This is a genomic window from Mangrovimonas sp. sgz306409, from assembly GCF_059735265.1.
Genome location: NZ_JCAPEU010000002.1, coordinates 288,357 through 403,699 on the forward strand (window position 1 = coordinate 288,357; position 115,343 = coordinate 403,699).

The following is a 115,343-nucleotide window of genomic DNA, read 5'->3' on the forward strand; positions in this document are numbered from 1 at the left end:
CTTCACAATCTGTGGCTTTAAACCGTTATTCTGAAATTACCGAAGAATTACTTATCGAAACCAATAGGCATACCCAATATTTGGAGACCAATGGTAAATTGGATATTTCCGGTAACAAATTGAAACGCTTTATTGGGAAGGTACTGAACATTAAAAACAGGATTTCCGAAAACCTCTATATTTTTGATGCACCCATAATAACATGGGAAAACGAACAACTCAACAAACTTAACTACGACTTAAAACAATCCTTCGATTTAAAGGATCGCTATAACCTTATTCACGACCGCATTGAAATCATCAAAGAGAATTTGGAGCTTTTCAAAGATATCATGGACCACAATGAAAGCAGTAGGTTGGAGTGGATCATCATCATTCTTATTGTAATAGAAGTGGTCGATTTGTTTATCGCCAAATTAATCCTCTAAAGGATCTTTTTTAGTGCGTCGTAGTACTGTTTAGAAATGTGAATGCTATTATGAGAGGCGTCTTGTATAAGGGTTAACTCAATATTGTTGGGGTTGAGTTGCTGTAATTTTTGAGAATTCGTTTCAGTCTTAATCAAGAAATCCTTAGTGCCATGGAACATGTAAATAGGGCACTTAATATCCTTGATGAATTGATAGGTTGGGATGTCATATTTCAATAGAAACTTAGGTACCGGGGGTGCAATTTCTTCCGTGATCAAGGTTTGCCAAGAGTAATAGGGAGCATTTAAGATGAGCATTTTTGGATGGTTATTGGCGGCTAGGTAAGCCGCTAGGCCAGAGCCCAAAGAAAAGCCCAATACTACAATGTTATCTTCAGAATAATGTGTTTTGGTAAAGTCGTAGACCTTTTGCACATCGTTGAAAAGTTGGTCGCTGTTAGTGTATTCCCCATCACTTTTTCCATAGCCTCGATAATCCACAAAGAGAATGTCGTAACCATTACCTAAGTAAAGCGGTGCCCGTTTTCCCCAATCATGGATAGCTCCGGCATTGCCGTGCAGATACAAAATAACACCTTTTGGATTGTGGGTTTTAAACAGGACAGCGTTCAAAGAAATATGGTCTTCCACTTCAATGTTGAACTCTTCAAAAGGTTGTTTGAATTGAAATGCATAGGCCTTGTCCAAAAGTTTGGGATTGAAGAAAAAACGCTCTTGTTTAAAGTATAAAAAGGTTAAAGAGACAAAATACAATATTGCCAGCCCCAGAAGGATGCGTAGAAATCGCCTGAGTATTTTCTTTGGATTTATTTTCAATCTAAGAGAACTAAAGTGAAGCTATAAAAGCCTTGGTAAGAACAATTAAATTGGGCTCGGCCAAGGCCGCTGTGGCAATTATATCATCAATATTCACAGGCTGTAGATTGTCGGGGTCACCTTCATCAGTCAAGACAGAAATAGCCACCGCACGTAATTTTAAATGGTTGGCCACAATAATTTCAGGAACGGTACTCATACCAACAGCATCGGCTCCTAAAATCTTCAACATACGGTATTCGGCCTTGGTTTCTAATTGTGGTCCCAATACACTGGCATAAACACCTTCGTTCAATTTAATGTGATGCTGTTGGGCCAATGCTCTAAGGGTATTGTTCAATTCTTCATCATAGGGTTGGCTCATATCGGCAAAACGTTCTCCTAATTGAGACACTCCTTTAAAAGCCAATGGAGAATTGCCCAACAAGTTAATGTGGTCAGTGATAAGCATCAATTCACCTTTCTTAAATTCAAGATTGATGGCACCAGAAGCATTAGAAACTAAAAGGGTGTGGATGCCCAATTTCTCCATGATGCGCACCGGGTACGTAACGTCTTGTAACGAATAGCCTTCGTAAAAGTGAAAACGCCCCTGCATGATCACTACTTTTTTGCCTTCCAGTTCTCCATAAATCAATTTTCCTTTATGGAATTCAACCGTGGCGGTGGGAAAATTAGGGATGTGGTTATAGCTGACTTCCTTTAAAATGGTGACATCGTCAACTAAGGCGCCCAAGCCAGTTCCTAAGATGATACCCACTTCGGGAGCGTCAAATCCTTTTTCCTTTAAATACTCAACGGTTTCAGTGATGTAGTTAATCATGTGCAGTACGTTTATTACTTTCAAAAATATCCATTATACCACGAATTTCAAACAATTAAATAGCTAAATTGTTGCTAAATGTAAGGCGTAGGTCATTGCCAAGACCAAAGATGGAAATTGTAATAATACACCTATAAACTAAATTGAAATAACACATGACTTCCAAATTACTCATTCTATTTTGTTGTTTTACCTTAATGGTTCAGTCACAAATTCCTAAACAAGCCGAAGATGTTAGTCCTCTACTTATTGGAGAAACCATTCCAAAAGCCAAGGTTTTGGATCTTAATGGAGATGAAGTGTCTCTGCAAAATTTGATAAAGGAAAAGCCAACTGTTCTGGTATTTTATAGAGGGGGCTGGTGTCCTTACTGTAATACACAGCTGGGGGCTTTGGCTGAGGCGGAACAAGAAATTTTGGATTTGGGGTACCAAATAATTGCAATAAGCCCAGATCATTTCAAATATTTGAAGCCGACAGTTTTTACGCATGCCATGAATTACCAAGTGTATGCCGATCCTGAGGCCAAATTAATACAAGAGCTTGGTATTGGTTTTAAAACTCCTGACATGACAAAAATGTACATCGCCAATAAAACCAAATTGGACGCTACAAATATTTTGCCTGTGCCTTCCGTTTTCGTGTTGAATACTTCCGGCGATATTCTGTTTGAAAATATTAATCCTAATTATAAAGTGCGCTTAAGTACACCCTTATTGCTAGCCGTTTTGGAAGCTTTAAAAGAGGAATGAAAATACAAAAAGCCGAGACATTTACATCTCGGCTTTTCTATCTAGGATTATTGTTTTTTGATTATTCTTTGGAGGTAATCCATTCGTTAACCAAATCTTCCAACACGCTTAAAGGAACGGCTCCATTGGTCAATACCACTTCATGGAATTCCCTAAGGTCGAACTTATCTCCTAATTTTTCCTTGGCCATCTTGCGCAATTCCAAAATCTTGAGCATGCCTATTTTGTAGGCCGTAGCCTGCCCTGGCATCACAATATGGCGCTCTACCATGCGCACACATTCGCGGTCACTACCAGAAGTATTGGTCATATAATAATCGATACCTTCTTGTCTAGTCCATTTTTTGGCATGGATTCCCGTATCTACAACCAAGCGACAGGCTCTCCAAAGTTCCATGGCCAAACGCCCATAGTTAGAGTAAGGATCTTCATAGAAGCCCATTTCCTTTGGAATGAATTCACTGTAAAGTCCCCAACCTTCAACATAAGCCGTGTAGCTTCCAAATTTTCTGAATTTAGGAATCCCGGTTAGCTCTTGAGCAATGCTTCTGTCCATATGGTGCCCAGGAATACCTTCGTGATACGCTAAGGCCTCCATTTCAAACTTAGGCATGTTTTTGGTGTTGGCTAAATTGGCATAGTAAGTTCCAGGACGTGACCCGTCTGGGGTTCCAGAATTGTAAAAAGCTTTTCCGGCGGAGTTTTCACGGAAGGCTTCTACACGTTTTACTTGGATTTCAGCTTTAGGTTTGGTAATAAAAATGTCGTCCAAACGTCCGCGCATCGTATTGATGATATCCGTTGCTTTAGCAATATATTCCGCTTTGCCTTCTTCGGTATTTGGATAGTGAAACTGCTCGTCTTCTTTTAAAAATTTGAAGAAGTCCTGTAAGCTGCCTTCAAAGTTTACCTCTTTCATGATTTCTTGCATCTCACCATGAATACGAGCCACTTCTTTCAATCCTATTTCATGGATTTCCTCTGCAGTTAAGTTGGTTGTAGTAATGCGCTTTAAGCGGTTTTGGTAAAATGCTTCGCCTTCAGGGAATTTCCAACAACCGTCATCTGTAGTAGCTCTGGTAGCTTGAGATTGCAAAAATGCGATGAGTTTGTCATAGCCAGGTTTTACGCTTGTTTTTAAAGCCTCTTCTGCATCTTTGATCAAGGCTACTTTACTAGTGTCTGCAATGCTCAAGGCATTTACTTTGGTTTCAAAATCATTAAGAAGGGTAGAAGGTGCACCTTCATCAAAAGGGGCTCCTTTGATAATGTTTTTACAGTCTTCAATGACTCTTGGGAATACAAATTTTGGAGTTACAATGCCATTGGTTTCACGAATTTCCAAATTCTTAATCAATTGGTCAAATAAGGGTTCAACCCCTTTCAGTCTGGAAATGTAGGCAACCGCATCACTGGAATCTGCTACTGTGTGAATGTTGATTAAGAATGAAGGGATTTCTGAGTGCATCCCATGCATTTGGTTGATAGGATAGTTGTAAAACCGCCATTTGTAATCTGCAATGTTGTGCTCCAGGCCTTCAACAAATAATTTATAGCTCAGTTTTGTTTGGGTATCTAAAGCTTTGGGATCAATAGAATCTTTGGCGTATTGCAATTCTGTTTTGGCAATTTTCAGAGATTCATCCAAATGTTCTGGAGAAATATCATCCCATTTGTCGTAGTCTTTTTTTATGCCCAAATAACTTTGTTCCATTGGGGAGCGATCAAGGCCAAGATCGAAACTTTTATCAAAAAAGGCATTGGCTTTATCTGAATTCTCTTTAATGAGGTCTACTGTGAATTCCGTTTTATCTTTTTGCGCTTTGTCTTCTCCACAGCCCGCAAGACTTATCATGGCTAGGGAAGCAAGGGTTAATCGTAAAGTTTTCATAAATAACTTATGTGTTTTAAAATCATGATGGTTGTAAAACTAATCTTTTTTTACAATAAGCAGGTATTTCGTGAAGAAACCCCCTTTGTAAGGGCTTTCTAACTATTAGGGCTTAAGGGGCTTATTTAATATGACGAATCTGTATTGATTTTAATGATGGTAAAATAAAAACTATTGATGGTACTTATAGTGTTAGCCATTGTTATATGGAGTATTCTTGCACCGTAAAATCTCATTAACTAAGCATAAAGGATATGAAAAAAACACTAACACGTGCCTTATTGGTAGCCATAGGTGTAACTATGGTTGCCTGTCAGGGAAACTCAGAGCACACAGCTCAAGTGGATGCCAGTTCTGGTGCCACTAAGAAAAGTAGTTCCAATATGAAGGCAACCAGCAACAGCGATTGGTGGCCAAATCAATTGAACTTGGGGATTCTTAGACAAAATTCTGACTTGTCTAACCCAATGGCGGAAGACTTTGATTACATTAAAGAATTCAACAGCCTAGACTATAACGCTCTTAAAGGAGATATTAGAAAAGTTTTGACAGAGTCTCAAGATTGGTGGCCAGCAGATTTTGGTCACTATGGAGGATTGTTCATCCGTATGGCTTGGCATAGTGCCGGGACCTATCGTTCTGCCGATGGTCGTGGAGGATCACGTGCGGGACAACAACGTTTTGCACCGCTTAACAGCTGGCCAGACAACGCTAACTTGGATAAGGCGAGACGTTTAATTTGGCCAATCAAACAAAAGTATGGTAAGAAGATTTCTTGGGCCGATTTAATGGTATTGACCGGAAACGTTGCCTTGGAAGATATGGGCTTTGAAACTTTTGGTTTTGCTGGAGGTAGAGAAGACATGTGGGAGCCAGAAATAGATGTATACTGGGGAGCTGAGAAAGAATGGTTAAGTGACGAAAAGCGTTATTCAGGAGAACGTGAATTAGAAAATCCTTTGGCAGCAGTACAAATGGGATTGATCTACGTAAACCCAGAAGGACCTAACGGTGTGCCAGATCCATTATTGGCAGCAGACGACATTCGCGCTACGTTTGGTAGAATGGGAATGAATGAAGAGGAAACAGTAGCGCTTATCGCTGGTGGACACACTTTAGGTAAAGCACACGGAGCAGGACCTGCATCTCACGTAGGGGCAGATCCAGAAGGTGCTGGAATCGAGGAGCAAGGTTTTGGATGGAAGAGTTCTTATAAGTCTGGAAAAGGTGCCGATGCCATTACTTCTGGTTTGGAAGTAACGTGGACTGCTACGCCTACAAGATGGAGTCATATGTTCTTCTTCAGCTTGTTTGAAAATGAGTGGGAATTGACTAAAAGTCCAGCTGGAGGTCACCAATGGGTAGCCAAAGGAGAGCCTAAAATGATGGTGCCAGATGCTTACGATTCTGAAAAGAAACACAAGCCTACTATGTTCACTACCGATTTATCTTTAAGAATGGATCCTAGTTTTGAAAAGATTTCTAGAAAATTCTATGAGAACCCAGAATCATTCAACGAAGCTTTTGCACGTGCATGGTTTAAGTTGACCCACAGAGATATGGGGCCAAAAACGACGTATTTAGGTCCTGAAGCGCCAACTGAAGATTTGATTTGGCAAGATCCAATCCCTGCGGTTAACCACGAATTGATCAACAAAAAAGATATTGAAAGCTTGAAAGCTAGCATCCTTAGCTCAGGATTGACGATTAACGAAATGGTAACGACTGCTTGGGCTTCTGCTTCTACCTATAGAGGTTCAGACAGAAGAGGTGGTGCCAACGGTGCGAGAATTAGATTGGCGCCTCAAAAAGATTGGGAAGTAAACAACCCTAAGCAATTGGCTAAAGTATTGGGAGTTCTTGAAAACATTCAAGCGGAATTCAATGCTAAGTCTGGAGCTAAGAAAGTATCTATGGCCGATTTAATTGTATTGGCTGGAGCAGCAGGAGTTGAGAAGGCAGCGGCTAACGCAGGACATAGCGTAAACGTACCATTTGTACCTGGACGTATGGATGCCGTTCAAGACCAAACAGATGTAGAATCTTTCGGATTGTTGGAGCCAATGGCTGACGGATTCCGTAACTACTTGAAAACGCAATACACCATTTCAACAGAAGAATTGTTGGTGGACAAAGCACAATTGTTAACCCTTACAGCTCCTGAAATGACTGTATTGGTTGGTGGAATGAGAGCTATGGGTGCTAACTATGACGGTTCTAAGCACGGAATTTTCACTGATAGCAATGAACAATTAAACAATGGATTCTTTGTAAATCTATTGGATATGAGCACTGAGTGGAAAGCTATCGACGACACCAAAGAAACCTTCGAAGGAAGGGACAGAGCTACTGGTGAGTTGAAGTATACTGCTACTCGTGCCGACCTTATCTTTGGTTCTAACTCTGAGTTGAGAGCCTTGGCAGAAGTATACGGAAGTGCCGATGCTGAAGCTAAGTTTGTAAAAGACTTCGTGGCAGCTTGGGATAAGGTAATGAAGTTGGATCGCTTTGATTTGATCTATAAATAAATAGTTCCTTTAATTAGAATGAAAGAGGCTGACCTTAGGGTTGGCCTTTTTTTATTAGACGGGTTTTTAACCATAGATTTTTACCATATCAGGTTTCTCCGTAGTGTAGTAATGTACCCAAATGTATAAATGATTGAAGAAGGCAAGCCATAAGGCCGTCTTCGATTCCCAAAGGAAGCCAGGAATCCAAAGTAGAAAGAAACCAAAAACATACATACCATTGCTGGTGTATTTAAAAATTCCTTGGCTTACTATGGGCGTGTTTTTGTATTGCTCGGGGTAGAAGTGGTCAATGCCAAAGGCTCTATCCATTCCAAAATAAGTTTTTACGGAATAAAATAAATACGCTGCAGGAATAAACAGGATGAGGGATCCTGCCAGCGAAAGCCACCTTGGTAAATCTAAGGTATGGGCATTGGAGATGGCTAAAAGAATCAAGCTTATGGGGCGCAATAGGATAAGAACTGCAAAGCCAATTTTATAAAGTTGAAACCCTTTGGGACCAAACCATTTGGAGAGGCTCTGAAAATATAGTTCGAAACGCCAGCACAAGAGTACATATACTTGATGCACAATGGGTACGGCAATGGCCAAAAGGCTCCAAGTTTTTGTTGAAATCCCCCAAAGCTGGCCTTCGATTAATTCGGGGAGATTGCTAAAAAGCAGCGATAAAACCATCAATAGGCCTAAAAGAAAGGCCAAATGCCAGAACTGCCTTTTAAATATCGAGTTGTAGCTGCTTTTGATCATTTTGGGTTGTTTTGTTTGTTATGGAAGTGTCATGATTTCGGCTTCCAAGCCTGGTTTGGTCAATCCTAATTGCTCAATACTGAACAAATGAACATGATCTACATTCAAGGTATGAGTAAGTAACAACTGCGTATTGTAAGGCGTAAAGGCATCGTGGGTACCACTTTTTTGCCAATAGCTATCATTAAAACCTTTAAGCATTGTCACCAATTGGCTTCTTAGCCTTGGGAATGCTTCGAGGGCTGCTTCCAAGTTTTGTTGAAGGTAATAATCATGAGGTCTTTTTGCGTCAGGGGTGTAGCTTTGAATGTGTGGGTGTTCTTCTGTCTCAAATTTTTTAAAACGCGCCATCAGGATTGCTTGCGCTTCCACCAAATGGCAAACTTGCTCATGAATGCTCCATTTGTTTTCTAAACGTCTAAGTTTGTACAGGTCTGTAGGGATATAATTCAACAAGTTTTGGAGAATTGCAGGAGTGTGCTCCAAACTGGTAATAAAATGTTCAATATCCACCATTTTTTTAGTTTTTTATGGGCTCTATATGGTAATTACAAGGTACAAAAAAGCCACTGTATTATTGCAGTGGCTTCTGTTGCTTTGTACTATAAATTAAGTTTTGAATTTTTGACAATTGTTTATTCCTTACGCTTTTTAGATAAGCCAGACAAGGCCAAAATATAATTGGTTAGAATCTAGGTTGAACCTAAAACTACTGCCTTTAGAACTGTCTTGGTCACCTATTGTGTTTTTGTAAGAAGAATATCCAAGTGCACCTATATTTGCGTGCATCAAAAAGTTGTTTGACAATTGGAAGCTGACTCCAGGCCTAAAGCCAATGAACAACTCTTGTCTATCATTGTCACTGGTAGGACTGTCTTTGACGCTTTGTATGTATTTGAAATATTTTGCTTCTCCCTGAACGTGAAGCGCTAATTTTTTTCCTAAAGGAAAATATTTCTTGACATAAGGAAATATACTGTATTGGTTGATTGTCATTTCTGAACTTTCAGGATAATCATCTCTTTGGGATTCAGATGTTCTATGGTCATACCCTACGCCTAAACCCAGAATTAAATTGTTATTAATGGCATAGCCGACTTTTGGTGCAATGCCAAATCCAAATCCCGTATTTTCAATATGGTCATTTTGAAAGCTTTCACTGTTTGTGAAATACAAGGAAATATCCCCCTCAATGCTCCAAATACCTTTGTCTATTTGGAAGTTGTTGTTGTCCTGCGGACTTTCTTGTGCACTTATGGCACCGTGGAGTAATACTGTGAAGATCATCAATACTTTTTTCATAATAAAATTTTTAAGATTGTAATCTTCTTCTCTCAATGTTTGTGCCAACAGAAGCGCTTTACAACTTATTGACTATTTCTTAACATTGAAAGCCTTTTCAGAGAAGGGAATAACTAATGTATAGCCGTCTAAACTTGAAGGCAGCCCCTAAAACCACGTGCGGCATAGTAGCTTTCGGCACCATTGTGATATACAAAAACAGTATCATACCTGTAATCGGCAAAGAGGGCGCCACCTAGCTTTCTGATGTTTTCAGGAGTGGCTATCCAACTGGAGGTTTTGGCATCAAAATGCCCTAAGGTTTGTAGGTGTCGGTATTGGGTTTCGTTGAGCAATTCAATGCCCATGTCGGCAGAAAGATCCTGGACGTTGTGTTCGGGTTTGAACTTTTTGCGCGACTCTTGGGCAGCCCTGTCGAAGCAGGCACTTCGTCTACCTTTAGGACTTTCAGGAGCGCAATCTACAAACAGGTAAGTATCTGTAGAGGAATCGTAATCAATCACGTCTGGTTCGCCTCCTGTTTCTTCCATTTGAAACAAAGACCACAACTTGCTAGGGCTGTCCTGAAGCTTAGACGCAATATGTTGCCATTCCAAATTGTTGTGACGATGCTTATTCGCTTCAAAGCGTTGTTGCAAGGTGTTTAATAGGGATTCTGAAGCTTCGGTGGATAGCTGTTTTATTTGTGGGTTAGTCATCCTGGATTCTTGTTTCTAATTGCAGCGTCATAAAGATACATATTTGCCCTTAAACTTAAGAGGAACTAAAAACAGATTGGTTATCGTTTCAAGGTAAAATGCCCTGTGTGGGTTTTGCCGTTTGCCCGTGTTACCACAAACCAATAGTCATTAGACGGCATCATGTAGCCATTAAACGTGCCATCCCAAGCATCGTTTGCCCCTAGGTGTGTCAAGAGCTTGCCATATCGGTCATAGATTTTGGTGGTTAGTGTTGGTTCTTCATCTGTGAACTCAATGCTCCAAGTGTCATTGTAGGTGTCGCCGTTGGGTGTGAAAAACTTTCTGTAATACAGCAGGTATACCACTTCCGAAGCATTTCCGCAGCCATTTTTCTCCTGTACATATACCGTATACTCGCCACTTGGTAGGTCTGTAAACACATTGCTGTCCTGAAATATAAAACCATCTATAGAATATTCATAATACCCAATACTGCTATCTGTAAGATTAACGGTTATGGTATTTTGGGAATCGCTCCAATCGTCAATGACAATGTTTTGTATAGTAGGGGCATTGCCCAGTACCACATCAATGTCTAGAGTTGACGAACAGAATATATCTCCCAAATCTTGGGTAATCGTCACCGAATAGGTGCCGATCTCGGAAACCATTATGGAAGAAGTAGTTTCTCCAGTGGACCACAGATAGTCATAGAACCCTAGACCCGCATCAAGGGTAAGTGTGGCATCTTCGCAAAGTACCATAGTTTCCTCTAAGGGAGTCTCCGGAGTACTTTGTAATAGCAAGTTCAATTGTGCTACTTGGTAACATTGATCTGAAGAATCAATTCTAGCGTAAACAGTTCCATCTTCTGAAGTCAATTCATAGACTTCAGGTGAGGTAATTTGTGAATCTAGAGATGCATTTTCGGCGCCTTCCAAAGAGGTGAAATAGGTAAAGACACAATCAGTACAGGTGGCCATTTCGGATTCATAATTGGTGATGTTAATGGTTTCCACGCCATCGTTCAATTCATCACAAAAAATATCCGATATATCATTGATTGTAAGAGTAGGGGATACAATGGTTACCGTAATACCTAAACGCTCATCACTTTCACAACCGTTTACGGTTTCTTGGGCAGCATAGTATGTAGCTCCACTAACCAACGAGGCAGTTTCCATAAGCTGGTTGCCTCCTTCCAGACTGTCGTACCAAACTGCCGAGCCGTTCACTTCCAAATCTGATACATTGGGCTGTTGTGTTGTACAAAATTTCTGCTCTATTTCACCGGTCAAAACTACCGGGGTTTCCAATACTTCAATTGTTATGATTTCTGAAACTATCCTACAACCCGCAGTTTCGATATTGCCTTCATCGGCCACGGCCAATCGGTACATGTAGGTACCCGGTGTTGAGCTTACCGTAAACGTATAGTTAATAGCTGTGGCTCCCGAAATATCCATCCAGGTGCTTCCCTCGTCGGTGCTGGTTTGCCACTGGTACATGGGGTTGGTATATCCGGAGGAAACGGTGCCCTGCAAGGTATAGTTTACCGTTTCGTTTTCGCAGACTGTTAGGGTAGCGCCGGATTCATCTTCCACGGCTGTGGTGACTGTTGGTCCACAGGGGCGAAAAGTAATATCATCTAAGGCAATGTCGTTTCCAGGTGCAGCGCCTACCTTGTTGTTGCGCATTCTTATTACAACCGTTTCAATATCGGCGGGTGTGGTAAAGTAGAATCCATACTGTTTCCATACGGCATTAGATTGTAAGGGGATGTCTCCGGTATTGTATGAGTTGAGAATGGTGCCATCTTCCTGTTCAATGGTCAAGGTAATATTGGGCAAGCTGTTGTCGGTACTTCGGAGCAGGTTCATGATCCAAACCGCGAACTCGTAGGTAGTATTAGGGCAAAGTCCAGTTACGGTTTTCTTATAAAAATAGTCGGTGATGGAAAAACTGGCATTCACCACCATCATGTACCCACCTCCAGTATGGTCTGTTGTGGTCCACCAAGTGTTTGGGGTATTGGTGGTGCTTTCGATTGTATAGTAGCCATCCTGTGGAAAATCGGCCGTGGTCCAACTATAACTAGTGATATCACTGCCCAAAGGCGAACCATGGGTAGCGGTTCCCGAACCAAAATCTATATTTACAATAGGGTCTCCCAAACTGCCTTCGCACAGTTGGGCGTTTACCGAACAGACTCCTGCCATGACAAACAGCAAAAAATAAAGCGATTTTGTAAACAAGGTCTTTTTGTTTACAAATTAGCCTAATGTTGAGGTGTCCTCAAAAAGATATCTACTGTTGTGGAAAAGCCATCTACAAATCCCTAAAAACTATCGACCATTAATTTTTGTGTGTATTGGAATTCATATAAACAGCATCCTGATTTATAGGAACTTTAAGTTGTCATGTTCCTACGTTGCCTAAAGGCTTCGTAAAGCACAATGCCGGTAGCAGTAGCCAAATTCAAACTTTCTACATTGCCCATCATATCTATGCTTATGCAAAATTGGCAGCGTTGCAGGACCGTATCACTTAGGCCATTGGCCTCATCTCCAAACCAAATGGCCAATTGGGGCTGGGTTAATGGGCTTTCCGGAAGGGGGTAATGCTGTACTCCGTGGCTATGTGGAGAAGTGCCCACACTGCAAAATCCTTGTTTTTCCAAAAAGTCAAAGCATTCATCGGTAGTGTCAAAGCGTTGTATATGGGTGTATTTTACCGCGCCTTTGGAATGTTTTAGAATAGATTTGCGCTGGCGCAGTTGTTCCAAATCGCTTTCAAGGCGGTTAAGGCCGTCAATAACATAAAGCTTGTCTACCCCAAGGGCATTAACGTTCCTTATCACGGTGCCAATGTTCATGATATAGTTGGGGTTTTCCAAAACGGCGATAAGTTGTGGTGTACTCACAGGTTGTTTCAAGTTAGGGTATCCAATTTATGCGAAGGTATTACAAATTAAAAAGCCAGTCACGTTTTTATGGTCACTGGCTTTATATGCTATAGTTAAAATAAATTATGTGCTTAGGAAGGGAAGACACTTTTTAGCACCATCATTATGGCGCTATTGCTACATTGGCGACACTACACTGCAATTATGTTTTAGTAATGTGTAGAGGATAGATCCATTGTGCTATTGCTTAAGTGTCAAGTCATCACCGATTTGATTTTTTCAACCACTTCGGGTGTAATCTCGGTTAAGCCGTGAACAGTTTTGGCGTGTTCGGCGGCCATTTTTAGGGCTTCTTCCTCTGAGCTGGCTTTGATAACGCCATCACAGTCAAACCCTACATCCCTGCATTTAATTGTTTTTTCCATGAGTACTTAATTTATATTGATTGTTTAAGTTTCTCTTTGCTAGGGGCGTGAGCTTTAAATTAAGAAAAAATATTGAGCTGTAGGGCTTTATGCTTTAAAACTTCTTAAACACCTTCAGCCTAAAAACAATATCGTTGGTACGTTCATAAACTTCGTATTTGGTGTAGTGGTAGGCGGCATTGGCTTCAACTTTAAAGCCTTTATTTATTTTGTATCCTAGGCCAGGTGTAATGCGAATGACATCGTTAAACTGGGTAGACTTTATCAAATTGAAGAAGAATTCTATTTCCAAGGGCACATAAAAGCCCTGTTCCTCTCCAAAACCAACGCCTTCTAAGCCAATGGTACCTTTCGCCTTGTAGCGCAAACGCATCCCAAACACATCGTCATCGTCTAACTCTGTAAACATAAAGCGTTCTTCGAGTTGTAGGGACTGGGCAAACTCAAATCGCGGAGCCCAATTAAAAGCGAAGGTATAGCCTTGGTGAGGGCGTATCTCCAAAGAGTTGATATCGTTTTTGGAACTTAGAAAAAATAGGCCAGCTCCTGCATACAGGGTTTCTTTGTGTTTAAAGGCTTTAAACAGCAGGGTGTCTGCTGTGTATTGGTAATGGAGCCGGGTCACAAAGCGGTGCCAATGTTTGGGCCAAATGGTGCGGTAGCCAACTTCCAAGGTAAAGCGTTGGTTGTTGCTAATATTCCAATAGGGCCTGAAATCTACCCATAGCTGTCGGGTGAAGTCTGAGGAGTCCTCTTCCTGTTGTTCTTCGGTTTGTGCATATAGGTTTGTAGTGGCATACAAACAACAAAACAGTAACGCCATCCATAGCTTTGAAGGACAAAAAACATATTTTGCCTTTGGATGTAGATGCTTGTTTACTGCCATATGTTGCTGTTTTGAGACCTATAGCAATGCCCTTGCAGCATTGCTTTAAACGCTTAAAAAGCGTTGTGATAAACTGTTATGCCTTATAAAAATATCAAGAAATAGGGAAGGAAGTGTATATGTTGGGGAGATATTTTTTTATATCCCTATGCCATACATGTAGATTTCTTGGTATTTCTATTTACAATTGATAGGAGTTGTTTTTTAAATGTTAAAGGATTGCAGGAGTTTTAAAGTTTAAAAGAAAGACGCTGATAGTTTTTCTCTCCCCATCAGGATGAATAGTATGCCAAGGATGAAACCACTTATCAATCCTCCAAAGTGGGCTGCATTATCAATACCTCCAATAAAGCCGAGCAATAAGTTTAGACCTCCAAATATCCCCAAAAGGCTCCAGGACATACTGCGCATGTTTTTTGGATAAATTTTAAAAACTGTAAACGCTAACATTAATCCATAAAGCCCAAAAATTGCACCAGAGGCACCAACACTTACGGTATGTTCGTTCCAATAAATACTGCTTAAACTTGCAAGTACACCGCATACAAGAAAGCTTGTCAAAAATTTAATTTTTCCAAGGGTTCCTTCAAGTAGCATAGCCCCAAAAAATAGGGCAACAAGATTTGAGATAATATGCATAAGCCCAGAGTGAATGAATATAGAGGTAAATAGTCTCCAATATTCTCCGTTTAATACTTCAAGTCTTCTGTTACCACCAACTTCCAAAAGCTCTTTAGGAGTTGGAGACGTAATGTTAAGTCCATAAATTGTCAAAGCAACAAATACTATAATATTTAGGGAGAGAAGTATAGTTGTAGCTTTAAAAGGACCTTTAAAGTTGAACAATTGTAGAAGTACCAACAGGTCGTCATCTTTTAAAGGTTTATTGTTTTTGAAGTCATTCAGCTCTTTTTGGTCTATTTTGGGAATGATAACCATGAAAAATACTATGATTGTTCCAATACCAAATGAACGGAAAATTAAAGGGAGTGTATTGCCAAGTCTTTGTTGAAAGTCTTTATTTTTTGGAACTAGAATGATCTGATTGTTTTTATTGATTTCGGGGAGGCGATCCATTATGGCTTCATAGTAACCGTCCCTTTCGTCGGAATAGGTAAGTTTTTCAAAGTAATTTACATTTTGGAAGTTATAGGTATTAAAGTCCTGTTCCGATCTTTCTATAAAACTTCGGTATGCTTTGTTTTTTTCAAAATCATTACTTCGGTTGCTCATTCCCCATTCGTAATCTACACCATACCAAACATTGTCATTGTTTGAGAAAGGACAGGCTATGTAAAGTTGGAAATTTAAATGTTCATTATGTTTTCCACTAGTACGGGATGTAACATAGGAGGAATTGAAATTTCTGTCTATATCGAAATTTTCAATTTTAAAATATTTTTCTCTTCGGAAGTTGTGTATCTCATCAGCTCCCTTAATTTCAATCAAGTCAAAAGAGGCTTTTTCAAGATAATCTTGACTTAGCAGGATAGGGATTGCAATTGCTAAGGATATTATGAATTGATAAAGGAAATATCCGTTGTCTCTTTTGCCTCTTATTTTTAAGAATCTAACTCTGCGTCTAAGCCAAATAACGATAGGAATCCAAGGAAGAATAAATGGAATCCAAAATTTCAGCTGTTCTCTTTTAAGGGGAAGCATGCCTAATTTGATGTCGAATATCCATCTAAACAGATTGTAGAACGCAAAACTACCTATTGCTACTAGTAGAAATGGAAGGTAAATTTCGGTAAGTTTAATTTTAATGTTTTTCAATTCTAGGTTGGTTTGATAGTTCTGGCAATGGCCCCAAATGCAAAAGTATTGGATATTTCATCTTAAAGAACTTCTTAAAGGAGCAGCAAATAAATATACTTCTTTTTCTTACAAATCCAAGTTTTCAAAGAGCCAAACCACCCCAATATTGGGTAGTCATATTTCTGTTTTTGGAGGTAAAAAGTGAAATTTTTGGCAATTGTTTGTAAAGCCCTGTGTTTACAGTGGGTAGGGCTTGATTGGGGGTTTCTTCGGTGTAGGGGCATTCCCGAGCAAATATCCTCGAACCATTCTCGAACAATCCTCGAACAAACCTCGAACAACCCCTCCCTTAAAAATAGCAGTGATGTGTCATAAGGGGTCACGAGACTAAAAATGGGTTGAAAATTGGGCTTTTTTGTACCTATACCCTAAGGGCTTTTAGCTTCTCAAATTCATGGCGCAAAGTAAGGTGACAGTCGGGGTCCATGATGATGGTATTGATGCTCATTTTGCCTTGGGTACTGGCAATGGTATAAATGCCCGCCGCCTCACTAATGGTGCTTATATTGGCCAAGGCTATGGTTTTTGGGAATAGGCTATGTTTGGTAAGCTGCCCATTGGCAATGCTTAGGTATTGCTTCTTGTTTTCATAATAATACAATAGCAACTCGGCAATGCCGGTGGCTATATTGGCTCCTGCAATGGTGGATAAATAGGCTTCGTTGGTAGCCCAAAATTGTTTGATGATTAAAAGGATAATGCTCAAAGCGATAAAGAATAGGCCCATTTTTATATGGCCAGTAAGGCGTGCTTTGGTATAGCGTATTTGTATCATGGTTGGTGTGGGATGGTTAATGTATTGGTCTCACAAAATAGAAAAATGTTATTACAAATCCTATAAAAATTAGAAAAGCACCCATACAATCTAGACCGTATACGTGCTTTTCAATTGGGTATTGGGGAAAATTTATTGTTGGGTGCCGCTCCACTCACCACTCATATTGGCGGTAGCGTTGTTCCAGGTGCCAGAGGCGTTGCTGCCATCCAACTGTCCCGTAAATAGGGCGCCACTGCTGGCATTTCCCACCGTTGCAGTTAGGTCGCCGTTTTCTTGAACAAAGCCGCTCACGGTATAGGTGCCGTTAAATACTTGTGATGAGGCGGTGCCGCTTACGGTACCGTCGGCATTTATTTGCATGGTCCAACTGCCATTGTCCTGTGCGCCAGTATAGGTGCCGCTCCATTCGCCTTCATAGGCTAGGGGGTCGCTGCTGTTGTCGTCGTCGGTCGAGCAGCTTGTGCCAAGCATACTCATAAATACCAATAGTACCATGGTGATGTGTTTCATAAACATGTTTTTTTGAATTAATAAATGATGGTGTGTTATGGTTAAAAGGCACCATGCTTTTCAACAGATAGAGGTTTCTCAAACACTATGCCATTGTATTGTTTTGTAAGAAAATTGCATGGGTTTATGCTTCCAAAAAGGGAGTGATTACCTCTTCCCACTTGTTGCGCTCGTTTAACACAAGGTCATATTTTTTGCCTTTGAGCGTGGTAATGCGCAGGCCATTATCGGCTATGTTGGCCGTTTTACGAGGTGTAATGCTGGCAATATCTTTATAGGCAATATTGGTTTGCCCACGTTGGATGTTGTATTTGTGCGAAATGAATACCAATTGTTGGTTGGTAGCAAACAGTTTGCCTCCAACAGCTTCGATACCGCGGTAAAGGTTGGCTGGGCCTTCCAAAAGTAATTCTTCGCTTGCTGAAAGGGGGAGTTGAATGTGTTTATCGCTCCAAGAAATCATTCTGTTGGCCGTTTTTTGAGTAATGTAGGGCATGCCAATGCCCATAAATAACCCAAAGAAAACACCTTGCATGATCAGCATTGTAGAATCAAAATTTGGGACTTCAAAAAATAAATCAAAAAGGAATAGCACTCCAGCGAACATTGTGCCAGCTATAATACCCATTAAGATTCGTTGCTTTACTGTGAGCTTTACAATTTGGTTGGTAGTTTTCATGGTTTCATTGGATTGAATAAGGTCACAATTTATAAAAACAAAGTTGTTATGGCAAGGCGTTTTGCCATAACAACTAATGTAGTAAATGTTAGATTGCTAAGGGTTATTGAACCATCAATTTTATAACAGATGTTTGGTTCTCTATGGTAATGCGTAAGAAATACATACCGCTTGCCAATTGCGATACATTAAAGATGCTGTTGTTAAAAGATGATTGATTAAACTGGATAGGAATTTGTAGGCCTTGGATGTTGACCATTGATAGGCTGGAGATGGTTTTAGAAGATTGAATAGTAACTACATTTTCGGCGGGATTTGGAAATATTTTAACGTTCTGTATGTTATAGTTGTTGGTGCTCAGGGCCACATTGGCTTCCAAATAATCTGCTATACCGCTGTTATCAGTATCATCATCTGTAGGGTCTCCATTGTTGTTGTAGTCTTCGTTAATGGTCAAGATTGTATCATTGTCGTCGTCGTCATCCAAATAGTTGGGAATACCATCCAAATCGGTATCGTCATCTGTTAGGTCTCCGTTTTGATTTCTATCCTCTTGGTTATCGTTAACTCCATCACTATCGGTATCGATGCAAACAATGTCTTGCAGCTCTAAAGTAGTAATGGTATAACATCCTGTGGAAGTATTTTGGGCCCTTGCAAAAAGCGTTTCCATACTGCCTGATGAGGTTGTGTAGGGAGAGAGTAAAGGATTGCTATTAGCTTCGGCATCAACCAAGGAACTAAAATAAGTTACTTGAATGTTGGCCTGTCCATTGGTTATTTCTTCATTTTTAGATTCTAAATCAAAGGTTGCGTATGCTCCTGAATTATCTGTACAGGCTATCAATGGGGTTGGTGTGACCACGACTGGGCTTGAAAATACGATAAGTGTAAGTTCCGTTAGATCATAATTTCCAGTTGCATTTTCTTTTAGCCGAACATAGATGGTTTGTGTATATTGAATAAAATTGGCATAGGAGTTGGGGTATAGGGCATTCACTCCGTTTTGTGAGTCCATAGAGGTTTCATGATAGGTAATTGTATAATCGGATGGATTTTGGTTGCCTAAAATGGTTGCATCGTTGAGTGTTAGATCGAATACGGCAAAACCGTCACTGTCCGCGTCACAAATTGTTTGATCAGAAGGTTGATTCGCTACTTGTGAAGTACTTAGATTTGGCAAAAATAGGGGCCCTACCGTAAGAAAAGCAATGGATAGCTTTTTTAAAAGTGTTGTTGATGGTGTCATGAGTTGGTATTTGTTAGCTACAATATATAAAAAAATGTTGTAGGAAAAACAATACTTATTTTGGTGGTGGTGTTTCTGTGGTATATGGTTATTCAATTTTAAAATCTAGAAGAAAGTATCCCTGTAAGGTAGGTAAAGAAGACGTTTTCAGTTTCATCATGCTTTAAAATGAAGAGCCTTGGGTGTCTGTAAATTCCCGTTCGTTATAGGGATCATTTCATGTTTGATTTTAAGTTCTTCCCTTTAGATAACTATCCTTGTTGAATTAACATAGCCATAATACGCGAGTTTATATATCAAACATGAAAATAAAGCCTATACTATTAAACCACAATACTTGTTTGTCGTGAATCGTAGCATTGCTAGTGGTACTTAATTTTGAGAAATCACTTTGCATTTTGTAGTTGAGGCCTAAGTAGTAATTGTTAAATACTTCAAAAAGGAAGGCGAAAGAAATTTGGGATCCAAAATTCCAACCCTCATAAAGGTCTTTTTGGTTGAAATCCAAGTGACGGTATTCATCTCTAAGTACAGTTTGAGCATATAAGCTTGCTTCCATGGCCATTCTAAATCTATCGGAGAAGTCACGTTTTGCGGTGAGTACCAAAGGAATGCTAAGTAGTTCTCTTGTATGATTAAAGTTACCCAAACTATTAAAGGAATTCCCACTAAGAGCGGTATATCCAATACCAGAGGCGAGTCCTACAATATTATTGAAACGGTAATTTAAAAGGATTTCACCGGTGCTTATTATAACATTATAATCGGGTTCGTTCTCATTGTTTATGATGCCGTAGCCAAAACCTGAGGAGGCAATGAAATTAAACTTAACTGGTTTGTCCACTTGTTTGTTTTCTGATTGGTCCTCTTGGGCTTGGGAAAATTGACTAGAGATAATGCAAAGCAGAACAAAAAGAAGTTTTGTTATTTTCATGAATTGGTTGGTTAAAAGATTTTACAATACTGTTATAAACTACATTTTGTAAAAATTATTGTAAATAATAGAAACTTTTCCTACAAATAAATAAAGATATGTGTGACTTTACAATCTTCTATTAGGCAGTAAGTCGCTCTGTTGTAGAATCTTGTGTTGTTGGAGGCAGTAAAGGCTGTAAGGCCTTTATGAATTTTTTGTAGTTACGTTTGTTTTTACCCCAGTCATATATTTGAGTGGGAAGAGCGCAAATGGAGGTGAAGTGAAGTTCGGTATGTTGGTCTACTTCATTTAGGCTTACCTCAATATATTCTGAAAAGGAAGACATGGAAAAGGAGGTTTGTGCATAGCATTTTAGAGTGTCCTTATCGACACCAACACTTTTGAAATGACAATCTTTTAAGGCTTGTTTTACGATTTCTAGGTTGTCCAAAGCTTTGCCTTCTAAAGTTGTATTCCCTCTATATTTACAGGTGATGGCATCTGGATTGTTGGTGAGTTTTTTGTACAGAAATATAAAAATAATGCCACCTATAAGCAGAGGCCACATAAGAGTAAATTCGGTTAATTCCATGTTGGTTGATTTGAAATTGAATGACCTAATATAGGGTGTTTTTGTTAAAAGTGTTTTTGGGTCTCGAAGTTCTTTTAGATTCTGATGTATGATAAAGTCAAGCTGGGTGGCTTCAACCAATACTTTTATAAATGCTGTTGTTTTAAGATAATTGTTGCGGAAGTATAGAGGCTATTTCATTCCTTGATAAACCTATAGGTACTGCCATTCTCGAAACTCAAGAGGTAAAGCCCTTTTTGCAGTTGATGGATGTCTATGGCTTCATTGTTGGAAATGGTGCCTGCACTTATTTGAGTGCCCAAAACACTATGAATACTGTATTGGACAGTATTTGTTAGCCCCAAAATACGGATGCTGTTCGATGCTGGATTAGGATATAAACTAATGGAAGAGACTTCACTTATTTCAGTTATTGAAAGCGCATTAAAATTGATTTTTGAAATAATACCGCCCCAAGCTTGAGTGAAATACAAATCGTTATCGTGGAGTACCATCGAGGATGGACCACTAATAGAAGTTAAGAAATTGGTAGCGTATGGTGTGGCATCATTGAGTGATATTTTAGTTATGGAAGACCCAAAGAAATTGGCAATATAAAGGTTGTTTGCATGCAACAATAGCCCCACAGGTGTTCCCAATCCAGTGGCAAGGTCAGTTACTGTTGGTGGTGATGTGCTCAGATCTATTTTGGAAACTTTATCGCCGTATTGCTCTGCAACAAATAAATTGGAGCCGTTTAATAATAGATCCGTTGGAGTTTCAAAGCCTGTTGCCACATCCGTTACAGTTGGATTAGTAGCGTTTAAAACTATTTTGGCAACTTTATTGCCTGTGGAAAAATAGAGGTCGTTACCATATAAAGTTAGCCCATCAGGACCATTAAGGCCTGTTGCAATGTCAATTATGGTTTGGGAGGCATCAGTAAGGTCTATTTTGGAAATTTTACTGGCAACCGTAAAATAAAGGTCGTTTCCAATAATCATGAGATCCTTAGGGGTATTCAATCCGGACAAAAATGTGGTCACTGCTACTGGTTCTGCAGCGCTTAAATCTATTTTGGAAATGGTATTACCCGTGAGTTGGGTAAAATACAAGTCGTTGCCGTGAATGGCCAATCTGTAGGGAGTGCTTAAATCTGTAGCAATATCCGTAGGCTGTCCAATAAGATTAGAGCTACTTAATAAGAGAGCTAATACAAGGGTAATAAAGCGTTTCATAGACAGTAATATTAAAGGTTCATGCATTTGTTCGTGGTTGTTACGGTGCTATGTTTATTGAGATTGTTATTATAAATTTAATGTAAATGTTTGACAATAAATAGTTTGAGTTGTTTAAATTAAGATATTTGCGTGTTGGTATTCATGCTTGTTGCGCAATTTTTACAGCAGTGAAGTTTGGGTTAAATGAAGGGGTGTTTGTGTAAGGGAAGCCACAGCTTCCTGTATTTGTAATGTGTTTCCAGTCGATGGATTATTGTATAAGGCTAAGGCTGTTTTTAGTGTCTCTTTTTTAGCTAATTATGCGTAACTTTAATAAAGCAATTTTTCAAAAATGTATTATGAAACTATGTGTTAAAACCCTACGTATACTGTTGATAGGATTCTTGTTGTGCAGCAGTTATGGTATGAAATCCCAGACCTATGATGTGACCAATGGAACAGCTTTCTTCAAGGCGAAAATTTCCATTAACTCTTATACGGGGGAGTCTAAAGAATTAAAAGGACATTTGGATGTTGATACCGGGGAATTTGAGTTTCATGTAGCTGTGAGTTCCATAGATACAGGAATCAATAAACGAAATGAACACATGTTTGAGTTGTTAAAAAGCAAGGAATATACCTATGTGACCTTTAAAGGAACCTTGGAGCAACCTTTGGATGTGGAATCTTTAGGTACGCAAACCATTACTGCCCGAGGTACGTTTACCTTAGCGGGTACTTCCAAGGAGGTAAGTATTCCGTTGGAATTTAGCAAGGAAAAGGATGGACTGCGTTTAAAAGCTTCATGGAAGCTGTTGATTACAGATTATAATCTCGAACCGCCTACAAAAGCATTGATGAAAGTGAAGGATGAACATGAAATGGGGGTAGATGCCCTGTTGCGAAAAGATTAATGTTAATAGTTAGAAAGGGTAGCCAATGGCGAAGTTGAAAATAGGCTCGTCAATTCTAAAATCGTAGCGTTCGCCTTCGGGTAGGGATGGGTCGTGGAATGGTGCTGCCAAATCAAATCTAACCACAAAGCCTTGGATATCAATTCGAGCGCCAATGCCGGCTCCCATTCCCAATTCATTGATAAACGAACTACTGAATTTCCCTCCGGGAAGGGTTTCATTTTCTTTGGAATTCCAAATATTACCGGCATCCACAAAAACGGCTCCTTTTAAGAAGGAAATAATAGGAAAGCGATATTCAATATTGGCTTCCAACCTGATGTTTCCAGCTTGATCTAAATAAGTATCATCGTTATCGGTTTCTTCACTAAAAGTTCCTGGGCCCAAAGAGCGTATTCTAAAAGCTCTAACGCTATAAGGCCCTCCTGCATAATATTGTTTCACAAAGGGGAGGATGTTTGAATTTCCATAGGCCAATCCATAGCCGCCAAACAATCTAGTGGCAATCACCTGTTGTTTTCCTATGTCCAAATGGTAATGAAAATCCAGATCCAGTTTGGCGTATTGTGCATAGGCGAGCCCCAAAAAGGTTTTGGGTTGATTGGCGCCTTGATCTTTTCCAAATAAACTAATCGAATTTCCTGCAATGTCAAAAGTGGCATTAAAATAAAATTGGTGTTTATCTTTGTTATTCACCATGCCATTGTATGTAAAGGAATACATAAGCCCCGAAATAAACTCTTGGTCAAAACTTTCCTGTAAATAAGGGTTTTCATCCAGAATCTGTTCAAATTCTGGGGAAGTGTTCAAAAGTTGGGTGTAGTTGACCGTGACAGGATTGATTTCGTGCGTCACAAACTTGTTGGCATCCCAAGTATATCCAAACTTTACATTGCCAGATAATAAGGCGTACAAATTACTTCGGCTTAAATAATCAATGCCCAATGAGGTTTTGGTTTTTGGGATGGAGTATTTAAAATAATTGTCGTCAAATTTTATGGGGAAAAGCATGCGTGGTACCACAAGTTCACTTTTAATGCCCAATTCGGTACTGTTAAGACTGTTGCTGTTGCCGCTGGCAATTTGCTTTTCAAATCCTAATTTCCCACTCACACTAAAGGTTTCGCCGCCGCTAAAAATGTTGCGGTTGGTATAGGTAATGGCCAAAGCAGGGCCTGCAAAATTATTGGATTTGGACACGGCCTGCAGTTCGGTTCTTAAACTTCGTTTGTTCAACGGCGATAAATAAATGTCGGCCTGTAAATGTCCTAGGGAATCATTGGTGAGCGAGTCTATTTCTTTGTACTGAATGTTCACATATTTATAGGCGCCTATGGTAGAGAGTCGTCTGGCAGTATTTCTGGAGTTTTGTGGGTTGTAAAGTTGGCTTTCTTCTAGAGTGACGAATGGGTCGAGGTATTTTGGTTTGAAAAACGCTTCGGTTTCTATAAAATTTTTGTTGTTGAACCTTGTAGGGTTTGAAACCAAAGAGTCCTTCGCCAAATCATAATTGGAGTAGATGTTCACCTTGGTGATTTTGTAAGGAACTTGAGCCTTTTGAGGTACTTCCTTTTTCAGTCGCAGATAAAGATCGAAGCGTTTGTTTTTGTAACGATTGGTGTCTGCTTCAAAAATTAAAAATTGAGAGTTGAAGTTATAATAGCCTTTTTGCTTTAGTTCGGCATCAATTCTACTGCGCTCCAATTCAAAATTGGAAAGGTCAAAACGCATGCCTTTTTTAAATGGGGTGTTGTTAAGGGTTTTTGCAATTTCGGAATGGATGGGGTCTGAGAACGAATCTAATTCATAGCGTTCCATGGTATAAGGTGGTGCAATTCTGGCAGTATAATGGACAGAACTTTTGTAGTCTTCTTCGGTTATTTCCGAATCGGCACTACTGTAAAAGAAACCACGGTTTTCCAATCGGTTTAAGATAAGATCCCGTACTTCGGAAGTTTCAACATCCGATTGGTAGACAGGCTCCTCTCCATATTTTTTGTATAACCACCGGTTGATAAATCCGGGATGTTTCTTTTGCATTTTGTAATAATAGTATAAGCCTAGGTGCATCCCTAAAAAGGTGGAGTTAGGCTCGGGCAAAAGCACTTTTTCCAATTCTTCCTTGAGTAGGGGTTCGTTGGTAATTGTAGAATCCGATTCCATTGAAAGCGTGGCGCCGGTGTAAAGATGTTCACCTTCAGGAATGTGCTTTGTAATAGAGCAGGATTGAACCATCCAAATGGATAAAAGAAGGATATAGTAGTGGCGATATTTTGAAATCGTGTTCAAGTGGATACTATACTTTATGTTTTAGTTGTCGGTTTCTGTTTTTGTATTCTCATTCTTTTCATTTTCGTCCTCTTTAGGTTGTGGATGCACAAGGGCGTGCCAAAACTCACTGAATTTATTAAATTCCAAGGTGAAAATTAAGGCAATGCCGCTTACCATGGTTTGGCCATCAATCACATTTTCAAATTCATTGCGTCTAAATCCTTTTATTCTATAGCGGCCATTTTTGGTGAGCATATATTCCAGCGTTACATTCCCGATGATTGGGGCTTCCTCGTCTTCGGGGTTGCTACCCTGTATGTCAACTTCGCTTCCCACCTGTACTGTTAGCCTGTCGTTGAACAGTTTTTTCTGCGCGGCGATGTCCAATTGGGTGCGGTCTTGTGGTGTACTGCCCTGATAGTCGGTGAAACTGTCCAAGCCAAAATTGAGTTCGAAACCGGTATTTCCCAAAAGCTTGTCTGAAAACATATTTAGCTGATCGGATACGGCATCGTTGAGGTTATCCCGTGCGATTGTGGCCATTCCACCTGAGCTTCCGTCACTGCCGGGTTCTGGGTAAAAGCGGTTCAAAACCAACAGTGAAAACACTTGCTTGTTGAGTTCCTCTTCCTGTCGGTTCACTTGTTGGATACGTCCGTACACCTGCCCGTCAATGGCTCCCTGTTCGTCTTCCGGCATGTCGATATCGAAGGAAATGACAGGTTTCATCAATTCGCCATCAATATTCAGAAATACTTCAAAAGGCAATACTTCTCGGTATTTGCTTTTCACCGAAGGATCGGCGTTGGAAGTTTGGGAAGCCATTAAAGGTCCCGCCGAAGTTTTTAATTGGTACATGGCACGAATGTCCAGTTGGGCATCAAAAGGATCCCCGGACCAAGTCACGCGACTTCCTGGAGTAAGTTCAAACTTGCGGTTCACCAAATTATACAGGCTCATTTCATAATGGCCATCTGTGACGTCATAGACTCCCGAAAGATTCATTTGTCCGTTGGGTTTCATCGTAAAATTAAAGTCACCTTCACCCGAAACCATAAAGTTGTCGTTGGTGCTTTCATTGATAATAATGGTAACGGCGGCCTCTTCGGCCACCTTGATAAGGGCTTTGACATCAAAGCCTTTAACAGTAGCGGTTTTTTCTTCTTTTTGGGTAAGGATGGCATCGGGATTGTCGCGGTTTACAAAAATGACCACGCCATCACGCTGCTCCATATTTACGGAAGCTGAAGGCATGATGTATTTGATATCGGTTTCTTTGCCCAAAGTAGCGTTTATGTCCAATTTGGGGATTTGAAGGTCGCCTGTTAATTTGGCCTCGGCATCAAAAACGGCTGTGCCATATATAAGATCGTTATCCTCACGTGAGGCATCTAGTACTTGGAAATTGTCTGCTTTTATATCTAAATTGAAAGTAGGATTGGCTAAATCGTTGGTGCCAATATCACCAGAGACGACAAGGATATTATTGTTGGCATCCTTGATGGTGAAATTGTCCATTGAAATCAGGTCATTTTGAAGTGAGACCGCTTCATTGTCCATAGAAAAACTAGCATTGAACTTGGTAATTTCAAAACCAGCATCTTTAAAATTAAGTTGCCCTTGATAATTAGGGCTTGCGGTTGGGCCATTTACAGTAAAGCTTCCCGAGAGCTCGCCTTTGGTTTCAGAAATCTCGCCAAGACTAAAACCTTCCAAAGCCTTCATTTGAAGTGAATTGATTGTTAAGTCTAAATCTATGCTTCGATTCGCTTCACTGGCCATATAATCTCCCGTCATATCCAAATCAACATCTCCTTCCTTCAGGGAAGTGGTGAAATTGTAAGTGTTGTTGCCTTGTGGAGTAGCCTCCAGGGTTAACTTGCCCAAATCTACGTCTAGGGCGTTCAGTTCTGTGATGTCTAGATTAGCAATCAATCCCATGTCTTCAAAAGGAGAAACTATAACAAGATTACCATTCAAATATCCAGAAGCAATGCTTTTGTTTGGGTTGAGGTAGCTGAGCAATTCATTTAGGTTGAAATTGGAAAAATTAATGGCCACATGGTCTTCGGTGATATTAGGTTGTTGGTGGGTAAGCTCGACAAGTTGATCGCTATTGCGGAGTTGAAAGTCTTGAAATTCGAGCTTTTTGTCGCTATAACGGATGAAGTTTGATTCTTGGATGTTCCAAGCTTCTTTGTTGATGGTAAGGTTTGAGGGAATTGTATGCAATTCTAAAATATTGTCTTTTGAAGTGATTTTGGAATCGATATTTATGAGGGTCTCATCATTGTCTTGAGCCAAAAATTCTAAGAGCAATTCTCCATTTTGCTGTTTGCCGTTAAAACTGGTTTTGGGAATTGCCAAAGGGCCGGTTGTAAACTCTTTAAAGTTGAGGTCGAACTCAAAATTATCCACATTGGTGTTTAGGGAAAAGGCCAAGCTATCCAACTCAAAGCTGCTATAGTTGATTCGTGGCGCCGAAATATTCGCATTTAAAACTTTAGCACTTTCGTTGAAATCCATGGCCATTTTAATGGTGTCAAGGTCTTTGAGGTTGATCAAAAAGACGTCGTTCATCAATGAGGAAGGATTAATCGTTCCTTTGAATGTTAAGTTTACAGGGCGCTCCAAAGTGTCTACCAATCTCACATCGTCAAAAAAGTAACTTTGAATATGATGTTTTAGAGCCTTGCTAAATATTTGCGGGTTGGTGTTGGACGCAAGTTCTGCATCCAGAAGTTTGTTATGGATTTCAACAGAAGTGGTATCGATGCTTACATGTGCAATAGCGTTGAGGTCGCCAATTAAATAGGATTTATTGTCATAAACCACAACCCCTTCCGTAAGGTTGGAGGATAGATCGAATGTTTCTGAATTCCCTTTGAAATCAGCTTTTAACTGAAAACCCGTGCGGATGTTCCGTTCCATTAGTCCCAAAGCATTGAGGTTGGCACCTTTTAGATTTAGGTCAATCGAGGCTTGTGGAGCAATGGAGTCTAAAGTGACCAATGCATTAAGGTCGAGGTCGAGGTTGTCGTCTTTATATACCGAACTCACAGTGCCGCTTCCGTCTACGATAGTTCCCGTTAGTTTTAAATCGGTAATGTTGTATTGTTTTAAAGCGAACTGGGAAATGACTGCGTCGAAATTCGCATTTAGTTGGTTGATATTGTCTCCCGAACCATCGGCTGTAATGCTTAAACTAAGCGGCCCCAATTCCTCATTTTTTAGGAGTTCGTCCAGTCTGTACTGGTCAATATTGGCTTCAACTTCAAAAGATAAACCGCTTTCATTGTTGTAATGACCATCTATTTTGGCAAGCCCTTGTGAGGAGTTGAGCTCAGCTTTGGCTATTATATCCTTTAAATTGCCTTTGACGGTTCCAGTAAGTTGTATGCTGTCCGGAAACTGAATGCCAAGAGAGTCTTCGACAACAAATTTGATAAGGTCTGAACGGGTAGTTCCAGCCGAAAAAGAAGGAATGTCAAACTGGATGCTATCTGTTTTAGTGACATTTCGAATGTTGCCATTGGCAGTTAATTGAGTGTCTTTTCCCCAATTGATGTCAAGATTTGAAATGTTCAGTGACGCTAAGGTGCCATTCACGTTCAAGTGCCCTTTTATTGTATTTTGGCTTACAGTTTGTAAATAGGGGTTGTCTTTTAAATTGGGTTGGAATTTAAAAATATCGTTAGGGTCTAGTTGTATTTGGGGTAGGTTTAAGTGGATGGTGGAAAGTTCTGGAGAGCTCAAGAACTGTGACAATTCAGAATAACTAATCGCAAGCGATCCCTTTAATTTGTTTTGGTTGACACTGGCGTTGAGTTGCTCAATATTTAGGTTTTGGTCATTGGCACTTAACTTTAGGCCAAATTCATTTAGGTTGATGCCCGAGGCTTCCTGAAATTGTATGTTTTCCAATTCAAGACCCGCAGTTTTGTCTTTAAGGAAGATGTCGTTGGCTTTGAGGTTGACATGTTTTAAGGCGATGGCCTTGGGGTTAAAGTTGTCTTTCTTTGGTTTATTGTCTCCTGAAAAATAGGCGAAACTGTTGTCTTCAAAATCAATATCGCCAATGTCAATATTCAGGTCTGGCCAGTTAAACTCGCTAGAATTTGTAGTGTTTAAATCTGGTTGTGGCGGTGGACTATTGTTGGTATTGGTATGAATAACAATGTTGGAGTGCTGTAAGTTGAGGTCACCAATTTTATACGAATTGTTAGTAAGGTCAATGGCCTCTAGTTCGGTGTAAAACTCGTCAATGTTGGCTTCAGCTTTTATATGGCTGCTTGAAGATTCGTAATTGGCAATGACGTTTTTTAGCGTAATTTTATCGGCAGCGAGAAAAGGAAGTGTGGTGCTATCCGATTCGCTGGATGGGGATGAGTCTGTTTGAATAAAGTTGATCTTGGCATCGCTGAGAGTCAATTCCGAAGCCTTGAATATCATGTCTTCCAAATTGGTGTCATCCATATGAAGTTTGAGTTCCCTAAACACAAAATGGCTCTCAATACCTGTTACAGCATCGTTATAAACAATGTCAAAATTATTAAGATTGAGTTTGCCAAGAACTAAATTGAGTGGCTGGGAAATCGTGTCTTTTTGGGTTTTGTTGTCTTCTTCCGAAGCAAAAGCATCAATCAGAAATTGAAAATTAAAGCCTTCAATACTGTCGTTTCTGATAATGTTGGCTCGCAGTCCGTCCCATTGCAGGTCATCAACTCCAACCCCTTTTCCGGTAATCAAGGCCCAAAGGGGCATGTTAACTTCCAATGATTTGGAATAGATTAAGGTGTCGCCTTTAGGGGTTTCCAGATAGAATTGTTCCAATTGAATATCACCATCAAACGTTACAAATAGTTTTTCAATGTCAATTTTGGTATGGGTCTTTTTGGAGATAAAATTCACGGCTTTGCCAACAATGATGTCTTGGCCCCATGGACTTCTAACAAAAAGGAGGAGCAGGAAAAATAACAACAGGATACCCAAAAGCAATTTACCTAGAATGCGCAATGCTCGGTATTTCTTTTTTGGGGATGGCGTAGGTTTGTGTGCTGTTTGTGCTTCCTTCAATTGATAGATTGTTCTTACAAATGTAACCAAGTGTTAAGATACTATTTCCTTTGTAATTAATTGGTTTCTAAGGAGAAAATTAACAGGTGGGGATTATGGTTTTTAGCGGTTGGTTTATTGCTTTGTGTGTGGGGAAATTCTTTATCTTGCAATAAAAATTAATCAGTAAACCATATATGAAAATAATAGGAATAGGGAAGAATTATGTAAGTGATCCTTCTGAAATACCTTCAGAAAAAGGCATGCCCGTCATCTTTACAAAACCAGAAAGTAGTATCCTAAAATCGGGGGAGACCTTGCATTTGCCAAAAGTATCCAACGAGGTTTGGTACGAAATTGAATTGGCGTTTAGAATTGGTAAGACGTGTAAGAATGTATCTCGTGAAGAGGCTATCGATTATATTGATGGCGTTACCCTTGCTAATGATTTAACTGCGAAGGATGTATTGGCTGCCAGTAGAGAAAGCAAAGGGCCGTGGGCTTTAGCGAAAGGCTTTGATGGCGCAACGCCCCTAGGGGAATTTGTGTCTATGGAAGGCTTTCAGGACTTGGGCAATATCAATTTTACTTTAGAAATCAATGGCGAGGTGGTGCAAACCGGGCATTCGTCGTTAATGATTTATTCATTGGGGGAGGTTGTTGAAGTAGTGTCCTCATTTATGACCCTTGAACCTGGAGATGTTATTTTAACCGGAACGCCAGCTAAAGGTGTTGGCTTGGTAAAATCTGGAGACCGTATGCTAGCCTATCTAGAAGGTGTGAAGACCTTGGAAACGGTTGTGGCGTAAATTCAGGTAGGGTAGTTGCAATATAGTTGCTCTAGGCCTTTCCAATACAAAGTGAAAATTTATGTAAAGCCGCCTTTGCTTGAGGTGGCTTTGCTTTTTATCTAACTAACCAAAATTTGATGAACAGAACTTTTAATATTCCTATACTTTTATTGACTGCCTTGTTGTTTTTTAGGTGTAATCCTATTAAAGAAACGCCTAAGTATGCGGGGGCCTCTAACGAGGTGAACCTATATTCAGGGGATACGCTACTTAAAACTGTGTTGCTAGATTATGCTTTTACTGATATTAACAAGCCTCCATTTTTACTGAAATCAATTGCCAATCAAGAAAACCTCAATTTTTCTTTTGATTTGGATGGTCCAAAGTTGTTTCGGTTTTATGGTTATGACCCGCAATCCTATCCTTTTTATATCTATGTAACTCCAGGGGATTCCTTAAGTTATCGATTGGCAAACCAAATGATTGTTTTTGAAGGAAGGAATGCGGCACACTACAATTTCTTCAAGACACTTTTTGAGTCCAAATTTTCTTATGCAGGTTATGATGAAGAGCTTGGTTTGAATGTTTTTAAACAACAAACCAAAGACATCTATCAAGAACGGTTGCAGGTTTTGGAGACATATGTAAAAGAAGAAAATACGTCTCAGTCCTTTTATAGTAGCATAAAGGAAATGTTGCGATTTGAATATATTAATTGGTTGTTCAATAGGAACATGATTCCCAAAGGAGCTATAACCGATTATTCTACCTTTTTGGAAGGCGTTACTATGGAAACGTTTAATAGAAATGACCAAGCAGATAATCCTTATTTTTATTTGGCTCTCATCAAGTATGTGTATTTGGTTTCTGAAGAGAAATTTGGTGAGGTTCATGCCAGTGAAGCTTTGCAATATCAGCTGCAGCTAATTGATGAAAACTTACAAGGATTAACCAAGGAATATGCACTGACTAAAATAATCTCTGAGTATGATGCTCATATAAGGCCGGAAGATATAGGTGATTTGCTGGAAGTGGTTGCCACCTATTTGCCTAAAATAAATGACGAAACCTACAAAGGTGTTTTAGAGAAAATAGAAGAGCGTTTAGGCGGTCTTGGTGAACAATTAACTGAAGAGGTAAATAAAGCAGTGTTGTTGGACCGAGAAGGGAAGCAGGTGACATTTAATGAGGTTTTGGAATCGCATGAAGGAAAATATAAGGTGATTGATTTTTGGGCTAGTTGGTGTGTGCCTTGTGTAAAGGAAATCAAGGAAGGTCATTTGTTTAGAGAAAAAATCACAAAGAATAAAAACGTTGAATTTCTATATGTTTCCATAGATAAAGATTGTGATAAATGGATGGCAAGAGGAGAAGAGTTGAAAGCTTATGGCATGCTTGAAAACCAGTATGTGATTGTTGGTGATGAACATGATATCTTAAGGTCTTTTTTTAATGTTGTTGCTGTCCCTCATTATGTAGTTTTGGATGAAAACAATGAGGTGTTGTTGTTTAATGCTCCAACTCCAGCAGATACTCCACAGTTTATGGAGGTGTTTGGGGAAATGAAGTGATTGCTTTAAACTAAATAGAGTATTTTCTTATGAAGAAATTTTTATGCGTTTTGGGTTTTGTGTCGTCTTTGTCGCTTGCACAGAAGTATGAAATTATAGACGAGAAAACGGAAGCTCCTGTTGCTTTCGCACATATAGATTTTTTAAATGGAAAGGGAACCTATTCTGATGATAATGGCATGTTCACAATGCCTTTAGAAACTTTAGTGGATTCAATTCGCATTTCTTGTATAGGGTATAAAAGTAAAAAGATTCATGTTAACAGTCTGAAAGACGAAAGGATCATCCCTTTGAAAGGAGAGGCATTAGGGCTGAATGAAATATACCTAAAGTCAAGATTCAGAAAAGTTTTAAAACATCATAAAAAAATGCTTAATCTAAATCTAGATGTAGGAGGTTTTGGGTACGACCAGTTGGTTTTGACATTCGTGCCATTTCCTGAGAACCTGTCAATTGATAATGCTAGAATAAAAAGTATTGTAATTAATACCACTGGACTGAGGTCGAAAAAAAGGCGGTATTATCCATTTAAGGTAAATCTGTTTTCTACCAATAAAAACACTAAATATCCAAATGTTTCGGATACCCTTTTGCCGTGGATTGTTGCATCAAGAAAGATTGGAAGGCCTTCGGAAGTTTTTGTAAGCATCGATAAAAGTTATAATGTGGCATTTGGAAAGAATGGTATTTTCGTGGGATTTCAGACCTTATCTAAAGAAGCTTATCCTGAAGATGAGCATTATAACGTCGAGAAGGTTTTGTATTTTTCCAGTACATCGGGGCATAATAATTATGGAGCGGCGGTGAAGTCAATTATTCCAAAAGATGAAGGGACCTATTCATTCAGGCAAGTAGTACAGGAGTTTCAGAATTCTCAAGGTGAAGAGGTCGTTCATAAATATTGGGAGGAAGTGGATGGTTATATTTATGATTTAACCATTGAAATCGAATATTAAGGAGTTTTCCTCTTTTTCTTATGAGTATTAATTACTTAGTCTCCCTTCTTATAAATATCCTTTAAGATCAAGGTGTCTCCTTCCTTGTTGACTGTTTCTAAATCGTATCTCACCTGAATAGGTGTGCTAATGGGTGCATAGTAATAAATAATCCAAGCGTCTGATTCTCGGGTGCCAATGCAGCCATTGGAATAGGCATTCCCTAAGGTAACCGGATTGGTGGTAGGGTGGATCATTTGTCCGTATTTCTGGCCATCCAGTTCGGTTTCTATAAAAGGAATTAAGGGCAATTTAGTGACTTGGTTGTCATCTCTTCGGGTTACAAAATATTCATGGTTGGTGGCGGGGTTGACATAGCGTGGATGTTTATTATGTGCTACAATATGGCCTTCCCCGGTTTTGGTCCGTAAATCTTCAATTTTGTCGGACATCCTTAGGTATTTTGTTTCGTGTCTTCCTACTCTTACGGGAAATTCATAAAGCTCTGATTCTCCCTCGTAAATTCGGAGTTTGAATTCGGGGATGTTCACATCTATGCGGGTATTTTGGAACGCCGTAAGAAGGCTCTTGGCGGTTAGGGAATCTGGAACTATAAGAGTATTTCCCCTGGGCAAGGCAATCATTTGTTTTTGGTCGTAGATAAAAGAATCGCGTGCTTTCATTAGGTAGTAATCGGTGTTGTGTAAGGTGTCGATTACCCAGGGATTGGCCCGTATCAATAGGTGTTCTGTAAGCGGGTATTTTGTTAAAGAGTCGTATTGCTTTACTAGGGAATCTACATATTGAAAATAGTTTTCAATGGTAATATTGCGATCAATCTTGATAGTCCGCCATGCTTTTTCGGTGGAAATCGTGTCTTGTCGGGTATTGAACTGTGATAAAAGGAAATTTTTCTCCTGAAAAAGAGAGCTCTTTAACAGGATTCCGAGAATTAAAATTGCCAATACTTTATAGCTCATTTTCGGTACGTGCTACAATTGTTTGTTGTTTAGAACTAAGGCAGCGGTTTGCTGAAGGAACGCCTCATTGTTGTTTAGGATTTCTTTTGTTCTGTGATAACCTATATTAAAAATCTCATCAACATACCTCTTATCGAAAGTGCCATATTTGCTGAGCTCTTTCGGGTACACAATCACATCGCACAAATTGAATTTACTATAATCTTCCTGGAAAGATTTTAGTTTAATGGCGCGCTCCATGATGTGGAACATGTGCTTGACATCGGTGATATTTATGGAGTCTATGCCATTCACGTAGCTTCCAATGATGCAGTCGCAATGGGGTTTTAATAATTCCGCAGGAAAATTATTGAGTGTCCCTCCATCAATATAATAATCGTCTTTTATTTTCACTGGGGCAAAAATCCCTGGAAAGGCTGCAGAGGCCAGTATGGGCATGATTAACTTTCCTTGGTTGAATATTTCAAGGTTGCCATCCAAAATATTTGTGGCCGTTATGCTAAGTGGTATTTGTAGCGCTTCAAAACTGTCTTCCTTTAAGTAGTTCTTGAATTCAGCATAAAACTTTTCGGTATCAATAAGGCCTGGTTTTCCTTTAGCGTACTTGGTAACGTCGAAAATTTGAAACTTTTTAAAAAAATGGAGGATATCACTCCAATGATGTCCGTAGGCATACAATGCGCCTACGATAGCACCAATACTGGTGCCTGAAATTTGTGTTGGGAAAATACCGTGTTCTTCAAGGGCTTTTATGGCGCCTATATGGGCTGCGCCTCTCACGCCCCCGCCAGAAAGTACTAAACCTATGTTCATAAAATAGATGTAATGGAAAGTATTGTTTAAATATACAATGATATTTGGTTTTTTGAAATGAGAATTGTCAATGTTGATAATTGACTTACATCATATTGCGGATGCTTTCAATTTCATATCTTTAATAGATATTTGTGGGGTAATATGGTTAAATCCAGTAATATAAGTTTGCATGTGAAAGACTTTCTGATGGAGGTTGGGGATATGACTTATTTTACTTCTAGGTTTTTTAAGGAGTTATTTAAAAAGCCTTTTGAGTTTAAAGAGCTATTGCGGCAATGTTACAATATTGGAAATCGTTCCTTGCTGTTGGTGGTTATTACAGGCTTTATTATTGGTTTGGTTTTGACATTGCAAACACGTCCCACCTTAATGGAGTTTGGCGCAGTGTCCTGGATGCCTTCTATGGTGGGGATTTCCATTGTAAGGGAAATTGGCCCCATAATTACGGCTTTGGTATGTGCAGGAAGAATAGGCTCTGGAATAGGAGCAGAGTTGGGCTCTATGCGGGTTACAGAACAGATTGATGCCATGGAAGTTTCGGGAGCCAATCCTTTTAAATATTTAGTGGTTACCCGTGTACTGGCTGCCACCTTAATGCTGCCTATTTTGGTGATTGTTGGAGATGCTGTTGCGCTATTTGGTTCTTATTTGGTGGAGAACGTTAAAGGGAATGTATCATTTATGTTGTATTTCAATCAGGTGTTTGATGCTCTGGAGTTCAGTGATATTTTTCCAGCAACCATTAAAACCTTTTTTTTTGGTTTGGCCATTGGGCTTGTTGGGTGTTATAAGGGGTATTTCTGTAATAAAGGAACTGAGGGTGTTGGGATGGCAGCCAATTCGGCGGTGGTCGTGACCTCTTTAATGTTATTTATTATCGACTTTGTAGCGGTTTTGGTGACTGATATTTTCTATGATTTATGATGGAACAGAATCACATAGAAGAGTCTAGAGTGGTCCTAGAGGTGAGAGATCTTCACAAGAGCTTTGGTGATAACCACGTGCTGAACGGGTTTAACATGCAGCTTTATCAAGGGGAAAATCTAGTTATTATGGGGAAGTCGGGTTCTGGGAAATCTGTGATGATAAAATGTTTGGTGGGTTTGATGGAGGCCGACAGTGGTTTTATTTCGGTGATGCACAACGATATTACAAAGTTGGACCATGAATCATTAGATATTTTAAGACGGGAAATTGGCTTCTTGTTTCAGGGCAGTGCTCTTTACGATTCTATGACAGTGCGGGAGAATCTTAAGTTTCCCATGCGTTGGCATACCAAGAAGTTTGGAGGGGCGGAGAATCAAGAGAAGTTGGTGATAGAAGCCTTGGAAAATGTTGGTTTGGCAAAGGCTATCGAGTTGATGCCTTCCGAATTATCGGGAGGGATGAAACGGCGTATTGCGTTAGCAAGGACGCTAATCATGCAGCCAAAAATCATTATTTATGATGAGCCCACCAGTGGGTTAGATCCAATTACGGCCAAGGAAATTGTTATCTTGATGCAAGAAGTGCAGACGCAGTACAATACGTCCTCGCTAATTATTACCCATGATGTGGACTGTGCCCGGGTGATTGCGGATAGGATGGTCTTGTTGATAGATGGCGTGGATTATGCAGTTGGGACTTTTGCTGAGTTGTCCAGTTCCAAAGACCCAAAAGTGAAGGCATTTTTTAAAGAAGAAGTATGAAAACGATGGATTCAAAGAAAATACAATTAGGGCTTCTTGTAGTCATAGGGTCTGTTTTATTTGTGGCGGCGGTCTATCTTATCGGGCAACGTCAGGAACTGTTCAAAAAAACATTTACCATAAGTGCACAATTCAGAAATGTTAATGGTTTAAAGAATGGAAATAATGTGCGTTATTCCGGTTTGGATATTGGTACCGTGAAAAAAGTCTATATGATCAATGACTCTATGATACGTGTAGATATGGCTTTGGATGAAAAAATTATAGGCCACATCAGGAAAAATGCCATTGCAACCATTGGGGCCGATGGCCTTGTAGGAAATATGGTGGTGAACATCGTTCCGGGAAAGGGAAGTGCTCCTGTGGTTGATAATGGCGATGTTTTAGAGTCTTATAGTAAAATAAGTGCCGATGATATTTTGAATACCTTAAGTACGACCAATGAAAATGCAGCAATCCTCACTTCGGATCTGTTAAAGATTACCAATAGAATTGTGGATGGAGAGGGGACCATTGGGGTCTTGCTGAATGATACCATTATGGCTAAAGAATTAAAGCAAACCATAGCCAATTTAAATCTAGCCAGTAAAGGGGCGTCTGCTACCGTGAACAAATTAAATGGCTTGGTGGAAACTCTGAAAACTAATGATGAATCGGTATTGGGAGTATTGCTGAACGATACTATTTCGGGAGAAAGGTTAAAAACCGTAGTGCAAAATATGGAAAGTTTGAGTGTGGATATGGAAAGTGTTGTTGGTAATATCAATAAAATGGTTTTGGATATTCAATCTAGTGAGGGAACCCTTAATTATATTTTAAACGACACTATCCTGGTGCAGGATTTAAAGGCCTCAGCTGATAACATCAAACAAGGGACTGATAAGTTTAATGAAAACATGGAAGCTTTAAGGCACAATATATTGTTTAGGGGCTATTTTAAGAAATTGGAAAGGGAGGAGGAGGAGAAAGCAGCCAATAAAAATTGAATAGCGTTTTTGAGCTCTTTTCAATATAAAACCATTAAAAACCAAAAAACCCGAACAAAGTTGTTCGGGTTTTTGTTGGTGGTGCCTCCAGGAATCGAACCAGGGACACAAGGATTTTCAGTCCTTTGCTCTACCAACTGAGCTAAGGCACCAGTCGCTTAATTGCGGATGCAAATATAAGGGCAATTTTGATATTCGCAAAGATAATTTTAGAAAAAATTTAATTCTTTTATTCTTGTCGCTTTTAGAGCTTAAATTCTAAAGGTTTAGGAATGAAATTTTTTTTGCCTTTTTAATCTGTTACATACTTGTTTTGTAATTTTACCCTTTTTTAGGCTATGAATTTAATTGTCGATGTTGGCAACACCTTTGTAAAGTTTGCCATTTTCCAGCAGGAGGAGATCATTTTTAAGTGCAGTTTTGACCTTGCTCATTTTGAAACCGAATTTCAAGGTCTTTTTGAAAATTATGAAAGCATCCAGAAATGCATTCTTTCTTCGGTAGGCGATTTGGACAACGGCATGCTAAAATTGATTCAGTCCAAATTGCCAGTATTGGTTTTAGATGCCGATACGAAGCTTCCTTTTGTAAATGCCTACAGTACGCCGCATACTTTAGGGGTAGACCGTGTGGCCCTAGTGAGCGCGGCTGTTAAAAATTTTCCTCAGCAAAATGTCTTGGTCATCGATGCGGGCACTTGTATCACCTACGATTTTACTGATACTGAAAGCACCTATAAAGGAGGTGCTATTTCTCCAGGAATCCGAATGCGCTACAAGTCGTTGAACAATTTAACGGCCAATTTGCCGTTACTTGAAACAGAGATGCCTAGGGGGCTAATTGGAGATTCTACCATTACTTCCATACATTCGGGTGTTGTTGGCGGTGTTTTAAAAGAAATTAATGGAGTAGTTGATGATTATCGTCAGGAATATAGAGATTTAACAGTTATTTTAACAGGTGGCGACTCAGATTTCTTGTCAAAACAATTAAAAAATGGCATATTTGCCAACTCTAATTTTCTTTTAGAAGGTTTAAACTTTATATTAGAATATAATTTGTACTAAATGATAAAAAAACTTGTAGTAGTTTTTATAGCTTCTTTTGCATTGCAGTTACATGCACAACAAGGTACAGTTTCACCCTATTCGTTTTTTGGAATTGGAAGTTTAAAGTTCAAAGGAACTGTGGAAAACAGAAGTATGGGAGGCTTGAGTATTTATACCGATAGTATCCATGTTAATTTAAGAAACCCTGCAAGTTACGCTACCCCAAACCTAAAGTCATTTAAAGAGGAAAGCCGTCCAGTGAAATTTGCCCTTGCCGGAAGCCAACAAAGTTTGAATTTGCAAAGTGATAGTGGAAGCGATAGATCTTCTGCAACCACTTTTGACTATTTGGCCATGTCTATCCCAATGGGGAAATTTGGTTTTGGCTTTGGTTTGTTGCCTTATACATCGGTGGGTTATAAAATTCAGTCTAAAGATGAAGAGGGGAATATCACCAATAAATATACAGGAGAAGGTGGTTTAAATAGAACTTATCTTGGTCTGGGATATGCTGTGACGCCAAAATTGAGTGTTGGTGTTGATTTAAGTTATAACTTTGGAAATGTTAGAAATAACGTTCAGGAGTATTTCTTTGATGAAGGAGATTATATCCAATATCCTACTTTAGAGAGAAACCGTTCCAATTTAAGTGGGTTTACGGTGAATTTTGGAGTGACCTATAAAACCATGATTAAGGAAAAGTTTGAATTGGTAACCTCTTTAACCTATGCGCCAGAAGGGAGCTTGACTTCGAAAAATACCAGAACGATATTAACTGGAGATGGAACAAGTCTTGAGGCCGATTTGGAATCGCAGGGATTGGATGAAACCGATTTGACGATGCCGTCACGTCTGTCTTTTGGAGCAGGAATTGGGCAACCAAGAAGATGGTTTGTTGGGGCGGAATATACCACCCAAAATATAAGTGCGTTCTCAAATCCATTTATGGACAGTAATAATACTAACTTTGTAGACGGATCAAATTTCTCATTTGGAGGATTTTTTATTCCTGAGTACGATTCTTTTTCAAAATACTGGAAACGAATTACCTATAGGGCTGGAATGCACTTTGAGCACACCGGTTTGAAAATAAGTGATGAGGATATTAAGGAGTTTGGCATATCTTTTGGAGCAGGGTTTCCTGTGGGAGGTGTGTTTTCCAATGTAAACCTTGGGTTGGAGTTCGGAAAAAGAGGAACGAAAAACCTAAATTTGGTACAGGAAAATTTCGCCAATATCCTAATCAGTTTGTCTTTAAACGACAGATGGTTCCAGAAATTAAAATATAACTAAATTTACAGTAATTAATAATTAAACAATGAAAGCGAGAATAACTTTAGTATTAGTTGCCCTGTTTTTGAGCGTTAACATCGGGTTTGCTCAACAAGACGAAGAGTGCATGACTAACCTAATGATCTTTTCAGACTATGTAAAGAGCAAAAAATACGATGAGGCATATGAGCCATGGATGAAGGTGCGTAACAAATGCCCTAAGTTTAATTATGCTATTTACGGGTATGGTGAGAAAATTCTAGACCATAAAATCAAGAATTCTTCAGGAGCAGATAAAGCGGCTTATGTGAAGGATGAAATGAAGTTGTTGGATGAAGGTCTTGCTAATTTTCCTGCTAAGTACACTTTAGGAGAGGTGCTTAACGATAAAGGCTTGTTAATGTACGATAACAAAAAGGAATTGGGTGTTAGAAACCAAGAAATCTATGATATGTTTGATAGAGCATACAAAGAAGACTTGGCAAACTTTAACCATCCAAAAGGATTGTACCTCTATTTTTCTACTGCTGTAGATTTGTATAATGAAGGGAAGTTGCCACTTCAATCTGTTTTTGATAAGTATGATGATGTGTCTGATAAAATAGGTTCTGAAGTAGAAAACTATACAGAGAAACTAAATGTTTTAGTAGAAAAAGAAGAAGCTGGGCAAGCATTGACTTCTAAGGAGCAAAAGTATAAGAAATCCTATACTAGCTACCTTGAAAACTATGAGAAAATTGGTGGTAGTATCGATAGTAAATTGGGGCAATTAGCAAATTGTGAAAACTTAATTCCATTGTACAAAAAGGATTTCGAAACGTATAAGAATGATGCCGTTTGGTTGAAGAGAGCGGTAAGTAGAATGTACAATAAAGAATGTACAGATGATCCTCTTTACATTGAATTAGTCAAAGCTTATGATGCTACAGCACCATCTGCAGATACTAAATATTTCGTAGCAACTATTTTGTTTAAGCAAAATAAAGATAGCGAAGCTGTAAACTACTTAAAGCAAGCTTTCGATTTGGAAACTGATAAGTACAAGAAAGGAAGATTGGCTGAGAGAATTGGAGGGATCTTAAAGAAAAAAGGTCGTTATAGCGAAGCTAGAAACTACTATAGAGAGTCTTTGAAGTTGAACCCTTCAAACGGAAGACCTCACTTGAACATTGCGGCAATGTATGCAGCTAGCGCTAATGATTGTGGTGCTGATAGTTTTGACAAAAGAGCCGTATTCTGGTATGCAGCTCAAGAAGCTAGAAAAGCAGGGAAAGTTGATGCTACTTTAACTAGTGTGGCTAACCAAACAGCTGCTAGCTACGAAGGTAATGCGCCTACAAAAGGAGATATCTTTACTAAAGGTAACGCTGGACAAACTATTAAAATTGGTTGTTGGATCAATGGTAGCGTAGTGGTGCCAAGTTTGTAAATGAAACAGAAACATTTATATACTAACATAAAACTGGTCACAGCAATTGCTGTGACCTTGTTTTTTTCGTGTCAAAACAATTTAAAGGAAGTCCAAAAAATTGGGATTTCCCAAAACAAACCTATTGGCGAAGCGGAGCATATCAATTTAAAGTACACCGAAAAATTGAGTGATACCGCAAAAATGAAAGCCAATTTGGTGAGTCCAAAAATGTTGGACTTTTCAAACCGAAAGTTTTCCTTTACGGAGTTTCCTGCCGGTATTCATCTTACGGTCTTTGATGACGATTTCCATAAAAATGTTATCGTATCAGATTATGCCATTGTGTATAATGACACAGACCTTATAGACCTGCAGGGGAATGTGGTGATATCTACCTACTCCAAGGATACGCTTTATGCAGACCAATTGTACTACGATCAAAAAAATGAATGGTTGTTTACCAATGGTGAGTTTACCCTTCGTTCAGGCTCCGAACTTACCAAAGGGCAAGGTCTGGATTCCGATTCCAATTTCGAAAACTTCGAAATTACCGAAATGAGTGGCGTATTGTATCTAGATGATACCGAAGAATCCCCTTCAAACTAAATCCTACACTTAAATAATTAGCTATCTTTGTGAGGTAATTAACACCAAGATTCATGAAATTAATGAAGATTTTTCAATACGCTTATATTGTGTTTGCAGTATTGTTTACCTATGATGGGATTTCAAAATGGGACACCAACCGTAATGGAGCCTATACCTCTTTGCTATTGGCAGCTTTGGCGGTTTTTATGTTTTTCTTCAGAAGCCGTTTCAGAAGGAAGTTTGAAGACAGAAACAAGTAATGCCCAATGGACATTAACGGAGTCATCATTGTAGTTTCTTTATTGCTTTCGGCGTTTTTCTCTGGAATGGAAATAGCCTATGTATCGGCTAACAAAATCCATATTGAAATTGAGAAGAAGCAAGGCGACTTCCTGGCCAAAATATTAAAGCGTCTGACCGAAAAGCCTTCCAAGTATATTGCAACCATGCTTATTGGTAACAATATAGCTCTGGTTATATACGGTTTTGTAATGGGGGATGTGTTGATGGAGTGGTTCCAATCCATTTTACCGACCAATTATGGTTTTATAAACTATCTACTCTCCGATTTAAGTTTGCTCTCCCAAACGGTGATTTCTACCTTGGTGATCTTGATAACGGCTGAGTTTTTGCCAAAGGTGTTTTTTCAGATTTACGCAAATTCCTTTTTAAAGATTTTCGCTTTTCCAGCCTATCTATTCTATTTGTTGTTTTGGTTTATTTCCTCTTTTGTAATGTGGATTTCAGACAGTGTTTTGCGTCGTTTTTTTAAAACTGATGGCGATGATGTACGTTTGGCCATGACTAAAGTGGAATTAGGGAATTACATCAGTGAACAAATGGAATCGGTGGAAGAGCATGATGAAGTGGACAGTGAAATCCAGATTTTCCAAAAGGCTTTGGAGTTTTCCGAAGTAAAGGCGAGAGAAGTAATGGTGCCAAGAACCGAAATTATCGCTGTTGAAGTGCATGATACCATCAAAAATATTAGTGGCCTGTTTACGGCCTCTGGGCTTTCCAAAATTTTGGTTTATAAAGATTCTATTGATGATGTGTTGGGTTATGTGCATTCCTTTGAATTGTTCAAAAAGCCAACTTCCATAAAATCCATTATTCTTCCGGTGGAGTTTGTGCCGGAAACCATGTTGGTAAAGGATGTGTTGAACATTCTCACTAAAAAACGTAAGAGTATTGCTGTGGTAATTGATGAATACGGTGGAACTGCAGGGATTATGACTGTTGAGGATATTGTAGAGGAGCTCTTTGGCGAAATTGAGGACGAACATGATACTATTGCCTTGATAGAGGAAAAAATTGATGACAGAAATTATAAATTCTCTGCACGTTTGGAGGTTGACTATATTAACGAAGCCTATAAACTGGATCTTCCAGAAGGTGAGAACTACGAAACTTTGGGCGGTTTGATTGTGGATGAAACGGAGGAGATTCCGCAATTGAATGATCAGGTCATGATTGAAAACTATCTGTTTACTATTTTGGAAGTCTCTTCAACCAAAATTGACGTGGTCTCTTTAAAAGTTCTGGAGGAAGAATAGTTTCTAAAAATCTACTATTCCTTTTTGCTTCAAATAAAAACCTGTCTGTAAGGTATTATCTTCTGTTTTTCGGTAGGTTTTATTGGGTATTGCCTCTATATTTAAAATCTACAATAAAACCTAATATATCTTTTATTATTTCATATAAAACGTTATTTTCGCGAACTTATATTTTTTAACGTATACAATAAAATGGCAGTTTTAAGTAAAATTAGACAACGTTCACTCTTTTTAATTCTAATCATTGCATTAGCATTATTTTCTTTCGTTTTATCAGACCTTTTTAGAAATGGATCTGCGGCTAGTGCCCAAGATGTGGTAGCAACCGTAAACGGAACCGATATCGATAGGGTAGAGTTCATGCAAAAAGTGGAAAATGCACAAAGAATGCAAGGTCCAGGTGCTTCATCTACACAAACTATGAACAGAGTGTATGAGCAGGAAGTGAGAAAAGCTGTGTTGGAAGGACAGTTTGAAGAGTTGGGATTGTCTGTTGAGAAGGACCAAATGAGAGATTTGTTGAAGCAAAACTTTTCGTCTTATCCAGAATTCAGCAATGAGGCTGGGATGTTTGACGAAAATAAGTTGAACGAATTCATTGCAAACTTAAAGGCTATTCAAAATAATACTCCTAACCGTGCCCCTCTTGGAAACTTCCAAATTAACTATAACGAGTGGGTAAACAACGAAGCTGCTATTGCAGAGCGAGCTAAGGAGCAAGTTTATTTCAACATGATCAAAGCTGGTGTGGCAAGTACTTTGGCTGAAGCTGAAACAGATTATTTGTTGGAAAACGAAACTGTAGATTTAAAATACGTTAGCATTCCTTATACTACTATCTCTGATAGTTTGGTTGAAGTAACCAAAGCTGATATTTCTAAATACATCAGTGAGAACAAAGGTAAGTACGAAGTTGAAGAGAGCAGAGATATTGCCTTTGTAGAGTTTGAAGAAGTAGCTTCCGTACAAGACGAGGAAGCTATCAAAGCTAATTTGGTGAAGTTGTTGGATGACCATGAGGAATTCAACAAAGTAACTAAAGCCAATGAAACTGTATACGGATTCAAGAACACTAAAAATATCGAGGATTTTGTAAACGCAAATTCTGATATTAAATACAACGACAACTTTGTGTTTAAATCGGCGTTGCCAACGGTAGCTGCGGATAGCATCTACAACTTGCCTGTTGGAAGTTTTTACGGTCCTTACAAAGACAACGGATTCTTTAAGTTGAGCAAAGTAGTTGCTGAAAAGCAAATGCCAGACTCAGTAAAAGTTAGACACATCTTGGTGCCTTTTATTGGAGCTACAAGAGTGGATCCTTCTATCACAGATACAGAAGAAGAAGCTGAGGCTACTGCTGATAGCATCTTGAACTTGATCAAGACTAAGCAAAGCAAATTTGTTGATTTGTTGGAATTGTCTTCAGATAAAGTAAGTAACGAAAAAGAAGGAGTTATCGAGTTTGGTTACAACCAATCTTTCGCTCCAGAATTCAAAGCATATTCTTTCGAGAACAATATTGGTGACATCGACGTTGTAAAAACGTCTTTTGGATACCACATCATCGAAATCTTAGATCAAAAGAACAAATCTAGAGCGGTTAAGGTGGCTACTATTGCTCAAAAAATCGAGCCTTCAGAAGAAACTATTGATGACGTATTCAACTCGGCTTCTAAATTTGAAGTAGCTATCCAAAAAGGAGATTTCCAAGCGGTAGCAAAAGAGAATAACTATACTGTAAAGCCAGTTAGCTTAAAAGTATTGGATGAAAATATCCCAGGTTTGGGAAGCCAAAGATCAATGGTGCGTTGGGCATTTGATGCTGAAACTAAAGTTGGAGATTACAAGCGTTTTTCTATTCCTGGTGGAGGTTATGCTGTTGTAGAATTGGTAAAAGTAACTCCAGAAGGCTTAATGTCTCCTGAGAATGCTTCTGCTACTGCAATTGCTGAAATTAGAAATGAGAAGAAAGCGAAGATGATTCGTGAGAAGATTTCTGCATCTACTGTTGCCGATGTAGCGAAAGAGCAAAGTGTAAGTACGCGTACAGCTTCTGCGGTAAATATGAAAAACCCAACTTTGTCTGGTGCTGGTTTGGAGCCAAAAGTAATTGGTGTAGCCTTTGGATTGAAAGAAGGAGAAACTTCTAAATTGATCGACGGTAACAAAGGTGTGTATATGGTTGAAGTTACTAAAGTAACGCCAGCTGCAGGTTTGGATAACTACCAGCCAATTGCAAACAGATTGACAACTACAAGAGTGAATGCAGTTCAAGCTAAAGCCTACAATGCGCTGAAAGATGCTGCAGACATCGAAGATAACAGAGCTAATTTCTATTAATTGAAATAGTCTCTTAGGTATAAAAAAAGCTCCACTGAAAAGTGGAGCTTTTTTTTATTTATAATGTTTTTTAAAGAATCATTTCGGAGAATGGTAAGACGGTTGCAAAGCCATTAGAGCTTAAATAAGGTCTGGGATCCTCTTCTGAAGTAAGCATGACGAAATCCCCTCCCCATGCTCCCAAGCTCTTAACAGCCCCGTTAAAATTGTGAAATAAACGGTCTTTTACTGTTGGTTGTTTGGTAAGCTTGGAGATAATACTTTCATGAGTCTCGAGAAGCGTTTCGAAATCAATTAAATTATCACATTCTAAAAATCCTTCAGTAATATCGCTAATCTCAGAAATGGCCGAAGAATTCTCTTCTCTGTGGGCTTTATAATGCGCAATACCTTCTCTGCTGTTTTGCTTTTGGTTCAAGTGAACAAAGTATAAATGCGAGCTAAATGCAGGATTAAAAGTTACGGGGCTTACCGTTCTTTCTGTTGGATTGTTTTTAGACAATTGATATAAAATAGGAGTGTCATGACTAGCACAGGCGATGTCATAACCACTGCCTCCAAAAGTAGCTTCCAAAAGGGGGTAGGGATCTACTTTTGCCCAGTTTGAAATATTGTTAATTAAGGTAGAAGAGGAGCCAAGTCCCCAATTGTTTGGGAACTCTAATGCGGCGGTTATTTTAAAACCATTTGAGTTATAGAGGAACTCTGGATTTAATTTTTTAGCAGAATCTAAAATCTGTATTAAGCGCTCATTAACATTTTGATTGGTATGTTGAATAGATTCTATTTGATTTTTTTCAAATTTGAAGGAGCCTTCAAACCACAGCTTTCCTTCATGATCCAGACTTTTCCAATTGAGTATTGACTCTTCAATTGGTTTTACGATTAAACCTTGCCCAAACTTAGTTGGAATTGCCAAAGACAATGCGCCATCTAAAACCACATATTCTCCTGTTAGCAATAATTTGCCGTGACTGTAATACTTGAACGAATCCACGTTTATTGTCTCAAATTATTTAAGGCTTCTACTACAGCGCTATGGGTAACCACGTTGGTTTTAAAATGTTCTACCAAGTGCGCTTTTTCTTCATTGCTTGCCTCAAACTGATTTAAAATATTCATCAAGTGCATTTTCATATGCCCTTCTTGAATACCTGTGGTGGTTAGTGATCGTAAGGCCGCAAAGTTCTGTGCTAAACCAGCAACGGCCACAATTTGCATCAACTCTTTAGCTGATGGTTTGTGTAACAGTTCCAAGGCTAATTTTACTAAAGGATGTAAACTTGTAAGGCCACCAACAGTTCCTAAGGCCAACGGAATTTCTATCCAAAATTTAAAAATGCCGTCTTCAATATTGGCGTGGGTAAGGCTAGCGTATTGTCCGTTTCTTGAGGCATAGGCGTGAACACAGGCTTCCACAGCTCTAAAATCATTTCCTGTCGCCAATACCACAGCATCGATACCGTTCATAATGCCTTTGTTGTGGGTAACGGCCCTGAATGGTTCTATTTCAGCTATTTTAACGGCTTGTATAAATTTTTGAGCGAACTCCTCCGCTGGGATGGATGGATCTTCCTGAAGGTCTTCCACCTTACAGCTTACTTCGGCTCTTACCAAGCAATCTGGAACATAATTGGAAAGAATGCTCATGATTATTTGGATGTCCAAATCGGTATTGGCAATAACCTCGTAATCGGCAATCTCCGAAACAAAGGTCTTGGCAAATTGTTCCAAGCAGGAATTGATGAAATTGGCGCCCATTGCGTCCAAGGTTTCAAAAGTGGCATGTAATTGAAAATAACCTTCCAAAGTGTCACTTTTGTCTCGTAACTCAATATCAAGAATACCTCCGCCACGGGTTTCCATGTTTTTGGTAATAGGTTTTGTGGCTTCTATAAGTTTTGGTTTCACCCATTCAAAATATTTTTGAAGCGTCTCCAATTCACCAGAAAAATTGAAATGTACCTGACCTATTTTTGTAGTAGAAATAACTTCGGTTTTAAAACCTCCTCGGGTTGCCCAAAACTTAGCCGCTTTACTTGCTGCTGCCACAACAGAACTCTCTTCAATGGCCATTGGGATGGTATAGGTTTTCCCATTGATGATAAAATTAGGGGCGACACCCAAAGGCAGGTAATAGTTGGAAATGGTATTTTCAATAAACTCGTCATGCAGTTGTTGTAGCTTGTCATTGGAGTTCCAATATTGCTTTAAAACTGTTTTGGCAGCTTCTTTATTTGAAAAGTAGGTTTCTACAAGCCAATCGATTTTTTTGGATTTGGACAGTTTGGAAAAACCGGAAATCGTTTTACTCATCAGGTCATGTTTTAACACGCAAAGATACTATTATAAGCGTTAATATTCAGACAACGGACCGCAATACTGATTTATCTGTTAATACTGATGGCTTTTTGCTTTATTTTTAGTAAACTTGGCAATATTTTGTCAAAAATTTAGGGGCCAACACCTAACTCCCTAATGCAGGTGTTGTTTCTTGTTTAAAATCAGAGAATTAACTAATAGTTTCTAATTAACACTAAAATTATGTCGAGCACAACTTTAAAACCGCACCAAAAAGAACTTTTTGGACAGCCAATAGGCCTTTACATATTGTTCCTTACAGAAATGTGGGAACGTTTTTCATATTATGGGATGAGAGCCATATTGGTATTGTATATGACCGCCTCCGCTTTGGGAGACGATCCAAGAGGTGCTGGTTTAGGTTGGACTAGTCAAGAGGCTTTGGCTTTGTATGGTTGGTACACTATGTTGGTATATGTCATGTCGATTCCAGGGGGGATGATTGCTGATAAATTGATAGGTCAAAAGAAAGCCGTTTTATGGGGTGCCATTATTCTGTGTTTAGGACATGGCGTTTTGGTACTTACCGATACATGGGCCTTTTATACAGGTCTCGGGTTGGTGATTCTCGGGGTTGGTTTGTTAAAACCGAATATATCCACAATGGTTGGAGGACTTTATAAAGAAGGGGATATCCGTAGAGATAAAGGATTCAGTATTTTCTATATTGGGATTAACTTAGGGTCTTTATTGGCAACCCTTATTGTGGGAATTGTTGTGAAGTTCTATGGATGGCATGCAGGTTTCGGATTGGCCGGAATAGTAATGTTATTAGGATTGTTGAATTATTTATATGGGCAAAAGTACCTATCTCAAGTAGGAAACCATGAGCCAAGTACTGGAGGAGATGACGAAGTTTCATATGGTGAATTGTACGGAAAATTGGGAAGTTCGCCTAAGCAATTGGTGATTACTTTGGTTCTGTTATTGGTTTCTCTTTATGGATGGTATGCCTTAGGTTGGGGATATGGATTATTGTTTGTATTCCTTACGGCTATCACAGCATTGTTGATGATGATTTATAAAGATTTGGATTCTCAAGTTTATAAAGACCGTTTCTTGGTATTGTTGCTTTCTTTTATCATGGTAATTGTGTTTTGGGGAGCCTTTGAACAAGCAGGAGGTTTGATGAACTTATATACTGATACTAAGACTGATCGTATGTTGTTTGGTATGGAAATTCCAACAATCATGTTCCAAAGTTTAAATGCTGGGTTTATCATTGTTTTTGCAACTATTGTAGCTTCTATATGGGCGAAGCGTAAATTGAAAGGAAAAGAAGCTTCTTCACTGTTTAAAATGGCTTTGGGGATTATCATTATGGGCTTAGGATTTCTATTTATGGTGTTCGCAGCAATGCAGTATGAACAAACAGGGAGCTCAAAAATGTATTGGTTAGTAATGGCATATCTATTCCATACGATCGGTGAGTTATGTTTATCTCCGGTGGCCTTGTCTTTTATTACAAAATTAACGCCTATAAAATATGCGTCTTTAATGATGGGGGTTTACTTTGCTGCCACAGGATTGGGTAGTAAAGTAGCGGGAATTGTTGGAGAATCTGCCAGTGATCTTGGAGAGTATACAGTCTTTTTGGGGATTTTAGTGTTCACTATCATTATAGGATCTTTGTTTATCCTCATCTTAAAACCTTTAAAGCGTTTGACTCACGGAGCGGAGGATAATGAAAGAATGATGCACAGCGACGAAGCCTAGTCTTCTTGCGATACTGAACTATACTAAGCTAAATTTACATATGAATACGGATATTGAAAACCTTTTTAAGGATAAGGTGCTAGGGCACCCGGCAGGATTGTTTGTACTGTTTTTTACTGAAATGTGGGAGCGTTTTTCCTATTATGGAATGCGGGCTTTATTGGTAATGTTCTTCACTGCGTCATTAATGGATGGCGGTTGGGGATGGCCTAGAGAACACGCTTTTGCCATCTTTGGAACTTATACCTCATTAGTTTATTTATCAACTTTATTGGGAGGTTATTTTGCGGATAAAATCATTGGATTCCGTTGGGCTGTTTTGGTTGGAGCATTGTTAATGACCCTTGGGCATGCGTCGATGGCTATTGAAACACCTTTCTTCATCTACACAGGATTGACCTTGTTGGTATTTGGTAGTGGTTTCTTTAAGCCAAACATGACCTCGATAATTTCTGAAATGTATGCAGGGAAACCAGAAAAGAAGGATGGCGCTTATACTATCTTCTATATGGGGGTAAATGCAGGGGCTTTCTTGGGAATTTTACTTTGCGGTTATCTAGGTGAAAAAGTTGGATGGAGCTGGGGATTTGGATTGGCCGGTGTTTTTATGTTATTTGGGTTGCTTCAGTTTTGGATGGCTCAGAATATTTTTGGAAGTATAGGTTTGAAGCCGATTAAGACCTCTAAAGAAGATGGGAAAAATACTGAGCTTGCGGAAGGTGAACCAAAATTAAATCCTTTTACAAGTTTTCAATTGGTTTTAATTGGGGTGGCAGCCGTTTTAGGATTGTCATGGATATTAAATGACCCAGTTACAAAAATTTCCGGAGGGGAATATAATTTATTTGACTTTACACTATTTGGTTTGTCAGGGCCAACGGTAATTATTTTAATAGCGCTGTTGCTATTTATTTTACTGTTGATCATTCGTATTCCAAAATATGACAGAATTACAAGGGATCGTATGTTGGCGGTTATGTTTTTTGCCTTTATCACCATTTTCTTTTGGGCTATTTTTGAGCAATCACCAAGTTCATTGACCATTTTCGCAAGAGATTATACCCAAAGAGTTTTAGAGGGTGGAGCAGCTTCAACATATAAAGTAGTGAACTCTTTGATGACCATTGTTCCTTTGGGAATCATTACATGGGTATTGGCAATGTTATTCAAAAAGACATTTGCCAAATACGCAATTTCAAATATTATTTTAGGAACGAGTTTTGTAATTATTTGGGGAATTGCCATCTGGATGCTTTACACGGAATTCATAAAAGATGTTGCAGAAGTTCCTGCATCATGGTTTGGTGTGTTAAACTCTTTGTTTATCATCACGCTTGCGCCATTGTTCTCAAAATGGTGGGAAAGTAAATACAATCCAAATGCAAATATGAAATATGCCATAGGGATGATTCTATTAGGAATTGGGATGGCATGTGTGGCGATAGGCGCTTCATCAATTCCAGCGGGTGCCAAAACGGCATCAGTAAGTATGGTATGGTTAATTTTGGTGTATCTATTCCATACTATGGGAGAACTTTGTATTTCGCCTGTAGCACTTTCTTATGTGAGTAAATTGGTGCCTGGAAGAATGATTGCCATGATGTTTGGAATTTGGTACTTAGCGGTAGCCATTGGTATGAAAACAGCAGGATTGTTTGGAGAGGCTTCAGAAAGCATTGCCCAAAGCGAAGGTTTGAGTTATTTCTTTTGGATTTTGACTGTAATAGCCATAGGGTTAGGGGTGTTGTCTGCGTTGCTTTATCCGGTGGTTAAAAAGCTAATGCACGGTGTGCGATAATCGATAAAAAAAGTTAAATTACCTGTAAAATGCTCCTTACGAGGAGCATTTTTTGTAAGTTACAACGAATTAATACAACAAAGGATTTATGAAAAAACTTGGATATATTGTACTATTGGCTCTGTTGACTTCTGTAAGTAGCATTGCCCAGGAAATTAATTGGATTAGCTTGGATGAAGCACTTCAATTACAAAAAAAGAAGCCCAAAAAGATTATGATGGATGTGTATACCAATTGGTGTGGTCCATGTAAAATGTTGGATAAAAACACCTTTCATAATTCTGATGTGGTTAAGTATGTGAATGAAAATTATTACGCTGTTAAATTTAATGCGGAGGGAAATGAAACTGTTACTTATGATGGTAAAACATTTTCCAATAAGAATTATGACCCTGCTCTGACAAATCGTAGGAATGGTGTACATGAGTTAACGTTATACCTTCAAGTGAGTGCCTACCCAACTGTAGTATTCTTTGATGAAGAAGGGAAAATTTTGGCTCCAATAAGAGGATATCAGAAACCGCAACAATTGGAGTTGTACTTAAAATTGTTTCATAACAATGACCATGTAAATATGAATTCTCAAGAGGATTTCAATGCTTATTACAATGCTTTTACACCGGAATTTAAAGGATAAAATATTTAGTCTGTGATTATAAAAGCTCCCTTTTTGCCTGTATGGTGAAAAGGGAGCTTTTCTTTTTGGCAGGTCGCTTCCCAAGTTTCAATGTACGATTTGTAATTGCTCCCATCTGCAATGATGTATTTGGGATGAATGGAATCAATCAATCGCTTAAGGTTAATCTTTGGTGAATTTCTTAAAAGGATATAATGAGGCCGGAAATGGGGTACATTGTAGGTTCCCAAACTATCAACTACCAACAAAGGCTTGTCGTTGATCATGTATAGGTCTTTAATGGAAGCTTCTTCAATTTTGGAAACGAAATTTTCAACCGCATAGTTTTGCAATAGTTTTTCTTGTGAAATATTTGTCGGGGATAAGTTATGGTGTATGTTAAGTTGGTTGATTTTATGTAAACCTAGAATACTGCTTCTACTTTTATGAAAGATTATAAATGCGTCCTTATTTGATTTGTGTTTGTTATAGATGAATGTTATTTGTAATAAGATTACAGATGCCATTAGCCATGAAAGACGCCGTAAACTTCTCTTTCCGCAAAGTCTGACTGTTGATATGATTAATAAGTAAAAAGCAAGAACCATAAAAGCACTTAAGGGAATGTTCCTGATGATTAAATCTTCTTTATCAGCCGTCCAAGCAATTACGGATTGCATGTAAGTTATCAAATAATGGAATGCTTCCGTAAAAAGGCTGTATGAGGTGTTTAAAAGTGATATTAGGATTAATAGGAGTCCTAGGCCTAGGACGAGTCCTAAAATAGGGATTACAAGCAAATTTGATACAAAGAAGAGTAAGGGGAATTGATGGAAGTAGTAGATGCTTAAAGGTAGGACTCCAAATTGGGCGGCTATGGTTACAGTAATTACATTCCAGAGCAATTTGTCAAGTTTAGTTTTTGGTTTATAAACCTTGGAAAGCAGAGGTTGTATTGAGACAATAGCTAGTACGGCTAAATAACTTAGCTGAAAACCAACATCAAAAAGGAAAAGAGGTTTAAAGAGTAGTAGAATGAACACAGAAACGGCAATACTATTGTAGATATTGCTTGGGCGTTTAAGGTTCATACCTATAGCTAGAACACTAAACATTGTCACGGCCCGGGTTACGGAAGCAGAGAGTCCTGTGATGATTGCAAAGCTCCAAAGCAAGATCAAAATAAGAATGGTTTTATAGAAGCGTCCCTGGGGCAGGTAATCAAGGGGTTTTAAAACAAAATTTAGTATCAAAAGTATGATTCCTATATGTAAACCCGAAATTGCCAAAATATGAATTACTCCCGCATTGCTGAATTGCTCATAAGTTATCGGGTCTATGTTTTGTCGTTGCCCCAACAAAAGAGTACTTAGCATGGCGAAATCATCCTTTTCAAGATGGATGTTTCTTAATTTGCTTAAGATGAGCTCCCTGATGCTTGCGGCATATCCAAGTAAGGTATATGATTTTGAATTTAGGGTGAAAATCTCTTGGTTGTTTGTAAATAACTGATGATAAATGTATTGTTTCTCTAAATACGCCTTATAGTCAAATTGATTTGGGTTTAAAGGAGGGATGATGTCTTTTAAAATTGATTGCGTTACAATAATATCATCAACTTTGAAAGTTGAGGAAAGAGAATCAATCTCAACATTCAATAAGGCTTTTCCTTGAACTGGAATGGAATCAATTTTAATAAGGTCTACAACATATTTGTCATGATACATCCCAGTTTTTAGTTGTTCTCTAACCCTGAGAGTTAACAAGGACGATTTTGTTTCTTTATTTTTTAAGTGATGGGAATAATGCCTTTTGAAATTCTTTTGGTCATGAAGATGGTAGGTAAAAGAACCTAATAAGAAAGTCGTTAAAAGTACGGTTGCGCCAAACCATATGTTCTGTTGAAATTTGGATTTGGAAATTCGATAGAGTATGAAAAGTAGAAGAAGTCCCAAAAAAGTAGTGCAAGTAGCGATAAGAAAAGGAATATGGAGGAAATAGGAAGTTACAATGCCCAAAATAAGACAAACTGTAAGCTTAATAATTGTAAAATTTAGCAACTTCATACTGAAAGTTACCAAATTTTAACAAATTATAAGACTCTACGAGCTTGAACAAATGCATAATACCAATAACGTTCGGCTAAATTTGAAATGATAACCCCTTTACTGGTGCTGGCATGGATGAATTCTACGTAGTCTCCCCTTGCTTCAGTAACCAAAGCAACATGGTTGACTTTTCGACTGTTTTTACTTGTGGCAAAAAAAAGTAAATCTCCTTTTTGAACTTCTTTTAGATCAATCCAATCCCCAGTTGTGGCCATAGAACCTGTAGTTCTTGGCAATTGAATATTCTCACTTTGAAAAACAGTAGTTACCAAGCCAGAGCAGTCCATTCCCTTTTTTGTAGTTCCTCCATATTTGTATCTTACGCCGTCAAACTGCATGGCGTATTTCACAATTTTATCGGCAGTTCTTGAGTCGGTAGTTTTTGTGGTTTTGGTTGTTTTTGGAGCGCTGGTTTTAGCGCGTTTGGAAGATTTACAACTACTGAAACTTATAAGGAGAATTAATAAAAGGGCAATTTTTTTCATTCAGGGACTTTTAATTTTTTTAAAAGTATTAAATTCTTGTAAATTTATCTGAATTCAAAAATAAATCTAATGAGATTTGCCTTAAATGTCCTCGGAAATCCAAGTGTTAACAATCGTCCTCTAACAGTTGAAGGGAAAGATGACTTTAGTTGTAAGTCACCTTTTAAAATGAAATATTTACTCTTTATCGGATTCCTTATCGGATTAACAAATTGTTCGGTTAGGCAAGATAATCTTTCCGACATTCCTACAATAAAAAAAACTTTTTCAAAGGGCGAAATTCAAGATTTGCAATTATTGTATGACTTTTTTAATCAATCAATCTGTGAATCGCAAAGAGAGTTAGATGATTGTTATGAAACTTTTTTCAAAACGGTTAGAAGGTCTGCGGATTCGGTGGCAATATATTTTCCCATTTCGTTTGAACACCAACGAGAAGTTTATGAAAAATTTGAAGACTCTACATTTCATGAAATTTGGGTATTGGGTAAAAAATGGACACGTGAATATCCAAATGATACATTAAAAGTCGTTTACTTCAATTCGGAGGGTAAATTCATGGACTTTCTAAAAGAAGAAAGTAAAAGCTCAAAATTCATCAAAAATTATTACGAATCAGTTGAAATATGGGGTAGTCCTCCTCCTTCATTAATTGCCGGAATAATGATGAATTATGATAAATTGGGCATTAACGATATCAAGATTAAGTTTGTAATTGCAATTCACTACTTAACTCTTAATGATCTGTATAAACGAAAAGAAAAAGTAAAAAACAGTGGCTAAGTCATGTAACACGTATTGTTTGGCTTTTCTTTAGGAAGATCTTATTCAGATCCTAAAGTTAGTTTCCCTTTCCTTTCTTTAAACCATAATACCAATACCATAGGAGTTAATTATTCGAGATGTCAACTCCTTTTTCTGAAACAACATTTTTTTAAGTTATATCCTTAAAAATTAATTCTGCAGTATTTTGACTTGCTCCTTTTCCTCCCAATTTTTTCTCTAGATCGTAATAATCCAAGAAGAATTTTACGCGCTCATAATCATCAAGGATACTGTTCAGTTCATTTTTTAATCGGGTAGAACTAAAATCGTTTTGGATAAGCTCGGTGACCACTTCCTTGTCCATGATCAAGTTAACTAAAGAGATGTATTTGATGTGCTTTACCAAACGTTTCCCTATTTGGTAGGAAAGCCAACTTCCTTTGTAGCACACCACTTCTGGAACTTTAAATAGTGCTGTTTCCAAAGTGGCAGTACCTGAAGTTACCAATGCGGCATAGGACACACTAAGCAAATCGTAGGTTTCGTTGCTCACAAAGGCAACATTGGCCTTTTTGATGAAACCTTGATAAAAGCTACGTTCTTGGCTGGGTGCGCCAGCAATTACAAATTGGTACTCTGGAAAATCATCAACCACACTAAGCATAACCGAAAGCATTTTTTTGATTTCCTGTTTTCTGCTTCCCGGTAGTAAGGCTATTATAGGCTTATCTGTAAGTCCGTGTTCTGCCCTAAAAATATACTCGTCCACCTGTGTGCGATCATTGATGGCGTCAATTAGGGGGTGGCCTACAAATTCAACTTTGTATTCATGTTTTTTGTAAAAATCCTTTTCAAAAGGGAGGATGACATACATGTTGTCCACATCACGTTTTATGGCATGGATTCTATTTTCTTTCCAGGCCCAAATTTGAGGCGAAATGTAGTATTGGGTTCTAATCCCTTTATCTTTTGCCCATTTAGCAATGCGCATGTTGAATCCAGGGTAGTCAATAAAAATGATGGTATCTGGCTGGTAGGCTTCAATATCTTTTTTGCAAAAGGACAGGTTGTTGGCAATGGTGCGCAAATTCATCACTACTTCGGCAAAACCCATAAAGGCCAAGTCTTTGTAGTGCTTCACTAAATTATCGCTCACTTGCTGCATTAAATCCCCTCCCCAAAACCTGAATTCGGCATTGACATCCAATTGAGACAATGCTTTCATAAGGTTGGATCCATGAAGATCTCCCGAGGCTTCCCCTGCAATGATGTAGTATTTCATCCTAGAATTACCAAAATTTTAATAAAAATGTAAATACAGCGACAAGTATGGTGGCAAGTAGCACACCTCTTGCTCTGTAATCTTGTTTCTTTTTGATGAAAATAAAAAAGGCAACTAAGTTTAAGATAGCACCTATACTCACTAATTTACTAAAAAAACCTTCAGCCATGGCTTGGTTGATTGTGGTTGAAAAGCCTTCTCCGTTTCCAAAAATGTAGACTGCCAATAACAGTCCTAAAAAATTGGCCGCAAATCCAGTTACAAGACCAATAATAACTTCTTTTTTAATCATTAAAATTCCATGTGTTTAAATTTTGAATACAATGGTGTGCCGTTAAATCAAACTGAACGGGGACTACCGAAACATAACCATGTTCTAAGGCCCATTCATCCGTGTCTTCACCATGGTCCAAATTTACAAATTTGCCCGTTAACCAATAGTATTCTCTTCCCTGTGGACTGTGACGTTTGTCAAATTCTTCCACCCAATTGGCTCTAGCTTGTCTACAAACCTTTATGCCCTTGATCTCCTTTTCTGGTAAATTTGGGAGGTTGACATTGAGAACCACGTCTTTAGGGAGTTTTTCTTTTAAAACATTCTCAACAATGGTTTTTATATAACGTTTGGTGCCTTCAAAATTGGCATTCCAATTATAGTCCAATAACGAAAACCCAATAGCGGGAATTCCCTCCACGCCAGCTTCAATGGCAGCGCTCATAGTTCCTGAATAAATCACATTTATGGATGAATTGGAGCCGTGGTTGATGCCCGATACACAAAGGTCTGGTTTGCGCTTTAAAATCTGGCGGTTGGCCAGTTTTACGCAATCGGCTGGAGTTCCTGAACAGCTGTATTCCGCTTGGGGACCATTATCAACTACCACTTTTTCAACAAAAATGGTCGAATTCACAGTAATGGCGTGTCCCATGCCGCTTTGCGGGCTGTCTGGGGCTACCACAACTACTTCGCCAATTTCATTCATAATACTGATTAAAGTTCGTATTCCTGGGGCGGTAATGCCATCGTCGTTAGTAACTAAAATGAGCGGTTTTTTTGTCATGAAAGGTTTACTTTTTTTCAAAATACTAAATTACATAAAATCATCTGGAAACTCCCGTAAATTCTGGTTTAACAAAAAATTAGTAGCGTTCGGTTTCTATGGCATAGTTTTTTCTTTTACTTTAGTGAAAAATAAAGTATGCAATTTTATAGAATCATGAGAAGGAATTATAAGCTTTTACTGTTGGTTTTGCTCTTGGCCTTTGCGTCTTGTAGCTTTACAACCAAGACTTTTGACGACCCGAATAAAGATAGATTGCTAGTACAGTTGATTAGTTACGTGTTGGAAAATGGACATTTTCAACCTAAAGATATTAACGATGAATTTTCAGAAAAGGTCTTTGAAGATTATCTGAAGCAACTAGATCCTTTCAAGCGTTATTTTTACGAATCGGACATCAAAGAATTTATGCTTTACAAGGATAAATTGGATGATCAAATCAAGGTGTATGATGTGTCTTTTTTCAACTTGACACATGAGCGTTTATTGCAGCGTATCAAAGAATCTGAAGACATTTACAAAGAAGTATTGGCGCAGCCTTTTGATTTTTCTGTTGATGAGGAAATTTCTACAGATTACGATTCCATGCCGTATGTGACTTCCAAAAAGGAAATGAAAGAACGTTGGAGAAAATTGTTGAAATTCTCAACTATTGCCAACTATGACAATTTGGTTACAGAACAGGAAGGTGGAGCAGTTCAAAAAGAATGGGAAACAGATTTCTCAGGAGAATCTGAAAATGACAAAGATGTTTCGGCTGAGAAAAAGGAAATCAAAACCAAAGCTCAAATGGAGCAAGAGGCTAGAGAGGCAACGCTTAGCTCTTTAGATGAACTTCATGAGTTTATCAATGATAGACAACGTGAGGATTGGTTCTCTGTTTATATTAACGCTATTGTTGAGGAATTTGATCCACATACGTTTTATTTTGCGCCAGAGGAAAAGGACCGTTTTGACGTAGCCATGTCTGGAAATTTTGAAGGTATTGGAGCTAGATTGCAAAAGAAAATGGATGCCATCATCGTAAATGAAATCATTAGTGGCGGACCTGCTTGGAGACAAGACAAGTTAGAAGTGGGTGACCAAATCATGAAGGTGAGACAGGAAGGTGAGAAGGATGCGCTTAGTATTGTGGGGATGCGTTTAGACGATGCGATTAAATTTATAAAAGGCCCTAAAGGAACCAAAGTAACCCTTACGCTTAAAAAAGTTGATGGTACCGTTGAAGATATCACCATAACTCGTGATGTGGTGGAAATTGAAGAAACCTATGCGAAGTCTTCTACCGTTGAAAAGGACGGGAAAACTTTTGGGGTAATCAATTTGCCGAAGTTTTATGTTGATTTTGAAGACTACAATAAAAGAAACGCAGCTTCTGATATTAAAAAAGAAGTGATTAGATTGAAAGATGCCGGTGCACAAGGACTTGTGTTGGATTTAAGAAATAATGGAGGAGGTTCTCTACAGACTGTGGTAGATATGGTTGGATTGTTCATTAAGGATGGTCCAGTTGTGCAAGTGAAAACTGCAGGGGAAGAGAAAGAAGTGCTTAATGATAGAGATAAATCTATTGTTTGGGATGGTCCTTTGGTTGTATTGGTAAATGAGCTTTCAGCGTCTGCTTCCGAGATTTTAGCAGCGGCAATGCAAGATTACAAACGTGCCATCATTATTGGGAGTAAGCAAACTTATGGTAAAGGTACTGTTCAAAATGTATTGGACCTAAACCGTATGGTGAGAAACAGTTCAAGTGGCGATATGGGAGCCTTGAAATTCACCACCCAAAAATTCTACAGAATCAATGGAGGTTCTACGCAATTGGAAGGTGTTAAAAGTGATGTGGTTGTGCCGGACAGATATAGCTATATCAACATAGGAGAGAAAGATCAAGAAAACCCGTTGGCTTGGGATAAGATTGATGCGGTTGATTATGATGTTTGGAAGAATTACTACGATTATGATGTAACCATCAAACAAAGTAAAGAGCGTATGGCTAATAATGAGCAATTAAAGTTGATTGATGCCAACGCGCAATGGGTAAAGAAAATTAGAGATCAGGAAGTGTACTCGCTTAACTACGATAAGTACAAAGCGGAATTGAAACTTAACGAAGAAGAGGCGAAGCGTTTTGAAAAGATTTCGGATTACAAAACAGATCTTACCTTTAATTCCCTTCCTTATGAGCAGGAGCTTATGGCTAAGGATACTGTATTAAAAGAGAAAAGAGAGCGTTGGCATGAAAATTTAAGTCAGGATGTATATATTGAAGAGGCAATTCATGTCTTGAATGACTTGAAAATGACATACGATGTTAAAACCAAAGTTGCGACGGTAAAAGATTAATATAGGTGAGTATACATAATAACTCATTATCTCAATTGGCGCTCCAAAAGTTCAAAAGTAACATTTGGGGCGTTTTAAGTTTGGGTGTGGTCATTATAATAGGTTTTATTGCTATGTTTGCCTATGTGTTGGCGCCTGATGATAGTCAAAGTGCCAATCAGATGCATTTGGCTATTCATTCGAAGAAGCCTGGATTCAAGGTGACCATGCTTACCATTCCTTCGGAAGTTCAATCCAATCAGTCTTGGTTTTCTAAAGCATTTTTCGGAATACAAAATGCCGATTCTGAAATCCCTATTTCAGCTTACGAAGTGGTCGATGACCATTTGGTGTATACCGAATACGCTTCGGATGGGCTTGAAGGCATCGTTAAAGAAATTCCGTTTAATAAATTTCCCACCAATGAATATCTCCCTTATATAAAGGAACGCCGTTTTCTTTTCGGAACCGATAAATATGGAAGGGATTTGTTGAGTAGAATTTTAATAGGTTCTCGTATTTCATTTTTTATAGGCTTTGTAGCTGTGTTTATTTCTTTGATTATTGGAATTTTCATGGGAAGTATTGCTGGTTATTTTGGAGGGAAAATAGACGCTGTAATCATGTGGCTCATAAATGTTACTTGGTCTATCCCAACGTTACTTTTAGTAATCGCGATTACCTTGACCTTGGGAAAGGGCTTTTGGCAAGTGTTTATTGCGGTTGGATTGACCATGTGGGTAGAAGTGGCTCGTGTGGTAAGGGGACAGGTGATAGGCGTGAAGGAAATGCAATATGTAACAGCGGCAAGAGCTTTAGGTTATACCGATTTTAGAATTATTTCCAGGCATATCTTGCCTAATATCATGGCGCCAATTATCGTGATTTCTGCAGCCAACTTTGCAGGGGCTATATTAATTGAGAGTGGTTTGAGCTTTTTAGGAATTGGAGCGCAACCGCCTATGCCTAGTTGGGGAGGTATGATCAAGGACCATTATAATTATATCATTTTGGGAAAACCGTATTTGGCCTTAATCCCAGGAGTGTGCATCATGATTTTGGTAATGGCATTTATGCTTATTGGAAATGCCCTACGCGATGCTTTGGATGTAAAAAGCTAGACTATTGGTTTCTTAAATTGTTGATTTCGCTATTAGTCTCTTGAATGAAATTTAAGAGTTCATCACGACCTACTGTTTTGCTGGAAGAGGTGATGAAATAAGGAGGTATTTCTTCCCAAACCTTGAGCATTTCTTTGGTGTATGCTTCAACATTTCTTTCAATCGCCATTGGTTTTAGCTTGTCGGCTTTTGTGAAGATAATAGAAAATGGAATGCCATTTTCTCCCAAGTACTCCATGAACTCCATATCAATTTTTTGGGGTTCATGACGAATGTCTACCAATACAAATGCCGATACCAATTGTTGGCGTTGCTCGAAATAGTTGGTGATGAATTTTTGAAATTTTTTCTTAGCTGTTTTGGAGACTCTAGCGTAACCGTAACCAGGTAAATCGACCAAAAACCAATTCTTGTTGATCAAAAAGTGATTGATCAATTGTGTTTTTCCTGGCCTTCCAGAAGTCTTTGCAAGACTTTTATGGTTGGTAAGCATGTTGATCAATGAGGATTTTCCAACATTACTTCTTCCAATAAAAGCGTATTCTGGAATAGGGTCTTTCGGACATTTGGAAACGTCGGAATTACTGATGATAAATTCAGCGGTTTTGATTAACATTACTTCTTTTTAAAAATTTCTTTCAGTAAGCCATTTGTCTAAAATGGCATTGAATTCAGTTGGATGCTCCATCATGGCGGCGTGGCCACATTTGTCAATCCAATATAGGGTAGAGTCGGGTAAGAGCGAGTGGAATTCCTCTGCAACTTCGGGAGGCGTAACCGTATCGTTTTTTCCCCAAATAATGCAAGTAGGTGTTTCCATGTATGGTAGGTCTTTAGCCATATTGTGTCTGATGGCACTTTTGGCAATGGCTAAAGTTTTTACCAGCTTATTTCTGTCGTTTACCGTTTCGTAAACTTCATCAACAATTTCTTTAGTAGCAACTTCTGGATCGTAAAATACATCCTGTGCTTTTTTCTTGATTACTTCGTAGTCACTTCGCTTGGTATAACCACTTCCCATGGCGCTTTCGTAAAGTCCAGAACTTCCTGTGATGATAAGTGCTTTTACTTTTTCAGGGAAAAGTTTGGTGTGGTATAACCCAATATGGCCTCCTAGGGAGTTGCCTAACAAAATCACTTCGTCAAGTTGTTTGTGTGCTATAAAATCATGTAGATACTTTGCAAAACTCTTAACGTTGGTTTTAAGTAAAGACATGGTGTAAATTGGTAGCTCGGGGATGATGACCTTGTAGCCTTTGTTGCTAAAATGGCGGGTAACAGCGTCAAAATTGCTAAGTCCACCCATTAACCCGTGTAAAACAACTATAGGCTTTCCTTCTCCAACTTCAATGTAATTATAGTTTTTCTCTGTTTTTAAAAGGTGCTTCATGTATATAGGTTAGTCATCTTCATCAAAAGCAAATATAGGTATTTATCTGATTATTCGTACTGTTTTTTGATTATGAAATCCTGTAAAATTCAATTGCGGTTTTCTCTGTTTTTTTGCGGTTGGAATATAGGGATGTGTGGTGGTTGAAGTGGTGAAAAATGGTGTTTTATTGTTAACATTTTAGGGTTGTCGAAAGTCAAATGTTATGAACAATTCAAGGGCTTGAAGCTAAAATATTTAGCTGTTTTACCTGTCTGCGCTTTGACGGTTAAATGCTTCATAATATAGAAATTATTAACAAAAGTGGTAGAATGTGGTAAAATGTGGTAAATTTTTCAATATATTTGAATTGTTATCGTTTGCAGTATAAGCCGGTCGTTTTGAATTCATTAATAGGAACATACGAATGTAAAGTTGATGCCAAAGGTAGGCTTATGTTACCTTCTGCGCTGAAAAAGCAGCTTTCTCCATTGTCTCAGGACGGTTTCGTGCTTAAGCGAGCGGTATTCGATTCTTGCTTGGAATTGTATCCAATGTCAGAATGGGAAGCGCTCATGCAAAAAGTAGGCAAACTTAACAGGTTTAAGAAAAAGACCAACGATTTTATTAGACGTTTTACGGCGGGTGTGAAAGTGGTAGAAGTGGATACTGCGGGCCGTTTACTTATTCCAAAGGATTTAATTGTGTTCTCAGGTATCTCTAAAGAGGTGGTTCTGTCTTCGTCAATTAATATCATTGAAATTTGGGATAAGGATAAGTATGAACAATCTATAAACGAAGCGGCTGATGATTTTGCCGATTTGGCTGAAGAGGTAATGGGACAAGATGATGAGTATGGAATATCATAATCCGGTATTATTAAAGGAAACTGTTGATGGCTTAAATATAAAGCCTGATGGTGTATATGTAGATGTCACCTTTGGAGGTGGAGGGCATAGTAGGGAGATTTTAAGTCGTTTGGGGCCGGACGGGAAGTTGTTTGCTTTTGATCAGGATCTGGATGCTTTGGCAAATTCTATTGACGATCCTCGGTTTACGTTGATAAATGAGAATTTTAGATTCATCAAGCGTTTTTTAAGGTTTTACGGTGTAAAGGAAGTGGATGGTGTTTTGGCGGATTTTGGAGTGTCTTCTCATCAATTTGATGTGGCGGAGCGTGGTTTTTCTACACGTTTTGAAGCGGACCTTGATATGCGCATGAACCAAAAGGGAATGCTTTCGGCATATAATGTGGTGAATGATTATGAGGAGGAAGAAATAAAGAATGTGCTTCTTCAGTATGGGGAGTTGCGTCAAGCTCCTGCAATGGCGAGGGTCATTGTGGAGGCGAGAAAAAGTGAGCCTATAAAAACAAGTGAGCAACTAAAAGAGGTGTTGAAGCGTTTCTTGGGGCATAAAAATGAGAATAAAATGTTGGCTCAAATTTATCAGGCCATTCGTATTGAGGTGAACCAAGAGATTGAAGTGTTGAAGGAATTGTTGTTGCAAATGCCTGAATTGTTAAAGCAAGGTGGGCGTTTGAGTTTTATATCCTATCATTCTTTGGAAGATAGGTTGGTGAAACGATTTATAAGAAATGGACTGTTTGAAGGAGAGCCAGTGCGTGATATGTTTGGGAATTTTGAAGTCCCATTAAAAAAAGTAGGCGGGTTAATTGTGCCAACGAAAGCAGAGATAGCTCAGAACAGTAGGGCCAGGAGTGCTAAATTAAGAATTGCGGAGAAACTATGAAGAACAACGTTTATATTATTCTGAAAGGGAAGTTTTTGGTGAGTGATGATTCTTTTAAAAATTGGAGAGTTATCATTTTTATTTCTGTCTTGGCGCTAATTATGATTGCAAGTTCACACAGTGCCGATAAGAAAGTGCATGAGATTGCACGTTTGAATAATGAGGTGAAGGAGTTGCGCTCGGCATTTGTAGATGGACGTTCGCAATTAATGAGATTGAAGATGGAATCTTCCATAGTAAAGGAAATGGCAGTAAAAGGAGTGGTGCCTTCAGAAATCCCTCCAAGAAAAATAAAAGTAAAATCGCAGGAATAGTCTAGTGGCAGTGACGGAAAAGAACATATTGAACAGATTGTATTTTGTGGCGGGGACCATGTTTATCTTTGTGCTTGCCGTGGTGTTCAAGCTGTTTGTGATTCAGTTTGTACAGGGGGAGAAGTACCGTGATTTGGCAGAAAAGCGAACCGTAAAGAATGTTGAGATTCCAGCAAACAGAGGAAATGTATATTCTGCCGATGGTAGTTTGTTGGCAACCTCAATTCCTAAGTACGATATTAGGTTTGATGCCTTGACGCCTTCGGCGCGTACGTTTGAAAAGTACTTGATTCCGCTTTGTGATTCCTTAGCTAAATATTCGGGGAAACCTTCGGCCTTGTATCAAAACTCGTTAAGGAAGGCGCGAGCCAATAAAAATCGCTACTATTTAATTGCTCGAAACATTAGTTACTCCAATTATATAAGGATTAGGAATTTTCCAATGTTAAATCTTGGAGCTTATAAAGGAGGATTGATCGTAGAGCAAACTACACGTCGTGAGCACCCAATGGGTGCTATTGCACATCGCTCTATTGGGTATGAAAAAGTTGATACAGATGGAAATGTAACTAGGGCCGGGATTGAAGGGGCTTATGGAGAGGAGTATTTGAGCGGAGTAAATGGGCATAGGCTGAAACAGAAGATTGGAAAAGGTCAGTGGAAGCCAATTGCGGATTATAATGAGGTGGAGCCTCAAGATGGGTATGATTTATATACCACAATTGATGTGAATATTCAAGATGTAGCGCATCATGCCTTGTTGAAACAGTTGGAGGAGTATGAAGCTGATCATGGTTGTGTGGTTGTGATGGAAGCAAAAACGGGTGAGATTAAAGCTATTTCCAATTTGGGTAGAAATGAAAATGGACACTATTATGAGCGCCTAAATTATGCGGTGGGTGAGGCGCATGAGCCTGGTTCTACATTTAAAGTAATGGCTTTAATGGCTGCTTTGGAAGATAAGGTTGTCGATACATCGGCAATAATCGATACCAAGATGGGCTATAAACAGTTTTATGGTCGTGGGATTTACGATACTCATGGGCATGGAAAGATCTCTGTGGCTAGAACGTTGGAGGTGTCATCTAATATTGGGTTGGCAACCATTATAGATCAAGGGTATTCAAAACAGCCGCAAAAATTTGTTGATCATCTTAAAGATTGGCGTTTGGATAAGCCGTTAGGATTGCCAATTTTAGGGGAGGGTCAGCCTGTTATTCCTAGTCCGGGGGATAAAATATGGAGTAAAAATGCCTTGCCTTCTATGGCTTATGGCTATAACCTGAAGTTGACGCCGTTGCAAACTTTGACCTTTTATAATGCAATTGCAAACAATGGGGTGATGGTAAAGCCTAGGTTTGTGCGTGCGGTTAAGGAATTGGATAAAGTGATAGAGTCTTTTGATCAAGTAGAGCTTAACAATAAGATTTGCTCTGATAAAACTTTGAAGGAGATTCAAGATATTTTAAAAAATGTTGTAGAACGTGGTACGGGACATTCCTTGTATTCGCCACATTTTTCCATGGCGGGAAAAACAGGTACGGCTCAAACAGAATATTGGATGAAGGATTGGAAAGAAAATAGACGATACATTTCGTCTTTTGCAGGGTACTTTCCTGCGGACAATCCAAAATATTCTTGCATTGTGGTAATTCATAAACCTAGTGTTAAAAAAGGGTATTATGGGGCGGATGTTACTGGACCTGTGTTTAAGCGGATTGCACAGAAAATCTTTACCGATACGCCTTTGATAGATGAAGTTGAGCAATTAGAGTTTGCCGATGCAAAGGCTGAAAAGGATTTTGAAACGTACTATGAAGTAGCTAAAACCTATAAAACAATCATGCCAAATGTGGTAGGGATGCCGGTTATGGATGCCATGGCACTTTTGGAAAATATGGGATTAAAAGTGAAGGTTGACGGCGTTGGGGATGTGAGAAAACAGTCAATTAATAAGGGTGTGAAAATAGCGCCTAACCAAACAGTCGTATTGAATATTTAATGATAGGACTAAAGGACATATTATATAAAGTGACCATAAACGCAGTGGTAGGAAGTACTGCTGTGGAGGTGGCTGAAATTCATTTTGATTCCCGTAAAATCAAGAAGAATGATGTGTTTATTGCTATCAAGGGAACCATAGTTGATGGTCATGAGTTTATTGAAAAGGCAATTAATGATGGTGCGGTAGCGGTTGTTTGTGAGGCCTTGCCAAAGGAGTTGAAGGAGAGTGTTACTTATATAGAAGTAGAAAATGCCAATAAAGCCTTGGCTTTTATGGCGGCTAATTATTACGGTAATCCATCCGAAAATTTGAAGTTGGTTGGGGTTACAGGTACTAACGGAAAGACTACCGTGTCTACCTTATTGTATCAATTATTCAAAAAAGCAGGCTTCAAAGTGGGCTTATTGTCTACAGTGAAAATTTTGGTTGATGATAAGGAGTATAAGGCAACCCATACAACGCCAGATTCTCTGACTATCAATAAGTATTTGAAGGAGATGAATGAGGAAGGTGTGGAGTTTTGTTTTATGGAGGTGAGCTCTCATGGAATCCATCAAAGTAGAACGGAAGGGCTTCATTTCCTAGGAGGGATTTTTACAAATCTTACCCATGATCATTTAGACTACCATAAAACATTTGCAGAATACCGCGATGTGAAAAAAATGTTCTTCGATCAGTTGCCAAAAACGGCTTTTGCTTTGGTGAATATTGACGATAAAAATGGCTTGGTGATGTTGCAGAATACTCAGGCTAAAAAATATACATACGCTTTAAAATCCTATGCCGATTTTAAAGCGAAAATATTGGAAAACCAATTTGGAGGTCTGTTGTTGAAACTGGATGACAATGAAGTTTGGACGCGTTTGATTGGGAATTTCAATGCCTACAATATTTTGGCTATTTACGGAACTGCAAAGCTCTTGGGATTGGAAACAGTTGAAGTGCTTCAGTTGGTGAGTCAATTGGAGAGTGTAAGTGGACGTTTTCAATATTTTGTTTCCGAAGATAAAATTACGGCTATTGTAGATTATGCGCATACGCCTGATGCCTTGAAAAATGTGTTGGAAACCATCAATAGTATCAGGACCAAGAATGAAGAGTTGATTACGGTTGTGGGCTGTGGTGGCGATAGGGATAAAACCAAGCGTCCTAAAATGGGGCATATTGCTTCGGCTTTAAGTACCAAGGTCATTTTTACAAGTGACAACCCAAGAAGTGAGGTGCCTGAGACCATTATCGAGGAGATTGAAAAAGGTGTGGAGCCACAAAATTTCAAAAAAACTCTGTCTATTGTAGATAGAAAACAAGCCATTAAAGCTGCATGTCAAATGGCGCAGCCCAACGATATCATCTTGGTAGCTGGAAAAGGGCATGAAACCTATCAGGAAATCAAAGGCGAGCGCTTTGATTTTGATGATTACGAAATAGTGAAGGATTTTTTAAAACAGTTGAAAAAATAAGAAGTTACCAATGTTGTATTACCTATTCGAATATTTAGAAAAAGAATTCCAGTTTCCTGGGGCATCACTCTTTGGGTATTTAACATTCAGGGCAGCTATAGCGATTATTTTGTCTCTGTTGATTTCTACTATTTATGGTAAGCGCATTATCAATTTCCTTCGCAGACAGCAAGTGGGTGAAACTATTAGGGATTTAGGTCTGGAGGGACAGGTTGAAAAGGCGGGAACACCAACTATGGGGGGAATTATTATCATTATGGCGACTTTGATTCCAGTGCTTTTACTGGCGAAGTTAGATAATGTATACATCTTATTGTTGATTGTTACCACAGTTTGGATGGGGACCATCGGGTTTATTGATGATTATATCAAGAAATTTAAAAACGATAAAGAAGGTTTAAAAGGCCGTTTTAAAGTGTTGGGGCAAGTAGGTCTTGGGATTATTGTAGGAACCACGCTTTACTTTAATGACCATGTCACTATTAAGGAGAAATTGCCGATTGCTCAACAACAGGAAATTTTGATGGAAGATCCAAATGTACTGCCGTCAAAATTATTTCAGGAAGAAGAGAAATCAACAAAAACCACAATTCCTTTTGTGAAGGGTAACGAGTTTGATTATGCCGATTTGATTACTTGGATCCACCCAGATTTAAAGCAATACGCCTGGATAGTGTTTGTAATCGTGGCCATTTTTATCATTACAGCAGTATCCAATGGTGCTAACCTTACTGATGGGATTGATGGTTTGGCAGCGGGAACTTCGGCCATCATAGTGCTCACTTTGGGAATTTTTGCATGGGTGTCGGGTAACATTATTTTCTCCGATTATCTCAATATAATGTATATCCCAAGAGTTGAGGAAATCACTATTTACATTACAGCATTTGTTGGAGCGTTAATTGGTTTCTTGTGGTATAACACTTATCCAGCACAAGTGTTTATGGGGGATACCGGTAGTTTAACCATTGGTGGAATTATAGCTGTGATTGCAATTGCAGTAAGAAAGGAGTGGTTGATTCCTGTGTTGTGTGGAATCTTCCTTGCTGAAAATTTATCTGTGGTATTGCAGGTGAGTTATTTCAAATATACCAAGAAGAAATTTGGTGAAGGTCGACGCATTTTTAAGATGTCGCCTTTACACCACCACTATCAAAAATCGGGATATCATGAGAGTAAGATTGTAACGCGATTTTGGATTGTGGGAATATTGTTGGCCATTCTGTCCATAGTGACCTTGAAAATTAGATAGATGAAACGATTGGTCATTCTTGGAGGCGGCGAAAGTGGCGTAGGAACGGCACTTTTAGGAAAAGCAAAAGGTTTTGAAGTATTTGTTTCCGATAAGGGAAAAATAAAAGAAAAATATAAACAGGTTCTTATACATCATGAGATTGATTGGGAGGAAGAGCAGCACACCGAGGCTAAGATTCTCAATGCAGACCTAGTAATGAAAAGTCCGGGTATTCCTAATAAAGTGAATTTGGTAGGACGATTAATAGCAGCCAGCGTTCCCGTGATTTCGGAAATAGAATTTGCGTCAAGATATACGGATGCAACTATCGTCGGAATCACAGGGAGTAATGGTAAAACAACTACCGCGTCGTTAACCCATCACATTCTCAAACAGGAACTGGAAATTGGATTGGCAGGAAACATAGGTGATAGTTTTGCAAAACAGATTTTGGAAAAGGACTATCCAAACTATGTTTTGGAGATTAGTAGTTTTCAACTGGACGATATCGTGGATTTCAAACCGCATATTGCCGTGATCACCAACATTACACCTGACCATTTGGATAGATACGATTATAAGTTTGAAAATTATATCGCATCCAAATTTAGGATTGTCATGAATCAGACCAAGGATGATTACTTAATCTACGACGCCGATGATGAAGTAATCAATGAATGGTTGGAGAAACATCCTGTTCAATCAAGATTATTGCCGTTTTCTTTGACGAAAACTCTAGAGAATGGCGCCTATTTGGACAATGAAAATATTATAATAACAATTGATAACAACCCTATTATTATGCCTACAAAAAGTATAGCGCTGGAAGGTAAACACAATGTGAAAAATGCCATGGCGGCATCAACAGTAGCACATTTATTAAGAATTAGAAAACAAACGGTACGCGAAAGTTTGGAGAACTTCCAAGGTGTAGAACATCGTTTGGAGAATGTGCTGAAGATAAATAAGGTGCAATACATCAATGACTCTAAAGCGACCAATGTAAACGCTACCTACTTTGCTCTGGAAAGTATGGATGCGCCTACGGTATGGATTGTTGGAGGTGAAGATAAAGGGAATAACTACAACGAGTTGTATCGTTTTGTAAATGAAAGGGTAAAAGCTATCATTTGTTTGGGGGTTGATAATCAAAAGTTATTGGATAGTTTTTCGGGGATGGTTGATGTTATTGTAGAAACTCAAAGTATGACCGAAGCGGTTAAAATGGCCTACAAATTGGCCGAAGCTGGAGATAATGTATTGTTGTCGCCTGCTTGTGCGAGTTTCGATTTGTTCGAAAATTACGAAGACAGAGGACGTCAATTTAAAGAGGCTGTAAGAAATTTATAGAATAAAGAATAAAAAGTAGCAGTAACGTGCAAAAGTTGTTTAAAAATATAAAAGGAGATCGTTTAATATGGGCTATTGTGGCCCTATTGGCAATCTTTTCATTCCTTCCTGTATATAGTGCGTCTAGTAATTTGGCGTACTCTGTAGGTGGAGGAGGCACGTTTACATTTTTTGTGAAGCATTTTGTGCATTTGTTTCTGGGCTTTGTAATCATGTATGGTACCCATAAAATTCCATATCGCTATTTTAGGGGCTTGTCCATGGTAATGTTGCCGGTGGTTTTGGTGTTGTTGGTGGTGACCATGTTGCAAGGAACTACTATTGAGGGAGCTAACGCGAGTAGATGGATACAGATTCCTATTGTGGGGATGTCATTTCAAACTTCAACCTTGGCCTTTGTGGTGTTGATGGTGTATGTGGCGAGATACCTATCGAAAATTCAGGATAAAAAAGTAGCCTTTAAGGAAAGTATTTTGCCGCTTTGGATGCCTGTTTTTTTCGTATTAATATTAATTTTGCCGGCGAATTTTTCAACAACGGCCATAATGTTTGCAATGGTATTGGTGCTCACCTTTATTGGTGGGTATCCCATAAGGCATTTGGCGGTTATAGTAGGTTCTGGAATTTTAGGGTTAGCATTCTTTGTTTTGGTAGCGAAAGCATTCCCCGATTTAATGCCCAACAGGGTAGATACGTGGATAAGCCGAATAGAAAATTTCTCCAATGGTGAAGACACCGAAGAAGATTATCAAATAGAAAAAGCCAAAATAGCAATTGCTTCTGGAGGTATCCAGGGGGTTGGTCCTGGTAAAAGTGTTCAAAAGAACTTTTTGCCACAGTCATCATCCGATTTCATCTTTGCAATTATCATAGAAGAGTATGGCCTTTTAGGCGGGTTGTTTTTGTTATTAATGTACTCTTGGTTCTTGTTTAGGGTGGTAATTGTATCCCAAAAGTCGGATACTGTGTTTGGAAAATTATTGGTCTTAGGTGTTGGTCTACCAATCGTATTTCAGGCCTTGATCAATATGGCGGTTGCCGTAGAATTGTTTCCGGTAACGGGACAAACGTTGCCGTTGATAAGTAGTGGGGGAACCTCTATTTGGATGACCTGTTTGGCGGTAGGAATCATTTTGAGTGTAAGTGCTCAAAGGGAAGAGATAAAAGTGCAGGAAGAAGATATAAATATTGAAGAAAATCCACTTGAAATTTTAAGTGAAGCGATATAATGGGAAACTATAAAATAATATTGTCTGGAGGCGGTACAGGAGGTCATATCTATCCTGCCATTGCCATTGCAAATGAATTAAAGTCCCGTTACCCGAAGGCTAAATTCTTGTTTGTAGGTGCTAGTGATAGAATGGAAATGGAGAAGGTGCCCCAAGCAGGGTATCCTATTGAAGGGCTTTGGATTTCTGGAATTCAGCGCAAGTTGACTTTGAAAAATGCGATGTTTCCTTTCAAATTGGGGCTTAGTTTGTTGCGTTCACGGAAAATTATTAAAACTTTCAAGCCAGATATCGTTATTGGTACTGGTGGATTTGCAAGTGGGCCGTTACTGTATGTGGCGTCTTCCAAACATATTCCAAGCTTGATCCAAGAGCAGAATTCCTTTCCGGGAATCACCAATAAGCTTTTGGCAAAGAAGGTGGATAAAATATGTGTAGCCTATGATGGTTTGGAACGTTTTTTTCCAAAGGAAAAATTGGTAAAAACGGGCAACCCAATCCGTCAGGATTTATTGGAAATTGACAATAAAACAATTGAAGCTAAGGACATCTTCAAATTAAAACACGGTAAACATACTTTGTTGGTTTTGGGAGGAAGTCTTGGGGCTAGAAGAATAAATGAATTGGTTGAAAGTCAACTGGAGTATTTGCAAGAGCAAAATGTCCAGATAGTTTGGCAATGTGGCAAGTTGTATTATCAACAATATAAACGCTACAACGAAATGGAAGGTGTACAGGTGCATCCATTTTTGAACAATATGGATATGGCTTATGCCGCTGCAGATGTCATCATTTCAAGGGCTGGTGCAAGTTCGGTATCGGAATTATGTGTGGTTGGAAAACCAGTGATTTTTATCCCGTCACCAAATGTATCGGAAGATCACCAAACCAAAAATGCCATGGCCATTGTTGAAAAACAGGCCGCGGTAATTATAAAGGAACAAGATTTAGATAACGACTTTCAATCTGAGTTCTCAAAATTATTGGGTTCAAAAGAGCAAAGAGAGTCGTTAAGTAGACATATAAAAACATTGGCTTTGGTAAATGCTACCAAGGACATTGTGGATGAAGTTGAAAAACTTTTGAAGAAATAAATGGAATTTAAACACATGCATAACGTCTATTTTATAGGAATTGGAGGCATAGGCATGAGTGCTTTGGCGCGATATTTTGCAGCCAATAATAAGTATGTGGCTGGGTATGATAAAACCAAGGCCGAAGTGACGGTTGCCTTGGAAGAACTCGGTATTAAAGTACATTTTGAAGATGCTGTAGATCAAATTGAAGAGCGTTTTCTGAATTCTGAAAATACCTTAGTGGTGTATACACCTGCGGTGCCAAAAGATCACAAAGAATTGGAATATTTCAAGTCTAATGGATTTTTGGTAATGAAGCGTTCTGCTGTATTGGGAGAAATTACCAAGCAAACCTTCTGTTTGGCTGTGGCCGGGACCCACGGGAAAACCACAACCACTAGTATACTGGGGCATTTGTTGAAGGAGTGTGGGGTTGAAGTAACCGCTTTTTTGGGAGGAATCAGTCAAAACTATAATTCCAATTTGATTTTGGAAGGAACTGAGGTAACCGTGGTTGAAGCAGATGAATTTGATAGGTCCTTTTTAACCTTGTTTCCAAATATGGCTTGTATCACTTCTATGGACGCCGACCATTTGGATATCTATGGAGAAAAGGAAGCGCTTCAGGAATCGTTTGTTCAGTTTACAAAGCAGTTGAAGCCAGAAGGAAAACTTTTTGTGAGAAATGGTTTGCCTTTAAAAGGAATAACATACGGCATTGAGGATGATTCCGACTATGCTGCACAAAATATTAGAATAGAAGATGGGGCCTATGTGTTTGATGTAAAAACACCTAACGGAACCATTCTTGAAGATTTCAAATTTAACCTACCTGGTAGACACAATCTGTCGAATGCGTTAATTGCCTTGGCGATGTCTGCAGAATATGGAGTCCCTCGCCAGCAGCTCGCCAAAGCATTAGCGTCTTATAAGGGGGTTAAACGCAGATTTACCTATCATATCAAGACGAATGATAAGGTATTGATTGATGATTATGCGCATCATCCGGAAGAAATTAAAGCGGTATATGAAGCTGTAAGGGAAATGTATCCAGGGCAAAGGGTCTTGGCTGTATTTCAACCTCATTTGTTCAGTAGAACGCGTGATTTTGTGGATGAATTTGCCGAGCAGTTGTCAAAATTTGATGAATTGATATTATTGGATATCTATCCAGCTAGAGAGTTGCCAATTGAAGGAGTAACTTCGCAATGGTTGTTGGATAAAGTATCAAATAGCCATAAGGCTTTGGTTGAAAAATCAGAGTTGATTTCGGCTATAAAAGCATCGGAAGCCACCGTGATTTTAACATTGGGGGCAGGCGATATAGGAGAAGAAGTGCAATCTATAAAACAGGCGTTGAGCGTTGCGAATTAACAAAGGACATATAAAGCTGATGATCCTGCTCATTATAGTGAGTGGGCTGTTTGCGTTTTCCTCTGTAAGAAATGCCAAACGCAAGGTGAGTGCTCCACAAATCAACTTTGTTGGAGATGATAACTTATTCATTACGCATCAGGCTGTTAGTAAGTTGTTAATACAAAATGAACAGCCAATAGCAAACAAGCCTAAAGAAATTATAGATTTGAAATACCTAGAGACTGCCCTGAATTCTAACCCATTGATTAAGGAAGCTCAAGTATTTATGAGTGTTGATGGAGTGATCACCACAGAAATTGAGCAAAAACAGCCTATTGCAAGAGTAAATACAAACGCATCCTACTATATAGACACCGAAGGCTCCTACATGCCTTTGTCTGCAAATTATTCCGCGAGAGTACCATTGGTAACAGGTACAGTAGTAAAGAATGATTTGGAAAACGTTTACAAGATTGCTAACAAGGTTTATACAGATGAATTTTTAAGACAACACGTTGTAGAAATTCACCAGAACGAAGACAAATCCATAGAACTAAAATTTAGATTGAACGACTTTGTAGTGAAGGTTGGAACCTTAAAACAACTTGACAAAAAAATAAACAATCTCAAGGCCTTTTACCAAATGGCCTATAAAGATAAAACACTTGACAGTTATAGAGCGGTGAACTTAAAATTTGATAACCAGGTCATCTGCACCAAAAAGTAAGGAATGGAAAATAATAAGATTTCAGTAGGATTAGACATAGGGACCACAAAAATTGTGGCCATGATAGGTCGTAAAAATGATTACGGAAAAGTTGAGATTCTTGGAATTGGAAAATCCAAAAGTTTAGGTGTGCACAGAGGTGTGGTTAACAACATCACCCAAACCATTCAGTCCATTCAGCAGGCGGTTCAGGAAGCCGAGGCGGAATCTGGATATAAAATTGAAGGGGTAACTGTAGGTATTGCAGGACAACACATCCGTAGCTTGCAGCATAGCGATTATATCACTAGAACAAATTCCGATAAGGTAATTGATGATGATGATATCGATATGTTGATCAATCAAGTGCACAAATTGGTAATGTTGCCAGGGGAAGAGATCATTCATGTATTGCCTCAAGAGTACAAAGTAGATGGTCAAGCCGAAATCAAAGAACCAATCGGGATGTACGGTGGACGTTTGGAGGCCAACTTCCATGTAGTCGTTGGGCAAGTGTCCTCTATCAGAAATATTGGTCGATGTGTAAAAAGTTCAGGGTTGGAGTTGGAAGGCATCACTTTGGAACCATTGGCATCTGCCAATGCCGTATTGAGCCAGGAAGAAAAGGAAGCAGGAGTCGCGCTTATCGACATAGGAGGTGGTACTACCGATTTAGCGGTTTTCAAAGATGGAATCATCCGTCATACGGCGGTAATTCCTTTTGGAGGAAACGTGATTACTGAAGACATAAAGGAAGGCTGTTCAATTATTGAAAAGCAGGCCGAATTATTGAAAATAAAATTTGGATCGGCATGGCCAGGTGAAAACAAGGATAACGAGATTGTGTCCATTCCAGGATTGAGAGGGAGGGAGCCGAAGGAAATTACTTTGAAAAACCTATCAAAGATCATCCATGCACGTGTGGTTGAAATCATAGAGCAAGTCTATGTGGAAATCAAAAACTACGGGCACGAAGAGCAGAAAAAGAAACTGATTGCGGGTATTGTGTTGACGGGTGGAGGTGCCCAATTAAAACACCTAAAGCAATTGGTAGAATATATCACAGGAATGGATACCAGAATTGGGTATCCTAACGAGCATTTGGCTGGAGACAGTGACGAAGATGTGGCGAGCCCTCTATATGCTACAGCTGTTGGTTTGGTGATGGACGGCTTAAAGCGTCAAGAGCGCAGACGGATTGAGGAAGAAGTTGTAGAGGAAGTGGTTGAAGAACCTGAAGTAGAGCCGACTCCTGCTGAAGATATTGTTGAGGAAGAGCAACCTCAAGAGCCGCCAAGAAAGGAGCGAAAATCCTTCTTGGATAAACTAACAGAACGAGTAAAAGATTTTTTAGATAACGCAGAATAATTAATATAAATCCAGTAAAGAACTAATTATATGAGCAACATTAACGAATTTGGGAATATTGCATTCGATTTACCAAAAAACCAATCCAACGTTATCAAGGTGATTGGTGTTGGAGGTGGAGGAAGCAACGCCATCAACCACATGTTCCAGCAAGGAATTAAAGGCGTTGACTTTGTGATTTGTAATACAGACTCTCAAGCACTACAAAATAGTGGTGTCCCAAACAAGATCCAATTAGGGGTAAATTTAACCGAAGGATTAGGAGCAGGTGCCAACCCAGAAGTAGGGGAGCAAGCTGCCTTGGAAAGTTTAGAAGATATTAAACGCATGTTGGATACCAATACAAAAATGGTATTCATTACTGCAGGAATGGGCGGAGGAACTGGTACTGGAGCAGCTCCTGTAATCGCCAAATTATCGAAAGAACTGGATGTTTTAACTGTAGGAATTGTGACTATGCCTTTCCAATTCGAAGGAAAGACAAGAAACGAGCAAGCCCAAAGAGGAATTGAAAAACTGAGAAGTCATGTAGATTCCTTGATCGTTATCAATAACAACAAACTGCGTGAGGTTTATGGTAACTTAGGGTTTAAGGCTGGATTCTCAAAGGCTGATGAGGTGTTATCCACCGCGTCTAGAGGTATAGCGGAAGTAATTACGCATCACTACACCCAAAACATCGATTTACGTGACGCCAAAACCGTATTAAGCAATAGTGGAACCGCTATAATGGGGTCTGCTTCTGCTTCCGGTAAAACGCGTGCACAGGAAGCTATTATGAAAGCTTTGGATTCGCCGTTGTTGAACGATAATAAAATTACTGGAGCCAAAAACGTATTGTTGCTTATCGTTTCTGGATCTCAGGAAATTACTATCGATGAAATTGGAGAAATCAATGACCACATTCAAAATGAAGCTGGGCATGGTGCCAATATCATTATGGGGGTAGGTGAAGATGAATCGCTTCAAGAATCTATCTCTGTAACCATCATTGCGACTGGATTTAACATTGATCAACAACACGAGATTTCCAATACCGAAATAAAGAAAGTGGTTCACGCCCTTGAAGATGATAAGGATGAAGTAAAGGTGAAGGAACAAGATCCTGCGATCATTACTCCAGATATTGTTTTGGAAAAAGAGGAGCCTAAGGCTCCGAAAATGGTAGTTCATACTTTGATGGATGAAGAAGAGGAAGAAGTGGCTCCAACTAAGCCGCATTCTGAATTGATTCCAACAACTGAGTTTATCAAGAATATCAATGTTTCTTACGAAGAGGTTTTGGATCACAAAACGATGAGTGAAGAAGATTTTATCATCACTCCGGTTCAAGAGGTTAAGGAAGAGAAGAAGATTACAAGGGAATATGAGCAAGAAGAGCAGATTTCCTTGACCTTCGATTTACCTTTAAGTACACCTCCAAAACAGGAAGAGAAGCCTAAGCATGGCATGGGAAATGAGCCTAAAATGTTGTTCAATCTTGATGATGAAATAAGAAGCATTAGAGAGATCAAAAATATTAAGGTAAATGACCATATTGAAGTTGTTCCAGTAACGGAAGCCAATGAACATGGTGAAAAACGTTATGCTTTGGACGACTTTATGGATAATGATACATCTAGCAGTCAAGCTAAGTTGAAAAGAGAAACTAAAGTTGAAGAGGATATCATTTTTGAGCGTAAGGTTGTAGAACCAGAGCAACCTCAAAGACGTGAAGTAGAAGAAGTGGATCCTATGAATAGTCCTATCTCTGACCTTCTAAAAGAGCGCGCTGATGAGAGACGACGTAAAATGAAGGATTTCAACTATAAATTCAATACAGCAAAGATTGACGAAATAGAAAAAGAACCTGCTTACAAACGACAGGGTGTGAATTTGGCGGAGTCTCAGCACTCTTCTGAAACCAATGCTTCCAGAATGTCTGTTGGAACTGACGACAACGATGACATTCAATTAAGGAGTAACAATTCATTTTTACACGACAACGTAGATTAATAGCAAATTTAGTTTAGTGTATCACACTTGTGTCAAACCCGGGAGGTATTATGGTGGCTTTCCGGGTTTTTTATTTTTGTAAAACAAGTGGTTTTTCAACTCCAAAACTGACAGATGCAATCTTAATTTTTTATTATCTTCGCAGTTCAATAAAACACCCTATTATGAGTTTACAGGAAGAAGTAATGGTTGCTATGAAAACGGCAATGAAGGCTAAAGATCAAACAGCTTTGGCGGCTTTGAGAGCTATTAAATCTGAGATTTTGTTGGCGCAAACCGAATCAGGATCTGCAGAAGGTCTAACCGAAGAGCAGGAATTGAAAATTGTTTCTAAACTTGTAAAGCAACGTAAGGATAGCGCCACTATTTTTATGGAGCAAAATAGAGAGGATTTGGCCGAGCCAGAATTGGCTCAGGCAGAAGTAATCAGTCAATTTTTGCCGGAGCAATTAAGCGATGAAGAGGTAGAAGCTGTTGTGGTTGCTACTATAGCAAAAGTTGGTGCAGAGGGAATGAAAGATATGGGAAAAGTAATGGGAGCTGTTAACCAAGAATTGGCGGGAAAAGCTGATGGAAAGACTATTGCAAGTATCGTTAAGGCTAAATTGTCTTAGAAAGAGATAAAGTATTATTGGCTGCGTAGTTCAACTGGATAGAATATCAGATTTCGGCTCTGAGGGTTGGGGGTTCGAATCCCTCCGCGGTCACAAATTAAGGCTCAGCATTATAAATGCTGAGCCTTTTTTGTTGTTGCTTAACGATGGTATAAAAAATGTTAAGTTAATGTTAGTATTTTTTATAATCAATCAAAGTATTTCTCGTTATTTGTGAAACTAATTATCAAATCTTCATAATATTTTGACGGGAGTAGATTCAACTGTAATGGGAGTTTTTTTAGTCGGACTTTTTTTTATGCTTATGTACTTTGCATGGAGAATGTTTGAATTTAGATATGTGATTAGATACAAAAGGCCTTTGTACGTGCATGTTCCTTTTTTGTTGAAGTCATTAAATAAGAAACAGCGTTCCATTCTTCGAAATAAATTCAGTTTTTACAAAAAGTTGTATCCCAAACAGCAGCGTTTTTTTGAGCACAGGGTGGCCTCTTTTATATCTGATAAGGATTTTATTGGAAGAGATGGGGTTGAGGTGACAGAAGAAATGAAAGTGCTTATTTCTGCTACTGCTGTAATGTTAACCTTTGGATTCCGGGATTTTTACATTGGGCTTATTGATAAAATATTTATTTATCCAGAAGCCTTTTATTCCAAAATGAATGATTCCTACCATAAAGGAGAATTCAATCCTAAATTGCAAGCGTTGGTATTGTCATGGAAAGATTTTGAAGCAGGTTATGAAATTGAAAATGACAATTTGAATTTGGGTATCCATGAATTTGCCCATGCCATTCATTTGAATAGTTACAAGGAAGGGGATGTTAGTGCTACGATTTTTTCGGATTCATTCAAGGAGTTAATAGATTTATTATCTAAGGATGAAGAGTTGAGGAAATCATTAGTAGAATCAGAATACTTCAGAAATTATGCCTACACCAACCAATTTGAATTTATTGCTGTAATTATTGAAACCTTTATAGAAACACCTCAAGAGTTTAAATCTCTATTTCCTGAGATTTATGCCAAGACCAAGCAAATGCTCAACTTCCACTTTGCTGGTTACTAGTTTTTCTTCCTTTTGAAAAATTTATTTTTGAGAATATGGCTTCTGTAACTCTTATTGGTAGCAAAGGTAACCACTCTTTCTTTTGCGTTAATATAGACGTGTTTTAATTTGTAATCAAACTTTGCATAGCGTTGATGCTTTATGATGTATAGGTAGTTGTCTTGTTTGTATGTCAATTTAGGCTTAAAAGTTATGTGTTGATATTCTTTAAATAACGTAGCATTTAAGGCGATGTAAACGGCAGCAATTTTATTTGAAAGTAAAGAGTTCAGGAGTGTTTCATCTTTATAAAGACCAAGAACGAGACTGTCGTAACTATTTTTAAGTGATATGCGGTTATAGAAGTAACCATGGTCGTTAATTTGCCAGCTTAAGATGTTGTGAAGGTTGAGGTAATAATTGCTTGGAATAGATATGCCATTTACTAATTGCTTAGTTTGTAACATTTCTTCAAGGTTTATTAATTTCCTGTGTTGAAATTGTAATAGCCCTGTATGTAATTCTACAGCAGCCAATCTTCCTTCCGACACTTGTCTTGGATAATGTCTGTAGTTTTTGACCTCGTAATTGAATTTGAAGAGTTTGGTGTAGCCTTCGTTTTTCAGAAGTTCAAAAGCCATGTCAATTTGATTGTCTTGAACCAAAATGTCAATATCACCAACCATACGCTCCGACAAGCTTTTGTACAAACCACTCGCTAACATGGCAGTGCCCTTTACGAAAACATGGTTTATTTGATGCTTGGTAAAAAGTTGACAAATAAATTGAACTTCCTTGAAGATCTGTGTATTCCTTTCTAGATTTAAGCTGTTAATTTTCTCTAGGTATACAAGAAGTTCTTCGGGTAGAGTATTTAATAATTTCTTTGCCTTTAGCCTGTTATAAATTGCCGGGAGTATGAGGTGGCTGCTGCCAACCCTTACCAAATTGTCCCAATCCATTTTAGGGGAAGAAAGGAAGCTCCGTAATTGGGAATTTTCGGACTCAAAACTTAAGATCTCCGCAATCCTTAAAAATGTTGATTTCAGGGAGGGCATGTGCTGTAATTGTTGAGTTGGTAATATACGATTAATTAGAAAACAACGATTTAAATTTTGAAATAGCTTCTTCGTTATTATTGTAGGTTAGCCAGTAAAACTCGACAGTTTCTAGCCAATTCAAAAACAATTTAGCATGTTTGGGGTCTGGTGAAATCCAAGATTCAGGAATTAAAGTTTCTAAAGCTTTTGCAGGATTTAGTTCGGATAGAGAAGTGCAAGGAGTGTTTTGGTCGTATTTCACCAAGACAATTTTATTGCATGGGAAATGAAATTTTGTAGGATTGATGTTGGTGGGAGGAATATACTTGACATATCCTTTGCTCTCGTTAATGAAAACTTCATCATAGGCGTCCATTTCAGGAAAGAATAGCTTTAGTATTTTAAAGGCTCCTTGTTTTATTGAAATAGCATTGGGGTTTCTGTAGACATGTAAATTATCGGCTAGCATAGCTGTAATGTCATCCGAAATGAGATCCAAACCGTGAGCCATAAGAAGAGCACTTAAAGTGCTTTTTCCATTACCGGAATCACCTATAAGCATGATGGCTTCTTTTCCATTTCCCAACGTTGATGCATGGAAGGTTCCTAGCCAATCGCGTTCTTCTTTGTTGTAAAGCTCACATAACAATAAAAAATTGAATTTTCCTTGAAGCTTATGATAGTCTTTTTTTAGGAAGGCATATTGAAACTCTTGATTTTTGTATAGAAGGATATGTTCATCGTCTTCTAAGATGTTAAAAGAAAGTTGATAATGAAACGAACTTTTCTCAAGAAGATAACTAAGTTTTGGATGTAAATAGGACTTCAGCAATTGTGAAGCGTAATTTACTTGTATTGTCTTTCTGAAGGTAGAGTATAAGTAAGAAATATTTGTTTCATATCCTCGGTCAAGATTCGAGTATTTTTGTTGAATATGTTGAGAATCTATTTTATTGGAATCGATTAGAAAACTTTCTATATCAAGGTAAAGCTCTTTCGAGTTGATTTCAGGATTATAAATGGATATGCTGTTTTCAAAATCATCAACGGAGTTAGAGGTTAAAAATAACTCTATATACGTATTAGTAGTTTCGTCTGCAATAACATAACGATTACTGTTAAAAAACCAAAGCACGATAGTTTTTCCTATCGTGCTTTTATATTTGGGATGTATATACTTCAAATTTAAATGAGTTTAAATTTTTATGGCCTACTACGGTATGGGCCAACCATCTCCACCAGTAGGGGGAGGAGATTGCGCCTGTGCTTTCGTTGGGTTCAGAATAAGAAATGTTCCCGCGGCAGTTAAAGCGGCATATTTTCCAATGCGCTTGATGGCTTGCTTTCTTGAAATAGGTTCTTGTGAGTTTTTCTTCTTCATGCCGTAAATATATAAAACATTTTTATTGTAATGGATATAAATGAAGGTTTAGTCATTTTAATCTACTATAATTTTCTGTATTTTTTCTTGAGTATTGTTCTCAAGTTTTACAACATAAACGCCATTAGTAACATTAGAAATGTTAATCTCTTGCCTATTTATATTAGATAATACCTCAGAGTTTAATACTAAACGTCCTTGGATATCATAAACATATAATATAGTATTTTTTTCTAAATTTCCTTTAATAATTAGTTTGTTCTTTCCTTTAATATTGAATATCTCAATGTTTGATAGTTCATTGTCTTCATTAGAAAGTGAATTATTATCAAATGTAATATAGAATCTTCCTGGAGTTGTCAATGTAGATGATGTTGTAAAAGTATAATCGTTAGTGTTTAAAAGTGTAAAAGTATTAGTTTCTATATCTTCTAAATACACATTGATGCCTAATGGAATAGTTGATTCAAAGATTGAGATAGTCAACTGTTGTCCTTGGGGGGCATTAACCCCTAAAGGGATGCTTACAGGGTTCAATATATCATTATTTCCAATAGATTGGATAGCCATGTCAATGCCTGTGTTTTCTGCCACTAATTCTGAGTAAATATCAAAGCTTTCGGCATTAAAACCTAATATGGCGGAATCGTATCCTGGGTCAAGGCCTAAGGATGCATTATCATTTAGATAAATTGACGTTTGTTTTATTTGTTCGTTGGAGTTGGAAACTTGAAAGGTTGCGAAGTATGAATTATTGGAAGTAGAGGCTTGTTTACCTACAATAAAATCATCACTACTGCCTGTACTTCTCATATTAGGATTGAAGGTAACATTTCCACCTTCTGGCTTGGAGGTAACCAAGAACCCTTGACCAGGTGTAATTACGGCATTTGGATGGGCATCGGAATAAGCTAAATTCCAAACGGTATAACTGGCATTACCTAATGAATTATAACCGTACACTCCAGCAGAGTTTTCAAGAAATAAATCGTTGTTTATGTTTAAAAATTCTGAAAGGGATAAATAAGAAGGATAAGGGTTTCCAATGGCATTCCATTCCAAATATGATGGACCAGATTGTTCAATAGGTGCTATGATTGTTCCTGTGTTCACTGTCCCTGAAAAAGCAAAGTTATTACCGTCGGTGGAGGCTGCTCTATACCCAATACCTGGGTCTAGGGTTGTCAGATATTCCTCTAATACATCTGTATCCCAGTATAAATAAGCTCCGGTAGCTTTGTCAAACGGGCCAAATCGTTTCATGGATGGATTTGCAGGGTTGAAATCTATATTATCATTATTAGAAGCAAAAACTCCAAACTGTTGTCCCGTAAGAGGGGCTGAAATCAAGTCGTTACCTCCTACTGAAGCAGTCGTGTTTACATGGCGTTCGTAAGTGACCGTTCCATTTATTGTGCCATCCAAAATTAAACTGGAATACGAATCTGATTCTGAAAGCAAACCAAGATCGTTTATAACGGTAAATGTAACACTGGATGGAATATGTACGCCTGCACCAGGGCTTACTAACATTACAGAAGCTTCAGTATTTGCGTCCATTTCATAAACACCACCTTGAACTAATATTACGTCTCTATCTGTTGAAACGCCAGTTGGATTTTGCGGGTCCCAAATAAGTCCATTGTAGGTGTAGTTGATTGGTGGAGGTAATGGTGTTCCTTCAATTCTAAAATTATCAAAGGCAGCAAAATCATTTTGGTTATTAGAAATTACAGTAACGTTTAATCTAACGGTGCTTGCACCTTCTGTGATAGGTAAGGTTACAGAGCCTTCTTGATTAACACCTTGACCAGCACTAACCCCAATGACTAGGTCTACAATACCCTGAGAAACATTGTCTATAAATAATTCATATCTTATATAGTCATTAGTGTCAAATGCTTCTGCTTCGTAATCGAAGCTTACAGTAACTTCTGTGTAATCGGTAACTGAGAAAGTTGCCAATGAAATTGTTCCTACAGCATTTTGAGCTCCAAAAAAGAAAGATCCTTCTGAAGGCATAGTTGTAAAGGAACCGAAGCTAGAATCGGCAACACCCCAATAGGTGTTATTACTAGTTAAATCCTCATCTGGACTAATAGTGTAATCCCAAGTGCCCCCGCCTTCAAAACTTTGAAAGGCAAGGTAAGTTGGAGCATTTATAATATCAAACGGATTACTAGTTGTTGGAAGAAAGCTTCCGCTGAAAGTTACCAAAAAAATATTACTTGCAAGTTCACTGTGAATTACTGTGGGATATGTGGCTACACCATCTATAGGAGTAAGTGAAATTGGGGCCCCCACTAAACTTCCTGTAGAGGATAAGGTTATGTTTGAACTGTAGTCTATATCAATACTGTTGTTAGCGTCAACCGCTGCTACCATTACAGATGGACTCATAAGTTGGTCAACATTCGTATCAGTTGGTTGTTGTAAAAAATATAATTGAGTGGCCGTAACCATCAATCTATTTGCATCTCCAGCAATAGAACTTTGTGCACCACCAGCATCTGCAGTTTCAAATCCAGATCCTAAACTGTCTGCGGAAGCAGAAGTAATTGTTAACTGAATTTGTTCGTTATCAGTAACCGTAGATTTAAAGGTTGCATAAACTTCAAATGTCTTAGTGGCTCCATCATCAGCTGTTAGGGTTAGACCTGAAAACGTAGTTGTGCTCCCAGTTACGATTGTTTCACTTAAATTTCCAGTGTCGTCAAAAATGGCTAGTGCTTCTAAGTTGTCAAAACCAGTAATCGTAAATTCCAAATCGGTTAAAATAGTAGCCACGTCATCAGCATCAGTGGTATCATCACCTCCGTCTTGGATAACGAATTCGGCAATTTTAACAGCGTTCTCAGTAGACAAGCCACTATTAGCGCTATATTGTGTGTAATCTAAGATTTCAGAAGGGCTAAATGGCGAATGTACTATATTCGATTCCGTTGCATTGGTTTGTGGGATTACAGATCCTAGGATACGTGCGCCAGGATCTGTTACACCTAATTCTGTCCAACTTGCTTGTGGCATAATGCTAAGCCATCCGCCAGTATTATTGGCGCCCCATGCATATAATCTGAAAGTTACAGTTCCTGAGTTTCCGGAGTTAATGTTTAGTCCTGTTAAGTTGAAAGCAGTTTCAGTGGTTGTAACCGCTTGGGCTGGTTCTATTGGGGAGCTGGTACTAAAACTATCTGTGCTATAAAATACCTGCCAATTTTGAGGGCCGTTTTGATGGCGATCCAAGGCAATGTCCAATTGCGCGATGTTCATTGAGTAGTCGGTATTGGCGGTAAGTGACCATTGTATGTACTCGTTTGCGGCAATGGCATCGTTCAATGTTCCAGAATCCCAGCCGTCTGATGTGAATTCAGAGCCATTATCGTTAAGGATGCCGTTACCTCGATCAAATCCTGAAGCCGATATATTAGGGGCAGTTCCTGTAGCTGTTGGCGTTGTGCCAGAGGTACTGGCAATGGTTGCAATGGTGCTTTGCCCCCAACTAATTTGAAGTGCCAAAATAAAAATTAAAGCAGTAAAAGTAATTTTTGACATAATATTTTGGTTGTAAAGTTGATTTAAAAGCAAATATGCATATAAAAATACGAATTCTAAACGACAAATTCTAGTATTTTGAGGTTTGGACATTGTGTCGGTTTTATAGGGGTTTTAACGAAAAAAATAGTTTTTGATAAATTCATCGTTTTTTGAGTCGACGTTTTGTGATTATGTTTTTTTTTAAAGGTAAATAAGCGAATTTGATAATGTTTTGTGTTGATTGTTAAAATTTTAATGATTTCGATGTGTAATTTTTTTCGTTGGTTGAATCGGGTTATTTTTACAAATCCAATGTGTAAACCTCAAGATTGGTTATTATCGTTTCGGGTTTTATTTTGTTAAGCACTTGAAATATTTTCGAATTCTTGTCTAAATGTTAAGATGTGAGTGTCTTGTGAAGAATTCTATATAGGCGGCCTTATAGGTTTAGGTTGGATTGATGAGCATTTATTTGAATGAAGACAGAGCTATAAAATTGAATTTTTTATGTTATTTGAAGCAGCGCAAGAAATATTAGGACAGATGCTAAAGTGTATAACCTTTAGATTGGAAATAGGATAAAATGAAATAAGGCAGTAATATTGCCGTTTAGTCAGGAAGAATAACATTCTAGATGGTTCAGGATGCTATTCTTTTGGTTATCCCTCAGATGTAAAAAAGGGATATTAGGAGAAGAATAATGATTCTGGTCAACTTTGTTTTTTTAGTGTTTTGGTGAAATGGTGGAGAAAGGAGCAAACTAGAGTCATAAAACTTGATTAATTTATAGGTCAATCATAAAAAGTGACGTGTCGTTAAAAATATTATATATGAATCAAAAAGTAGCTTTTATAACAGGTGTAACAGGTCAAGATGGCGCATATTTAAGTGAGTTCTTGTTGAAAAAAGGGTATGTTGTACACGGGTTAAAACGTCGCTCGTCGTTGTTCAATACCGATAGGATTGATCATTTGTATCAAGATCCACATGAATCCCATAGAAATTTCATTCTTCACTATGGAGATATGACCGATAGTACAAACTTGATTCGTTTGATTCAAGAGATTCAACCAGATGAAATTTACAATTTGGCAGCGATGAGTCATGTACATGTGTCATTTGAAGTACCGGAGTATACTGGTAATGCAGATGGTTTGGGAACTTTAAGGATTTTGGATGCGGTGCGCCTATTGGGATTGGAAAAGAAAACAAGGATTTATCAGGCTTCTACATCGGAGTTGTATGGGAAAGTGCAAGAAGTTCCACAGTCGGAAACAACACCATTTTATCCGCGAAGTCCGTATGCGGTAGCTAAAATGTATGCTTATTGGATTACTGTAAACTATCGTGAGGCTTACGGAATGTATGCTTGTAATGGTATTTTGTTTAATCATGAATCTCCTATTCGGGGGGAAACTTTTGTGACTAGAAAGATCACTAGAGCAGTGTCAAGGATAGCTTTAGGGCTGCAGGATAAGTTCTACTTAGGGAATCTTGATGCGCAGCGCGATTGGGGGCATGCCAAGGATTATGTGCGCATGATGTGGATGATCCTTCAGGCGGACGAAGCAGAAGACTGGGTGATTGCTACAGGAAAGACAACGAAAGTACGCGACTTTGTACGTATGGCTTTTGCCGAAGTTGGCGTCACTTTGGAATTTAAGGGTAAAGGAGTTGAGGAAAAGGCTTATGTGGTGTCTTGCGATAATTCCGAATATCAAATTGAAATAGGTAAAGAAGTATTGGCTGTAGATCCTAAATACTTTAGGCCTACAGAGGTCGATTTATTAATAGGTGACGCTTCCAAAGCAAATAATAAATTGGGATGGACCCCAAATTTCGATCTAAAGGATTTGGTGAATGATATGATGCAAAGTGACCTTAAGTTAATGAAAAAGGAGCAGTACTTAAAAGAAGGGGATTATCAGATTTTAAATTATTTTGAATAGTTTTTTAAGAATGGATACATCTTCAAAAATATATATTGCAGGCCATAAGGGCATGGTTGGGTCAGCAGTTTGGCGGGCCTTGGAACAAAAAGGATATACCAATTTAATTGGAAAATCCAGTGCGGAGTTGGATTTGCGAAACCAAGAGGCTGTGATGCAGTTCCTATCGCAAGAGCGGCCTGATGTCATTGTAGACGCAGCAGCAAGGGTGGGTGGCATTTTGGCTAACAATGACTACCCTTACCAGTTTTTAATGGAAAACTTACAAATTCAGAACAACCTTATCGATGCAGCCCATAAACTTAATGTGGCTAAATTTGTGTTTTTAGGTAGTTCTTGTATTTATCCGAAGTTGGCACCTCAACCTTTAAAGGAGGAGTATTTGTTAACCGACAGTTTGGAACCTACAAATGAATGGTATGCCATCGCTAAAATTGCAGGAGTGAAAGCTTGTGAAGCGATTAGGAAGCAGTATCAAAAGGATTTTGTGAGCTTAATGCCTACCAATTTATACGGCTCATTTGATAATTTCGATTTAAAAACCTCCCATGTGCTGCCAGCTATGATCAGAAAATTCCACGAAGCGAAGCTCAATGAAAATGCGCCCGTAACCTTGTGGGGGAGTGGAGAGCCAATGCGAGAGTTTTTGCATGTGGATGATATGGCACAATCTGTGGTGTTTGCAATAGAGAACAAACTTTCAGAGAACCTTTATAATGTAGGTACAGGAACAGATATTACCATTAAGGAGTTGGCCTTAACCATTCAAGAAATTGTAGGGCACAAGGGAGAAATCATTTGGGATACCACAAAACCCAATGGAACCCCCAGAAAATTATTGGATGTATCTAAATTGAACCAACAAGGTTGGCAAGCTTCCATTCCATTGAAAGAGGGGATAGCAGAAAACTATCAATGGTTTTTGGAACACATAGAAGATATAAAGCAAGTAAAACTTTCAAATTAAAGTAATGACAATAAAAAATATATGCTGTATTGGGGCTGGTTATGTTGGTGGTCCTACAATGGCTGTAATTGCCCAAAAAAATCCTAATGTAAAAGTAACGGTGGTAGATCTTAATAAGACTAGGATTGCCGCTTGGAATGATGAGGATTTGTCAAAATTACCTGTGTATGAACCTGGTTTGGATGAAGTGGTGAAAGAGGCAAGAGGACGAAACCTCTTTTTTTCAACGGAAGTTGATAAGGCTATTGAGGAAGCTGAAATGGTGTTCATTTCTGTAAACACCCCAACCAAGACTTATGGTGAAGGAAAAGGAATGGCCGCCGATTTAAAGTACGTGGAATTGTGTGCACGTCAAATCGCCAGAGTAGCAAAAGGAGATAAAATTGTTGTAGAGAAGTCTACCTTGCCTGTAAGAACGGCTCAAGCGGTAAAAAGTATTTTGGCCAATACAGGTAATGGACATAAATTTTCGATTCTATCCAATCCTGAGTTTTTAGCAGAAGGAACCGCAGTAGAAGACTTGCAAAGTCCAGACAGAGTGTTGATTGGAGGTGAGGATACTCCCGAAGGTAAAGAAGCCATGCAAGCTTTGGTGGATATTTATGCAAGCTGGGTGCCTAGAGAACAGATTTTAACAACCAATGTTTGGTCTTCGGAATTGTCTAAATTAGTAGCCAATGCTTTCTTAGCTCAGCGTGTGTCTTCTATTAACGCTATTTCGGAATTATGTGAAGCTACCGAAGCTGACGTAGAAGAAGTTTCTAGAGCTATAGGGAAAGACTCTAGAATTGGACCTAAGTTTTTGAAAGCTTCTGTTGGTTTTGGAGGCTCTTGTTTTCAAAAGGATATTTTAAACTTGGTGTACATCTCTAAATCTCTTGGTCTAAACGAGGTGGCTAATTATTGGGAGCAGGTCATCATAATGAACGATTACCAAAAGTACCGTTTTGCTAAAAAGATTATCACTACTTTATATAACACAATTGCAGACAAAAAGATTGCATTTTTAGGGTGGGCCTTTAAAAAGGATACCAATGATACTCGAGAAAGTGCAGCAATTTATGTGGCTGAACATTTGCTTCAGGAACAGGCAAATATTGTTGTTTACGATCCAAAAGTAACTGAAGAACAAATCTATTCCGATTTGGAATATTTAGGAACGTTGTCTTCCGAAGAAATAAAAAATAGAGTAACAGTGGTTGATAATCCATACGAAGCTATGGATCAGGCACATGCCGTAGCCGTGTTGACTGAATGGGATGAGTTTACATCCTACGATTGGGACAAGGTATATGAGAACATGATGAAGCCAGCTTTTGTATTTGATGGACGCCGTTTGTTGGATGTGCCTTCAATGAACGAGTTAGGGTTTAAAGTATATACCATCGGTAAATAATAAGATTTAATGGAAGAGAGTTCTTATCATTTAGAAATAACTCCAAAGTCTAGCTTGCTAAGTTTTAATTTTAAGGAAGTTTGGCGCTATAGAGATTTATTGGTTCTATTTGTTCGTCGCGATTTTGTGGCTGTTTATAAACAGACCGTGTTAGGGCCTTTATGGTTTGTAATTCAGCCTGTTCTAACGTCAATAATGCAATTGCTGGTATTTAATAATATTGCAAAATTACCAGTAGATGGCATGCCTCCAATTGTATTTTATTTATCAGGTAATGTGTTATGGCAGTATTTTTCAGGTTGTTTAACATTAACCTCCAATACCTTCAGGGGTAATGCAGGGATCTTTGGGAAAGTCTATTTTCCTAGAATCATAACCCCCTTGAGTCTTGTAGTTTCTCAACTCCTTAAATTCTTTGTTCAATTCACCTTATTTTTATGCGTTTGGGGCTATTTTCTTTATAGAGGTGGAAACTTGAATCCTAATGCATATATTCTTTTATTACCAGTGTTGATTTTTATTATGGCAGGATTGGCTTTAGGGTTTGGAATGATCATTTCATCACTAACAACTAAGTATAGGGATTTTAGCTTTTTGTTGTCTTTTGCAGTGCAATTGGCCATGTATGCAACGGTTGTTATTTACCCCTTGTCTTTTGTAGATGGTCAGTTTAAATGGATTATTCTTGCTAACCCAATGACGCCAATAATTGAAACATTTAGATATGGGTTCACAGGAGCGGGTATGTTTAGTTGGTCGTATTTAGGGTATAGTTTTGGGTTTATGTTACTAACTCTGTTTATTGGAATAATTACCTTTAACAAAGTAGAAAAAACATTTATGGATACTGTTTAATTTTAGTGTGAACAATGGACAATACGATGATAAAAATAGAAAACCTAAGCAAACAGTATCGCTTGGGGACTGTGGGCACAGGTACAATTGCACACGATTTAAACAGGTGGTGGCAAACGAAAATTTTAAATAATGAGGATCCTTATTTAAAAGTAGGGGAATCAAATGATAGAAGTACAATTGGAGAGTCTGAATATGTTTGGGCGCTAAGAGACTTAAATTTTGAAGTGCAACGAGGGGATGTCGTAGGTATTATTGGTAGAAACGGTGCAGGAAAGAGTACACTTTTAAAATTATTAAGTCGTGTAACGGCTCCAACAACCGGTAGGATAGAAATCAATGGAAGACTGGCTTCGTTATTAGAGGTAGGAACAGGATTCCATCCAGAACTTACCGGAAGGGAAAATATTTACTTAAATGGGGCTATTTTGGGTATGACCAAGGCAGAAATTCGATCCAAAATAGATGAGATCATTGAGTTTTCCGGCTGTGCGAGGTATATTGATACTCCTACAAAGCGTTATTCTTCAGGGATGAATGTGCGTTTAGGATTTGCCGTAGCAGCCTTTTTAGAACCAGAAATATTAATAGTCGATGAAGTATTGGCGGTAGGGGATGCCGAGTTTCAAAAAAAGGCCATTGGTAAGATGAAAGAGGTTTCAAAAACTGGGCGAACTGTATTGTTTGTAAGTCATAATATGGCCTCGGTTAAAAATTTATGTGAAAAGGGCATTTTACTAAATCAGGGAACCATTGAATTCATGGGGACGGCAGAAGAAACGGTGGAACGCTATTTGTCGGTAGATATTGAAGCATATAAAAGGGGAAATGTAATTGATAAAGGTGGTAATCGAAATGTAGAGATTATTGATTACAAATCTTACAGAGGAACAGAAGCTAGTACATCTTTTTTTACAGGTGATACAATGAAGTTAGAGGTTGTTCTTAAATTTAATGAGTTTATAGGTAACGTGGATTTAGGAGTCAATTTTAAAAATACCAATTTAGATTTAATTTCACATATAACTAACTTAGATGAAAATGTTTCTATTAGTGGTAACAAAGGTGATGTGAGAAGAGTTATAATCAAAATTGAAAGTTTAAATTTTGCTCCTGACACATATGTTCTTGATATTGGAATGGTTGCTGAAGGAATCATGCTTCATAGTTTAGAAAACTGTATTGAAATTGATGTTCAAAAGGGGCCTAATATTGGTCGTCCCAACATGTTTCCTAAAGCAGCAAAAGTGTTTACGCCTACAAAATGGCAATTTTAAATTTTAATCAAATGCTAGTCAGAATAATAAAAGATTGGGATTATCCAGATATTTTTAGGCAGACCCCGGGTAGAACAAAAACATGGAATGGCATAGAGTTCACAACAGATAATGTTTTGGAATTTGATTACCTTGTAGTATTAAATTCATTAAGAAAAGAGGCTATTGTCAAGTGTAGAAAAAATGGAAAGTTTCTATTTACTCAAGAGCCGCCAATAGAGCGCTATGAATGGCATAAGAGGTTGTTTAAATATTTTGATGAAGTCTATACTTCTTGGGATAAGAATGAAAATAATATCATATCTGGGCAAGGATGTTTGCCTTGGCATCTAAATAAAACCTATGATGAATTGTTAAATTTGTCTCCTAATGAAAGAGGAATTAAACAAGATAAAATATCATGGATAACTAGTAACCTAAGATTAAATCCTGGCCATATTTTGAGAATGGATTTTAAAGATCAGATAGAAGATTTAATTGATTTTGATTTGTTTGGTAGAGGTTTTAAAGAGATAGAAGATAAGTTTGATGGAATTTATCCATATAAATATAGTCTAGCGTTAGAGAATTTTAGTTGCAATGATTATTGGACTGAAAAGATAGTAGATTGCTTTTTAGCTTGGACTATTCCAATTTATTATGGATGTACAAATATCAATAAATATTTTCCTGAAAAAGCAATAATACATATTGATCCGACGAAACCTCTAGAGGCTGTCAGTATTATTCATAAAGCAATAGAGGGGGATTTTTGGCAAACAAATTTGGAGAGTTTGAAAGAGGCAAGAGAGCTAGTTTTAAAAAAATACCAGCTTTTTCCTTTTGTTGCTAATCATTTAAAAAAAATAGAAAAGAAAAAGAAACATTGGGATTATATTCCTTCTAATATTGATTCTATTGCTATAGACGAAAATAAAGTATTTATAAATAAAATTAAAATGTCTATAAAGAACATACTCAATGTCTAAGCGTATTTCTATTATTGTTGGTTATCGAAATCGAGATCTTGAACGAGTAGTACGATATCTTGAGTCCATAAAAAAACAGACCGTTCAAGATTTCGAATTGCTATTTGTGGATTATGGCAGTGATTTGGAGGTTGCAGATCAGGTCAAGAGAATAACAGAAAGTTATGTGTTTTGTCAGTATATATATAATGATACTAGAGGATGGCCATGGAATCGATCTCATGCTCTTAACACTGGTTTAAGGCAGGCTAGAGGTGAGTATATCCTATTTAGCGATATAGATTTAATATATTCCAATAATTTTATTGAAAGTGTATTGCCTTGTTTAAGTAATGATGTCCAATTATTCAAACAATTTTATTATTTGCCTAAAAATTATTACTATACTAATGATTTTATACAGCCAGAGAAATCCTTTAAATCCTCAAAAAGAGGAACAAAGGGCGCAATACATATTGTCAATAAAGCAAAATTGATATCTATTGGAGGTTTTGACGAATTTTATTGTTTTTGGGGGCTTGAAGATTTTGATCTATATGAACGTTTAAATAAGGAAGGGATAACGGAAGAATGGTTACGTGAGGACGATGCGCCAGTATTTCATCAATGGCACCCAATTGTATCTAATGAGAATCCCTTTTTGTTTCCTGATAAATGGTATGAGCAAATGCTTGTTTATTATCAATTAAATATTAGTGAAACAGAAAGGGATCTAAGCTCTTGGGGAAAAATAGTTCATCCTAATGATAGAATTCTGTTTAAAAGAACTAAGAGTATTGAATTGAAGGTACCGGAAAATATTGTGTTAAATTCTAAATTAGATTTAATCACGAGTTTGATAGATTCAATTAAAAAACTCAAAAAAGATGAATATCTCCATATAAATGTGATAATTTCTAAAAAACCAGACAAGTATTTTGAAAATAGCTTATTGCATTTTTATAGAAAGTTAACAAATTTGTTTTTTAAAGGGAATGTAATAATAAATAATTCTTATGTTAAGTATTTAGAACGGCAAGTAAATGAAAACAAAGGAATGCTTCTGGCGGAACAGGATATTTATTTTGTGATATGGAACCTTATTAAATTTCATAATGTAGTAAACGATTATAGTATTGAAATAAATGAAGGAAAACAAGAATTTAAAATTTGTTAAATAAAAAATTGTTGTTGAAGAGACACTACATCACCTATGAATATTGAAAACGTAATAAGGGGTATTTATCGAAAAACATTTAAAAGAAATCAACTAATGATTTTTGATGCTCCATTAGTTCTGGTTGATAAGGAAAAACGTTTAGGAATGTTATGGAGTCCAAAGGCAGGTTGTACTTTAGGTGTGAAATGGTTTTTCTATCAAACTAATCAATTAGAGAAAGCCTTAGAGTATGACGATTGGGTTCACAATTATAGAATAGATATTATTCAAAATAATTCTGATTACAAGAAAATGCTTTACAAATTAGACTTGAAGAAAATTAATTTTGTCAAGTTTGTTAGAAATCCATTTTCGCGAGCTGTAAGTTCATATTTTCATATTTTAATGTTATACAATAATAGCGATCCGAGGATGGAGAAACTAAAAAATCAAGCTAAAGAAGTATTTTTTAAAGATAATTTCACAGGTAAAATTAGTTTTAGTAGATACATTGAAATTTTGGAAAATACTGATTTAAAGTTGTTAGATGAACATCTCACACCTCAGATTTCAAGAATTGAAAAGGGAGGAGTAATAAAACCTTTTATTATTCATATTGAAAATTCTCGAGAGAAATTAAAAGAAGTCGAAAAGGAACTAGAATTAAAAAATTCAAATTATGATAAGCTACGTGGTTCATTCCATCATAAGAAAAAGATGATTGCTCAAGGGTTTGTGGGGGATGATTTATTCGACGATAGAGAACAGATTCCTGAATATAAAAATTTTTTTAATCGAGATTTAGAGAAAAGAGTAGTCCGCCTATTTCGTGATGACTTTAAGTATTATGGATATCCCGAAAATATTGATGAAAATTAGTATATGTATTATAATACCCCAGTCCTTTTTATAATATATAATAGACCGGATACAACAGTAAAAGTGTTGGATGAAATTCGGAAAATTAAACCTAAATATTTGTACGTTGCTTCAGATGGATTTAATTCTAATAAGCAGGGTGACGACAAAAAAGTACTTGAAACCAGGGCTCTTGTCAAAGAGGGAGTCGATTGGGATTGTGAGCTACAAACAAGATATTGTGATTACAATCAAGGATGTTATAATGGGGTTAAAAATGCTTTAAATTGGTTTTTTGAGAAGGTCGAATATGGGATAATCCTTGAAGATGATATCATACCAAGTCTAGGGTTTTTTAAATTTCAAGAAGACATGCTTATAAGGTATAAGGACGATAAGAATATTCTATCGGTTTCCGGGTTTAATTTTGGTATCCAGGAAGAGAATACGTTTACTTCAAGGTTTATGAATATGTGGGGATGGGGAACATGGAAACGTTCTGCAGATGAAATTGATTATAAATTAAATGTTTGGAGAAATGCCAATGTCTTTCAAAAGTATAAAATGCTGATTTTTTCCCTGAAAGAAGGAGATAACGTAGATGTACCTTGGGTTGAATTTTGGTATAAAAAGTTTAGTGAGTTAGCTTATTTAGGGGAGCCTGGCACTTGGGATTTTCAATGGGTGTTTTTCGGCTTAATCAATAAAAAAAGAATTGTAGTTCCTCCAAGGCCATTAACAATAAACATTGGTTTTAACCATGAAAATGCCACTCATACCAAAAGAGAAAATCAATACCTTCAGGGCATAAACTTGGATGAAGGGCTTAATATAGATGTTCATAGTCAGATTAATTATGAGGATAATTCGAAGTATGAAGAACTTTTGAAAAAACAGTGGTGTTTTATTTCAAAAAGAAACTACCAGAATGCTACTACTTATCTGTTTAAAAAAACGTTGAAGTATTATTTACAAAAGGCATTTATAAAAAAATAACTGTTTTGAAACTATTTGTAACTATAATAACAGTGTCATATAATGCTGCTCTAACCATTCAAAAAGCGATAGATTCTGTTGTTAATCAAACCTATCAAAAGATTGAATACATCATTATAGACGGGGCGTCCACAGATGGAACCATGAGCATCATAGAATCAAATAGAGAAAACGTTCATTATGTGGTTTCCGAACCAGATAAAGGGGTTTATGATGCCATGAACAAAGGAATCAATCTTGCTACGGGTGATTGGGTTTTATTTCTTGGAGCTGACGATGTGTTGATAAGCCCAACAATTATTGAAGAATGTGTACCGCGGTTAAAAAAGTCTAATCATTTGGTGTACGGAAATGTGATAAAGGTGCCAGAAAATGAAGTATATGATGGCAAGTTTAACCTTTTTAAAATGATTTATAAAAATATTTGTCACCAAGCCATATTTTTTAATAGCTCAGTATTCCAGATAATGGGGCACTACCAATTGAACTATAAAGTGAATGCCGATTGGGAATTTAACTTACGGTGTTTTCAATCCCCAATGATTAAGATAGCTTATATCAATAGAAATATTGCGTTGTTTAATACGGAAGGTATGAGTTCTAGTGTTGAAGATGAGGCTTTCGAATCTAGAAAAAATGAACTATTAAAGAAAATGCCTGTTTGGGTAAAAATTTGTTTCAAGTTTAGAAAAACAGCATGGATGAAATGGTGTTCAAAAACATTTTTAAATTTTAACTATGCCTAAGGTTTCGGTAATTGTTCCTAATTATAACCACCAATTTTTTTTAGAGCAACGTTTAAGCTCTATTGCAAATCAAACCTACAGGGACTTTGAACTAATTATTTTGGATGATGCATCTACTGATCAAAGTTTGGAGTTTATAAATGAGTTTTCTAGATCTTATGTTGGCGATTTAAGGGTTATTCCTAATAAAACCAATTCAGGATCTCCTTTTGTGCAATGGGATAAAGGGGTTAAATTGGCTAAGGCAGCTTTAATATGGATAGCCGAAAGCGACGATTTAGCTTCTGCCTATTTTTTAGAGAACACAGTAGCTTTCTTCGATCAGAATCCTAATTTAGGGATGGTTGTTACGAAGTCAAATGCTATTAATGCCAAGGGAGAGGAAATTTCTGAATTTCATCCAATTTTTAAAGGGTATGAATCCGAATTGTTTTCTAAGAACGAGTCTGAATTAAACTACTATCTAGGCGCAGATTTTATAAAGGATTATTTGGTCTATAAATGTTTAATTCCAAATGTTAGTGGTACTATTTTTAGAAAACAAACGTATTTAGAAGCAGGTGGTTTAGATTTTAAATTTAGACGTAACGGCGATTATAATTTGTATTTTAAAATGTTAGAGCAAGCCGATATTGGGTTTTTAAATGAACAACTAAATAGTACGCGGTACCACGACGACAAGCTTACGGCATCTAATAATGCACAATCTTTTAAAGAACTAAACGCCATTTTAAAGCCCATTTTTGAGAAATTAAAATTGTCTTCTCGGAAAAGATTAGAAATAATGAGCTTTTATTTTACAGTCTTTAAATACGATATTTTTTTGAACGATGCGTTTCCATTATCGGAGAAGTTCAAAATATTTAATTATTTAGGGGAATTAAGTGGGTTACTTCGCCTTGAATTTTTGAAATTTCTTGTTCAGCGTGGGAAAATTTCTTTAGCAAAAAAAATAAAAATTTAAATGTTTGAAAATTATAAAAGCAAACACATTAAACGAATTGTGGGTCTTGATATATTAAAAAGTATTGCGATTTTAATGGTTATGTTTATACATGGTAGAAACTTACTGCCAGATTCCATAAAGTATTATTATGATATAATTTTTCCTGGTATTATTGATGGAGTTTCAATTTTTTTTGTACTAAGTGGATTTCTCATTGGCGGTATTTTGTTAAAAACACTTCGGAATTCAAATTTCAATTCTAAGGATTTGTGTAATTTTTGGATTAGGAGATGGTTTAGGACGGCTCCTAACTATTTTTTAATATTATTGTTTTTAATTGTCTATCAAAATTTTATTTTGAAAAATCCTCCGGTTGTTTCTTATAAGTATTTTTTATTTCTTCAAAATTTTGTAACTCCAAGCCCTAGTTTTTTTCCAGAAGGTTGGAGTTTAACAATCGAAGAGTGGTTTTATTTATTGTTCCCTTTTTTAATTTTTATTTTAAACAAGTTGTTAGGAAACAAGCAAAGAGCTTTAATAATAAGCACTATTGTTTTTTTAGTCGTACCATTGGTATTGCGAATTGTGAAATTTCAATTAGGAATTGGGATAAGTGAATTTGATAACGAGTTTAGAAAAATTTTAATTTTAAGGGTGGATAGTTTAATGTATGGGATTATCGGTGCATATACATATTTTAAAGCTCCTATTTATTGGAAAAAGTATCGATATTATCCATTAGCCATAGCTTTAGGATTATTTATTTTATTACCTAATTTAAAGGCAGTCATTTATCAACCTTTTATTTTTAATTTAGAGTCTATCATCACATTATTCTGTTTACCTTTTTTAACAAGCGTAAAGTCAACCAAGTCTAATTTATTGGATAGTGTTTTTATTTTTATAAGCATTATTTCTTATGGAATGTATTTATTAAATTTATCTGTAGTTCAATGGCTCTTAATTCCTATTTCTCATTCAATTCTTAGTAAATTTGGAATTAACTTTAGAGAAATTTATTGGTTTAATTATTTTCTATTTTGGTTTTATACCATTTTAGGCTCTGTATTAATCTATAAGTTCTATGAAAACCCCATGACGAAATTAAGAGATAAATATAAGATTGGATGATGAAGAAAATCTTATTTGTTATTCACGAATCTAAAAAATCTGGAGCCCCGTTGTTATTGCTGCAACTTTTGAAGGAATTTAAAAACAACGGATATTTTAGCTTTGATATGCTTATTTATAAAACAGGAGAGCTAGATAATGAATTTCAAGCTCTTGGTAATTTGTTTTTTTATTATCCAAAATATCTCTTAAAATTAGATTTGAAATCAAAAATTCAAAGAAAAATTTTAAATGATAGTAGCACAATTAAACGACACCAACAAAAGCTAAATAAACATCTAGAGGAAAATAAATACGATGTCATATATTTTAATTCTCTGGGGTGTAATACGATGTTTGATTTTTTACAGGGCTATCTAGCGAAAAAGATTACTCATGTGCACGAATTAAGGCAAGTCGTTTCAGGGATGAATCAAATCCTTGTAAATAAGATGCTTCATGAGTCAGATGTATTAGTGTCAAGCTGTAAAACCATTACAGATTTCTTAATAGAAACATATAATATTGATACTTCAAAACTCGTAGAAAATTCGGTGTTTTTATTTCCTGAAAGAAAACGAGCCATCGACAAGTTAAAAATAGAATCTAAACCAAAAGGAGATCCTTTTCGGGTTGGAGCTTGTGGGGGTGTAGAATTAAGAAAAGGAACTGATATCTTTGTTGATTTTGCTATAAAAACGATGGAGGAAGTACCAGATGTTTTATTCGAGTTTGTATGGGTTGGCAACGATAAAACAGATTTAGCTTTAGAGCTAAAAGAGAAGATTACATCCTTGGGATTGCAAGATCAAATTATTTTTACAGGGAGTACGCCTACCCCAGAGGTTTATTTTAAAAATTTCGATTTGTTTTTTCTCTCATCCAGAGAAGAAGCCTTTGGTTTGGTTGGTTTGGAAAATGCCTATTGCGAAAATCCGCTCATTAGCTTTGATATTATAGGCGATTTACCTTTTTTTATTAAAGAGTATGACTGTGGGGAAGTGATCCCTAAATTTAATTATTCTGCATTTTCCCAAACCATTTTAAAACTCAAAGAACAACCAAAGTTGTTACATGGCTATGGTGCAAATGGAAAACGGGCGGTAATAGAACATTTTGATATAGCCGAACAGGCTAAACTAATTTTAAATGTAATTGAAGAATTGACATGATTAGTATTATTGTGCCGTCTAGAAATAAGAAAAGACTTCAAAGTCTTCAAGAGAATATAGAACAAACCATTGGGCTATCCTATGAACTGATTAACTATGACAATAGTGAGGATGGAACTGGTATCTGCCAAATTTATAATTTATGTGCGGAAAAGGCGCAATATGACTATCTCATTTTTTGTCATGATGATATTTTGTTTCATATTAATGATTGGGGAATTCCACTGATAGAAACGTTGAAAGATAATGTTATTGGCTTGGTAGGGGTGGCAGGAGCCACATTTAAATCAAAATATCCGGCCCCTTGGATTTCGATTCCTAACGAGTATTACAGGTCTTGCCTATTGGATAATAAGCGTGATTTTGCTGATAATAAATTGAATAACTTTGAGGAAGTTGTCGTTTTGGATGGATGTTTATTAGCAACTAAGAAAACTGTTTGGAAAGAATTCAAATTTAATGAAGAGCTTTTAAAAGGTTTTCATTTATATGACATAGACTTTTCTTTGAGAATACAAAAAAAATATAAAGTGGGGGTGTTAAGCTCACTAATGATGTCACATCAATCCCCTGGTGCTTTTGATGAGGTCTGGCTTCAGGAGTCAATTCGGTTTCATAAAGCCTCACAACAATTGTTTCCTGCATCCATAGAAGATGCATCCTTAACAAAGAAATTAGATGCACGTGCACTGAGATCAATAATTATAAGGTCGAAAAGGTTGAATATGCCTATATACTCGCGATTAAAATGGATTGCAAAACTTTTAGTAAGCCACACTAAAATGTTTTCATATAAAATGCTGAATTGATAAAATGAAAGAAATAATCTATTTTTTACCAGATGTAGATGCCGGCGTAACCTCAATTGTCCGAAACCTTTTAAAGTACAGACCTAAAAGTAATATTCGGTATAAGGTTATTTTTGCAAGGCAAATAGAACGTGACGCTATGCATATTAAAGATGATTTTAATGTGGAGAAACAGATCCTATTTACGTATAGTAAATACGAAAATTTATATGCCATTGTAAAACGCTTATATAAACATGTGGCATCCACTGAGGCTATTTTAGTGGCTAATGATGGATTGGAATTGCGAATGGTAGAATTGTTAAAATTGCCCAATCCACTGGCCTATATTATTCACGGCGATTTTAAATATTATTATAATTTGGTACAACAGCACTATGGGATTATAGATCTCGTTATTTCATATAGCTTGTTCACTGAAAAGAAACTTCAAGAATTGTTGTCCGAGGGGCATAAGCATAAGGTAGTCCTGCAGTATTATCCCGTTCCAGAACAACATGTGAATAAGGGACTGGATAAAGCTGTAGATTTATTATTTGTAGGAAGTTTTAACCAACGTAAGGGAGTACAATATTTATATGATATTTTTAAACTAATAAAGAAAGCGCTCCCGAAGGTCAACTTCACCTTAGTTGGCACTGGGGAATTATTAAAAGAACTAAAAGAACAATTTAAGGGGGAAGAACAAGTGCATTTTAAAGGACAATTAAATAATGAAGGGGTCTTTTTAGAAATGCAAAAGGCTAAAGTATTGTTATTTCCCTCCTTGTCGGAAGGGTTGCCAAATGTGGTGGTAGAAGCTATGAAGTCTGGCTGTGTGTCCATTTGTAATGATATTCCTAGTGGGATTCCAGATTTGATAGATCAGGGAGTCACAGGGTACAGAATACCTAATAATGAGGTTGCAGCTTTTTCTCAAAGAACCATTGAATTATTAACGGATGATAAAAAACGTTTGGAAATTGGAGCAAATGCTAGAAAAAAAGCTTTGGAAATGTTTAACCCAGGACAAAATGCTGAACATTATGAAAGCCTACTTCTGAATATGTCATATAAGGAAAAGATATTTACCACAACAATATTGGGCGGAATTTTAAACCGACCGTATTTGCCAAATGGTTTGGTGAAATTTATTCGAAAGTTGGAATTTTTTAAAGAGTTATAATGAAATGAAGGATTATAAATGGAAAAATAGAAAGGAAAGGTTGAAGAGTTTGGCAATTTCTGAAATTTGTAGGTATTATCCTTTTAATTATAAAAGAACGGTGTGGTTAATAGGAGCGGGGAGGAGTGGTACAACTTGGGTTGCATCTTTAATTAATGTAGAAGGGACTTTTAGAGAGATTTTTGAACCCTTTCATTCTGGTTATTATGAGTTAAGTGATGTTGGTTTTCATCATCATAAATATTTAAATAAGGAGAATGTAAATATAGAATTGAGGCAATTAGCCAAGCTGATATTTCAAGGTAGATTTTATCAAAAAAGGGCTGAAGAAAGCAAAGGTTGTATTTGGAGTACCCGTTATAAAAATATTTTGGTAAAGGATGTTTTCGCTAATTTATTGGCCTTTGAGATATGTAAGGATAATAATCAAATTAATCCGATACTTCTTATTCGAAATCCATTTGAAGTAGCACTTTCTTTGGAAAGAACTAAAGATTGGAATTGGATGAAGGATCCCGTAGATTTTTTAGAGCAAAAAGCTTTAGTTTCCGATTTTTTAAAGCCATACGAGGCACTTATAAGGAAGGTTTCAAAAGAAGGTACTTTTATTGATAAACAAATTTTAATTTGGGCAATAATTAATTTTATTCCTCTAAAACAATTTAAAGGAAATGGACTTATTGTTACATTTTATGAAGATTGGGTTAATGATCCGCAAAGTCAATTACAACGTGTTTATAAGCATGTTAATTTAGAATTAAAAGAATCATTCAATATTAAAGAGGAAAAGATGTTTAAGTCGCCTTCTAAAACTTCAGTTAATAAAACTTTTGAGTTATTCAATTGGAGAGATAAATTTTCAAAGGAGCAGTTGAGATCTGCTGAATTTATCTTGGATTCTTTTGGATTTAAAAACTTATATGATTTTGAAGGGAAGCCAAAAATGGAAGTAATTAATAAAATTATGAAAAGGCAATAGTTGGAGTCCTACTGAAATCTATCAAAAATAAAATAGATTAAATATTTTTAGATTACGGTATAGTTTTATACTAGGACTAGGCTAAGTAGTTTTGAAATATAAATCAAAAATATAATGACAAAAATATATCTAATTCTTGCTCATAAATCGCCAAGACAGTTGGAAAGGCAAATAAAAGCACTTAGTGATTCCGATTCTTTTTTTTACATACACATAGATCTTAAAAGTGACTTAGGTCAATTTTCATTTTTAACTTCATATGATAATGTTTTCTTGATAAAGGAAAGGGTTAATTGCATTTGGGGTGATTTTAGTATTGTAAGAGCCACAATAAATTTGATTCAAAACGCACTTTATAATCATCGTAAAGGTATGTGCGTGTTATTGAGTGGTAGTGATTACCCAATAAAATCGTTATGCCATATTAATTCATTTTTTAGGAGTAATGAGAATAAAATTTTTATGGCTATTCATGAGGCAGAAATAGCTTGGACGGATTTTTATAAAAGAATAGAATATTATCGAATAAATTTAAATTCAGAAAGAGGGCAGGCCTTATTATTGAAAGGATTTAATATTGAAATATTGAAACATTTCTTAAAAGGAAGAATATCAACAAGACAATTATTTAAAATTATTTTTGTAAAAAGAAAGTTACATTTAAACATGAAATATTATGGTGGCTCACAATGGTGGGCAATGAATATTTCTAATTTAACTTTAGTAAATAATTTTATTAAAGAGGAACAAAAGGCACTATTTGATTTCTTTTCATCTTCCCATGTGCCTGACGAATTTTTTTTTAACTCGATTGTGATGTATCTTAATAAATTAAATTTTGATTTAGAAATTCAACCTCCTGTAACTTATGTGAATTGGGCAAGAAAAAATTGTAAGTTGCCAGTGACATTTGAAGTGTCAGATCTGAAAGAATTAATTAGTCAACCTTCAAATAAATTATTTGCAAGAAAATTTGACGAGGTAACAGATAATTTAATATTTGACGAGTTGGATAAACACATAAAGTTTTGTTAAGATTATTTAATTTTAAGTATTCGGTTAAAACTTACTTATGAAAAAACAAAACCCTAAGGTCTCCGTTTTAATGACGGTTTATAATAGAGAGAAATATATAGAAGAAGCCATTCAATCTATAATAAATTCTACCTATCAAAATTGGGAGCTAATAATAGTGGATGATTGTTCCAAGGATAAGTCTGTTGAAATAGCTCAATCGTATGCCAAAAGGGACGAAAGAATTAGAGTTTTTATCAACGATACCAACTTAGGTGATTACCCTAATCGAAATCAAGCAGCGTCTTATGCAAAAGGAAAGTATCTAAAATATGTAGATGCCGATGATATGATGTATCCATATGGATTAGAGCAATTGGTGTATTATATGGAGCAGTTTCCTGAAGCAGGCTATGGTCTATGCTCATTAGATCAGGATAAGAAACAAATTTATCCGTTTCAATTAAATCAAGAGGAAGCGTATAAGAGGCATTATTTTGGACAAAACATATTTCATAAGGCGCCTTTATCAGCTATAATAAAAAAAGAAGCATTTGAAGCCGTTGGTAAGTTTTCTGGTAAACAGCACTTGGGAGATTTTGAGCTATGGCATCTACTATCTCAACAATTTCCAGTAGTATTGATGCCATATGGAATAGTTTGGTATAGGGAACACGATGATCAGCAAATGAATGATAATCGGACGGATCCTTATGTACCTTTCAAATATAAAGTAAGAGCATTAGAATTATTGGAGGATTCAAAATGTCCTTTAGATTCAGTAGACCAAGTAAGGGCCATTAAGAAAGTTAAAAGGGAACAGGCGTCTGATATTTTATCTGCAGGAAAGCATCATTCTGTAAAGAAATTGATGGAGTTGCAAAAGGCAAGTGGTTTTTCTTTTTTAAAAACATTTAAATATAAATTTTTATAAAATGCGGCCTACAAGGGAAAAATTTTTACATATATTAAGAAATCCGTTAAGGATTTTTGTATGGCTAATAACAAGACTTCCTTATTTCCATTTTTTGAAAGCATGGGAACATACAAATTACCCAATTACATTTAATATGTGGTTCAAGCAAAAGTTACTAGGTTATAATAAAAATGCATATTGGCCAACGCATTATACAAGCAGAGTAGTGGGTGAGCAAAATATAATTGTTGGAGTTGGAACCTGTCCAGGTTATCAAAGAGGAGTTTATATCCAGGGTACAGGAAAATTGATTTTTGGAGATTATACAGGTGTGGCCCAAAATTCAGGTGTTTTAAGTGGGGGGCATAATATTTATGATCACAGAGAGCTAATATCATCAGAAACACGTATAGGCAGTTATTGTTGGATAGGAATGAATTCTATGGTTTTGCCTGGTGTTACATTAGGAGATCACACCATCGTTGGTGCCGGTTCTGTTGTTACTAAATCCTTCCCGGAAGGTTATTGCGTAATTGGGGGAGTTCCAGCTAAAATCATTAAAAAATTAGACCCTAATTTGGTAGTGAATTATGAATATGAGAAAAAATATCATGGCTACATTCCAAAGGCAAAATTTAAGACGTACCGAAAGAAATATCTAAATATTTAGTTTAATGATGGAGTATCCATTAGTTTCTATATTAATACCCTCATATAATTCCTTTAAATTTATTGAAGAAACATTACAATCTGTATTACGTCAGTCTTATAAAAAAGTAGAGATTATCATTGTGGATGATGGCTCTTCTGATGGTTCTTTTGAATTAGTAATACCATATGAGTCAGATAAGGTGAAAATAGTCAAGAATATAAGAAAGGGAGCCTGCGCAGCTCGTAATTATGGATTTGAATTAAGCACTGGAGAGTATATACAATATTTGGATGCCGACGATATTCTAAGTGCAGACAAAATAGAAAAACAAGTATTAGCTTTAAAGGATGTTCAGAATAAATTGGCGGTTTGTAATACGGTTCATTTTTACGATAGACCTGAAAAGGGTATTTGTACAGATAAAACCTATGTGTTTTCAAGCGATAAGCCAGAGGAACTATTCATGAAGCTTTGGGGGGGAGTAGATGCAAAAATGAACATGATTCAAACGAGTGCGTGGTTGACGCCTAGAGCGCTTATCCAACGAGCTGGACCATGGAATGAGTCTTTATCAAAAGATCAAGATGGTGAGTTTTTTGCTAGGGTAGGATTGCAAAGTCAAGGTATTGTATTTGTGCCCGAAGTCAAAAATTATTATAGAAGGTATATTAAAGGGAGTAATATAGCGGCACAAAAGGAACGTAGGCATATTGAAAGTAATTTATTAGCCACGGAATTAAAGGCGGAGTATCTTTTTAAAATAACCAATTCGGAAACCGCTAAGAGAGCTATAGCAACTCAATACAAGCATGTAGCGATAGAGGCGTGGCCAGAGTTTAAGGATGTTTCTAAGGTTGCTCTTTCGAAAGCTAATGATTTGGGAGGTAGTACTTATAATCCTGTTTTAGGGGGGCGCTTAATAGAAGCGATAAAAGCGGTCTTTGGCTGGAAGGTGGCAAAATCAATAGCTATTTATGGACGGCAGATGTTAAAATCATAGGGAGGTGATATGTTAAGACATTGATTCAATAATAAATTGAACCCAAGGTGTAAGGTATCGTTAGTGTATAGATAAAGCATACTTAATGTATAGACAGTGTATGGGAGTGTATGAAAACATTAAAGAACAATAGTAATTGAAACATATATTATTTCTAACTACAAGTAATTTAGCAACTAATCCGCGTTTGGTTAAGGAAGTGCAGTTGGCTTTAGGTCAAGGTTGTAAGGCTTTTGTTGTAATGTTCAAACTTAACAATTGGAGTGACGGTAAAACAGAGGTTTTGCTATCGGAATTACAAGCCATTCGCACCAAAGCCAAGGAGGATTTAGAAATAATTTCTATTGAAGCGATTCCCTCTTCGAAACTTGAATGGGTATATTGGGGGCTTTCAGAAAAAATAGCAAAGAAAACATCAAGATGGCTGTCATTTAATTTAAAGTGGAATGCTTTGGCTAACTCACGTCGGGCTATACAACTTTTTAAGGCTGCTAAAAATCTTAAGGACATTCCACAGTTGATTTGTGCGCACAATTTAGGAGCTTTATATCCAGCTTATAGGTTGAGCAGAATGTTGGAGGTGCCTTTTATTTTTGATGTGGAAGATTATCATCCTGGTGAAACCATATCCTTTGATGCAAAAAATGAAATAAAACGGCGAGAGTTTTTAATGAAGGAATTATTGCCAAAAGCTACGGCGGTTACATTTGCGAGTCCTTTAATAGGCAAATACACCTTAGATTTGGTAGGGAATTTAAAGAATACCCAAGTCATTTTGAATGGCTTTAATGCCAATGAATTTCAAATGCCGAATGACCATACAGATATAGGTGGATCGCTGAAATTGGTTTGGTTCAGTCAAAAAATTAGTTATGGGAGGGGGTTGGAACAGTTTTTTGAAGCTTTATTGAAGATGGCAAAAAAGGAATCAGCTCCAATGGATGTTACTTTGATAGGGGAGTTGGATGTGAATTTTAATAACGAATTAATTGAACCGTTAATGCAAAAGCTAGATGAAACTTTAATTTCTGTTCGTTTATTGCCACCTTTGTCCCAAAAGGAATTGCATCAGGTATTAAAGGGATATGATGTGGGGTTAGCTTTAGAGCCTAGTAAGGATTTAAACAATGAAATAGCTTTATCTAATAAAATCATCACCTATGCTCAAGCGGGTTTGTATGTTTTGGCTACAAATACCCCGGCCCAGGAGCAGTTTATGAAGGCCTACCCAATCTTGGGAATGTTGAGTAATCAAACTGTGGATGGCATTACAAATACACTTTTAAGTATTTTAGCAAGGGATGTACAAATAAAAAAAAATAAACCGAATCGTTTCCATACAGGGAGGCAATTGAGTTGGGATACAGAAGGAAAAAAACTACTCCAGATATGGGGTCAAATAATATAGAAGGTTGCATTTGAAAACAGTTTTAATAATCTATCCGCATTGGGTTCCTGCGAATTTAGCTGGGGTACAACGCCCAAGATTGATAGGAAATTATTTGAAGGAATTTGGGTGGCGGCCCTTATTGTTGACAGTAGATTCCCAGTATTACGAAGAGACCCCAGATCCAGTCATATCAAAAACGGTGTCTAAAGATATTGAAGTCATATTCACTAAAGCTTATAGGGTTACAAAGCCGAGATTGATAGGGGACATTGGTTTACGTGCCTTTCCGTTTTTAAAGAAAAAAGCTTTAGAACTTTGTAAGACTAGACAAATAGATTGTATTTGGATTCCGATACCGTCGTTTTATACGGCGTTGTTGGGGCGTATCATTCATGATAAAACGGGAATTCCTTATGGGATTGATTATATCGATCCGTGGGTACGTAATATTACCAATCAAAACGATACACGAGCGAAGTTAAGTCAATTAGTTGCTCGAAATCTAGAGCCATATGCAGTGAAAAAGGCGGCTTTTATAACGGGAGTATCCACGCCATACTACTGGCCGGTGATTGAACGGAATTTTAAAACACCACCAGCCCATGTGGGGATGCCGTATGGTTTTGATCCTAACGATCATAAAATTAGTCTAAACGATATTGCCATGCCTTGGGATAATATACCAGGTTGCAAACCATGGATTTATGCCGGTGCATTTCTACCAAACTCCCATGTGTTTATGGAGGCGTTTTTTAAAGCGATTGCCAAACTAAAAAAAGATGCTAATTGGGATCCAAATATTCGCTTGTTTTTTATAGGTACGGGGCCTTATCCTGCTAAACGTATTACGGCTTATGCTGCAGATTATGGTCTGGATGACATTGTCATCGAACATCGGGAGCGTCAACCATTTTTATATATCTTAAATTATCTAGGTGCAGCCAATCGTGTGATGTTATTTGGAAGCACGGAGAAGCACTATACAGCCTCAAAAACCTATCAATGTTTATTGAGTGAACGACCTTTATTTTCTGCGTTGCATGGAGAAAGTCAGGCGGTTCAAGTGCTCAGAGATGTACAAGCTGACAATTTTCTAATGTCCTATAAAAACGGTGATAGTAAGGAGCTAATTTCTGAAAAGATAATGGATATTTTAAAACGATTTCAACAGGACGTTGTCTGGCAACCAGATTTAAGCAAATTAAATCAGTATTCCTCAAAAGAATCGGCTAGAGTTTTAGTGCAAGTAATGAATCAGGTGATAGAATAGGTTTTATGAAAAGACTAGTTATAGTTAGTACCCATCCAATACAATATTATGCGCCCTGGTTCAAACTTTTGACGGAACGAGAAGGGATTGCTTTAAAAGTTTTTTATACTTGGTCTCAAGCGGCTAAGGAAGTAAAGGATAGAACATTTGGAAAAACCATCGCTTGGGATATTCCATTATTGGAGGGCTATGAATTTGATTTTGTGGAAAATGTATCCAAAGACCCAGGTTCTCACCATAAAAATGGGATTGATTGTCCAGAACTTATTTCTAAAATAGAAACATGGAATCCAGACGCTATTTTAATATTTGGATGGTATTTAAAAAGCCATTTTAAAGTGATGCGTTATTTTAAAGGGAAAGTGCCAATTTGGTTCCGTGGAGACTCAACATTGTTGGATGAAACTTCAGGGATTAAAACAGTTTTAAGACGCTTGTATTTAACCTGGGTGTATAAACATATTGACAAGGCGTTTTATGTAGGAGCCGAAAACAAGCGATATTTTAAGGCGCATGGGGTAAAGGAACCCCAATTGGTTTTTGCTCCCCACGCCATTGATAATTCAAGATTTGCTGATTCTGAAACTAATCAATATGACATCAAAGCTTTGGAATGGAGAAAAGAACTTGGGTTTTCAGAAGATGACATTGTAATTTTATTCGCCGGTAAATTTGAAGCAAAAAAGCAACCTGATTTTTTATTGGAAGCTTTTCAAAAGGCAAATCTACAGGGAGAAAAACCATTGAAATTAGTTCTGGTTGGACATGGCCCATTGGAAAATAAATTAAAAGACTTGGCAGAGAATGATAGACATGTTACATTTTTGCCGTTTCAAAATCAAAGTAAAATGCCAATTTTATATCGTTTAGGGAATATTATGTGTTTGCCTTCCAAGGGACCGGGAGAAACATGGGGCTTGGCGGTAAATGAAGCAATGGCATCAGGGCGTCCAGTTATTGTGAGTAATAAAGTGGGCTGTAATTCAGATTTGGTAAAGCACAGGCAAAATGGTTATGTGTTTTCTTATAATAATGAAAAGGAAATAGAAAGCTTATTAGTCGAATTAAATAGTGAGCGAGTAAAAGAATTGGGGAAGCATGCAGAAAACTATATCAGGGATTGGAATTTTGATAAAATTGTAGAGGCGATTGCAAGAGAGTTGTTAAGGGAACATGAAAAGAGATAGGGGAGTATAGAAATATGGGAATGTGGTCATTTGTGGGTTTAGGAGTTGTATTATTGGTTGCTTTACGTTTTGTCAAGCAGCTTGGAAAAACAATTCCTATATTGGAATTAATGTTATTCATTGCAGGGTTGCAGTGGATTGTTGGACCACTAATTGAATATGCATCACCATCGTTGCATTACAAGTATTTTATGTATGTGCCCCAAGAGCAATATATGGCATTTGTGGTTCCAGCTTTTGGGGTATTTGCGGCAATTATTTTGCTTCGTTTGAAAAGAGTCAAGGGGGAATATATTAAAGTCGAAAACCTAAAATATTATTCTAAATATGGATTAACTATTTTTGCTATTGGGGTTGTTTTTGATTTAATAGGCGGTTTTTTGCCTGGTACGCTAGGATTTTTTGCGTTTATTCTATCCAACTTTAAGTTTGCAGGGGCTATCATCCTTTATTTTTCTGAAAATAAACGTTTGAAAAATATATTTTATGGGGCAATAGCATATCTTTTCTTAATGGCACTGGCAAAGGCCATGTTTCATGACTTCATTTTATGGTCGGTATTCTTTTTCATGTTTTGGGCTTTAAAATTTAAACCAAAAGTTAAAACAATCGTATTAATCTTTGCTTTAGGGGCTTTTTTTTTGACAACGTTACAAACAATAAAGACAGCATACAGAGCACAGGTCTGGAGTGGCTATTCAGGAAATAAGGTGGAGTTGTTTGTTTCGCTTATGGTAGATGCAATTATGAATAGCGAAGAAGATGCTCCCCAAAGTCCAACAGAACCAGATAATAATGTTCGTTTAAATCAAGGGTGGATCATAAGTTCGGTTTTAAATCATATACCGATTAATCAACAGTTTCTGGAGGGGGCAACCATATCAGAAGCTGTGTATTCATCTGTTTTGCCAAGATTTTTAAACCCTAATAAAAAGGAGGCGGGAGGACAGGAAAACTTTCGGTTGTTTACGGGTTTGGAAATTTCAAGTGGGACTTCCATGGGAATTAGTATTGTAGGGGAAGCCTATGGTAATTATGGCGTTTCTGGAGGTATAATGTTTATGGGGTTGTGGGGATTGTTTTTAGTGCAAATGTGGTTATTATTTATAAAAAAAATTGACAGTAATCTTATTTTGATAGCTTTTATACCCTTGATTTTTTTACAGGTTATTAAGGCGGAAACCGAATTAGTGGTAGTATTGAACCACTTCGTAAAATCATCCATTGTGGTGTTTTTGTTTTTTTGGTTTGTTAAAAAACAATGGAAATGGGTATTGGTTCATGAAACAAACAGTTAATTTTATTTTTAGGGCAGAGCTTCCGCAATACAACAGTATTGAAGAATTATTTAAAGCCCTAATTCCCGTAATTGGTCAAAAGAGAGGGGTTCAAATTTTTAAACTACCAAACGCTGGCGCATCATTAAAAGGTATTGACCAGAATTTAAAAGGGGTTTCCTTGAATAAAACGGAAATAGTGCACATTACTGGAGATGTGCATTATATGGCTTTGGTAACAGGAAATAAAACCGTGCTTACCATTCATGATGTAAAATCCATTATAAAAGGAGTTTGGTTAAAGCAACAAATTATAAAATTGTTTTGGTTTTGGTTGCCAGCATTATGTGTAAAAAAAATCACTGTCATATCAGAGTTTTCCAAAGAAGAATTGAAAAAAGTCATTCCTTTTGCAGCTTCCAAAATCCAGGTGATTTACAACCCCGTAAATTCTCAGTTATGCTATACTCCGAAGGAATTAAATGTTCGCAAACCTCAAATATTATTGTTAGGAACTAAACCCAATAAAAATTTAGAACGGACCCTGGAAGCTTTAAAAGAACTTAATTGTACTTTATTGATCATAGGGCTGCTCTCAGAGTCACAATTGAGTCTTTTGAAATCTTTTGATTTTGAATATAGTAATAAGTTTAATGTGTCATATCAGGAGATTGTGGATGCTTATACAAAAAGTGATCTAGTGTTGTTTGCTTCCACATATGAGGGGTTTGGGATGCCAATAATTGAAGCCCAGGCAATTGGTCGTCCAGTGATCACTTCAAACATGGGGGCGATGAAGGAAGTTGCTGGCGCAGGAGCTTGTTTAGTGAATCCTAATAGTGTGAACTCTATTCGTGAAGGTGTGAAAAGGGTCCTTGATGACGAGGTCTATAGACAAAATTTAATTGTTTCAGGATTAGAAAATGTTAAGAGGTTTCAGTTGGATGTAATTGCGAAGCAATACCTAGCTTTGTATCAAAGTTTATAAGCTTGTTGGAATGGAAGACAAACCACAAAAGAAAGTTTTAATAGTTACAGATTGGTTTTTGCCAGGGTATAAAGCTGGAGGGCCTATACAGTCCATTAACAACTTAGTGGCAAATTTGGGCAAGGAATATCAGTTTACCATTCTAACCTCAAACAAAGATTTGGGAGATACACTTCCATATCCAAATATTGAATATAACAGAATTTTGGACAAGGGCTGTTTCAGGATTATGTACTTGGATGAAGCGCATCAAAACTATAGTTTTTATAAGTCAATTTTAAATAACGAAAGTTTCAATTTGGTGTATCTAAATTCTTTGTTTTCATTCAAGTTCTCAATTTTGCCGTTAAGGGCTGCTTTATGGGCTAACGTTAAGGTAGTTTTGGCTCCTCGCGGAATGTTGGGAGAAGGTGCTTTAAAGATTAAGGCCAGAAAAAAGAAGATATTTTTGAATTGTTTTCGATTATTGAGTTGGCATAAAAAGGTAATATGGCATGCAACAGCCGTTAGCGAACAAAAGGAGATTTTCCAAAAATTTGGAAATGGAATCCGTTGTAAAATAGCTTCAAATCTACCTCAAAGATCTATCGATTATGCTTCAAGGACCAAGGATGTAGAAAATTTAAAGTTATTCTATCTATCTAGAATACATCCTAAGAAGAACTTATTGGAGGCATTACGGTTATTAAAGGAAATTGATTCTTGGTTATCTGTGGAATATACTATTATTGGGCCTATTGATGATGCCGAATATTGGAAGGAATGTCAAGAGGAGATAAGAATGATGCCATCAAATATAAAGGTGGAATATGTTGGAGCGGTTCCACATGCCAATTTGCATGCCGTTTTAAGCGATCAGCATGCATTGCTGTTACCCACCCTTAATGAGAACTTCGGTCATGTTATTGTAGAGTCCTGGCAAAATGGTTGCTTAACGATCATTTCAGATCAAACACCTTGGAGAGATTTGAATAAAACAGAGATTGGTTGGGATATTTCATTAGATTCTAAAGTTGAATTTAAAAGAGTCATTGAATATTGTGCTCAAATGTCACAGGAGGATTTTGATAAGAAATCAAAAAAAGCCTTTATGTTTGCAAAGGACTATTTTGAGAATCCAGAAATATTAAAAGCAAATAGAGAATTATTTAACCAATAAAAAATATAGATGAAACGTATTTTGATAACAGGAGGTGCAGGCTTTGTGGGCTCTCATTTATGTGAACGTTTACTTAATGAAGGTAACGAAGTGATCTGTTTGGATAATTATTTTACAGGCAGTAAGAAAAATATCGAACATTTAATGGATCATCATTACTTTGAATTAGTACGTCATGATGTAACTCAACCTTATATGATTGAAGTGGACGAAATTTACAATTTGGCATGTCCAGCCTCTCCAGTACATTATCAGTACAACCCTATCAAGACTATCAAAACGTCAGTGATGGGCGCCATCAATATGCTGGGCTTGGCAAAACGTGTTAAGGCCAGAATTTTGCAGGCATCTACTAGTGAGGTGTATGGCGATCCTTCGGTGCATCCTCAGCCGGAATCCTATTGGGGAAATGTGAATCCTATTGGATTGCGTTCTTGTTATGATGAAGGAAAACGTTGTGCGGAAACTTTGTTTATGGATTATCATATTCAGAATGATGTAGACGTTAAAATCATTCGTATTTTCAATACATACGGAC

General features: G+C 37.5%; 101 protein-coding genes and 2 tRNA genes (2 of these 103 cut by a window edge). 66 read left to right on the plus strand and 37 right to left on the minus strand.

The genetic code is table 11. From position 1 onward, the window contains the following. A protein-coding gene (locus AC6I5C_RS04650) for an RMD1 family protein (RefSeq protein WP_497904149.1) crosses the window boundary here: on the plus strand, nucleotides 1-428 show its 3' portion. The gene continues 352 nt to the left of window position 1, outside the view; the window shows 428 of its 780 coding nt (coding positions 353-780); its start codon lies beyond the left edge, outside the window; the stop codon is at nucleotides 426-428. On the opposite strand, the gene AC6I5C_RS04655 is transcribed toward AC6I5C_RS04650, so the two are convergent. Both AC6I5C_RS04655 and AC6I5C_RS04660 read right to left on the minus strand, forming a co-directional pair. After that, nucleotides 425-1,117, minus strand: coding sequence for an alpha/beta hydrolase (locus tag AC6I5C_RS04655; RefSeq protein WP_497904150.1), 693 nt, complete (start codon nucleotides 1,115-1,117; stop codon nucleotides 425-427). The two genes, AC6I5C_RS04650 and AC6I5C_RS04655, sit on opposite strands and share 4 nt — an antisense overlap. A 139-nt stretch (nucleotides 1,118-1,256) precedes the next feature. Next, nucleotides 1,257-2,069 carry a purine-nucleoside phosphorylase gene (locus AC6I5C_RS04660; RefSeq protein WP_497904151.1) on the minus strand — a complete coding sequence of 271 codons (813 nt, stop codon included), beginning with the start codon at nucleotides 2,067-2,069 and terminating at the stop codon, nucleotides 1,257-1,259. A 155-nt stretch (nucleotides 2,070-2,224) separates the two neighbouring features. On the opposite strand from AC6I5C_RS04660, the gene AC6I5C_RS04665 reads away from it, so the two are divergent. Then, nucleotides 2,225-2,821, plus strand: coding sequence for a peroxiredoxin-like family protein (locus AC6I5C_RS04665; RefSeq protein ID WP_497904152.1), 597 nt, complete (start codon nucleotides 2,225-2,227; stop codon nucleotides 2,819-2,821). Between the two features lie 61 nt (nucleotides 2,822-2,882). On the opposite strand, the gene AC6I5C_RS04670 is transcribed toward AC6I5C_RS04665, so the two are convergent. Continuing rightward, nucleotides 2,883-4,712: a DUF885 domain-containing protein gene (locus AC6I5C_RS04670; protein WP_497904153.1), complete on the minus strand. Its 1,830-nt coding sequence runs from the start codon at nucleotides 4,710-4,712 to the stop codon at nucleotides 2,883-2,885. A gap of 254 nt (nucleotides 4,713-4,966) precedes the next feature. Between AC6I5C_RS04670 and katG the strand changes: the two genes are divergently transcribed. Continuing rightward, entirely contained in the window at nucleotides 4,967-7,240 is a 2,274-nt protein-coding gene (katG, locus tag AC6I5C_RS04675; protein WP_497904154.1) for a catalase/peroxidase HPI, read from the plus strand. Between the two features lie 66 nt (nucleotides 7,241-7,306). On the opposite strand, the gene AC6I5C_RS04680 is transcribed toward katG, so the two are convergent. The 16 genes from AC6I5C_RS04680 to AC6I5C_RS04755 form a co-directional block, all read right to left on the minus strand. Then, nucleotides 7,307-7,990, minus strand: coding sequence for a methyltransferase (locus AC6I5C_RS04680; RefSeq protein ID WP_497904155.1), 684 nt, complete (start codon nucleotides 7,988-7,990; stop codon nucleotides 7,307-7,309). Nucleotides 7,991-8,008: 18 nt separating this feature from the next. Further along, a complete protein-coding gene (locus AC6I5C_RS04685; protein WP_497904156.1) occupies nucleotides 8,009-8,506 on the minus strand; it encodes a DinB family protein in 498 nt (165 codons plus the stop codon). A gap of 135 nt (nucleotides 8,507-8,641) precedes the next feature. Then, a complete protein-coding gene (locus AC6I5C_RS04690) occupies nucleotides 8,642-9,292 on the minus strand; it encodes an outer membrane beta-barrel protein (RefSeq protein WP_497904157.1) in 651 nt (216 codons plus the stop codon). A gap of 128 nt (nucleotides 9,293-9,420) precedes the next feature. After that, nucleotides 9,421-9,990, minus strand: a complete 570-nt coding sequence (locus AC6I5C_RS04695; RefSeq protein ID WP_497904158.1) for a DUF4256 domain-containing protein — start codon at nucleotides 9,988-9,990, stop codon at nucleotides 9,421-9,423. Nucleotides 9,991-10,070: 80 nt separating this feature from the next. Then, nucleotides 10,071-12,191 carry a T9SS type B sorting domain-containing protein gene (locus AC6I5C_RS04700; RefSeq protein ID WP_497904159.1) on the minus strand — a complete coding sequence of 707 codons (2,121 nt, stop codon included), beginning with the start codon at nucleotides 12,189-12,191 and terminating at the stop codon, nucleotides 10,071-10,073. Between the two features lie 191 nt (nucleotides 12,192-12,382). Then, the gene (locus AC6I5C_RS04705) at nucleotides 12,383-12,895 is read right to left on the minus strand and encodes a TrmH family RNA methyltransferase (RefSeq protein WP_497904160.1); all 513 of its coding nucleotides are present in this window, start codon (nucleotides 12,893-12,895) and stop codon (nucleotides 12,383-12,385) included. A gap of 236 nt (nucleotides 12,896-13,131) precedes the next feature. Next, complete coding sequence (locus AC6I5C_RS04710; protein WP_082331928.1) at nucleotides 13,132-13,302, minus strand: DUF1059 domain-containing protein; 171 nt, start codon at nucleotides 13,300-13,302, stop codon at nucleotides 13,132-13,134. A 94-nt stretch (nucleotides 13,303-13,396) separates the two neighbouring features. Continuing rightward, on the minus strand, nucleotides 13,397-14,188 hold the full coding sequence (locus AC6I5C_RS04715) for a DUF2490 domain-containing protein (RefSeq protein ID WP_497904161.1): 792 nt from the start codon (nucleotides 14,186-14,188) through the stop codon (nucleotides 13,397-13,399). Between the two features lie 237 nt (nucleotides 14,189-14,425). Beyond that, nucleotides 14,426-15,964: a rhomboid family intramembrane serine protease gene (locus AC6I5C_RS04720; protein ID WP_497904162.1), complete on the minus strand. Its 1,539-nt coding sequence runs from the start codon at nucleotides 15,962-15,964 to the stop codon at nucleotides 14,426-14,428. A 403-nt stretch (nucleotides 15,965-16,367) separates the two neighbouring features. After that, entirely contained in the window at nucleotides 16,368-16,781 is a 414-nt protein-coding gene (locus AC6I5C_RS04725) for a hypothetical protein (RefSeq protein WP_497904163.1), read from the minus strand. Between the two features lie 132 nt (nucleotides 16,782-16,913). Next, complete coding sequence (locus tag AC6I5C_RS04730; RefSeq protein ID WP_497904164.1) at nucleotides 16,914-17,144, minus strand: hypothetical protein; 231 nt, start codon at nucleotides 17,142-17,144, stop codon at nucleotides 16,914-16,916. Between the two features lie 274 nt (nucleotides 17,145-17,418). Continuing rightward, on the minus strand, nucleotides 17,419-17,973 hold the full coding sequence (locus AC6I5C_RS04735) for a PH domain-containing protein (RefSeq protein ID WP_497904165.1): 555 nt from the start codon (nucleotides 17,971-17,973) through the stop codon (nucleotides 17,419-17,421). 103 nt (nucleotides 17,974-18,076) lie between these two features. Next, nucleotides 18,077-19,222, minus strand: coding sequence for a T9SS type A sorting domain-containing protein (locus tag AC6I5C_RS04740; protein WP_497904166.1), 1,146 nt, complete (start codon nucleotides 19,220-19,222; stop codon nucleotides 18,077-18,079). A gap of 289 nt (nucleotides 19,223-19,511) precedes the next feature. After that, complete coding sequence (locus AC6I5C_RS04745) at nucleotides 19,512-20,156, minus strand: hypothetical protein (RefSeq protein WP_497904167.1); 645 nt, start codon at nucleotides 20,154-20,156, stop codon at nucleotides 19,512-19,514. A gap of 121 nt (nucleotides 20,157-20,277) precedes the next feature. Beyond that, complete coding sequence (locus tag AC6I5C_RS04750; RefSeq protein ID WP_497904168.1) at nucleotides 20,278-20,730, minus strand: hypothetical protein; 453 nt, start codon at nucleotides 20,728-20,730, stop codon at nucleotides 20,278-20,280. Nucleotides 20,731-20,906: 176 nt separating this feature from the next. Continuing rightward, complete coding sequence (locus AC6I5C_RS04755; protein WP_497904169.1) at nucleotides 20,907-21,947, minus strand: T9SS type A sorting domain-containing protein; 1,041 nt, start codon at nucleotides 21,945-21,947, stop codon at nucleotides 20,907-20,909. Between the two features lie 341 nt (nucleotides 21,948-22,288). On the opposite strand from AC6I5C_RS04755, the gene AC6I5C_RS04760 reads away from it, so the two are divergent. Then, nucleotides 22,289-22,843, plus strand: coding sequence for a YceI family protein (locus AC6I5C_RS04760; RefSeq protein WP_497904170.1), 555 nt, complete (start codon nucleotides 22,289-22,291; stop codon nucleotides 22,841-22,843). A gap of 9 nt (nucleotides 22,844-22,852) precedes the next feature. Here the strand turns inward: AC6I5C_RS04760 and tamL are convergent, their stop codons facing one another. After that, nucleotides 22,853-25,123: a translocation and assembly module lipoprotein TamL gene (tamL, locus tag AC6I5C_RS04765; protein WP_497904353.1), complete on the minus strand. Its 2,271-nt coding sequence runs from the start codon at nucleotides 25,121-25,123 to the stop codon at nucleotides 22,853-22,855. A gap of 30 nt (nucleotides 25,124-25,153) precedes the next feature. Then, complete coding sequence (locus tag AC6I5C_RS04770) at nucleotides 25,154-30,220, minus strand: translocation/assembly module TamB domain-containing protein (RefSeq protein WP_497904171.1); 5,067 nt, start codon at nucleotides 30,218-30,220, stop codon at nucleotides 25,154-25,156. A gap of 146 nt (nucleotides 30,221-30,366) precedes the next feature. Here AC6I5C_RS04770 and AC6I5C_RS04775 point away from each other — a divergent pair, with 146 nt between their 5' ends. From AC6I5C_RS04775 to AC6I5C_RS04785, 3 genes are all read left to right on the plus strand, one after another. Further along, nucleotides 30,367-30,978 carry a fumarylacetoacetate hydrolase family protein gene (locus tag AC6I5C_RS04775; protein WP_497904172.1) on the plus strand — a complete coding sequence of 204 codons (612 nt, stop codon included), beginning with the start codon at nucleotides 30,367-30,369 and terminating at the stop codon, nucleotides 30,976-30,978. A 119-nt stretch (nucleotides 30,979-31,097) separates the two neighbouring features. After that, nucleotides 31,098-32,531 (plus strand): TlpA family protein disulfide reductase, encoded by a 1,434-nt coding sequence (locus AC6I5C_RS04780; protein ID WP_497904173.1) that lies wholly within the window; start codon nucleotides 31,098-31,100, stop codon nucleotides 32,529-32,531. 29 nt (nucleotides 32,532-32,560) lie between these two features. Then, complete coding sequence (locus tag AC6I5C_RS04785) at nucleotides 32,561-33,487, plus strand: carboxypeptidase-like regulatory domain-containing protein (protein ID WP_497904174.1); 927 nt, start codon at nucleotides 32,561-32,563, stop codon at nucleotides 33,485-33,487. A 35-nt stretch (nucleotides 33,488-33,522) separates the two neighbouring features. Here the strand turns inward: AC6I5C_RS04785 and AC6I5C_RS04790 are convergent, their stop codons facing one another. Next, nucleotides 33,523-34,446 carry a L,D-transpeptidase gene (locus AC6I5C_RS04790; RefSeq protein ID WP_497904175.1) on the minus strand — a complete coding sequence of 308 codons (924 nt, stop codon included), beginning with the start codon at nucleotides 34,444-34,446 and terminating at the stop codon, nucleotides 33,523-33,525. 12 nt (nucleotides 34,447-34,458) lie between these two features. Beyond that, a complete protein-coding gene (locus AC6I5C_RS04795; protein WP_497904176.1) occupies nucleotides 34,459-35,259 on the minus strand; it encodes a patatin-like phospholipase family protein in 801 nt (266 codons plus the stop codon). A gap of 144 nt (nucleotides 35,260-35,403) precedes the next feature. Between AC6I5C_RS04795 and AC6I5C_RS04800 the strand changes: the two genes are divergently transcribed. The 3 genes from AC6I5C_RS04800 to AC6I5C_RS04810 are packed head-to-tail and all read left to right on the plus strand — an operon-like array spanning nucleotide 35,404 to nucleotide 37,936. After that, nucleotides 35,404-36,186, plus strand: coding sequence for an MlaE family ABC transporter permease (locus AC6I5C_RS04800; RefSeq protein WP_076662319.1), 783 nt, complete (start codon nucleotides 35,404-35,406; stop codon nucleotides 36,184-36,186). Then, nucleotides 36,183-36,950: an ABC transporter ATP-binding protein gene (locus AC6I5C_RS04805; protein ID WP_497904177.1), complete on the plus strand. Its 768-nt coding sequence runs from the start codon at nucleotides 36,183-36,185 to the stop codon at nucleotides 36,948-36,950. Before AC6I5C_RS04800 ends, AC6I5C_RS04805 begins: the two co-directional genes overlap by 4 nt. Continuing rightward, nucleotides 36,947-37,936, plus strand: coding sequence for an MlaD family protein (locus tag AC6I5C_RS04810; RefSeq protein ID WP_497904178.1), 990 nt, complete (start codon nucleotides 36,947-36,949; stop codon nucleotides 37,934-37,936). Before AC6I5C_RS04805 ends, AC6I5C_RS04810 begins: the two co-directional genes overlap by 4 nt. A 76-nt stretch (nucleotides 37,937-38,012) precedes the next feature. On the opposite strand, the gene AC6I5C_RS04815 is transcribed toward AC6I5C_RS04810, so the two are convergent. Further along, a tRNA-Phe gene (locus tag AC6I5C_RS04815) sits at nucleotides 38,013-38,088 on the minus strand. A gap of 186 nt (nucleotides 38,089-38,274) precedes the next feature. On the opposite strand from AC6I5C_RS04815, the gene AC6I5C_RS04820 reads away from it, so the two are divergent. From AC6I5C_RS04820 to AC6I5C_RS04850, 7 genes are all read left to right on the plus strand, one after another. Continuing rightward, the gene (locus tag AC6I5C_RS04820; RefSeq protein ID WP_497904179.1) at nucleotides 38,275-39,003 is read left to right on the plus strand and encodes a type III pantothenate kinase; all 729 of its coding nucleotides are present in this window, start codon (nucleotides 38,275-38,277) and stop codon (nucleotides 39,001-39,003) included. After that, the gene (gene bamG / locus AC6I5C_RS04825) at nucleotides 39,004-40,278 is read left to right on the plus strand and encodes a BamG family beta-barrel-assembly machinery protein (RefSeq protein ID WP_497904180.1); all 1,275 of its coding nucleotides are present in this window, start codon (nucleotides 39,004-39,006) and stop codon (nucleotides 40,276-40,278) included. A gap of 25 nt (nucleotides 40,279-40,303) precedes the next feature. Beyond that, nucleotides 40,304-41,686 carry a tetratricopeptide repeat protein gene (locus AC6I5C_RS04830; RefSeq protein ID WP_497904181.1) on the plus strand — a complete coding sequence of 461 codons (1,383 nt, stop codon included), beginning with the start codon at nucleotides 40,304-40,306 and terminating at the stop codon, nucleotides 41,684-41,686. Then, the gene (gene lptC / locus AC6I5C_RS04835; RefSeq protein ID WP_497904182.1) at nucleotides 41,687-42,274 is read left to right on the plus strand and encodes an LPS export ABC transporter periplasmic protein LptC; all 588 of its coding nucleotides are present in this window, start codon (nucleotides 41,687-41,689) and stop codon (nucleotides 42,272-42,274) included. It abuts the gene before it with no gap. 53 nt (nucleotides 42,275-42,327) lie between these two features. Next, nucleotides 42,328-42,516, plus strand: coding sequence for a hypothetical protein (locus tag AC6I5C_RS04840; RefSeq protein WP_497904183.1), 189 nt, complete (start codon nucleotides 42,328-42,330; stop codon nucleotides 42,514-42,516). A 6-nt stretch (nucleotides 42,517-42,522) separates the two neighbouring features. Continuing rightward, nucleotides 42,523-43,812 (plus strand): hemolysin family protein, encoded by a 1,290-nt coding sequence (locus tag AC6I5C_RS04845; RefSeq protein WP_497904184.1) that lies wholly within the window; start codon nucleotides 42,523-42,525, stop codon nucleotides 43,810-43,812. Nucleotides 43,813-44,004: 192 nt separating this feature from the next. Then, nucleotides 44,005-46,155, plus strand: a complete 2,151-nt coding sequence (locus AC6I5C_RS04850; protein WP_076662312.1) for a SurA N-terminal domain-containing protein — start codon at nucleotides 44,005-44,007, stop codon at nucleotides 46,153-46,155. Between the two features lie 70 nt (nucleotides 46,156-46,225). On the opposite strand, the gene AC6I5C_RS04855 is transcribed toward AC6I5C_RS04850, so the two are convergent. Both AC6I5C_RS04855 and AC6I5C_RS04860 read right to left on the minus strand, forming a co-directional pair. Continuing rightward, nucleotides 46,226-47,152, minus strand: coding sequence for a GYDIA family GHMP kinase (locus AC6I5C_RS04855; protein ID WP_497904185.1), 927 nt, complete (start codon nucleotides 47,150-47,152; stop codon nucleotides 46,226-46,228). Nucleotides 47,153-47,154: 2 nt separating this feature from the next. Further along, nucleotides 47,155-48,471 carry a hydroxymethylglutaryl-CoA reductase, degradative gene (locus AC6I5C_RS04860; protein ID WP_497904186.1) on the minus strand — a complete coding sequence of 439 codons (1,317 nt, stop codon included), beginning with the start codon at nucleotides 48,469-48,471 and terminating at the stop codon, nucleotides 47,155-47,157. 228 nt (nucleotides 48,472-48,699) lie between these two features. Here AC6I5C_RS04860 and AC6I5C_RS04865 point away from each other — a divergent pair, with 228 nt between their 5' ends. From AC6I5C_RS04865 to AC6I5C_RS04875, 3 genes are all read left to right on the plus strand, one after another. After that, the gene (locus AC6I5C_RS04865) at nucleotides 48,700-50,232 is read left to right on the plus strand and encodes a peptide MFS transporter (RefSeq protein WP_497904187.1); all 1,533 of its coding nucleotides are present in this window, start codon (nucleotides 48,700-48,702) and stop codon (nucleotides 50,230-50,232) included. A gap of 40 nt (nucleotides 50,233-50,272) precedes the next feature. After that, a complete protein-coding gene (locus tag AC6I5C_RS04870; RefSeq protein WP_497904188.1) occupies nucleotides 50,273-52,030 on the plus strand; it encodes a peptide MFS transporter in 1,758 nt (585 codons plus the stop codon). Between the two features lie 88 nt (nucleotides 52,031-52,118). Continuing rightward, nucleotides 52,119-52,667: a thioredoxin family protein gene (locus AC6I5C_RS04875; RefSeq protein ID WP_497904189.1), complete on the plus strand. Its 549-nt coding sequence runs from the start codon at nucleotides 52,119-52,121 to the stop codon at nucleotides 52,665-52,667. Nucleotides 52,668-52,672: 5 nt separating this feature from the next. Here the strand turns inward: AC6I5C_RS04875 and AC6I5C_RS04880 are convergent, their stop codons facing one another. Together AC6I5C_RS04880 and AC6I5C_RS04885 are read right to left on the minus strand one after the other, a co-directional pair. Continuing rightward, a complete protein-coding gene (locus AC6I5C_RS04880) occupies nucleotides 52,673-54,712 on the minus strand; it encodes a ComEC/Rec2 family competence protein (RefSeq protein WP_497904190.1) in 2,040 nt (679 codons plus the stop codon). A 26-nt stretch (nucleotides 54,713-54,738) separates the two neighbouring features. Further along, nucleotides 54,739-55,239 (minus strand): C40 family peptidase, encoded by a 501-nt coding sequence (locus AC6I5C_RS04885; protein WP_497904191.1) that lies wholly within the window; start codon nucleotides 55,237-55,239, stop codon nucleotides 54,739-54,741. Between the two features lie 69 nt (nucleotides 55,240-55,308). On the opposite strand from AC6I5C_RS04885, the gene AC6I5C_RS04890 reads away from it, so the two are divergent. Further along, nucleotides 55,309-56,022, plus strand: a complete 714-nt coding sequence (locus AC6I5C_RS04890) for a hypothetical protein (protein ID WP_497904192.1) — start codon at nucleotides 55,309-55,311, stop codon at nucleotides 56,020-56,022. Nucleotides 56,023-56,173: 151 nt separating this feature from the next. On the opposite strand, the gene lpxB is transcribed toward AC6I5C_RS04890, so the two are convergent. The 3 genes from lpxB to surE are packed head-to-tail and all read right to left on the minus strand — an operon-like array spanning nucleotide 56,174 to nucleotide 58,347. Then, the gene (gene lpxB, locus AC6I5C_RS04895) at nucleotides 56,174-57,286 is read right to left on the minus strand and encodes a lipid-A-disaccharide synthase (RefSeq protein ID WP_497904193.1); all 1,113 of its coding nucleotides are present in this window, start codon (nucleotides 57,284-57,286) and stop codon (nucleotides 56,174-56,176) included. A gap of 7 nt (nucleotides 57,287-57,293) precedes the next feature. After that, complete coding sequence (locus AC6I5C_RS04900) at nucleotides 57,294-57,578, minus strand: hypothetical protein (RefSeq protein WP_053976117.1); 285 nt, start codon at nucleotides 57,576-57,578, stop codon at nucleotides 57,294-57,296. Continuing rightward, nucleotides 57,571-58,347 carry a 5'/3'-nucleotidase SurE gene (surE, locus tag AC6I5C_RS04905; RefSeq protein WP_053976116.1) on the minus strand — a complete coding sequence of 259 codons (777 nt, stop codon included), beginning with the start codon at nucleotides 58,345-58,347 and terminating at the stop codon, nucleotides 57,571-57,573. The genes AC6I5C_RS04900 and surE overlap by 8 nt, the downstream gene beginning before the upstream one ends. A gap of 156 nt (nucleotides 58,348-58,503) precedes the next feature. Between surE and AC6I5C_RS04910 the strand changes: the two genes are divergently transcribed. Together AC6I5C_RS04910 and AC6I5C_RS04915 are read left to right on the plus strand one after the other, a co-directional pair. Further along, nucleotides 58,504-60,690, plus strand: coding sequence for a carboxy terminal-processing peptidase (locus AC6I5C_RS04910; protein ID WP_497904354.1), 2,187 nt, complete (start codon nucleotides 58,504-58,506; stop codon nucleotides 60,688-60,690). A 5-nt stretch (nucleotides 60,691-60,695) separates the two neighbouring features. Then, nucleotides 60,696-61,790, plus strand: coding sequence for an ABC transporter permease (locus tag AC6I5C_RS04915; RefSeq protein ID WP_497904194.1), 1,095 nt, complete (start codon nucleotides 60,696-60,698; stop codon nucleotides 61,788-61,790). 1 nt (nucleotide 61,791) lies between these two features. Here the strand turns inward: AC6I5C_RS04915 and yihA are convergent, their stop codons facing one another. Both yihA and AC6I5C_RS04925 read right to left on the minus strand, forming a co-directional pair. Continuing rightward, nucleotides 61,792-62,406 carry a ribosome biogenesis GTP-binding protein YihA/YsxC gene (gene yihA / locus AC6I5C_RS04920; protein ID WP_497904195.1) on the minus strand — a complete coding sequence of 205 codons (615 nt, stop codon included), beginning with the start codon at nucleotides 62,404-62,406 and terminating at the stop codon, nucleotides 61,792-61,794. Between the two features lie 9 nt (nucleotides 62,407-62,415). After that, nucleotides 62,416-63,180 carry an alpha/beta fold hydrolase gene (locus AC6I5C_RS04925; protein ID WP_053976113.1) on the minus strand — a complete coding sequence of 255 codons (765 nt, stop codon included), beginning with the start codon at nucleotides 63,178-63,180 and terminating at the stop codon, nucleotides 62,416-62,418. Nucleotides 63,181-63,560: 380 nt separating this feature from the next. Between AC6I5C_RS04925 and mraZ the strand changes: the two genes are divergently transcribed. From mraZ to AC6I5C_RS05005, 16 genes are all read left to right on the plus strand, one after another. Continuing rightward, complete coding sequence (gene mraZ, locus AC6I5C_RS04930; protein WP_497904196.1) at nucleotides 63,561-64,028, plus strand: division/cell wall cluster transcriptional repressor MraZ; 468 nt, start codon at nucleotides 63,561-63,563, stop codon at nucleotides 64,026-64,028. Further along, on the plus strand, nucleotides 64,015-64,911 hold the full coding sequence (rsmH, locus tag AC6I5C_RS04935) for a 16S rRNA (cytosine(1402)-N(4))-methyltransferase RsmH (RefSeq protein ID WP_497904197.1): 897 nt from the start codon (nucleotides 64,015-64,017) through the stop codon (nucleotides 64,909-64,911). Before mraZ ends, rsmH begins: the two co-directional genes overlap by 14 nt. After that, on the plus strand, nucleotides 64,908-65,225 hold the full coding sequence (locus tag AC6I5C_RS04940) for an FtsL-like putative cell division protein (protein ID WP_497904198.1): 318 nt from the start codon (nucleotides 64,908-64,910) through the stop codon (nucleotides 65,223-65,225). Before rsmH ends, AC6I5C_RS04940 begins: the two co-directional genes overlap by 4 nt. A gap of 58 nt (nucleotides 65,226-65,283) precedes the next feature. Next, on the plus strand, nucleotides 65,284-67,227 hold the full coding sequence (locus tag AC6I5C_RS04945; RefSeq protein WP_497904355.1) for a penicillin-binding protein: 1,944 nt from the start codon (nucleotides 65,284-65,286) through the stop codon (nucleotides 67,225-67,227). Then, the gene (locus tag AC6I5C_RS04950) at nucleotides 67,227-68,690 is read left to right on the plus strand and encodes a UDP-N-acetylmuramoyl-L-alanyl-D-glutamate--2,6-diaminopimelate ligase (RefSeq protein ID WP_497904199.1); all 1,464 of its coding nucleotides are present in this window, start codon (nucleotides 67,227-67,229) and stop codon (nucleotides 68,688-68,690) included. Before AC6I5C_RS04945 ends, AC6I5C_RS04950 begins: the two co-directional genes overlap by 1 nt. 10 nt (nucleotides 68,691-68,700) lie before the next feature. Further along, the gene (gene mraY / locus AC6I5C_RS04955; protein WP_497904200.1) at nucleotides 68,701-69,942 is read left to right on the plus strand and encodes a phospho-N-acetylmuramoyl-pentapeptide-transferase; all 1,242 of its coding nucleotides are present in this window, start codon (nucleotides 68,701-68,703) and stop codon (nucleotides 69,940-69,942) included. Continuing rightward, nucleotides 69,943-71,274: a UDP-N-acetylmuramoyl-L-alanine--D-glutamate ligase gene (gene murD / locus AC6I5C_RS04960; protein WP_053976106.1), complete on the plus strand. Its 1,332-nt coding sequence runs from the start codon at nucleotides 69,943-69,945 to the stop codon at nucleotides 71,272-71,274. It abuts the gene before it with no gap. A 26-nt stretch (nucleotides 71,275-71,300) separates the two neighbouring features. Then, entirely contained in the window at nucleotides 71,301-72,503 is a 1,203-nt protein-coding gene (locus AC6I5C_RS04965; RefSeq protein WP_497904201.1) for an FtsW/RodA/SpoVE family cell cycle protein, read from the plus strand. Beyond that, complete coding sequence (gene murG, locus AC6I5C_RS04970) at nucleotides 72,503-73,597, plus strand: undecaprenyldiphospho-muramoylpentapeptide beta-N-acetylglucosaminyltransferase (RefSeq protein ID WP_497904202.1); 1,095 nt, start codon at nucleotides 72,503-72,505, stop codon at nucleotides 73,595-73,597. Before AC6I5C_RS04965 ends, murG begins: the two co-directional genes overlap by 1 nt. Then, on the plus strand, nucleotides 73,598-74,953 hold the full coding sequence (gene murC, locus AC6I5C_RS04975) for a UDP-N-acetylmuramate--L-alanine ligase (RefSeq protein WP_497904203.1): 1,356 nt from the start codon (nucleotides 73,598-73,600) through the stop codon (nucleotides 74,951-74,953). After that, nucleotides 74,943-75,662, plus strand: coding sequence for a cell division protein FtsQ/DivIB (locus AC6I5C_RS04980; RefSeq protein WP_497904204.1), 720 nt, complete (start codon nucleotides 74,943-74,945; stop codon nucleotides 75,660-75,662). The genes murC and AC6I5C_RS04980 overlap by 11 nt, the downstream gene beginning before the upstream one ends. A 3-nt stretch (nucleotides 75,663-75,665) precedes the next feature. Beyond that, a complete protein-coding gene (gene ftsA / locus AC6I5C_RS04985) occupies nucleotides 75,666-77,009 on the plus strand; it encodes a cell division protein FtsA (RefSeq protein WP_053976101.1) in 1,344 nt (447 codons plus the stop codon). A gap of 30 nt (nucleotides 77,010-77,039) precedes the next feature. Further along, a complete protein-coding gene (gene ftsZ, locus AC6I5C_RS04990; RefSeq protein ID WP_497904205.1) occupies nucleotides 77,040-79,004 on the plus strand; it encodes a cell division protein FtsZ in 1,965 nt (654 codons plus the stop codon). A 164-nt stretch (nucleotides 79,005-79,168) separates the two neighbouring features. Beyond that, a complete protein-coding gene (locus tag AC6I5C_RS04995; RefSeq protein ID WP_053976099.1) occupies nucleotides 79,169-79,618 on the plus strand; it encodes a GatB/YqeY domain-containing protein in 450 nt (149 codons plus the stop codon). Nucleotides 79,619-79,637: 19 nt separating this feature from the next. After that, nucleotides 79,638-79,711 (plus strand) — tRNA-Arg (locus AC6I5C_RS05000). A gap of 205 nt (nucleotides 79,712-79,916) precedes the next feature. Then, nucleotides 79,917-80,687 carry a zinc-dependent peptidase gene (locus tag AC6I5C_RS05005; protein WP_497904206.1) on the plus strand — a complete coding sequence of 257 codons (771 nt, stop codon included), beginning with the start codon at nucleotides 79,917-79,919 and terminating at the stop codon, nucleotides 80,685-80,687. Here the strand turns inward: AC6I5C_RS05005 and AC6I5C_RS05010 are convergent. From AC6I5C_RS05010 to AC6I5C_RS05025, 4 genes are read right to left on the minus strand one after another with little or no spacing between them, the layout of a single operon-like run. Continuing rightward, nucleotides 80,684-81,724, minus strand: a complete 1,041-nt coding sequence (locus tag AC6I5C_RS05010; RefSeq protein ID WP_497904207.1) for a nucleotidyltransferase family protein — start codon at nucleotides 81,722-81,724, stop codon at nucleotides 80,684-80,686. The genes AC6I5C_RS05005 and AC6I5C_RS05010 overlap by 4 nt on opposite strands. A 31-nt stretch (nucleotides 81,725-81,755) precedes the next feature. After that, nucleotides 81,756-82,889 carry a hypothetical protein gene (locus AC6I5C_RS05015; protein ID WP_497904208.1) on the minus strand — a complete coding sequence of 378 codons (1,134 nt, stop codon included), beginning with the start codon at nucleotides 82,887-82,889 and terminating at the stop codon, nucleotides 81,756-81,758. Nucleotides 82,890-82,919: 30 nt separating this feature from the next. Then, complete coding sequence (locus AC6I5C_RS05020; protein ID WP_497904209.1) at nucleotides 82,920-83,087, minus strand: hypothetical protein; 168 nt, start codon at nucleotides 83,085-83,087, stop codon at nucleotides 82,920-82,922. 57 nt (nucleotides 83,088-83,144) lie between these two features. Beyond that, nucleotides 83,145-86,639, minus strand: coding sequence for a T9SS type A sorting domain-containing protein (locus AC6I5C_RS05025; RefSeq protein ID WP_497904210.1), 3,495 nt, complete (start codon nucleotides 86,637-86,639; stop codon nucleotides 83,145-83,147). Nucleotides 86,640-87,451: 812 nt separating this feature from the next. Between AC6I5C_RS05025 and gmd the strand changes: the two genes are divergently transcribed. From gmd to AC6I5C_RS05160, 27 genes are all read left to right on the plus strand, one after another. Then, on the plus strand, nucleotides 87,452-88,570 hold the full coding sequence (gmd, locus tag AC6I5C_RS05030; RefSeq protein ID WP_497904211.1) for a GDP-mannose 4,6-dehydratase: 1,119 nt from the start codon (nucleotides 87,452-87,454) through the stop codon (nucleotides 88,568-88,570). A 10-nt stretch (nucleotides 88,571-88,580) separates the two neighbouring features. Next, nucleotides 88,581-89,537, plus strand: coding sequence for a GDP-L-fucose synthase family protein (locus tag AC6I5C_RS05035; protein WP_497904212.1), 957 nt, complete (start codon nucleotides 88,581-88,583; stop codon nucleotides 89,535-89,537). A 4-nt stretch (nucleotides 89,538-89,541) separates the two neighbouring features. Continuing rightward, nucleotides 89,542-90,933, plus strand: a complete 1,392-nt coding sequence (locus AC6I5C_RS05040) for a UDP-glucose 6-dehydrogenase (RefSeq protein ID WP_497904213.1) — start codon at nucleotides 89,542-89,544, stop codon at nucleotides 90,931-90,933. 9 nt (nucleotides 90,934-90,942) lie between these two features. Next, complete coding sequence (locus tag AC6I5C_RS05045) at nucleotides 90,943-91,788, plus strand: ABC transporter permease (protein ID WP_497904214.1); 846 nt, start codon at nucleotides 90,943-90,945, stop codon at nucleotides 91,786-91,788. Nucleotides 91,789-91,814: 26 nt separating this feature from the next. Further along, the gene (locus AC6I5C_RS05050) at nucleotides 91,815-93,065 is read left to right on the plus strand and encodes an ABC transporter ATP-binding protein (protein WP_497904215.1); all 1,251 of its coding nucleotides are present in this window, start codon (nucleotides 91,815-91,817) and stop codon (nucleotides 93,063-93,065) included. Continuing rightward, nucleotides 93,053-94,033, plus strand: coding sequence for a glycosyltransferase family 10 domain-containing protein (locus AC6I5C_RS05055; protein ID WP_497904216.1), 981 nt, complete (start codon nucleotides 93,053-93,055; stop codon nucleotides 94,031-94,033). The genes AC6I5C_RS05050 and AC6I5C_RS05055 overlap by 13 nt, the downstream gene beginning before the upstream one ends. Beyond that, nucleotides 94,026-95,189 carry a glycosyltransferase family 2 protein gene (locus tag AC6I5C_RS05060; protein WP_497904217.1) on the plus strand — a complete coding sequence of 388 codons (1,164 nt, stop codon included), beginning with the start codon at nucleotides 94,026-94,028 and terminating at the stop codon, nucleotides 95,187-95,189. Before AC6I5C_RS05055 ends, AC6I5C_RS05060 begins: the two co-directional genes overlap by 8 nt. Nucleotides 95,190-95,225: 36 nt before the next feature. Continuing rightward, entirely contained in the window at nucleotides 95,226-96,050 is an 825-nt protein-coding gene (locus AC6I5C_RS05065) for a sulfotransferase family 2 domain-containing protein (RefSeq protein WP_497904218.1), read from the plus strand. A gap of 3 nt (nucleotides 96,051-96,053) precedes the next feature. Further along, on the plus strand, nucleotides 96,054-97,025 hold the full coding sequence (locus AC6I5C_RS05070; RefSeq protein ID WP_497904219.1) for a nucleotide-diphospho-sugar transferase: 972 nt from the start codon (nucleotides 96,054-96,056) through the stop codon (nucleotides 97,023-97,025). A 5-nt stretch (nucleotides 97,026-97,030) separates the two neighbouring features. Further along, nucleotides 97,031-97,771: a glycosyltransferase family 2 protein gene (locus AC6I5C_RS05075; RefSeq protein ID WP_497904220.1), complete on the plus strand. Its 741-nt coding sequence runs from the start codon at nucleotides 97,031-97,033 to the stop codon at nucleotides 97,769-97,771. Beyond that, nucleotides 97,764-98,735, plus strand: coding sequence for a glycosyltransferase family 2 protein (locus tag AC6I5C_RS05080; RefSeq protein WP_497904221.1), 972 nt, complete (start codon nucleotides 97,764-97,766; stop codon nucleotides 98,733-98,735). Before AC6I5C_RS05075 ends, AC6I5C_RS05080 begins: the two co-directional genes overlap by 8 nt. Next, nucleotides 98,736-99,848, plus strand: a complete 1,113-nt coding sequence (locus AC6I5C_RS05085) for an acyltransferase family protein (protein ID WP_497904222.1) — start codon at nucleotides 98,736-98,738, stop codon at nucleotides 99,846-99,848. It abuts the gene before it with no gap. Beyond that, complete coding sequence (locus AC6I5C_RS05090; RefSeq protein ID WP_497904223.1) at nucleotides 99,845-100,999, plus strand: glycosyltransferase family 4 protein; 1,155 nt, start codon at nucleotides 99,845-99,847, stop codon at nucleotides 100,997-100,999. The genes AC6I5C_RS05085 and AC6I5C_RS05090 overlap by 4 nt, the downstream gene beginning before the upstream one ends. Continuing rightward, entirely contained in the window at nucleotides 100,996-101,808 is an 813-nt protein-coding gene (locus AC6I5C_RS05095; RefSeq protein ID WP_497904224.1) for a glycosyltransferase, read from the plus strand. Before AC6I5C_RS05090 ends, AC6I5C_RS05095 begins: the two co-directional genes overlap by 4 nt. 4 nt (nucleotides 101,809-101,812) lie before the next feature. Beyond that, complete coding sequence (locus tag AC6I5C_RS05100; protein ID WP_497904225.1) at nucleotides 101,813-102,973, plus strand: glycosyltransferase family 4 protein; 1,161 nt, start codon at nucleotides 101,813-101,815, stop codon at nucleotides 102,971-102,973. Between the two features lie 4 nt (nucleotides 102,974-102,977). Further along, nucleotides 102,978-103,952 carry a sulfotransferase domain-containing protein gene (locus tag AC6I5C_RS05105; RefSeq protein ID WP_497904226.1) on the plus strand — a complete coding sequence of 325 codons (975 nt, stop codon included), beginning with the start codon at nucleotides 102,978-102,980 and terminating at the stop codon, nucleotides 103,950-103,952. A 114-nt stretch (nucleotides 103,953-104,066) separates the two neighbouring features. Next, a complete protein-coding gene (locus tag AC6I5C_RS05110; RefSeq protein WP_497904227.1) occupies nucleotides 104,067-104,987 on the plus strand; it encodes a beta-1,6-N-acetylglucosaminyltransferase in 921 nt (306 codons plus the stop codon). 37 nt (nucleotides 104,988-105,024) lie between these two features. Beyond that, the gene (locus AC6I5C_RS05115) at nucleotides 105,025-105,900 is read left to right on the plus strand and encodes a glycosyltransferase family 2 protein (RefSeq protein WP_497904228.1); all 876 of its coding nucleotides are present in this window, start codon (nucleotides 105,025-105,027) and stop codon (nucleotides 105,898-105,900) included. A 94-nt stretch (nucleotides 105,901-105,994) separates the two neighbouring features. Then, entirely contained in the window at nucleotides 105,995-106,552 is a 558-nt protein-coding gene (locus tag AC6I5C_RS05120) for an acyltransferase (RefSeq protein WP_497904229.1), read from the plus strand. A gap of 4 nt (nucleotides 106,553-106,556) precedes the next feature. Continuing rightward, nucleotides 106,557-107,534 (plus strand): glycosyltransferase family 2 protein, encoded by a 978-nt coding sequence (locus tag AC6I5C_RS05125; protein ID WP_497904230.1) that lies wholly within the window; start codon nucleotides 106,557-106,559, stop codon nucleotides 107,532-107,534. 136 nt (nucleotides 107,535-107,670) lie between these two features. Further along, complete coding sequence (locus tag AC6I5C_RS05130; protein ID WP_497904231.1) at nucleotides 107,671-108,942, plus strand: glycosyltransferase family protein; 1,272 nt, start codon at nucleotides 107,671-107,673, stop codon at nucleotides 108,940-108,942. A 4-nt stretch (nucleotides 108,943-108,946) separates the two neighbouring features. Next, complete coding sequence (locus AC6I5C_RS05135; RefSeq protein WP_497904232.1) at nucleotides 108,947-110,194, plus strand: glycosyltransferase family protein; 1,248 nt, start codon at nucleotides 108,947-108,949, stop codon at nucleotides 110,192-110,194. Nucleotides 110,195-110,199: 5 nt separating this feature from the next. Beyond that, nucleotides 110,200-111,381, plus strand: coding sequence for a glycosyltransferase family 4 protein (locus AC6I5C_RS05140; protein WP_497904233.1), 1,182 nt, complete (start codon nucleotides 110,200-110,202; stop codon nucleotides 111,379-111,381). Nucleotides 111,382-111,413: 32 nt separating this feature from the next. Continuing rightward, entirely contained in the window at nucleotides 111,414-112,679 is a 1,266-nt protein-coding gene (locus AC6I5C_RS05145) for a hypothetical protein (protein ID WP_497904234.1), read from the plus strand. Next, on the plus strand, nucleotides 112,663-113,646 hold the full coding sequence (locus AC6I5C_RS05150) for a glycosyltransferase family 4 protein (protein WP_497904235.1): 984 nt from the start codon (nucleotides 112,663-112,665) through the stop codon (nucleotides 113,644-113,646). Before AC6I5C_RS05145 ends, AC6I5C_RS05150 begins: the two co-directional genes overlap by 17 nt. Before the next feature lie 10 nt (nucleotides 113,647-113,656). Beyond that, nucleotides 113,657-114,805: a glycosyltransferase gene (locus AC6I5C_RS05155; RefSeq protein ID WP_497904236.1), complete on the plus strand. Its 1,149-nt coding sequence runs from the start codon at nucleotides 113,657-113,659 to the stop codon at nucleotides 114,803-114,805. 9 nt (nucleotides 114,806-114,814) lie between these two features. Next, a protein-coding gene (locus tag AC6I5C_RS05160) for a UDP-glucuronic acid decarboxylase family protein (protein WP_497904237.1) crosses the window boundary here: on the plus strand, nucleotides 114,815-115,343 show its 5' portion. It continues 416 nt past the right edge of the window; the window shows 529 of its 945 coding nt (coding positions 1-529); the start codon lies at nucleotides 114,815-114,817; the stop codon falls past the right edge of the window.

What these genes read in the sequence shown, in the direction of transcription:
- AC6I5C_RS04660 (WP_497904151.1), bottom strand. Translation starts at nt 2,069, where the DNA reads ATGATTAACTACATCACTGAAACCGTTGAGTATTTAAAGGAAAAAGGA.
- AC6I5C_RS05105 (WP_497904226.1), top strand. Translation starts at nt 102,978, where the DNA reads ATGAAGGATTATAAATGGAAAAATAGAAAGGAAAGGTTGAAGAGTTTG.
- AC6I5C_RS05020 (WP_497904209.1), bottom strand. Translation starts at nt 83,087, where the DNA reads ATGAAGAAGAAAAACTCACAAGAACCTATTTCAAGAAAGCAAGCCATC.
- murC (WP_497904203.1), top strand. Translation starts at nt 73,598, where the DNA reads ATGGAATTTAAACACATGCATAACGTCTATTTTATAGGAATTGGAGGC.
- AC6I5C_RS05040 (WP_497904213.1), top strand. Translation starts at nt 89,542, where the DNA reads ATGACAATAAAAAATATATGCTGTATTGGGGCTGGTTATGTTGGTGGT.
- AC6I5C_RS04945 (WP_497904355.1), top strand. Translation starts at nt 65,284, where the DNA reads ATGTTTATCTTTGTGCTTGCCGTGGTGTTCAAGCTGTTTGTGATTCAG.
- AC6I5C_RS05090 (WP_497904223.1), top strand. Translation starts at nt 99,845, where the DNA reads ATGATGAAGAAAATCTTATTTGTTATTCACGAATCTAAAAAATCTGGA.
- AC6I5C_RS05025 (WP_497904210.1), bottom strand. Translation starts at nt 86,639, where the DNA reads ATGTCAAAAATTACTTTTACTGCTTTAATTTTTATTTTGGCACTTCAA.
- AC6I5C_RS04690 (WP_497904157.1), bottom strand. Translation starts at nt 9,292, where the DNA reads ATGAAAAAAGTATTGATGATCTTCACAGTATTACTCCACGGTGCCATA.
- AC6I5C_RS04995 (WP_053976099.1), top strand. Translation starts at nt 79,169, where the DNA reads ATGAGTTTACAGGAAGAAGTAATGGTTGCTATGAAAACGGCAATGAAG.
- AC6I5C_RS05095 (WP_497904224.1), top strand. Translation starts at nt 100,996, where the DNA reads ATGATTAGTATTATTGTGCCGTCTAGAAATAAGAAAAGACTTCAAAGT.
- AC6I5C_RS04880 (WP_497904190.1), bottom strand. Translation starts at nt 54,712, where the DNA reads ATGAAGTTGCTAAATTTTACAATTATTAAGCTTACAGTTTGTCTTATT.
- AC6I5C_RS04780 (WP_497904173.1), top strand. Translation starts at nt 31,098, where the DNA reads ATGAACAGAACTTTTAATATTCCTATACTTTTATTGACTGCCTTGTTG.
- AC6I5C_RS04750 (WP_497904168.1), bottom strand. Translation starts at nt 20,730, where the DNA reads ATGGAATTAACCGAATTTACTCTTATGTGGCCTCTGCTTATAGGTGGC.
- AC6I5C_RS04865 (WP_497904187.1), top strand. Translation starts at nt 48,700, where the DNA reads ATGTCGAGCACAACTTTAAAACCGCACCAAAAAGAACTTTTTGGACAG.
- AC6I5C_RS05005 (WP_497904206.1), top strand. Translation starts at nt 79,917, where the DNA reads ATGCTTATGTACTTTGCATGGAGAATGTTTGAATTTAGATATGTGATT.
- AC6I5C_RS04700 (WP_497904159.1), bottom strand. Translation starts at nt 12,191, where the DNA reads ATGGCAGGAGTCTGTTCGGTAAACGCCCAACTGTGCGAAGGCAGTTTG.
- mraY (WP_497904200.1), top strand. Translation starts at nt 68,701, where the DNA reads ATGTTGTATTACCTATTCGAATATTTAGAAAAAGAATTCCAGTTTCCT.
- AC6I5C_RS04715 (WP_497904161.1), bottom strand. Translation starts at nt 14,188, where the DNA reads ATGGCAGTAAACAAGCATCTACATCCAAAGGCAAAATATGTTTTTTGT.
- AC6I5C_RS05065 (WP_497904218.1), top strand. Translation starts at nt 95,226, where the DNA reads ATGAATATTGAAAACGTAATAAGGGGTATTTATCGAAAAACATTTAAA.
- AC6I5C_RS04665 (WP_497904152.1), top strand. Translation starts at nt 2,225, where the DNA reads ATGACTTCCAAATTACTCATTCTATTTTGTTGTTTTACCTTAATGGTT.
- AC6I5C_RS04755 (WP_497904169.1), bottom strand. Translation starts at nt 21,947, where the DNA reads ATGAAACGCTTTATTACCCTTGTATTAGCTCTCTTATTAAGTAGCTCT.
- AC6I5C_RS04760 (WP_497904170.1), top strand. Translation starts at nt 22,289, where the DNA reads ATGAAACTATGTGTTAAAACCCTACGTATACTGTTGATAGGATTCTTG.
- AC6I5C_RS05070 (WP_497904219.1), top strand. Translation starts at nt 96,054, where the DNA reads ATGTATTATAATACCCCAGTCCTTTTTATAATATATAATAGACCGGAT.
- AC6I5C_RS05125 (WP_497904230.1), top strand. Translation starts at nt 106,557, where the DNA reads ATGATGGAGTATCCATTAGTTTCTATATTAATACCCTCATATAATTCC.
- AC6I5C_RS05150 (WP_497904235.1), top strand. Translation starts at nt 112,663, where the DNA reads ATGAAACAAACAGTTAATTTTATTTTTAGGGCAGAGCTTCCGCAATAC.
- AC6I5C_RS05100 (WP_497904225.1), top strand. Translation starts at nt 101,813, where the DNA reads ATGAAAGAAATAATCTATTTTTTACCAGATGTAGATGCCGGCGTAACC.
- ftsA (WP_053976101.1), top strand. Translation starts at nt 75,666, where the DNA reads ATGGAAAATAATAAGATTTCAGTAGGATTAGACATAGGGACCACAAAA.
- AC6I5C_RS04740 (WP_497904166.1), bottom strand. Translation starts at nt 19,222, where the DNA reads ATGACACCATCAACAACACTTTTAAAAAAGCTATCCATTGCTTTTCTT.
- AC6I5C_RS04790 (WP_497904175.1), bottom strand. Translation starts at nt 34,446, where the DNA reads ATGAGCTATAAAGTATTGGCAATTTTAATTCTCGGAATCCTGTTAAAG.
- AC6I5C_RS04940 (WP_497904198.1), top strand. Translation starts at nt 64,908, where the DNA reads ATGAAGAACAACGTTTATATTATTCTGAAAGGGAAGTTTTTGGTGAGT.
- AC6I5C_RS04850 (WP_076662312.1), top strand. Translation starts at nt 44,005, where the DNA reads ATGGCAGTTTTAAGTAAAATTAGACAACGTTCACTCTTTTTAATTCTA.
- AC6I5C_RS04805 (WP_497904177.1), top strand. Translation starts at nt 36,183, where the DNA reads ATGATGGAACAGAATCACATAGAAGAGTCTAGAGTGGTCCTAGAGGTG.
- bamG (WP_497904180.1), top strand. Translation starts at nt 39,004, where the DNA reads ATGATAAAAAAACTTGTAGTAGTTTTTATAGCTTCTTTTGCATTGCAG.
- AC6I5C_RS04845 (WP_497904184.1), top strand. Translation starts at nt 42,523, where the DNA reads ATGGACATTAACGGAGTCATCATTGTAGTTTCTTTATTGCTTTCGGCG.
- AC6I5C_RS04910 (WP_497904354.1), top strand. Translation starts at nt 58,504, where the DNA reads ATGAGAAGGAATTATAAGCTTTTACTGTTGGTTTTGCTCTTGGCCTTT.
- murG (WP_497904202.1), top strand. Translation starts at nt 72,503, where the DNA reads ATGGGAAACTATAAAATAATATTGTCTGGAGGCGGTACAGGAGGTCAT.
- AC6I5C_RS04775 (WP_497904172.1), top strand. Translation starts at nt 30,367, where the DNA reads ATGAAAATAATAGGAATAGGGAAGAATTATGTAAGTGATCCTTCTGAA.
- AC6I5C_RS04875 (WP_497904189.1), top strand. Translation starts at nt 52,119, where the DNA reads ATGAAAAAACTTGGATATATTGTACTATTGGCTCTGTTGACTTCTGTA.
- AC6I5C_RS04820 (WP_497904179.1), top strand. Translation starts at nt 38,275, where the DNA reads ATGAATTTAATTGTCGATGTTGGCAACACCTTTGTAAAGTTTGCCATT.
- AC6I5C_RS04735 (WP_497904165.1), bottom strand. Translation starts at nt 17,973, where the DNA reads ATGAAAACTACCAACCAAATTGTAAAGCTCACAGTAAAGCAACGAATC.
- AC6I5C_RS04810 (WP_497904178.1), top strand. Translation starts at nt 36,947, where the DNA reads ATGAAAACGATGGATTCAAAGAAAATACAATTAGGGCTTCTTGTAGTC.
- AC6I5C_RS05050 (WP_497904215.1), top strand. Translation starts at nt 91,815, where the DNA reads ATGATAAAAATAGAAAACCTAAGCAAACAGTATCGCTTGGGGACTGTG.
- AC6I5C_RS05060 (WP_497904217.1), top strand. Translation starts at nt 94,026, where the DNA reads ATGTCTAAGCGTATTTCTATTATTGTTGGTTATCGAAATCGAGATCTT.
- AC6I5C_RS04900 (WP_053976117.1), bottom strand. Translation starts at nt 57,578, where the DNA reads ATGATTAAAAAAGAAGTTATTATTGGTCTTGTAACTGGATTTGCGGCC.
- AC6I5C_RS05045 (WP_497904214.1), top strand. Translation starts at nt 90,943, where the DNA reads ATGGAAGAGAGTTCTTATCATTTAGAAATAACTCCAAAGTCTAGCTTG.
- AC6I5C_RS04885 (WP_497904191.1), bottom strand. Translation starts at nt 55,239, where the DNA reads ATGAAAAAAATTGCCCTTTTATTAATTCTCCTTATAAGTTTCAGTAGT.
- murD (WP_053976106.1), top strand. Translation starts at nt 69,943, where the DNA reads ATGAAACGATTGGTCATTCTTGGAGGCGGCGAAAGTGGCGTAGGAACG.
- gmd (WP_497904211.1), top strand. Translation starts at nt 87,452, where the DNA reads ATGAATCAAAAAGTAGCTTTTATAACAGGTGTAACAGGTCAAGATGGC.
- lpxB (WP_497904193.1), bottom strand. Translation starts at nt 57,286, where the DNA reads ATGAAATACTACATCATTGCAGGGGAAGCCTCGGGAGATCTTCATGGA.
- AC6I5C_RS04785 (WP_497904174.1), top strand. Translation starts at nt 32,561, where the DNA reads ATGAAGAAATTTTTATGCGTTTTGGGTTTTGTGTCGTCTTTGTCGCTT.
- AC6I5C_RS04925 (WP_053976113.1), bottom strand. Translation starts at nt 63,180, where the DNA reads ATGAAGCACCTTTTAAAAACAGAGAAAAACTATAATTACATTGAAGTT.
- AC6I5C_RS05155 (WP_497904236.1), top strand. Translation starts at nt 113,657, where the DNA reads ATGGAAGACAAACCACAAAAGAAAGTTTTAATAGTTACAGATTGGTTT.
- AC6I5C_RS04695 (WP_497904158.1), bottom strand. Translation starts at nt 9,990, where the DNA reads ATGACTAACCCACAAATAAAACAGCTATCCACCGAAGCTTCAGAATCC.
- AC6I5C_RS04860 (WP_497904186.1), bottom strand. Translation starts at nt 48,471, where the DNA reads ATGAGTAAAACGATTTCCGGTTTTTCCAAACTGTCCAAATCCAAAAAA.
- AC6I5C_RS04725 (WP_497904163.1), bottom strand. Translation starts at nt 16,781, where the DNA reads ATGATACAAATACGCTATACCAAAGCACGCCTTACTGGCCATATAAAA.
- rsmH (WP_497904197.1), top strand. Translation starts at nt 64,015, where the DNA reads ATGGAATATCATAATCCGGTATTATTAAAGGAAACTGTTGATGGCTTA.
- AC6I5C_RS05055 (WP_497904216.1), top strand. Translation starts at nt 93,053, where the DNA reads ATGGCAATTTTAAATTTTAATCAAATGCTAGTCAGAATAATAAAAGAT.
- AC6I5C_RS05035 (WP_497904212.1), top strand. Translation starts at nt 88,581, where the DNA reads ATGGATACATCTTCAAAAATATATATTGCAGGCCATAAGGGCATGGTT.
- AC6I5C_RS04830 (WP_497904181.1), top strand. Translation starts at nt 40,304, where the DNA reads ATGAAAGCGAGAATAACTTTAGTATTAGTTGCCCTGTTTTTGAGCGTT.
- surE (WP_053976116.1), bottom strand. Translation starts at nt 58,347, where the DNA reads ATGACAAAAAAACCGCTCATTTTAGTTACTAACGACGATGGCATTACC.
- AC6I5C_RS04890 (WP_497904192.1), top strand. Translation starts at nt 55,309, where the DNA reads ATGAGATTTGCCTTAAATGTCCTCGGAAATCCAAGTGTTAACAATCGT.
- AC6I5C_RS04795 (WP_497904176.1), bottom strand. Translation starts at nt 35,259, where the DNA reads ATGAACATAGGTTTAGTACTTTCTGGCGGGGGCGTGAGAGGCGCAGCC.
- AC6I5C_RS04710 (WP_082331928.1), bottom strand. Translation starts at nt 13,302, where the DNA reads ATGGAAAAAACAATTAAATGCAGGGATGTAGGGTTTGACTGTGATGGC.
- AC6I5C_RS04800 (WP_076662319.1), top strand. Translation starts at nt 35,404, where the DNA reads ATGGTTAAATCCAGTAATATAAGTTTGCATGTGAAAGACTTTCTGATG.
- katG (WP_497904154.1), top strand. Translation starts at nt 4,967, where the DNA reads ATGAAAAAAACACTAACACGTGCCTTATTGGTAGCCATAGGTGTAACT.
- AC6I5C_RS04745 (WP_497904167.1), bottom strand. Translation starts at nt 20,156, where the DNA reads ATGAAAATAACAAAACTTCTTTTTGTTCTGCTTTGCATTATCTCTAGT.
- AC6I5C_RS05085 (WP_497904222.1), top strand. Translation starts at nt 98,736, where the DNA reads ATGTTTGAAAATTATAAAAGCAAACACATTAAACGAATTGTGGGTCTT.
- AC6I5C_RS04870 (WP_497904188.1), top strand. Translation starts at nt 50,273, where the DNA reads ATGAATACGGATATTGAAAACCTTTTTAAGGATAAGGTGCTAGGGCAC.
- AC6I5C_RS05115 (WP_497904228.1), top strand. Translation starts at nt 105,025, where the DNA reads ATGAAAAAACAAAACCCTAAGGTCTCCGTTTTAATGACGGTTTATAAT.
- AC6I5C_RS05110 (WP_497904227.1), top strand. Translation starts at nt 104,067, where the DNA reads ATGACAAAAATATATCTAATTCTTGCTCATAAATCGCCAAGACAGTTG.
- AC6I5C_RS04670 (WP_497904153.1), bottom strand. Translation starts at nt 4,712, where the DNA reads ATGAAAACTTTACGATTAACCCTTGCTTCCCTAGCCATGATAAGTCTT.
- AC6I5C_RS04730 (WP_497904164.1), bottom strand. Translation starts at nt 17,144, where the DNA reads ATGCAAATAAATGCCGACGGTACCGTAAGCGGCACCGCCTCATCACAA.
- AC6I5C_RS04840 (WP_497904183.1), top strand. Translation starts at nt 42,328, where the DNA reads ATGAAATTAATGAAGATTTTTCAATACGCTTATATTGTGTTTGCAGTA.
- AC6I5C_RS04950 (WP_497904199.1), top strand. Translation starts at nt 67,227, where the DNA reads ATGATAGGACTAAAGGACATATTATATAAAGTGACCATAAACGCAGTG.
- yihA (WP_497904195.1), bottom strand. Translation starts at nt 62,406, where the DNA reads ATGTTAATCAAAACCGCTGAATTTATCATCAGTAATTCCGACGTTTCC.
- ftsZ (WP_497904205.1), top strand. Translation starts at nt 77,040, where the DNA reads ATGAGCAACATTAACGAATTTGGGAATATTGCATTCGATTTACCAAAA.
- AC6I5C_RS05010 (WP_497904207.1), bottom strand. Translation starts at nt 81,724, where the DNA reads ATGCCCTCCCTGAAATCAACATTTTTAAGGATTGCGGAGATCTTAAGT.
- AC6I5C_RS05140 (WP_497904233.1), top strand. Translation starts at nt 110,200, where the DNA reads ATGAAAAGACTAGTTATAGTTAGTACCCATCCAATACAATATTATGCG.
- AC6I5C_RS04685 (WP_497904156.1), bottom strand. Translation starts at nt 8,506, where the DNA reads ATGGTGGATATTGAACATTTTATTACCAGTTTGGAGCACACTCCTGCA.
- lptC (WP_497904182.1), top strand. Translation starts at nt 41,687, where the DNA reads ATGAAACAGAAACATTTATATACTAACATAAAACTGGTCACAGCAATT.
- AC6I5C_RS05080 (WP_497904221.1), top strand. Translation starts at nt 97,764, where the DNA reads ATGCCTAAGGTTTCGGTAATTGTTCCTAATTATAACCACCAATTTTTT.
- AC6I5C_RS04680 (WP_497904155.1), bottom strand. Translation starts at nt 7,990, where the DNA reads ATGATCAAAAGCAGCTACAACTCGATATTTAAAAGGCAGTTCTGGCAT.